General features: G+C 56.1%; 90 protein-coding genes, 9 tRNA genes, 1 other RNA gene, 1 pseudogene and 2 riboswitches (1 of these 103 running past the window's edge). Of the genes and pseudogenes, 85 read left to right on the forward strand and 16 right to left on the reverse strand.

Annotated features, from left to right (window positions below; genetic code table 11):
- Positions 1–117 precede the first annotated feature (117 nt).
- The 37 genes and pseudogenes from HOP44_RS10310 (at position 118) to HOP44_RS10490 (ending at position 32,514) form a co-directional block, all read left to right on the forward strand.
- Positions 118–191: transfer RNA gene (locus tag HOP44_RS10310), tRNA-Met, on the forward strand.
- 23 nt (positions 192–214) lie between these two features.
- A tRNA-Val gene (locus HOP44_RS10315) sits at positions 215–290 on the forward strand.
- 6 nt (positions 291–296) lie between these two features.
- Positions 297–372, forward strand: a tRNA-Thr gene (locus HOP44_RS10320).
- Positions 373–385: 13 nt separating this feature from the next.
- Positions 386–461, forward strand: a tRNA-Asp gene (locus tag HOP44_RS10325).
- Positions 462–493: 32 nt separating this feature from the next.
- Positions 494–566, forward strand: a tRNA-Phe gene (locus tag HOP44_RS10330).
- Positions 567–578: 12 nt separating this feature from the next.
- Positions 579–663: transfer RNA gene (locus HOP44_RS10335), tRNA-Tyr, on the forward strand.
- A 12-nt stretch (positions 664–675) separates the two neighbouring features.
- Positions 676–748 (forward strand) — tRNA-Lys (locus tag HOP44_RS10340).
- A 95-nt stretch (positions 749–843) separates the two neighbouring features.
- Positions 844–2,001, forward strand: a complete 1,158-nt coding sequence (locus HOP44_RS10345) for a PucR family transcriptional regulator (protein WP_172253060.1) — start codon at positions 844–846, stop codon at positions 1,999–2,001.
- A 119-nt stretch (positions 2,002–2,120) separates the two neighbouring features.
- Positions 2,121–3,257, forward strand: a complete 1,137-nt coding sequence (locus HOP44_RS10350) for an ABC transporter ATP-binding protein (protein ID WP_172253062.1) — start codon at positions 2,121–2,123, stop codon at positions 3,255–3,257.
- A 170-nt stretch (positions 3,258–3,427) separates the two neighbouring features.
- Positions 3,428–4,366, forward strand: coding sequence for an HPr(Ser) kinase/phosphatase (hprK, locus tag HOP44_RS10355; protein WP_172198204.1), 939 nt, complete (start codon positions 3,428–3,430; stop codon positions 4,364–4,366).
- A 62-nt stretch (positions 4,367–4,428) separates the two neighbouring features.
- Positions 4,429–5,505, forward strand: a complete 1,077-nt coding sequence (gene lgt, locus HOP44_RS10360) for a prolipoprotein diacylglyceryl transferase (RefSeq protein ID WP_172253064.1) — start codon at positions 4,429–4,431, stop codon at positions 5,503–5,505.
- 7 nt (positions 5,506–5,512) lie between these two features.
- Positions 5,513–6,166: a pyrophosphatase PpaX gene (gene ppaX / locus HOP44_RS10365; RefSeq protein WP_172253066.1), complete on the forward strand. Its 654-nt coding sequence runs from the start codon at positions 5,513–5,515 to the stop codon at positions 6,164–6,166.
- Positions 6,163–6,654, forward strand: coding sequence for an acyltransferase (locus tag HOP44_RS10370; protein WP_172253068.1), 492 nt, complete (start codon positions 6,163–6,165; stop codon positions 6,652–6,654). The genes ppaX and HOP44_RS10370 overlap by 4 nt, the downstream gene beginning before the upstream one ends.
- A 220-nt stretch (positions 6,655–6,874) precedes the next feature.
- Positions 6,875–8,089, forward strand: a complete 1,215-nt coding sequence (locus HOP44_RS10375) for an acyltransferase (RefSeq protein WP_172253070.1) — start codon at positions 6,875–6,877, stop codon at positions 8,087–8,089.
- Between the two features lie 386 nt (positions 8,090–8,475).
- The gene (locus tag HOP44_RS10380) at positions 8,476–9,660 is read left to right on the forward strand and encodes an ATP phosphoribosyltransferase regulatory subunit (RefSeq protein WP_172253072.1); all 1,185 of its coding nucleotides are present in this window, start codon (positions 8,476–8,478) and stop codon (positions 9,658–9,660) included.
- Between the two features lie 116 nt (positions 9,661–9,776).
- Positions 9,777–10,421 (forward strand): ATP phosphoribosyltransferase, encoded by a 645-nt coding sequence (hisG, locus tag HOP44_RS10385; RefSeq protein ID WP_172253074.1) that lies wholly within the window; start codon positions 9,777–9,779, stop codon positions 10,419–10,421.
- 31 nt (positions 10,422–10,452) lie between these two features.
- Positions 10,453–11,775, forward strand: a complete 1,323-nt coding sequence (gene hisD / locus HOP44_RS10390; protein ID WP_172253076.1) for a histidinol dehydrogenase — start codon at positions 10,453–10,455, stop codon at positions 11,773–11,775.
- The gene (hisB, locus tag HOP44_RS10395; RefSeq protein WP_172253078.1) at positions 11,772–12,380 is read left to right on the forward strand and encodes an imidazoleglycerol-phosphate dehydratase HisB; all 609 of its coding nucleotides are present in this window, start codon (positions 11,772–11,774) and stop codon (positions 12,378–12,380) included. Before hisD ends, hisB begins: the two co-directional genes overlap by 4 nt.
- A gap of 1 nt (position 12,381) precedes the next feature.
- A complete protein-coding gene (hisH, locus tag HOP44_RS10400) occupies positions 12,382–13,008 on the forward strand; it encodes an imidazole glycerol phosphate synthase subunit HisH (RefSeq protein ID WP_172253080.1) in 627 nt (208 codons plus the stop codon).
- A 48-nt stretch (positions 13,009–13,056) separates the two neighbouring features.
- The gene (hisA, locus tag HOP44_RS10405) at positions 13,057–13,791 is read left to right on the forward strand and encodes a 1-(5-phosphoribosyl)-5-[(5-phosphoribosylamino)methylideneamino]imidazole-4-carboxamide isomerase (RefSeq protein WP_172253082.1); all 735 of its coding nucleotides are present in this window, start codon (positions 13,057–13,059) and stop codon (positions 13,789–13,791) included.
- A 61-nt stretch (positions 13,792–13,852) separates the two neighbouring features.
- On the forward strand, positions 13,853–14,611 hold the full coding sequence (gene hisF / locus HOP44_RS10410) for an imidazole glycerol phosphate synthase subunit HisF (RefSeq protein WP_141447917.1): 759 nt from the start codon (positions 13,853–13,855) through the stop codon (positions 14,609–14,611).
- Positions 14,608–15,390 (forward strand): bifunctional phosphoribosyl-AMP cyclohydrolase/phosphoribosyl-ATP diphosphatase HisIE, encoded by a 783-nt coding sequence (hisIE, locus tag HOP44_RS10415; protein WP_172253084.1) that lies wholly within the window; start codon positions 14,608–14,610, stop codon positions 15,388–15,390. The genes hisF and hisIE overlap by 4 nt, the downstream gene beginning before the upstream one ends.
- Positions 15,391–15,582: 192 nt before the next feature.
- On the forward strand, positions 15,583–16,407 hold the full coding sequence (hisJ, locus tag HOP44_RS10420) for a histidinol-phosphatase HisJ (RefSeq protein WP_172253086.1): 825 nt from the start codon (positions 15,583–15,585) through the stop codon (positions 16,405–16,407).
- A 155-nt stretch (positions 16,408–16,562) separates the two neighbouring features.
- Positions 16,563–17,510, forward strand: a complete 948-nt coding sequence (locus tag HOP44_RS10425) for a ribose-phosphate diphosphokinase (protein WP_172253088.1) — start codon at positions 16,563–16,565, stop codon at positions 17,508–17,510.
- Positions 17,511–17,645: 135 nt separating this feature from the next.
- A complete protein-coding gene (locus HOP44_RS10430; RefSeq protein ID WP_172253090.1) occupies positions 17,646–19,376 on the forward strand; it encodes a tetratricopeptide repeat protein in 1,731 nt (576 codons plus the stop codon).
- A gap of 157 nt (positions 19,377–19,533) precedes the next feature.
- Positions 19,534–20,493, forward strand: coding sequence for a thioredoxin-disulfide reductase (gene trxB / locus HOP44_RS10435; RefSeq protein ID WP_172253092.1), 960 nt, complete (start codon positions 19,534–19,536; stop codon positions 20,491–20,493).
- Positions 20,494–20,631: 138 nt separating this feature from the next.
- Positions 20,632–21,435: an AAA family ATPase gene (locus tag HOP44_RS10440; protein WP_172253094.1), complete on the forward strand. Its 804-nt coding sequence runs from the start codon at positions 20,632–20,634 to the stop codon at positions 21,433–21,435.
- Positions 21,436–21,954: 519 nt separating this feature from the next.
- Positions 21,955–22,362 (forward strand): annotated as a pseudogene (locus tag HOP44_RS22770) (PAS domain-containing protein); the annotation flags it as partial.
- 390 nt (positions 22,363–22,752) lie between these two features.
- A complete protein-coding gene (locus HOP44_RS10450) occupies positions 22,753–23,700 on the forward strand; it encodes an ROK family glucokinase (RefSeq protein ID WP_172253098.1) in 948 nt (315 codons plus the stop codon).
- A 28-nt stretch (positions 23,701–23,728) separates the two neighbouring features.
- On the forward strand, positions 23,729–24,634 hold the full coding sequence (gene rapZ, locus HOP44_RS10455) for an RNase adapter RapZ (protein ID WP_172253100.1): 906 nt from the start codon (positions 23,729–23,731) through the stop codon (positions 24,632–24,634).
- A 79-nt stretch (positions 24,635–24,713) separates the two neighbouring features.
- Entirely contained in the window at positions 24,714–25,709 is a 996-nt protein-coding gene (locus tag HOP44_RS10460) for a gluconeogenesis factor YvcK family protein (RefSeq protein ID WP_172198147.1), read from the forward strand.
- Between the two features lie 7 nt (positions 25,710–25,716).
- Positions 25,717–26,646 carry a DNA-binding protein WhiA gene (gene whiA / locus HOP44_RS10465; RefSeq protein WP_172198145.1) on the forward strand — a complete coding sequence of 310 codons (930 nt, stop codon included), beginning with the start codon at positions 25,717–25,719 and terminating at the stop codon, positions 26,644–26,646.
- A 165-nt stretch (positions 26,647–26,811) separates the two neighbouring features.
- A complete protein-coding gene (locus HOP44_RS10470; RefSeq protein ID WP_172253102.1) occupies positions 26,812–27,081 on the forward strand; it encodes an HPr family phosphocarrier protein in 270 nt (89 codons plus the stop codon).
- A gap of 250 nt (positions 27,082–27,331) precedes the next feature.
- On the forward strand, positions 27,332–29,449 hold the full coding sequence (locus HOP44_RS10475) for a serine hydrolase domain-containing protein (protein WP_246369731.1): 2,118 nt from the start codon (positions 27,332–27,334) through the stop codon (positions 29,447–29,449).
- Between the two features lie 184 nt (positions 29,450–29,633).
- On the forward strand, positions 29,634–30,389 hold the full coding sequence (locus HOP44_RS10480) for an SIMPL domain-containing protein (RefSeq protein ID WP_343059840.1): 756 nt from the start codon (positions 29,634–29,636) through the stop codon (positions 30,387–30,389).
- 225 nt (positions 30,390–30,614) lie between these two features.
- Positions 30,615–31,244 (forward strand): hypothetical protein, encoded by a 630-nt coding sequence (locus tag HOP44_RS10485; RefSeq protein WP_172253104.1) that lies wholly within the window; start codon positions 30,615–30,617, stop codon positions 31,242–31,244.
- A 160-nt stretch (positions 31,245–31,404) separates the two neighbouring features.
- On the forward strand, positions 31,405–32,514 hold the full coding sequence (locus tag HOP44_RS10490; protein WP_172253106.1) for a PdaC/SigV domain-containing protein: 1,110 nt from the start codon (positions 31,405–31,407) through the stop codon (positions 32,512–32,514).
- A gap of 117 nt (positions 32,515–32,631) precedes the next feature.
- On the opposite strand, the gene HOP44_RS10495 is transcribed toward HOP44_RS10490, so the two are convergent.
- Positions 32,632–33,558, reverse strand: a complete 927-nt coding sequence (locus HOP44_RS10495) for a LysR family transcriptional regulator (protein WP_172253108.1) — start codon at positions 33,556–33,558, stop codon at positions 32,632–32,634.
- A 110-nt stretch (positions 33,559–33,668) separates the two neighbouring features.
- Between HOP44_RS10495 and HOP44_RS10500 the strand changes: the two genes are divergently transcribed.
- The gene (locus tag HOP44_RS10500) at positions 33,669–34,760 is read left to right on the forward strand and encodes a branched-chain amino acid aminotransferase (RefSeq protein WP_172253110.1); all 1,092 of its coding nucleotides are present in this window, start codon (positions 33,669–33,671) and stop codon (positions 34,758–34,760) included.
- A gap of 73 nt (positions 34,761–34,833) precedes the next feature.
- Positions 34,834–35,298 (forward strand): Rrf2 family transcriptional regulator, encoded by a 465-nt coding sequence (locus HOP44_RS10505; protein ID WP_172198133.1) that lies wholly within the window; start codon positions 34,834–34,836, stop codon positions 35,296–35,298.
- Positions 35,299–35,402: 104 nt separating this feature from the next.
- Here HOP44_RS10505 and HOP44_RS10510 read toward each other — a convergent pair whose 3' ends face one another.
- The 3 genes from HOP44_RS10510 to HOP44_RS10520 form a co-directional block, all read right to left on the reverse strand.
- Entirely contained in the window at positions 35,403–36,185 is a 783-nt protein-coding gene (locus tag HOP44_RS10510) for an AIM24 family protein (protein ID WP_172253112.1), read from the reverse strand.
- 190 nt (positions 36,186–36,375) lie between these two features.
- Complete coding sequence (clpP, locus tag HOP44_RS10515; RefSeq protein ID WP_141447935.1) at positions 36,376–36,978, reverse strand: ATP-dependent Clp endopeptidase proteolytic subunit ClpP; 603 nt, start codon at positions 36,976–36,978, stop codon at positions 36,376–36,378.
- Between the two features lie 277 nt (positions 36,979–37,255).
- Positions 37,256–37,330, reverse strand: a tRNA-Arg gene (locus HOP44_RS10520).
- A gap of 301 nt (positions 37,331–37,631) precedes the next feature.
- On the opposite strand from HOP44_RS10520, the gene HOP44_RS10525 reads away from it, so the two are divergent.
- The 6 genes from HOP44_RS10525 (at position 37,632) to eno (ending at position 45,226) form a co-directional block, all read left to right on the forward strand.
- A complete protein-coding gene (locus HOP44_RS10525; RefSeq protein WP_172253114.1) occupies positions 37,632–38,669 on the forward strand; it encodes a sugar-binding transcriptional regulator in 1,038 nt (345 codons plus the stop codon).
- 105 nt (positions 38,670–38,774) lie between these two features.
- Positions 38,775–39,785 carry a type I glyceraldehyde-3-phosphate dehydrogenase gene (gene gap / locus HOP44_RS10530; protein ID WP_172253116.1) on the forward strand — a complete coding sequence of 337 codons (1,011 nt, stop codon included), beginning with the start codon at positions 38,775–38,777 and terminating at the stop codon, positions 39,783–39,785.
- Positions 39,786–39,993: 208 nt separating this feature from the next.
- Positions 39,994–41,178 carry a phosphoglycerate kinase gene (locus HOP44_RS10535; RefSeq protein WP_172253118.1) on the forward strand — a complete coding sequence of 395 codons (1,185 nt, stop codon included), beginning with the start codon at positions 39,994–39,996 and terminating at the stop codon, positions 41,176–41,178.
- A 319-nt stretch (positions 41,179–41,497) separates the two neighbouring features.
- A complete protein-coding gene (gene tpiA / locus HOP44_RS10540) occupies positions 41,498–42,250 on the forward strand; it encodes a triose-phosphate isomerase (RefSeq protein ID WP_172253120.1) in 753 nt (250 codons plus the stop codon).
- Positions 42,250–43,800, forward strand: coding sequence for a 2,3-bisphosphoglycerate-independent phosphoglycerate mutase (gene gpmI / locus HOP44_RS10545; RefSeq protein WP_172253122.1), 1,551 nt, complete (start codon positions 42,250–42,252; stop codon positions 43,798–43,800). Before tpiA ends, gpmI begins: the two co-directional genes overlap by 1 nt.
- A gap of 127 nt (positions 43,801–43,927) precedes the next feature.
- Entirely contained in the window at positions 43,928–45,226 is a 1,299-nt protein-coding gene (gene eno, locus HOP44_RS10550) for a phosphopyruvate hydratase (protein WP_172253124.1), read from the forward strand.
- A gap of 350 nt (positions 45,227–45,576) precedes the next feature.
- On the opposite strand, the gene HOP44_RS10555 is transcribed toward eno, so the two are convergent.
- On the reverse strand, positions 45,577–46,788 hold the full coding sequence (locus HOP44_RS10555; RefSeq protein ID WP_172253126.1) for an MFS transporter: 1,212 nt from the start codon (positions 46,786–46,788) through the stop codon (positions 45,577–45,579).
- A gap of 87 nt (positions 46,789–46,875) precedes the next feature.
- A riboswitch (purine riboswitch) is annotated at positions 46,876–46,973 on the reverse strand.
- Positions 46,974–47,132: 159 nt separating this feature from the next.
- Here HOP44_RS10555 and HOP44_RS10560 point away from each other — a divergent pair.
- From HOP44_RS10560 to HOP44_RS10610, 11 genes are all read left to right on the forward strand, one after another.
- A complete protein-coding gene (locus HOP44_RS10560) occupies positions 47,133–48,122 on the forward strand; it encodes an acetate and sugar kinases/Hsc70/actin family protein (RefSeq protein ID WP_172253128.1) in 990 nt (329 codons plus the stop codon).
- Positions 48,123–48,538: 416 nt separating this feature from the next.
- Positions 48,539–49,315 (forward strand): aminoglycoside adenylyltransferase domain-containing protein, encoded by a 777-nt coding sequence (locus tag HOP44_RS10565; RefSeq protein WP_172253130.1) that lies wholly within the window; start codon positions 48,539–48,541, stop codon positions 49,313–49,315.
- 41 nt (positions 49,316–49,356) lie between these two features.
- The gene (locus tag HOP44_RS10570) at positions 49,357–49,890 is read left to right on the forward strand and encodes a GNAT family N-acetyltransferase (protein WP_343059845.1); all 534 of its coding nucleotides are present in this window, start codon (positions 49,357–49,359) and stop codon (positions 49,888–49,890) included.
- A gap of 136 nt (positions 49,891–50,026) precedes the next feature.
- On the forward strand, positions 50,027–50,797 hold the full coding sequence (murI, locus tag HOP44_RS10575) for a glutamate racemase (RefSeq protein ID WP_172253132.1): 771 nt from the start codon (positions 50,027–50,029) through the stop codon (positions 50,795–50,797).
- Between the two features lie 577 nt (positions 50,798–51,374).
- Positions 51,375–51,549: riboswitch (cyclic di-AMP (ydaO/yuaA leader) on the forward strand.
- Positions 51,550–51,977: 428 nt separating this feature from the next.
- The gene (gene secG, locus HOP44_RS10580; protein WP_172198106.1) at positions 51,978–52,211 is read left to right on the forward strand and encodes a preprotein translocase subunit SecG; all 234 of its coding nucleotides are present in this window, start codon (positions 51,978–51,980) and stop codon (positions 52,209–52,211) included.
- A gap of 249 nt (positions 52,212–52,460) precedes the next feature.
- Entirely contained in the window at positions 52,461–55,649 is a 3,189-nt protein-coding gene (gene rnr, locus HOP44_RS10585; RefSeq protein ID WP_172253564.1) for a ribonuclease R, read from the forward strand.
- 529 nt (positions 55,650–56,178) lie between these two features.
- A complete protein-coding gene (gene smpB, locus HOP44_RS10590) occupies positions 56,179–56,652 on the forward strand; it encodes an SsrA-binding protein SmpB (protein WP_141447947.1) in 474 nt (157 codons plus the stop codon).
- A 314-nt stretch (positions 56,653–56,966) separates the two neighbouring features.
- Positions 56,967–57,335, forward strand: a transfer-messenger RNA (tmRNA) gene (ssrA, locus tag HOP44_RS10595).
- Between the two features lie 144 nt (positions 57,336–57,479).
- Positions 57,480–57,908: a MarR family winged helix-turn-helix transcriptional regulator gene (locus HOP44_RS10600; protein WP_172253134.1), complete on the forward strand. Its 429-nt coding sequence runs from the start codon at positions 57,480–57,482 to the stop codon at positions 57,906–57,908.
- Between the two features lie 95 nt (positions 57,909–58,003).
- Positions 58,004–59,440 (forward strand): DHA2 family efflux MFS transporter permease subunit, encoded by a 1,437-nt coding sequence (locus HOP44_RS10605; protein ID WP_172253136.1) that lies wholly within the window; start codon positions 58,004–58,006, stop codon positions 59,438–59,440.
- 358 nt (positions 59,441–59,798) lie between these two features.
- Positions 59,799–60,959, forward strand: a complete 1,161-nt coding sequence (locus tag HOP44_RS10610; protein WP_172253138.1) for a cobalamin-independent methionine synthase II family protein — start codon at positions 59,799–59,801, stop codon at positions 60,957–60,959.
- A 139-nt stretch (positions 60,960–61,098) separates the two neighbouring features.
- Here HOP44_RS10610 and HOP44_RS10615 read toward each other — a convergent pair whose 3' ends face one another.
- Positions 61,099–62,337 (reverse strand): SIR2 family NAD-dependent protein deacylase, encoded by a 1,239-nt coding sequence (locus HOP44_RS10615; RefSeq protein WP_172253140.1) that lies wholly within the window; start codon positions 62,335–62,337, stop codon positions 61,099–61,101.
- 251 nt (positions 62,338–62,588) lie between these two features.
- Here HOP44_RS10615 and HOP44_RS10620 point away from each other — a divergent pair, with 251 nt between their 5' ends.
- Together HOP44_RS10620 and HOP44_RS10625 are read left to right on the forward strand one after the other, a co-directional pair.
- Entirely contained in the window at positions 62,589–63,875 is a 1,287-nt protein-coding gene (locus tag HOP44_RS10620; RefSeq protein WP_172253142.1) for a mechanosensitive ion channel family protein, read from the forward strand.
- 29 nt (positions 63,876–63,904) lie between these two features.
- Complete coding sequence (locus HOP44_RS10625) at positions 63,905–64,366, forward strand: GNAT family N-acetyltransferase (RefSeq protein WP_172253144.1); 462 nt, start codon at positions 63,905–63,907, stop codon at positions 64,364–64,366.
- A gap of 174 nt (positions 64,367–64,540) precedes the next feature.
- On the opposite strand, the gene HOP44_RS10630 is transcribed toward HOP44_RS10625, so the two are convergent.
- On the reverse strand, positions 64,541–68,257 hold the full coding sequence (locus HOP44_RS10630) for an S-layer homology domain-containing protein (RefSeq protein WP_172253146.1): 3,717 nt from the start codon (positions 68,255–68,257) through the stop codon (positions 64,541–64,543).
- Between the two features lie 661 nt (positions 68,258–68,918).
- On the opposite strand from HOP44_RS10630, the gene HOP44_RS10635 reads away from it, so the two are divergent.
- The 3 genes from HOP44_RS10635 (at position 68,919) to HOP44_RS10645 (ending at position 71,210) form a co-directional block, all read left to right on the forward strand.
- The gene (locus HOP44_RS10635; RefSeq protein ID WP_172253148.1) at positions 68,919–69,365 is read left to right on the forward strand and encodes a LytTR family DNA-binding domain-containing protein; all 447 of its coding nucleotides are present in this window, start codon (positions 68,919–68,921) and stop codon (positions 69,363–69,365) included.
- Positions 69,362–69,775, forward strand: a complete 414-nt coding sequence (locus tag HOP44_RS10640; RefSeq protein ID WP_172253150.1) for a hypothetical protein — start codon at positions 69,362–69,364, stop codon at positions 69,773–69,775. Before HOP44_RS10635 ends, HOP44_RS10640 begins: the two co-directional genes overlap by 4 nt.
- Positions 69,776–69,923: 148 nt before the next feature.
- Positions 69,924–71,210, forward strand: a complete 1,287-nt coding sequence (locus HOP44_RS10645) for a galactokinase (protein ID WP_425501854.1) — start codon at positions 69,924–69,926, stop codon at positions 71,208–71,210.
- An 81-nt stretch (positions 71,211–71,291) separates the two neighbouring features.
- Here the strand turns inward: HOP44_RS10645 and HOP44_RS10650 are convergent, their stop codons facing one another.
- The 6 genes from HOP44_RS10650 to HOP44_RS10675 all read right to left on the reverse strand — a co-directional run bounded on the left by HOP44_RS10650 (position 71,292) and on the right by HOP44_RS10675 (position 77,687).
- Positions 71,292–72,002 (reverse strand): ABC transporter permease, encoded by a 711-nt coding sequence (locus HOP44_RS10650; RefSeq protein ID WP_172253152.1) that lies wholly within the window; start codon positions 72,000–72,002, stop codon positions 71,292–71,294.
- 23 nt (positions 72,003–72,025) lie between these two features.
- Positions 72,026–72,937, reverse strand: coding sequence for an ABC transporter ATP-binding protein (locus HOP44_RS10655; RefSeq protein WP_172253153.1), 912 nt, complete (start codon positions 72,935–72,937; stop codon positions 72,026–72,028).
- Positions 72,938–73,017: 80 nt separating this feature from the next.
- Positions 73,018–73,662 carry a TetR/AcrR family transcriptional regulator gene (locus tag HOP44_RS10660; RefSeq protein ID WP_172253155.1) on the reverse strand — a complete coding sequence of 215 codons (645 nt, stop codon included), beginning with the start codon at positions 73,660–73,662 and terminating at the stop codon, positions 73,018–73,020.
- Positions 73,663–73,784: 122 nt separating this feature from the next.
- Positions 73,785–74,810, reverse strand: coding sequence for an NAD(P)/FAD-dependent oxidoreductase (locus tag HOP44_RS10665; RefSeq protein WP_172253157.1), 1,026 nt, complete (start codon positions 74,808–74,810; stop codon positions 73,785–73,787).
- 39 nt (positions 74,811–74,849) lie between these two features.
- Entirely contained in the window at positions 74,850–75,905 is a 1,056-nt protein-coding gene (locus HOP44_RS10670) for an ABC transporter substrate-binding protein (RefSeq protein ID WP_172253159.1), read from the reverse strand.
- Positions 75,906–76,052: 147 nt separating this feature from the next.
- Positions 76,053–77,687 (reverse strand): AraC family transcriptional regulator, encoded by a 1,635-nt coding sequence (locus tag HOP44_RS10675; protein WP_172253161.1) that lies wholly within the window; start codon positions 77,685–77,687, stop codon positions 76,053–76,055.
- A 140-nt stretch (positions 77,688–77,827) separates the two neighbouring features.
- On the opposite strand from HOP44_RS10675, the gene HOP44_RS10680 reads away from it, so the two are divergent.
- A complete protein-coding gene (locus HOP44_RS10680; RefSeq protein WP_172253163.1) occupies positions 77,828–78,676 on the forward strand; it encodes an aldo/keto reductase in 849 nt (282 codons plus the stop codon).
- A gap of 240 nt (positions 78,677–78,916) precedes the next feature.
- Here HOP44_RS10680 and HOP44_RS10685 read toward each other — a convergent pair whose 3' ends face one another.
- Positions 78,917–80,578, reverse strand: coding sequence for an RNA-binding domain-containing protein (locus HOP44_RS10685; RefSeq protein WP_172253165.1), 1,662 nt, complete (start codon positions 80,576–80,578; stop codon positions 78,917–78,919).
- Positions 80,579–80,766: 188 nt separating this feature from the next.
- Between HOP44_RS10685 and HOP44_RS10690 the strand changes: the two genes are divergently transcribed.
- The 6 genes from HOP44_RS10690 (at position 80,767) to HOP44_RS10715 (ending at position 93,492) form a co-directional block, all read left to right on the forward strand.
- The gene (locus HOP44_RS10690) at positions 80,767–83,211 is read left to right on the forward strand and encodes a polyprenyl synthetase family protein (RefSeq protein WP_172253167.1); all 2,445 of its coding nucleotides are present in this window, start codon (positions 80,767–80,769) and stop codon (positions 83,209–83,211) included.
- Between the two features lie 207 nt (positions 83,212–83,418).
- On the forward strand, positions 83,419–83,994 hold the full coding sequence (locus HOP44_RS10695) for a sigma-70 family RNA polymerase sigma factor (protein WP_172253169.1): 576 nt from the start codon (positions 83,419–83,421) through the stop codon (positions 83,992–83,994).
- Positions 83,991–85,037, forward strand: a complete 1,047-nt coding sequence (locus tag HOP44_RS10700) for a DUF4179 domain-containing protein (RefSeq protein ID WP_172253171.1) — start codon at positions 83,991–83,993, stop codon at positions 85,035–85,037. The genes HOP44_RS10695 and HOP44_RS10700 overlap by 4 nt, the downstream gene beginning before the upstream one ends.
- Before the next feature lie 280 nt (positions 85,038–85,317).
- On the forward strand, positions 85,318–88,092 hold the full coding sequence (locus HOP44_RS10705; RefSeq protein WP_172253568.1) for a glycoside hydrolase family 3 C-terminal domain-containing protein: 2,775 nt from the start codon (positions 85,318–85,320) through the stop codon (positions 88,090–88,092).
- A gap of 420 nt (positions 88,093–88,512) precedes the next feature.
- Entirely contained in the window at positions 88,513–89,166 is a 654-nt protein-coding gene (locus HOP44_RS10710) for a transcriptional regulator (protein WP_172253172.1), read from the forward strand.
- A 507-nt stretch (positions 89,167–89,673) separates the two neighbouring features.
- The gene (locus HOP44_RS10715) at positions 89,674–93,492 is read left to right on the forward strand and encodes an alpha-L-arabinofuranosidase C-terminal domain-containing protein (RefSeq protein ID WP_172253173.1); all 3,819 of its coding nucleotides are present in this window, start codon (positions 89,674–89,676) and stop codon (positions 93,490–93,492) included.
- 127 nt (positions 93,493–93,619) lie between these two features.
- Here the strand turns inward: HOP44_RS10715 and HOP44_RS10720 are convergent, their stop codons facing one another.
- Positions 93,620–94,300, reverse strand: a complete 681-nt coding sequence (locus HOP44_RS10720) for a hypothetical protein (protein ID WP_246369734.1) — start codon at positions 94,298–94,300, stop codon at positions 93,620–93,622.
- A 411-nt stretch (positions 94,301–94,711) separates the two neighbouring features.
- On the opposite strand from HOP44_RS10720, the gene HOP44_RS10725 reads away from it, so the two are divergent.
- The 10 genes from HOP44_RS10725 to HOP44_RS10770 all read left to right on the forward strand — a co-directional run bounded on the left by HOP44_RS10725 (position 94,712) and on the right by HOP44_RS10770 (position 106,229).
- The gene (locus HOP44_RS10725) at positions 94,712–94,939 is read left to right on the forward strand and encodes a DNA-binding protein (RefSeq protein WP_172196157.1); all 228 of its coding nucleotides are present in this window, start codon (positions 94,712–94,714) and stop codon (positions 94,937–94,939) included.
- A 100-nt stretch (positions 94,940–95,039) separates the two neighbouring features.
- Positions 95,040–95,123, forward strand: a tRNA-Leu gene (locus tag HOP44_RS10730).
- A gap of 141 nt (positions 95,124–95,264) precedes the next feature.
- Positions 95,265–96,251: a sigma-70 family RNA polymerase sigma factor gene (locus HOP44_RS10735; RefSeq protein ID WP_246369736.1), complete on the forward strand. Its 987-nt coding sequence runs from the start codon at positions 95,265–95,267 to the stop codon at positions 96,249–96,251.
- A 183-nt stretch (positions 96,252–96,434) separates the two neighbouring features.
- Positions 96,435–97,001 (forward strand): MarR family winged helix-turn-helix transcriptional regulator, encoded by a 567-nt coding sequence (locus HOP44_RS10740; RefSeq protein WP_172253174.1) that lies wholly within the window; start codon positions 96,435–96,437, stop codon positions 96,999–97,001.
- Positions 97,002–97,366: 365 nt separating this feature from the next.
- Positions 97,367–98,758: an MATE family efflux transporter gene (locus tag HOP44_RS10745; protein WP_172253572.1), complete on the forward strand. Its 1,392-nt coding sequence runs from the start codon at positions 97,367–97,369 to the stop codon at positions 98,756–98,758.
- A 150-nt stretch (positions 98,759–98,908) separates the two neighbouring features.
- Positions 98,909–99,544 carry a pentapeptide repeat-containing protein gene (locus HOP44_RS10750; protein WP_172253175.1) on the forward strand — a complete coding sequence of 212 codons (636 nt, stop codon included), beginning with the start codon at positions 98,909–98,911 and terminating at the stop codon, positions 99,542–99,544.
- A 56-nt stretch (positions 99,545–99,600) separates the two neighbouring features.
- Entirely contained in the window at positions 99,601–100,320 is a 720-nt protein-coding gene (locus HOP44_RS10755; protein WP_172253176.1) for an HAD family hydrolase, read from the forward strand.
- A gap of 89 nt (positions 100,321–100,409) precedes the next feature.
- Positions 100,410–101,252 carry a VanW family protein gene (locus tag HOP44_RS10760; RefSeq protein WP_172253177.1) on the forward strand — a complete coding sequence of 281 codons (843 nt, stop codon included), beginning with the start codon at positions 100,410–100,412 and terminating at the stop codon, positions 101,250–101,252.
- A gap of 289 nt (positions 101,253–101,541) precedes the next feature.
- Positions 101,542–102,753 carry an S-layer homology domain-containing protein gene (locus HOP44_RS10765; RefSeq protein ID WP_172253178.1) on the forward strand — a complete coding sequence of 404 codons (1,212 nt, stop codon included), beginning with the start codon at positions 101,542–101,544 and terminating at the stop codon, positions 102,751–102,753.
- Positions 102,753–106,229 (forward strand): DUF5704 domain-containing protein, encoded by a 3,477-nt coding sequence (locus HOP44_RS10770; RefSeq protein WP_172253179.1) that lies wholly within the window; start codon positions 102,753–102,755, stop codon positions 106,227–106,229. The genes HOP44_RS10765 and HOP44_RS10770 overlap by 1 nt, the downstream gene beginning before the upstream one ends.
- Before the next feature lie 133 nt (positions 106,230–106,362).
- Here the strand turns inward: HOP44_RS10770 and HOP44_RS10775 are convergent, their stop codons facing one another.
- Positions 106,363–107,484 carry a glycoside hydrolase family 88/105 protein gene (locus HOP44_RS10775; RefSeq protein ID WP_246369737.1) on the reverse strand — a complete coding sequence of 374 codons (1,122 nt, stop codon included), beginning with the start codon at positions 107,482–107,484 and terminating at the stop codon, positions 106,363–106,365.
- A gap of 187 nt (positions 107,485–107,671) precedes the next feature.
- Here HOP44_RS10775 and HOP44_RS10780 point away from each other — a divergent pair, with 187 nt between their 5' ends.
- The 7 genes from HOP44_RS10780 to HOP44_RS10810 form a co-directional block, all read left to right on the forward strand.
- Positions 107,672–108,508, forward strand: coding sequence for a helix-turn-helix domain-containing protein (locus HOP44_RS10780; RefSeq protein ID WP_172253180.1), 837 nt, complete (start codon positions 107,672–107,674; stop codon positions 108,506–108,508).
- Positions 108,509–108,594: 86 nt separating this feature from the next.
- On the forward strand, positions 108,595–109,245 hold the full coding sequence (locus HOP44_RS10785) for a hypothetical protein (protein WP_172253181.1): 651 nt from the start codon (positions 108,595–108,597) through the stop codon (positions 109,243–109,245).
- 45 nt (positions 109,246–109,290) lie between these two features.
- Positions 109,291–109,611: an iron-sulfur cluster biosynthesis family protein gene (locus tag HOP44_RS10790; protein WP_172253182.1), complete on the forward strand. Its 321-nt coding sequence runs from the start codon at positions 109,291–109,293 to the stop codon at positions 109,609–109,611.
- A gap of 232 nt (positions 109,612–109,843) precedes the next feature.
- Positions 109,844–112,108, forward strand: a complete 2,265-nt coding sequence (locus HOP44_RS10795) for an AraC family transcriptional regulator (RefSeq protein WP_172253183.1) — start codon at positions 109,844–109,846, stop codon at positions 112,106–112,108.
- A gap of 189 nt (positions 112,109–112,297) precedes the next feature.
- Positions 112,298–113,260, forward strand: a complete 963-nt coding sequence (locus tag HOP44_RS10800; RefSeq protein WP_172253184.1) for an ABC transporter permease — start codon at positions 112,298–112,300, stop codon at positions 113,258–113,260.
- Positions 113,261–113,301: 41 nt separating this feature from the next.
- The gene (locus HOP44_RS10805; RefSeq protein ID WP_172253185.1) at positions 113,302–114,198 is read left to right on the forward strand and encodes a carbohydrate ABC transporter permease; all 897 of its coding nucleotides are present in this window, start codon (positions 113,302–113,304) and stop codon (positions 114,196–114,198) included.
- Positions 114,199–114,235: 37 nt separating this feature from the next.
- A protein-coding gene (locus tag HOP44_RS10810; RefSeq protein ID WP_172253186.1) for a type 2 periplasmic-binding domain-containing protein crosses the window boundary here: on the forward strand, positions 114,236–115,343 show its 5' portion. Its footprint extends 518 nt past the window's final position; 1,108 of the gene's 1,626 nt are visible here — the first part of the coding sequence; its start codon is at positions 114,236–114,238; its stop codon lies off the right edge, out of view.

The raw sequence follows: 115,343 nt of genomic DNA on the forward strand, positions 1-115,343 counted from the left end.
GGCTATAAGGGGACCCTCTGCTAAGGGGTTAGACTGCGTTAGCGGTGCGAGGGTTCGAATCCCTCTCTCTCCGCCATTCCCTTCATTATAATAGAAGGAAAATGGCACATGTAATATGGCGGTGTAGCTCAGCTGGCTAGAGCGTACGGTTCATACCCGTGAGGTCGGGGGTTCGATCCCCTCCGCCGCTATCTTTATCTTTCTTTATTCCCATGGAGGCTTAGCTCAGCTGGGAGAGCATCTGCCTTACAAGCAGAGGGTCGGGGGTTCGAGCCCCTCAGCCTCCACCATCATATGCCGGTGTAGCTCAATTGGTAGAGCAACTGACTTGTAATCAGTAGGTTGGGGGTTCAAGTCCTCTCGCCGGCACCATTTAAATTGGTCTGGAACCGTGGTGTAGGGGTTAACATGCCTGCCTGTCACGCAGGAGATCGCGGGTTCAAATCCCGTCGGTTCCGCCATTTTAATTTTACAACTGGTTTTTATAGAGTATGGCTCGGTAGCTCAGTCGGTAGAGCAAAGGACTGAAAATCCTTGTGTCGGCGGTTCGATTCCGTCCCGAGCCATCTTTGTATTGTGGAGGCTTAGCGAAGTGGCCAAACGCAGCAGACTGTAAATCTGTTCTCTCCGAGTTCGGTGGTTCGAATCCATCAGCCTCCACCAGTTTTTTTGTAAGAGCCATTAGCTCAGTTGGTAGAGCACCTGACTTTTAATCAGGGTGTCGAAGGTTCGAGTCCTTCATGGCTCATCAAGAAGCCGTGTTCCGTTTTTAACGGGATGCGGCTTTTTTGCGTATTCGGGCTTATGTTAAGATAAAAGAAAACAGGTGTTGGAGGGCAGGCTATGAATGTGCGGGAAATCCGGAGGCGGCTGGAATCGATCGTCGGAAAACCGGTAGAGCTGATCGAGATCACGGAAGCGGAACGGCAAAACCTGCTGGAGCTATCCGGCGCGAAGAGCGAATCGGGAATCGGCGATGGAGCCGCGCCGGCAAAGTACGAAGTTCTGCGGCAGGGCGGGATATATGCCGGAGCCACCTGGTTTTTTTTGAGAAACGAAGAAAGCGAAAAGTCGGGTTCCGGCAAGCCGGTCGCTTTTCGAATCGCGAGTGTAGACCTGGAGCCCTCTGTACGCGAGCTGATTGCGCTGCTTGTCCAGACGTCGGTATCGGACACGGAAGCATCGAAACTTCCGGAGAAAGAAACCGAAGTGCAGCAGCTGGGCCGCTGGTTGGCCGATCGGTTGGAATTGGGAGAATCGCCGCATGAACTGCCCGATAGACTTCAGCTGAAAAGCCGTCTTTTTACGGAGCTGATTCCTTTTCTGCTGATCTGTGAAGGGGCCCAGAACTCTCTTGGAGGCTACGAAGAACTTCAGCAGCTGCTGTCTACCTTTTTGGAAAGGGAAGTTCTGGTGGTGCCGCTGCGCGGACGGGAATGGCTGCTGCTTGTCGACCGTCTCGACGTATTGGAAGTCTCCGAAGAGCGGAATGAAGAAGAAGAATCGGATCGCGAGCTGCTGGAGGCATTCGGGCTTGGTCTGTACGAACTGATCGCGAGCGAATGGACGGGAATCTTCAACCTGTCGGTCTCCGAACCGCTGCAGCCGGCACACGGACTTGTTCCGGCGCTTCGGGTGCTCCGGGAGAGCGTCTTCTTGGGGAAAACGTTCCATGTGACGCGTCATGTGCATCTGCCGTGGGAATTGGGATTGGAGCGGCTCGTCTACAGTATTCCGGCGGAGCGCAGGGAGCAGTTCATGGAACAAATCGAAGGGCGCGCTTTCGTATTGGGGGACAGCGAGACGTTGACGACGCTGGAGACTTTTTTTCGGATGAACTGCAATGTGAGCGAAACGGCCAAGCATTTGTATATCCATCGCAATACGCTGATCTACCGTCTGGACAAGGTAAAGCAGGAGACCGGACTCGATGTTCGGAACTTCAATGATGCCGTTTCCATGAAGCTGGCTCTGCTATTGGATAAAGTGACAAAAGACTGAGCGGATTTTTGTGCAGTTTGCGAATAGCCAGGAAAGCGTATTCAGGGTAAGATGGGAACAGTTAAAAGAAAGCAGCTCAGCTTCATACACATATCCTCAATATAGGGAGGCAACACTCAATGGCTGGTGTACGCTTAGAACATATTTATAAGAAATACGCAGGTTCCGACAAAGCAACGGTAATCGACGTTAACCTTGATATCAAAGACAAAGAATTTCTCGTTCTCGTCGGTCCTTCCGGCTGCGGTAAATCGACAACACTGCGGATGATCGCAGGCCTCGAAGAAATTTCCGAAGGCAAACTGTACATCGGCGACCGTGTCGTCAACGACGTCGCTCCAAAAGACCGCGACATCGCGATGGTATTCCAATCCTACGCCCTCTACCCGCACATGGACGTATACTCGAACATGGCGTTTGGCCTGAAACTGCGTAAAGTCAAAAAAGACGAAATCGAGAGACGCGTTCGCGAAGCGGCGAAGATTCTCGACATCGAGCATCTGCTCGAGCGTAAACCTAAAGCACTCTCCGGCGGTCAACGTCAGCGGGTTGCCCTGGGACGCGCAATCGTCCGGGATCCGCAGGTCTTCCTGATGGATGAACCTCTTTCCAACTTGGATGCCAAACTGCGCGGTCAAATGCGTGCGGAAATCACCAAACTAGTTAAGCGTCTTGAAACAACCTGCATTTACGTAACGCACGATCAGATCGAAGCCATGACCATGGGCGATCGCATCGTCGTTATGAAAGACGGCATCATCCAACAGGCAGCTCCGCCGGAAGAACTGTACAACAATCCGACGAACATTTTCGTTGCCGGATTTATCGGTTCCCCAACGATGAACTTTATCAACGGCAAGCTGGTTGACCAAGGTGGAGTTCTGCGCTTCCAGGCAAACAACATGGACGTAGAAGTACCACGCGGCCAGGCTCAAGTCCTGCGCGACAAATCGATGGTTGGCAAAGAAGTCATCCTGGGTCTTCGTCCGGAAGATATTCATGAAGAGCCGGTATTCCTGGAAGCTTCGCCGAACACGATCTTCACATCCAACGTTGAAGTTACCGAGAACCTCGGTCACGAAATGCTGCTGTACCTGAGCGGCCTCGGCGCTGACACGACAATCGCCCGGGTAGACGGACGTTCGAGCGTGCGTGAAGGTTCGCAAGTCAAACTTGCTATCGACATGAACAAAGTTCATATCTTTGACAGAGAAACGGAAGTCAACGTCTTCTACGACGCAAAACAATTCCGCTAAACTGTTCCAGCAAGTCGATCGGGCCGTCCTTCGGGGCGGCTTTTTCGTTTGGAACGGCGGGTAAGGAGCATTGCTTTCAACGTGCATTTCCTTTACGATGAGTAAGATAGCGTTTAAAAGGCGGTAGACCATTCCATATCAGAACGACCATGAGAAGGGAAGAATACGCAATGGCTAAAAAGGTAAAAGTAGCCGAGCTGGTGCAGCAGTTTCAGTTCGAGGTCGTAGCGGGCGAGAAAGGGCTGCGTCGTCCGATCGTTGTCGACGATCTGAATCGGCCGGGGCTCGAAATGGCCGGATATTTTGAATATCATTCGCCGGAGCGGGTTCAGCTGTTGGGCAAAACCGAGCTGACTTTTTATCATATGCTCTCGAAAGAAGACAAGCTGGACCGGATGAGCAGGCTCTGCAGCGAAGAGACGCCGTGCATTATTGTCACCCGGTCTTTTGACGTGCCGGAAGAGCTGATTCAGATCGGTGAAGAACGCGATATTCCCATTCTGCGGAGCGGGATGTCGACGACGAGTCTGGGCAGCCGCGTAACCGGTTTCCTGGAGCGTAAGCTGGCTCCGACGACGACCATCCACGGCGTTCTGGTGGATGTGTACGGCGTAGGCATCATTATTACGGGCAGCAGCGGTATCGGCAAAAGCGAGACGGCTCTGGAACTTGTCAAACGCGGTCACCGACTGATTGCCGATGATGCGGTGGAGATTCGTCAGAGCGCCGATAACCAGCTCGACGGTACCGCACCGGAACTGATTCGGCACCTGCTCGAAATCCGCGGGGTCGGCATTATCAACGTGATGACCTTGTTTGGCGCGGGAGCGATCCGCAATCACAAACGCATCACACTGGTGGTCCGTCTCGAGAACTGGCAGCCGGACAAACAGTATGACCGTCTGGGGCTCGATGAGGAGACGACGCGTATTATCGATACCGATGTACCGCTTGTAACGGTTCCGGTACGTCCCGGTCGAAATCTGGCCGTAATCATCGAAGTGGCGGCGATGAACTTCCGCTTGAAACGTATGGGCTACAATGCGGCGCAGCAGTTTACGCACAAGTTGACCGCGACGATCGATAACGATGCGGACGATCTGGATTAGGGTGTTGAGCGAATCCGATAAATTTAATATTTGATGCGGTCAACGCACGAGGAGGAACAAGAATGGGTGCATTACTGGCGATCAATCCGATCGCTTTTAACCTCGGTCCGCTGGCCGTGCACTGGTACGGGTTGATTCTCGGACTCGGCGCCGTAGTCGGCATGCTTATCGCCATGCGCGAAGGCAAACGTTTCGGACTGCCGCAGGAACTCTTTATGGATATCCTGCTGTTCGGCGTTCCGTCGGCTATTATCTGTGCGCGGCTGTACTATGTAGCGTTCCAATGGGACCAGTACAAAGAAAATCCGCTGAAGATTTTTGCGATTTGGGAAGGCGGAATCGCCATTTACGGAGCGCTGATCGGCGCCGTAATCTGTGCGGTCATCTACACGCGTATCAAAGGGTACAGTTTCTGGCGTATCGCCGATCTCTGCGCGCCGGGCCTGCTGGCCGGCCAGCTGATCGGACGCTGGGGCAACTTCGTCAACCAGGAAGCCTACGGCGGCGAAGTCAGCGAAAGTTTCCTGCGCAATACGCTGCATCTGCCTGACTTTATCGTGAACCAGATGAATATCGCAGGTGTATTTCATCATCCGACGTTCCTCTACGAATCGTGTTGGAATTTGCTCGGCATCCTTCTGATCTTCGTGATTCGCCGCCGTAAATTCGTGCGTGCCGGCGAGATCTTTATCGGCTACTTTATCTGGTATGCGATCGGCCGCTTCTTCATTGAAGCACTGCGTACCGACAGTCTGGCCTTCCAGGGACCGAACTGGCTGGCCTCGCTGATTCACGGGATGTGGACGCCGATGACCTGGTTCGGTTTCGAAGAAGGGTACCTGGATGCGGCGTACGGCAACGTACGTATTTCGCAGCTGGTGGCGATTTTGTTCTTTGTGATTGCCGTCGTTCTGATTATTGTGCGGCGCAAGAACGGACAAGCCAATATCCGCTATTCCGACCCGATCGTATCGTCGAAGTTCTCGACCGCTCCTGCGGCGACAGACGAACGCCATCGCGTGGAAGGCGCTCACGAAGCCGAGAGCAGGGATACCCAACCGCTCGCCCATATGAACCGCAAGCCGTCGGGTTCTACCGACGCAGCGCCTCCGGGCGAAGATCCTTTGCGCAAGGAGTGAAGTCAGCATGAATTCGACGATCCAAACCGTACTGTTCGATCTGGACGGTACGATTATCGATACCAACCAGCTTATCATCGACTCCTTCATGAATGCGGTGACCGGTACTCCGCTGACACGCGAGACGATCATTCCGCATATGGGAACAACCCTGCAGCACCAGCTGCGCGTCTTCTCGGGTCTTGAGGATGTACGCGAACTGGAACAGGCTTACCGCAAATACAATCTGGCCCACCACGATTCGATGGTCAAGCCGTTCCCGCATGTGCAGCAGGTCGTTCGCGGCCTGCACGAAGCGGGGATCCGGCTGGGGGTCGTGACGACCAAGATCCGGCCGACCACCATGAAAGTGCTTGAGATGTTCGACTTGTACCGGTACATGGATGCGGTAGTCACCGTGACGGATGTGACCCATCCGAAGCCGCATGCCGAACCGGTGCTGATGGCGCTGGAGAAGATGGGCATGGATCCTTCGACGGCTCTGATGGTAGGCGACAGCCCGGCGGATATCCAATCGGCGCAGAACGCCGGTGTCCGCGCGGCTGCCGTAGCCTGGTCGCTCAAGGGAGCAGAAGCGCTGTCGGCGTACAAACCGGATTTCATGTTGCATGATATGCGGGACCTCTACGAAGTGACCGGCATCGGGCGGAGAGAAGCATGAGAAAGACGGAGCGACGTTTCGTCGAAGACGGTCCGAATGCGCTGCGTCAGATCTACAAGACGGTCAGTCCCTGGAAAGGCGTCAAAAACTTTGTTTTTATCCAAATTGCCCGGTACTGCCCGATTCTCGAACTGAAAAACTGGATTTACCGCCGTATCCTCCACATGAACGTGGGCCAGGATACGGCTTTCGGACTTATGGTTATGGTCGATGTCTTTTTTCCGGAAAAGATTACGATTGGACGCAATACGGTGATCGGCTACAATACCACAATCCTGGCGCACGAGTACCTGATTCGCGAATATCGGCTCGGCGAAGTGGTGATCGGGGACGAAGTGATGATCGGGGCCAACTCGACGATTCTGCCCGGGGTGACGATCGGCGACGGCGCGGTCGTGGCGGCCGGATCCGTCGTCCATCGGGACGTCGAAGCGGGGACTTTCGTGGGCGGGAATCCGCTGCGGATCATTGAACGGAAAAACCCTTGATTTTGCCCGATCGAGCAGCCTGCCCGCTTAGTGTTCGTTGAAAATTCCCGAAAAAAGGGATAAAAAGGACGGGTTAGGGGTATAATTCGAAGGGAGCGTACAGTGGGAGGCGCTTGAGCCGTCCCGCTTTTCGTTTCGAAATCGAGGCCTTTGCGGGCCGAAAGATCAACCGGGGGCCGGGATTTTTGCAGCCGGACAGCCGGGGAAGGGAGCAATCGAGTTGAGTTCTGTTTCAATCAAAAGAGAGCGGCTGCCGCAGTTGGACACGTTTCGCGCGCTCGCCATTCTGGGGGTACTGCATGTACACGCCACTTCTCTCGCAACGGTGGAATCGGTCAATCTGAAAGCTTTTTATCTGATCAATGTCATTAACGTATTTTTTCGGTACGGGACGCCTTCGTTCATTATGCTGAGCAGCTTCGTGCTGTTCTACAACTACTTCAACCGTCCGATGGACGGCAAGTTGGTCGGAGGGTTCTACAAAAAGCGTCTGCTCTACATTCTGCTGCCTTATGTCCTGTTCTCGGCCATCTATTTCATCTATAAGATGCATGTGGCGGGAACGCTTGGGACAAGTGTGGAAACCTACGGAGAAATGCTGGCTCGCTACTGGAAAAACCTCAAGGAAGGCACGGCGTATACGCATCTGTATTTCGTGTACATCAGTGTGCAGTTCTATATTCTGTTCCCGCTGATGCTAATGCTGTTCAAATCGTCCAAATGGTTTGTACGCTGGGCGATTCCGATCGGACTTGCGCTGCAATGGGCCTTCGTGATCTGGAACAAATACGAGTGGCAGTATCAGAGCAAAGGAAGTCTCGCGATTACATACTTATCCTATTATATGATCGGTGCCGTTCTGGCGATTCACTTCGATAAGGTGCGCGGCTGGTTGATGAAAGATCCGAAGAACCTGCCTTTTAAAGGCTGGTTCTTGAACGGTCTGCTTTGGGTGTCGTGGGCTGCGGTCACCGCCGCCCATATCTGGTTCTACCAGCAGGTGCGCTTGAACGGGTTGATCGTCGATACGCTCTGGTACGAGCTGCTGTGGAATCTGCATACGATGCTGACGGCGCTTGTGCTGATGCGGGCTTCGTTCGTTCTGTATCGCAAAGCGCCGAAATGGCTGATCAAGACGCTGACCCGGCTCGGAGAGCTGTCTTTTGCCATCTATCTGGCGCATCCGCTTGTACTCGGGTATTACCGGGATACGAAAGACTGGTTCTTCAGCCAGGTGCAGATGGGGTCGCTCACGTACTTTGTCTGGGTCTACGGAGGATTGATCTGTGCGCTTGGAGTCTCCTGGATCCTGACGCAGGCGATTCTGCGCTGGATTCCGGGAGCTTGGGTGCTGCTGGGGAATGTACCTTCTTCACTGCGCAAAAAGAAGACGGGTCCGTCCGCGCCCGCTTCGGCTTCCAACCGCAGCGTGTGAGCGGGGGCCGGTGAGGCCGCAAACGCCCGGTTCCTCTGCCAATGGGGAAGAAACGGAACGGCAGAGTGCCGTCCGCTTCCCGGCTGTACGAAGACGCGAAAGGCTCTTTCCTGTTCGGACGGGAAAGGGCCTTTTTGCGGTACGGTTTTTCGGGCCGATTTTGACGTTCGGACGTTGACTCGACCGCCGGGCAAATGCTAATATAGTCGTACGCTTTATTTTACTACCATGTTATCACTGTACCACAGTAAAGTATCTGAATATATGAATCTATCCGGCTGAAGGACGGACCGCTTCCGATTGCGGTTGCCCGGCGGCGGGCTTTCCGATATGGTGAATAGGATTAAGGGTAAACCGTAATAAACGAACTCACAGAGGTGAAAACAATGTCCAAACCGAAAGGCTTTGAAAAACCGGTCGGCGTGCGCGATTATCTGCCGCGTGCGACGAGAAGGCTGCGCCGGATCGAACGCAGCGTGCTCGACTGCATGGCCAACTGGGGCTATGATCCGATCAAAACGCCTACCTTGGAATATTACGATACGGTAGGGATTGCAAGCTCGACCCCGGACCGCAAACTTTACAAGCTGCTGAGCAGCCGCGGACAGACGCTTGTTCTGCGTTCGGACATGACGGCGCCGATTGCGCGCGTCGCCTCGTCCCTGCTGCGTGAAGAACCGCTGCCGCTGCGTTTGTCGTACCATGCGAATGTGTTCCGCGCGATCGAAGAAGAAGCGGGCCGCGAAGCGGAATTTTTCCAGACGGGCGTCGAGCTTGTCGGAGACCGTTCGCCGGAAGCGGATGCGGAAGTCATTGCGCTTGCGATTGCTTCGCTGCAGGCGGCGGGCGTGAAAACGTTCAAGTTCGCGATGGGACATGTCGGCTTCCTGAACGGGCTGTTCGACGAAGCGCTGCCGGATCGCACCGATGCGCAGCAGGCGCTGAAAGAGCGGCTGCTGCATCGCGATTATGTGGGTTTCCGCGAGACCACGGAGTCGCTGGGTCTCAAACGCGAGCAGCAGGAAGAGCTCGAAGGACTGCTGCGCCTGCGCGGCGGAGTCGAGGTCTGCGAGCAGGCGGCCGGTCTGAGCGGCCATACGCTTGCGCTGGAGTCGCTGACGCACCTGCGCAGCGTCTGGGAAGCGCTGGTCGACTACGGCGTGTCGCAGCATGTTCTGATCGATCTGACGATGATCGGAGATTTCTCGTATTATACGGGCATGGTATTCGAAGGCTATGCGGCGGAACTCGGTTTCCCCGTCTGCAGCGGCGGCCGTTACGACAATCTGCTGCGGCAGTTCGGCCGCGATGTTCCGGCAACGGGCTTCGCGCTCAAGACGACGCGTATCCTTGACGGCGTAGACGATCCGGCCGGCGAAGAAGAACGCCCGGCGCTGATCGTGTACGAAGCGAACCGCCGCGCGGAAGCGCTGGCCGAAGCCGGACGGATCCGCGCGGAAGGCGGGGCGGCGGTCACGCGCCTTGCGGCGGAGAACGCCGAAAGCGGGAACGAGAGCGGCCGCTACAGCCGGGTGCTGCATTTTGCGGGGGAGAATTCGCCCGTCCAGTAAGCGGCAGCCCCTGCCGCAAAGCGGCTTCATTTGAATGGAACCGGAAAGATCGTCGCCGACGACAACCGGATGCTTGCTTATAGAAAAAGAACCTTGGACAAGAGGAGGAGAGAAGCATGGGAGAAGTGCTGAAAGTGGCGATGCCGAAAGGCCGCATCTACAAAAAAGCCGCGCAGCTGTTCCGCGAAGCGGGCATCGTCATTCCGGACGATGTGGATGACTCGCGCCGGCTGGTCATTCCGATTCCGGAAGCGAATATGGAATTCATTATGGCGAAGCCGGTCGACGTGCCGACTTATGTCGAATACGGCGTAGCCGATATCGGAATCGTCGGCAAGGACGTGCTGCTCGAAGAAAACCGCGACGTGTACGAACTGTTGGATCTGGGCATCGCCCGCTGCCGCATGTCGGTCATCGCGCTGCCGGACCGGCAGCCGGGTATCCATCTGCGGGTGGCGACCAAGTATCCGAACGTGGCGGCGCGCTATTTCCGCGAGCAGGGCGAGCAGGTCGAAGTGATCAAGCTGAACGGCTCGATCGAGCTGGCCCCGCTGATCGGCCTGGCCGACCGGATCGTCGATATGGTCGAGACGGGACAGACGCTCAAGGATAACGGACTGGTGGAACTGGAGAGCATCTTCGGCATTACGAGCCGCCTGATCGCGAACCGGGTCAGCTACCGGATGAAGAACGACGCGATCCAGCGGCTGTGCGACAAGCTGGAGAAGGTCATGCCGGGTGCCGGAGCGGCCAAGGCTTAGAACGGACAATGAAGAAGCGGGAGGAACAACCATGAAGATCGTACAGGCGGAACAGTTCGATCTGCGCCGGGACGTGGAATACGGTTCGGAAGAGCAGGTCGCGATCGTCAAGCGGATCGTCGGCGACATCAAGTCGGAAGGCGACGCGGCGCTGCTGCGCTATACGGAGAGCCTTGACCGGACCAAGCTCGAAGCTTCGCAGCTGCGCGTCACGGACGCGGAGCTGCAGGCGGCCTACGGCCGGGTCGAGCCGTCCTTTATCGAAGCGATCGCGGCGGCGGCCGCGAATATCCGCGCTTTCCACGAACGGCAGAAGCGCAATTCCTGGATGGACCTGCAGCCGGACGGCAGCCTGCTGGGACAGATCATCCGGCCGCTGCGCCGGGTAGGCGTCTACGTGCCGGGCGGCAAAGCCGCCTACCCGTCTTCCGTGCTGATGAACGTCATTCCCGCCCAGGTGGCGGGCGTGCCGGAGATCGTCATGGTCACGCCGCCGGCAACGGGCGGCCGCGAAGGGATCGACCCGTACATTCTCGTCGCAGCCGCGGAAGCGGGCGTGACCGAGATGTACCGCGTCGGCGGTGCGCAGGCGATCGCGGCGCTGGCCTACGGCACGGACAGTATCGAGCGGGTCGATAAGATCTGCGGACCGGGCAATATCTACGTCGCGCTGGCCAAGCGCGAAGTGTACGGGCTGGTCGATATCGACAGTCTGGCCGGCCCGAGCGAGATCGTCGTCCTGGCGGACGAGACGGCCGATCCGGAATATGTGGCGGCCGACCTGCTGTCGCAGGCGGAGCACGACGAACTGGCTTCGGCCATTCTCGTGACGACGTCGCAGCGGCTGGCGGAATACGTCTCCGCCGAAGTAGAACGCCAGCTGTCCCTGCTGCCGCGCGAAAATATCGCGCGGGCTTCGATCGAAAACTACGGCGCGATCATCGTGACCGAGAGCCTCGAAGAAGGCATCGCCGTGGTGAACCGGCTGGCGCCGGAACATCTGGAAGTGATGGTGCAGAATCCGGTCGATTACCTGGGCCTGATCGAGAACGCGGGTGCGATCTTCCTCGGTCCGTACAGTTCGGAGCCGGTCGGCGATTACTTCGCCGGACCGAACCATATCATTCCGACGAACGGCACGGCGCGGTTCGCTTCGCCGGTCGACGTGGACGACTTTATCAAAAAATCGAGTTTGATCCAATACAGCAAGCAGGCGCTTCTCGCCAATGCCGCGACGATCATGGAGCTGGCACGCCGGGAAGGTCTGGAAGGCCACGCTCGCGCGATCGAAGTGCGGGTGAACAAAGAAGGCGCGCCGAATTCAACAGACGAGAAAGCGGGGATACAGGGATGACGGAAGCCAATCAGGCAGGAACGCGGAGCGCAAGCATCGCGCGCAAAACGAACGAGACGGACATCAAGCTGTCGTTCGGAATCGACGGAACCGGCGTATCGGAAATTTCGACGGGGGTTCCTTTTCTCAACCATATGCTCGATCTGTTCGCGAAACACGGCCAATTCGACCTGAAGGTCGACGCGGACGGGGACATCGAGATCGACGATCACCACACGGTCGAAGATATCGGCATCTGCCTGGGCGGAACGCTGCTGGAATCGCTCGGCGACAAACGCGGTATCAAGCGCTATGCCAGCGTATTCGTGCCGATGGACGAAGCGCTCGCCCAGGTTATCATCGATATAAGCGGCCGCCCGCACTTCGAGTACCGCGCGGAATATCCGTCGAATCTGGTCGGTACTTTTTCCACGGAGATGGTGCACGAGTTCCTGTGGAAGTTCGCGCTGGAATCGCGCATCACGCTGCACGTCATCGTGCACTACGGCCGCAATACGCACCATATGATCGAAGCGGTGTTCAAGGCGCTCGGACGCGCGCTCGACGAAGCGACTTCGATCGATCCGCGCGTGACCGGGGTGCCCTCGACGAAGGGAGTGCTGTAACATGACCGTCGCGATCGTCGACTACGGCATGGGCAATCTGCACAGCGTCAGCAAAGCGGTGGAGCGGCTCGGATACGAGTACCTGATCACCGGCGACGAAGTCGAGATCATGCGGGCTTCCAGCGTGCTGCTGCCCGGAGTGGGCGCGTTCGGCGACGCCATGAGCCATCTGCGCGATACCGGCCTCGACCTCGTCATGCGCCGCGCCGCGGGCGAAGGCCGTCCGCTGCTCGGCATCTGCCTCGGCATGCAGCTTCTGTTCGACGGAAGCGCGGAGCACGGCGACCACGAAGGCCTCGGGCTGCTGCCGGGACGCGCGGTGCGCTTCCCGAGCGGAGAGCTCAAAGTGCCGCATATGGGCTGGAATCGGCTGGACTTCACGCGAAGCGGGGAACCGCTGCTCGGCGGACTGGAAGAAGGGCATGTCTACTTCGTCCATTCGTACCATGTGGAACTGGGCGAGCCAAGCGATCTGATCGCGTCGGCGGACTACGGGCTGCCGGTCACGGCGATCGTGGGCCGGGATAACGTCTACGGCATGCAGTTCCACCCGGAAAAAAGCGGGGAACTGGGCATGAACCTGCTGCGGAATTTCCTGAAGCTGTCCGAAGGATCGGCAATGATTTGAGCGGACGAGCTTTTTGACAAGCATATGAAGGAAAAAGGAGAGCTGACGATGACGGCATTTACGATTTATCCGGCAATCGATATTCGCGGCGGCAAATGCGTGCGGCTGCTGCAGGGCGATTACGACCAGGAGACGGTATTCAACGAAAGCCCGCTGGATGCGGCGAAGCAGTGGGAAAATCTCGGCGGGCAGTACGTCCATCTGGTCGATCTCGACGGAGCCAAAGCGGGTCGTCCGGTCAACCATGAACTGATCGGAAACATCGCGTCGGCGCTGAACGTGCCTGTTCAGATCGGCGGAGGGCTGCGCACGTTCGAAGATGTGCGTCTGCTGCTGTCGCTCGGCGTGAGCCGGGTCATCCTGGGTACGGCGGCGATCGAAGACAAAGCCTTCACGGAAAAAGTGCTGGCCGAATACGGAGACCGCGCTGCGATCGGAATCGACGCGAGAAACGGCTTCGTGGCAACGAGAGGCTGGCTGGAAACATCGGAAGTGCGTGCGGAAGATTTGGCGAAGGAACTGGCGGCCAAAGGCGCGGAGACGTTCATCTTCACCGACATTTCGCGCGACGGCATGATGCAGGGACCCAACGTGGAAGCGATTCTGAGCCTGGCCGAAGCGTCGGGCAAAACAGTAATCGCCTCGGGCGGCGTAAGCGTGCAGGCGGATCTGGAGCGCCTAGCGGCTCATGCGGCGGACGGCATCGGCGGAGCGATCGTCGGCAAAGCGCTGTATACGGGAAGTATCGACCTGGCGGCGGCGCTGCAGGCGGTCGGGCGTTAAGCGGAATCGGAATTTAAACGGATCGGAATTTAAAAAAACTGAAGTCGAAAGGAGGAGCCGTATGCTCGCGAAACGAATTATTCCGTGTCTGGACGTCAAGGACGGACGCGTGGTTAAAGGAGTCAATTTCGTCAATCTGCGCGATGCCGGCGATCCGGTCGAGCTGGCCTCGGTCTATGACCGGGAAGGCGCGGACGAACTCGTCTTCCTCGATATTTCGGCGTCGGTCGAAGGGCGGGCGACGATGGTCGAGGTGGTGCGCCAGACGGCGGGAGAGATCACGATCCCGTTCACGGTCGGAGGCGGCATCTCGCAGGTGGACGACATGAAGCGGATCCTGCGCGCGGGCGCCGACAAAACGGCGGTCAACACGGCGGCGGTACTGCGTCCCGAGCTGATTGCCGAAGGCGCGCGCCGCTTCGGTTCGCAGTGCATCGTGCTGGCGGTGGACGCCAAGTACAATGCGGAGTGGGAAGAATGGGAAGTGTACACGCACGGCGGGCGCAAACCGACCGGCATCCGCGCGCTGGAATGGGTGCGGCGCGCCGAATCGCTCGGAGCGGGCGAAATCCTGCTGACGAGCATGGACGCCGACGGCACCAAAGACGGCTTCGACCTCAAGCTTACGCGCGCGGTCTGCCGCGAAGTGTCGGTGCCGGTCATCGCTTCGGGCGGAGCGGGCACCTCGGAGCATTTCTACGATGTCTTCACGGAAGGCACGGCGGACGCGGGTCTTGCGGCGACCATTTTCCATTACAAAGAAATCGCGATTCCGGATTTGAAGAATCAATTGAAGCAAAAAGGAGTCGAAATCAGATGAATAGAGAAAACGACGTGACCGTTTCTCCCGAGCAGTTTGCGGGACAGGTCAAATGGGACGCGCAGGGACTGGCTCCGGCAATCGTGCAGGACGCGCAGAGCAAGGAAGTGCTGACGCTCGCCTACATGAACGAAGAATCGCTGCGCCGCTCGATCGAATCGGGCGAGACGTGGTTCTGGAGCCGTTCGCGGCAGGAATTTTGGCACAAAGGCGCGACGTCGGGCAACGTGCAGCGGATCGTCTCGCTGAGCTACGATTGCGACGGAGACGCGCTGCTGGTCGGCGTGATTCCGGCCGGACCGGCCTGCCATACGGGACGGGTGGGCTGCTTCTTCAACAAGGCTGAACTTGCAGGCGCAGCGGCCGAAGCGGTCGGAGTTGACGCGGTCGGAGCCGGGGCGGAAAGCGAGCGCGTGCTCGGTTCGGAGCCGGAATTCGCGCAGACGTCGGCGGCTCCTGCCGGAGAGAAGGGATCGGCCGGACGTTTCGACGTGCTGGGCGAGCTGGAAGGCATCATCGCCGAACGCGACCGCGAACGGCCGGAAGGCGCTTATACGACGTATTTGTTCGAAAAAGGGATCGACAAGATTCTCAAAAAAGTCGGCGAAGAAACGGCGGAGTCGATCATCGCGGCCAAAAACGGCGACAACGCCGAACTGCGCCTCGAAGTGAGCGACCTGATCTATCACCTGCTCGTGCTGCTGCAGGAGCGCAAGCTGCCGCTGGACGAGATCATGGACGAACTGGCGCGCCGGCACGAGCGCCCGCGCCGGGACTGACCGGATTCATCTGACCGGACGCCCAGGATCGGGCCGATCCGACCTGCCGGCCCGGATCCGATCGACGGGGTTCGTTCGAAGAAGGACGGCGGCCCGCAGCCGTGCAGAGCGGCAGATCAAAGCGGCGGACAACCGGCAGGGCAGCCGGAACGGTCCGCCTTTTCTATTGGACAAGCGAGAGGAGAGAATCTTATGCGGATCGATTACCATACGCATCACGAGCGCTGCGGCCATGCCGTCGGCACGCTGGAGCAGTACGTGCAGCGCGGCATCGAGCTTGGCCTGGGGCAGCTCGGCTTGTCGGACCATATGCCGCTGATCCATGTCGATCCGGCGAAGTATTATCCGGAAATGGCGATGCCGATGGACGAGCTGCCAAGGTACGTCGAGGAAGTGCTGGCTTTGAAGCAAAAGTACCGGGACCAAATCGACATCAAGCTGGGACTCGAAGGCGATTATATCGAAGGATACGAAGACGAGATCAAGCGAATCGTCGACGCTTACCCGTGGGATTACGTCATCGGCTCCGTCCATTTTCTCGGCGAATGGGATGTGACCGATTTCCGGCAGACGGCCGGATGGGAAGGGCGCGATCCGCTTGAAGTCTATCGCACGTATTACGGGGCGGTCGGTAGCGCGGCGGAGACGGGATTCTACGATATCGTCGGTCATTTCGATGTCATCAAGCGGTTCGGTTACGGACCCGCCCCGGAGCAGTCCGCGGAGCAAGAAGCGCTGGAGAACGCGGCGCTGAGCCGCATCGCGGCCAGCGATATCGTGATGGAGCTCAACGCTTCGGGGCTGACCAAGCCGTGCGCGGAGATGTTCCCGTCGGAAAATCTGCTTCGGCGCGCGCTTGCGCTCGGCATTCCGCTGACGCTCGGATCCGACGCGCACGATCCGGCGAAGCTGTCCGAAAACCTGGACAAAGCCCGTGCGCAGCTGCTTGAGCTCGGGGTTCGCGAGGTAGCGACGTTCGATCGCCGGGTGCGGACGATGATCGCTTTAACGGAATAAAACGGGGGAGACGCCGGTTTCGGCGTCTCTTTGCTTTTGCCTCTCCTGCGATTGGGGTATAATCAAGGCAGGTTAAGGTGAAAAGAACAAATCGGTTCAATTCGCCGCGCCGCTGTCTGCGTCGCGGTTTAATCAAAAAGATGCGGGAGGGTGCCATGCAGCACAGGATGCGTGTATTTTCAGGATCGTCCAATCCGGGTCTGGTGGACCGGATCTGCGAAGATCTGGGCGTTACGCCCGGCAAAATCAAACTGACCAAATTCAAAAGCGGCGAGAGTTATGTGCATTACGAGGAAAGTATCCGCAACCTGGATGTTTTTCTGGTCCAGTCGCTGTCCCATCCGATCAACGAACATTTCGTCGAACTGCTGGTGATGATCGACGCGGCCAAGCGGGCTTCGGCACGTACGGTGAATGTCGTCATTCCTTATTACGGATATGCCCGGCAGGAGCGCAAAGCGGCTCCCCGCGAGCCGATTTCGGCCAAGATGGTCGCGGATGTGCTGACAACGGCGGGCGCAACCCGCGTTGTGACGATCGAACTGCATGCTGCCGCCATTCAAGGATTCTTCAATATTCCGGTCGATCATCTGACCACGCTGGATCTGATTGCCGATTATCTGCGCAGCAAAAACATTACCGATCCGGTAGTGGTCTCGCCGGATGCGGGACGGGCGAAACTTGCCGAGAAATTGGCGAACCGCCTCGATTCTCCGGTCGCGATCATGCTCAAAAAGCGCCCGGCCCACAACGAGGCGATGATCACCCATGTGATCGGCGATGTCGAAGGGCGGACTCCGATCATTATGGAAGATCTGATCGATACCGGATCCACGATTCTCAAGGTCGTCGAAGGACTCAAAGAACGCAATGCCAAAGACCCGATCGTCTGCGCCACGCACGCCGTATTTTCCGACGGGGCGCTGCAGCGTCTGGATCATCCGAGCATTCGGGAAGTCGTTATCACCGATTCGATCGCGCTTTCCGAAGAACATTCGGAACGGTTCACGGTACTTCCGGTCGCTCCGATGCTGGCCCGGGCCATTCATATTATCCTGGAAGGCGGCTCGCTTGCGACGCTGTTCAGCGACTCCGGCATTTGATCGGTATTTGTTCGGAGTCAAGTATCCGGCGAAGGTCCCGGCACGGCGGCCCTTTTGTTGGGAGGGACCGGGGAATTATGGTATACTGATTTCGCTATTCGATTTTAAGCAGTTAACAAAGGGGGCCTTGCTCAGGTGAACGGGAACTATCGGCGTGAAGAGAAGCCGCGGACCAATGTGGTTTCTTTATCGATGGACGAAAGCTTTTTTTTCGAAAGAGCCGTCCGCGCGCTGGATCGCTACCAATATGACAAGGCGTTGAAATATTTTCGCAAATCCGTTGAACTCAAACCGGACAATCCGGTGAATCACTGCAATATGGCGGGTATACTGTCAGAGATGGGCGACTATGAAGAATCGAACGCCGTGCTGCTGCATGTGCTTGAACAAGTCGACCCTTCGATGACGGAATGCCGCTTTTATATGGCCAACAACTTCGCCAATATGGAACGGTTCGAAGAAGCCGAAGAAGCGCTGGTGCAGTATCTTGAAGAAGATGCGGCCGGACAGTTTCTCCATGAGGCGGAAGAGATGATCGATCTGCTGCAGGTCGAGCTGAAGCGCGGGATCCGGGATCATACCGTCTTGGCGCGCCGGGGTTCGGATCGGCACGACCGGGCCCGGACGATGCTGGAAGAAGGCATGTTCTCCGAAGCGGCGGATCTGCTGGAGGAACTGCTCGAAGAGTATCCGGAATTCGCGGCGGCTTCGAACAATCTGGCGCTGGCCTATTATTATATGGGGCTGACCGACAAAGCTCTGAAGACGGTGGAAGACGTATTGAAGCGCGATGAAGGCAATCTGCACGGCTTGTGCAACCTGGCGATCTTTCGCCGGCACTCGGGGCCGGTCGGAGCGGAAGAAGCTTCGCAGCTCGCACGGCGTTTGGCGGCGGTCGTTCCGCTGCACCGCGAACATGCTTTCAAGCTGGCGACGACTCTCGGCATTCTGGGCGAGCACGAAGCGGCCTATCGGCATTTCCGCCGGCTGCTGACATCCGAAGAAGCGTCCGGCGACGCTTCGCTTTATCATTACTGCGCCGTAGCCGCCCTGCTCAGCGCAAGACCGGATGCCGCGGAAAAGTTGTGGAAAGCGGCGGTGAAGCTCGATCCCGACGCCGAAGCGGCGGCTTATTACCTGAGCCGGCTGCCGGAGTGGCGCAGCACGGGGATCAATGAACCGGTCAGCTACCATTACCGGCTGGAAACCTTGCGCCGTTCGGAATTGTGGCGGCGTTGGGAAGAGCGGCTGCCGGAAGATTCGCCGGCGATTCGCGCCGCTCTGATCCGGACCCTTCGCTCCGGCAGCGAAGAAGACAAGCGTCATGCCCTCCAGGCCTGTCGTCCGCTGGCGGACGAAGAGATGACGGCGGTTCTGCGCGAACTGGCGGACGACGAACAGGAATCGCCTTCCCTGCGCGACCTGGCCCGTACCGCCCTGGGCGAGAGCGGGCCGGAAGAGTCCGAGCCGGCGCAGGAAGAAGAACGCGCGGCGAACTTCTCCCGCGAACCGGCGGAACTTCCCGTCTGGGAGAAGCGCTGGCAGGATGTGCTGGATGCTTCGATTCGGTCTTCCTGCACGCCGGGAGACTTCAGTATGCGGCGCGATCTCGAAGCGCTGTGGACCGATTTCCTGCGCCGCTTGTACCCGGATGTTCCCGTCCTCTCCTACGTCGAGGGCTGGGCCGCCGCGCTGGATTATTTGACCGACAAGCTTCGCCACGGAACTTCGACTTATGAAGAAGTGGGCCGCCGCTACGGCGTGTCCGCTTCGACCGTAGGCCGTTATGTCAAGCGGATGGATCAGGTCTGCAGCATCAAGGAACGGATGACCGTACACGGAAGAAATCATCGAAAAGGACTTTAGTACCTTGATCCGGATAAAAGTAAGGTTACGCTCCCTGAATCGCACTTAAAGCGAGTGCGTTTCAGGCGAACGTAAACCTCGGATTAGATTGGGTCAACGTACTAGGTCCCCTGAGACGAGTCGCAGGATATACACGAACCCCAAGGAGGATGCCCACATGCAGAAACACAAAACCGTAGTCATCGGAACAGGCCCGTCCGGCCTGACCGCCGCCATTTACCTGGCCCGAGCCAACCTGAAACCTCTCGTAATCGAAGGTCTTCAACCGGGCGGCCAGCTTACCACGACCACCGATATCGAGAACTTTCCCGGTTTCCCCAACGGAATCATGGGACCGGAATTGATGGACAATATGCGTCAGCAGGCGGAGCGTTTTGGCGCCGAGTTCATGAACGGCTGGGTCGACGCCGTCGATTTCTCCCAGCGTCCTTTCAAGATTACCGTTGAAGGCGCCGAGCCGATCGAAGCGGATTCGGTTATTATCTCCACCGGAGCTTCGGCCCGCTACCTCGGTATTCCGGGCGAACAGGAAAATATCGGACGCGGCGTCAGCACATGCGCAACCTGCGACGGATTCTTTTTCCGCGGCAAAAAGCTGATCGTGATCGGCGGCGGCGATTCCGCGATGGAAGAAGCCAGCTTCCTGACGCGCTTCGCGACCGAAGTAACGGTCGTCAACCGCCGCGAAGAGCTGCGCGCCTCGAAGATCATGCAGGATCGCGCGCGCGAGAACGAGAAAGTCTCGTGGGCGCTCAACCGCCAGCCGCTTGAAGTCGTAGCCGGCGATACGGGCCTCAAAGGACTTAAAGTGCTCAACAACGAGACCGGCCAGGAAGAACTGATCGAAGCCGACGGCGTATTCGTGGCGATCGGCCACACGCCGAATACGACCTTCCTGCAGGGCAAGCTCGATCTGGACGGCCACGGCTATGCGGTGGTCAAACCGGGTACGACCGAGACAAATATCCCGGGCGTATTCGCCTGCGGCGACGTGCAGGACACCAAATACCGTCAGGCGATCACGGCTGCGGGCAGCGGCTGCATGGCGGCGATGGACTGCGAGAAGTATCTCGAAGGCAGCGTCGTGCACGACTGGAGCGAGTCGCTCGACCGCTAAATTTTTCCGGGAAGAAAGCTTTCCCGTCCTAGAATCCCAACCAAACGCGCAGACGAAAATCCGTAACGGACTTTCTCGTCTGCGCGTTCTTTTTTTGGCGGGAACCTACAGGTTTTCAATTTCGGAGGAGGGTTGGATATGTCGAATGTACGCCAAGAAGGACCGGACCGGCGCTATCTGCGGAGAATCGAACTGGAGGAAGGACAGTCCCCGCTGCCCGGCGGCTATCCGTTCAGTCTACCGGCGGTCCGCGAGCTGGAAAGTCTTGATTTTCATGAGCGGGTGACGTATATCGTCGGCGAGAACGGAGTCGGCAAGTCGACGCTGCTCGAAGCGATTGCGGCATCCTGGGGCTTCAACCCGGAAGGCGGCACGCTGAATTTCAACTTCGCAACCGCCGAGACCCATTCCCCGCTGCATCGGCATATCCGGCTGATCCGGGGGACGGCGCGGCCGAAAGACGGCTTCTTTTTCCGGGCGGAAAGTTATTACAATGTGGCGACGACGATCGACGAGCTGGACAAAGAAGTTCGCGGGAACCGGATCATCGACAGCTACGGCGGCCGTTCCCTGCACGAACAGTCGCACGGGGAAGCCTTTTTCGCGACCTTCATGCACCGGTTCGGGCCCAACGGTCTGTACATTCTCGACGAGCCGGAAGCGGCGCTGTCTCCTGTCCGTCAATTGGCGATGCTCACGCGTATCCACGAGCTGGCCGGCAGCGGCGCACAGTTTATCATTTCGACCCACTCCCCGCTGCTGATGTCCTATCCGGACAGCCGGCTGTACAATCTCACGGCGGCCGGGATCCGGGCATGCAAGGCGGAAGAAACGGAGCATTATATCGTCACCCGCGAATTTCTGAACCACCGGGAGCGGATGCTGGCCGATCTGCTGCACCCGGAAGACCAACAGACAGGAAGTGGGCACGAAGAATCCTGATAGACGCCCCCGGGAAAGTGGATTTGTGCAAATACGAGGCAGAGACGCGGTAGAATGCTTTCCAAAAGAGTATCCGTACAAAAACGGGACTCTTTTTTTGTGAGTCGAAAGATTGTGCGTAGAATCACAAGGATGAAAGGGGCCGCGTGCTGCATTTTGATTGAGAATTGTTTTCATAAAAATTTGAAGGAGCAGCCGGTCCGCGCACAGACGCACCGTTCGCTGCCGGGGCCCAAGGCGGAAGCCGGAGCTTCCGGCAGACCGGCCGGAATGCCGCACTGGGTCGCGGACATGCTTCGGCAGGAACGGGAACAGGCCCGGCTGCCGACCGCAGAAACGAAGAAAGCCGTTTCGGCAGCCGATCGGGCCGCCCAGGCCTCCGCCATGGCGAGACAGGCCGCGAAAATGACCGAGCAGGCTGCCGATCTGGCCCGGCAGGCGGCCGCGATGGATGCTGCGGCAGAAGGCCGTCCGGCACATCCGCAGGCGGGTGCGACGGACTCCGCCCCGGTGTCCGACGGTTATATCCGTTTCGATACGGGGATTCTCTCCGTGCGGCAGATGGAACCGATCATGAATCGCCTGCCTGTCGATCTGACCGTTATCGACGCGAACGATATCGTGCGGTATTTCTCGCACGGCAAAGAACGGATCTTCGCGCGCACCAAAGCGGTCGTCGGGCGCTCCGTGCAGAACTGCCACCCGCCGCAAAGCGTGCATGTGGTCGAAGAACTGCTGAACGATTTCAAAGCGGGCCGCAAAGACCATGAAGATTTCAGGATTCCGTTCAAGGACAAGTTCGTCTATATCCGCTACTTTGCGATTCGGGATGCAGCGGGAACCTATCTCGGGACTCTCGAATTTACCCGGAATGCAGCGCCGATTCGCGAATTGGACGGACAAAAACGCATATTGTCGGAAGTGTGATCGAGCTCCCGGCCGCTTCTTCTCCACCCTTTGTTCGCCGCCGGCGAACAAAGGGTTTTTGCTCTATCCAATCGGGGAAGAGCGCGCAACCGCCCGCCCTGCAAGGGTTTCAACGCCCCCGGGTGTTCCGCTGCCCGCCGCCCTGGCAGGCGAACGGGCAAAAGCGGGCAGGCGGCATTGTGGAAAAGGCTTTCGACCCTTGCGGGGCAAGGCTTTGAGCCGCGGTCCACTCGCTTGACCGAAACCGGGCGTTCGCTTATAGTGGGAGACGAAGGAAACGGATTTTAGCGTTTTCCCGGGCGGGCTGCGGTTCCGAAGCGGCCGGTTCCAAGCAAACGGTCTGATCGGTTCCCATATTCTCTATATTGAAGAAAAAAGGTGGCTTGTATCATGTCTGAAAATGTCTACGTCGGGATGGATCTGGGCGGCACCACGATCAAGGTCGGTCTGTGCAGCGAGAGCGGCGTCCTGCTGCATACTTACGAAGGGCCGACGGGAGTATCCGAAGGTCCGGAAACGGTAATCTCCAACATGGCGGCCTACGTTCGCCGCGTCGTTGAAGAATCTCCGTATTCCTGGGAACAACTGGCCGGGGTCGGCGCCGGAGTTGCCGGATTCACCAATGTGCGTGACGGGATCATCGTCATGGCGCCGAACATAGGCTTTAAAGACGTTCCAATCCGCGCCATTCTCGAGGAGCGGCTGGGCAAGCCCGTCAAGATCGACAACGATGCCAACGTCGCGGCTCTCGGCGAAGCCTGGAGCGGTGCCGGAGCAGGTGTCGAGAACTGTGTATGCTATACGCTGGGAACCGGCGTAGGCGGCGGAATCATCATCAACGGCCGTATCTATCAAGGCTCCGCCGGCATGGCGGGCGAGATCGGCCATATCGATGTCGTGCCGGATCTGGAAGCGATCCAGTGCGGCTGCGGCAAGACCGGCTGCCTGGAGACCGTGTCTTCGGCTACCGGCATTATTCGCATGGCGAAAGAAGCGGTGGAGCGCGGAGAGCGTACCTTTATTTCCGATGCCAGCGAGATTACCGCGAAGACCGTGTTCGATGCGGCCAAAGCGGGCGACGAAGTCGCGCTGCGCATCGTCAAACGCGCCGCGCTGTACCTTGGCAAATCGATGGCGGCCGTAGCGGCCGTACTGAATCCGCAAAGCTTTATCATCGGCGGCGGCGTATCGAAAGCGGGCGACATTCTGTTCGATCCGATTCGCGAGACGTTTGCACAGCTGACGCCCGACCCGCTGCAGCGCGGCGTACAAATCGTACCGGCGATGCTGGGCAACGATGCAGGCATGATCGGCGCAGCGGGCCTGATGCTTCGTTAATGATCGCCATTCCAGGGAGGGAACCCGCATGACCGAGATTCCGAGCAATAAGGTGGCAGCTTCGTCCGCCACGCTGATGATCATTACGGGAATGTCGGGAGCCGGCAAGACGATCGCCGTACAAAGCCTGGAAGATCTGGGCTTCTTCTGCGTCGACAATCTGCCGCCGGTCCTGATCCCCAAGTTTGCGGAACTGATCGAACAGTCGAACGGCAAAATCGCCAAGGTCGCGCTGGTCATCGACCTGCGGGGCCGGGAATTTTTCGCGGCCCTGTCCGAATCGCTCGCCTACATCAAAGACCATTTTACGATTCACAGCGAGATTCTGTTCTTTGATGCCGTCGATGCGGTGCTGGTGCAGCGCTACAAGGAAACGCGCCGCCGCCACCCGCTGGCTCCGGACGGCATGCCGCTCGACGGCATACGCCTCGAGCGCAAAATGCTGGAAGAGCTGAAAAATTCGGCGACGCAGATTATCGATACGACGAACATGAAGCCGGCGGTGCTCAAAGAGAAGATCATTTCCCGATTTTCCCATATGGAAAGCAACCGCCTCTCGGTCAACGTGACTTCGTTCGGTTTCAAATACGGCGTACCGATCGATGCGGATCTGATCTTCGATGTCCGTTTCCTGCCGAATCCGCATTATGTCGACAATCTGCGTCCGCTGACCGGTCAGAACAGCGACGTTTACGATTATGTCATGAAATGGCCGGAGACCCAGACGTTTCTGACCAAACTGCTGGATATGCTGCATTTCCTTATCCCGCAGTATCGAAAAGAAGGCAAAAGCCAGGTGATTATCGGAATCGGCTGTACGGGCGGCAAACACCGTTCGGTGGCGATTTCCGAATATTTGGGCCGGATGCTGGGAGCGAGCGAGACCGAAAAAGTGCGTGTCAATCACCGGGACGCCGATCGGGACCGCCACTGAATAAGCGAAGCGGGGCGGTAAGCCCTTTCGCGAAGAACGTCATATCGGAAGCGGTCGACGTACGGAGGAGTGAACATTCATGAGTATTAAACAACAGGCACTGCGGCCCGTCCGCCGTCCGCGCATCGTGGTCATGGGCGGGGGAACGGGGCTTTCCGTGATGCTGCGGGGACTGAAGGAGCAGCCGCTCGACATTACGGCCATCGTAACGGTGGCCGACGACGGCGGAAGCTCCGGCATTCTGCGCAGCGAACTGCAGATGCCGCCTCCGGGCGATATCCGCAACGTGCTTACGTCGCTGGCCGACGTGGAGCCGCTGCTGTCCGAAATGCTGAGCTATCGCTTCAAGACGGGGAATGGGCTGGCGGGACATAGTCTCGGCAATCTGATCCTGGCGGCGATGACGGACATCTCGGGGGACTTTGTGACCGCCGTGCGCGAGCTCGGGCGGGTCTTCGCCGTTCGCGGACGCGTCTATCCGGCGGCAAAAGAAGGCGTTATTCTGCACGCGGAGATGGAAGACGGCACGATCGTGACCGGCGAATCGAGTATTCCGGAATACGGCGGGAAGATCAAGCGGATCTTCCTCGAGCCGGCGGAAGTCGAAGCGCTGCCGGAAGCGGTGCTGGCGATCCAGCGCGCCGATGCGATCCTGATCGGACCCGGAAGCCTGTATACAAGCCTGCTGCCGAACCTGCTGGTCCCGCAGTTGGCCGAAGCGGTGGTCGCGTCCAATGCGATCAAGATGTATATCTGCAACGTCATGACCCAACCGGGGGAAACGGACGGCTTCAGCGTAGGCGATCATCTTCAAGCCGTTTACGATCATGTCGGCAGCCATCTGTTCGATTACGTGCTGGTCAACAGCGGGCATATTCCCGAAGACGTGCAGCTGCGTTATGCGGAAGAAGGCGCGACACCGGTCCGGCTGGATCTGGAAGAAATCGCGGGAACCAACTGTACCGTCATTGCCGATACTTTTGTCAAATACGGCACCTATCTGCGGCATGACGCGGACAAATTGAGTGAACATATTAACAGACTCGTGGAAGACTGGATGATACGGAAGGGGTGAACAGCCCATGTCGTTCGCGGCTCAAACCAAAAAAGAACTGACGATGGTAGAGGCGGGAGCCTGCTGCGAAAAAGCGGAGCTGTCTGCGCTGATTCGGATGAACGGCTCGATCCAGCTCTCCAACAAAAAAGTCATTCTGGATATTTCGACCGAAAACGCGGCGATCGCCCGCCGCATTTATTCCTTGATCAAAAAGCACTTCAGTGTGCATACGGAACTGCTCGTCCGCAAGAAAATGCGTCTCAAAAAAAATAATGTGTATATCGTCCGGATTCCGGCCGGTGTACAGGAACTGCTCGGATCGCTGAAGATTACCTCGGAAGGATTCCAATTCCTGCCCGGCATCAGCCCCGACATCGTCAAGAAAAACTGCTGCAAACGCGCTTACCTGCGCGGTGCTTTTATGGCCGGCGGTTCGGTGAACAATCCGGAAGGATCGTCTTACCATCTGGAGATCGCCTCCATGTACGAAGAACACTGCCAGTCGCTCGTCAATCTGGCGAACGAGTTTCATTTGAACGCCCGCTGTATCGAACGGAAGAAAGGCTTCATTTTCTACCTGAAAGAGGGCGAAAAAATCATTGAACTGCTGAATATTATCGGAGCCCACCAGGCTCTGTTCAAATTCGAGGACGTTCGCATCATGCGCGATATGCGCAACTCGGTCAATCGGATCGTAAATTGCGAAACGGCAAACCTCAACAAAACGATCGGCGCCGCGGTGCGGCAGATCGACAATATCCGTTTTTTGCAAAAAGAAATCGGGTTGGAGAATCTGCCGGACAAGCTGCGCGAAGTGGCGGAAGTCCGGCTGGCCCATCCCGAGATCAATCTCAAGGAAGTGGGCGAGCTGCTCAAAGGAACCGTCAGTAAATCCGGCGTCAACCATCGGCTGCGCAAACTCGATATCATGGCGGAGAAAATCCGGGGCAGCTGAACAAGCGACCCGGTCTTTTGGGTACGCCAGCAAATCGGCGGCCCGGAAGGTTTGCAAACGGCCCGCTGGGTTTTATACTAGTGTGAGCAACCGAAGTTATGTTATACTGAGTATAATAATGCGTTTCGACAGGAACTTCATTTCGTATAGGGGGTAAGATTGCTCATGACCAAACACCCGGTAGTCGTTCGACTGAAGACGGGGCTGCACGCCAGACCCGCGGCTTTGTTCGTTCAGGAAGCCAATAAATATTCTTCCGAAATCTTCGTAGAAAAGGAAGATAAAAAAGTAAACGCCAAAAGTATCATGGGGATCATGAGCCTGGCTATCAGTTCCGGAACCGAAATTTACATCAGTGCGGAAGGCGCGGACGCCGAGCAGGCTGTAACCGCTTTAATGAGTCTCGTCAGCAAAGAAGAATTGGAAAACCAATAAGAATATTGCGGGCAGTGCTCCTGCAGCGTTCCCTACAGGTCAAACCCTCTGTACACCGCAGAGGGTTTTTCGCTGTTTTTTCCAATTCACCTAAAAATATTTAGACTTCTTGCCGTAAAGCCGCCTTTATCCTGTTTAGGTCCTAAGCCGGAAAGGGTAAAAATGAGTGCCAATACGCTCGCTATGTAGGCTGATTACCCGAATTCGTCCGCCAATTCCGCGATCAAAGAATGAGAAGGGAGAAATAGAATTGAAAAAAACGAATATTTGGAGGGCGGCATCGGTCAAATGGACTAAAGCCGTTATGGCTTCCGCACTTGTGCTGACCCTGCTCCCGCCCGCTCTTTCGTATGCCGCTCAGGAACCTGTCGCCGCATCCTCGCCTGCCGCCCGCGATACGGCGCTCACCGCTTCCACGGTCACGGCTTTTTTGGATGAATTTTTCGAGTTGGAGTCTATCCGGGAGCTGGCTCCCGGGGCCGCGGTCGTTGTTGTCAAAGACGGACAGGTTCTGGCGCAAAAAGGCTACGGGTACGCCGATGTGGAGAGCGAACGTCCGGTCGATCCGAAAAAAGACGTATTCCGTATGGCTTCCGTCTCGAAGACGTTCACCGCAGCTGCGGTCATGCAGCTCGTGGAACAAGGAAAACTCAGTCTGGACGCGGACATTCGTACATATCTCGGCGGGGTAACCTTCGGTAACCCGTTCGCCGAACCGGTTACCGTCGCCGATCTGCTGACACACCGCAGCGGCTTTAAGATCCAGGATGCCCGTCAGGAAGATCTGGATCCGAAGCCGAACAGAGACATGAACATGAAAGAGTATGTAACCAAATATATGCCGGATGTCGCGCGCGAACCCGGTACCGCTTACATGTACGACAATTTTGCTTTCCTGCTCCTGGGCTATATCGTGCAGCAGGCAAGCGGAGTGCCGTATGAGCAGTATATGGAGCAGAACGTCTTCGCTCCGCTCGACATGAAGAGCAGCGGCTTCCAGCTCAAAGGGGACCTGCTGAAGCGTTCGGTGACCGGATACGCGGCCGAAGAGACCATCAAGCCTTATCCGGTCAGCCAAAGCTTTATGCCGCAGGGCGGGATGCTGTCGACAACGGAAGACATCGCCAAGTTCATGACCGCGTTCCTGAACGAAGGCAAAACGGCTTCCGGGACGCAGCTGCTGAAGGCGGATACGGTAGCGGCCATGTCCGAATACCGCTCGGCGATCCATCCGCTGCTGCCGGACTCCACCTATGGCTTCGAAGCGCCTTCGCAGCTTCCGGGCGCGGGCAGCAGCAGTAAAGTCATTACCAAAGCCGGCGATGTGCCCGGCGCAAGTTCCCTGATGTTCCTGATTCCGGAACAGGATACCGGCGTCTTCGTCGTCTACAATCAGAACGGGGCGCTGCGCGAACAGCTGTATGCCGCCTTTATCGCCCGTTTCTTCCCGCAGTACGGAGCGGAAGCGAAGCTTCCTGCGTTCACGGCGGAAGCGCCGGAGCAGCTCGAACGTTATGCAGGTCTCTACAAAGACCTGCGCGTCGAAAGCGTCGTCTCCAAAGTGGGACCCGGATCGCGCGGACGTATGGTCATCTCCGACCCGCTGACCGGCGAACGTGCGCTGCGCCAAGTGGGACCGGGACTGTTTATGGATGCCAACAAGATGCTGGTCGCGTTCAAGACCGAAGCGGACGGAAGCGTCTCCTATCTGAAAGAGCCGTATCTGAATCCGATGGGCTATGAGCAAAAAGGACAGGTGCCGGCCGGCTTCAACGATATCAAATCGACGCATCCGTATGCTTCGTATATTCTCGACCTGCAGTCGCTCGGCTATTATCCGAACGATCCGAACCTGTCGTTCGGACCGGACGAAGCCGTCACCCGGGCCGAGTATATCGATATGCTGATGCGGACCTCCGCGATCCCGCTGTCCGAGAAAGCGCCGCAGCTCAAAGACGTCAAAGGACATCCGTATGCGGCGGCCGTTCAGACGGCTTACGAATACGGCCTCATCTCGGGCAACGCCAAAGGCCTGTTCGAACCGGACCGTCCGATTACCCGTCAGGAAGCGGCTCTAATCATCTACAACTCGATGGGCGGTCTGTATCCCGACGAACTGCTGGAGCCGATCGAACTGAAAGGGAAAACCGACAAGTGGGCCGAATCCGCAGTCAAACTGCTGGTGGCATTGGGGTATCACGGTCCGGAAGTGAAGATCGACGCTTCCGGCGCGGCTGATTTCCAATCCCGCAAAGTGCTGACACGCGCCGAAAATGCGGCCATCAACGATCTTCTGCTGACCAGCACCGTTAGCGGGGCAGCCAAAATCGACGATCAGGCACAGGCGGAGAAAGAACCGGCCGCCTAAATTCCAATCGTTCCTACAATCCAGGCCTTTTCGCTGCCTTCCCTCCTTCAGGGAAAGCGGCGGACAGGCTTTTTTGGCTGTCGATCTTTATTTTTGACGAAAAAAACCCGGGAGACCGCCGCGCTGCAACCTTTTCCGACAACAGGTCGTTTAAAGGGTAATCAACGATAATCAGGAGGGGTAAATGATGAAAATGTGGATGAAACCGCTGGGCAGTGTGTTGATTGCCGGCACTTTGCTGGTAGGAGGAGCGGCACTTCCCGCCTCGTTCGGCATGGGACAAGCACAGGCGGCGGAGGTGAGCATGGTGAATGTCATCAATGTGGTCGGAAAAGGCGAGATCAAAGTGACACCGGACGTTGCTTATCTGTACATCGGCGTAGAATCGAATGCGGCTACAGCCGCGGCCGCGCAGAAGAAAACGGCAGCGACGATGAACAAACTGAGCACGCTGCTCAAGACCGACTGGAAAATTGCGGCCAAAGATATCCAGACCGAGCAGTTCTACGTATCGCCGAACTATACCTACACGGATAAAGAAGGCCAGAAATTCAAAGATTACAGCGCGACCCACTCGGTCAAAGTAACGTACCGCGATCTCGACAAGATCGGACAGCTGCTTGATGCCGCTTCCGAGGCGGGCGCCAACCGGATCCAAAATATCAGCTTTGCCTCCGAAAATCCGGACAAGTACGAAGAGCAGGCGATCGCCAAAGCCATGGCAAGTGCCAACACCAAAGCGGCAGCCATCGCCAAAGCCGCTAACCGGAGTCTCGGCGCGGTCATCACGATCAGCCAGGACGATGCACAGGCTCCGATCGCTTACGCGCAGTATGATCGCGCTATGGCAACGGCCAGCGAATCGAATGCCGGAACATCGATCGAACCGGGCGAAATCACGGTTACGACCCGTCTTACCGTGCAGTACGAAATGAAATAAGCGTTCTGCCGATATAGCTGAATAAAGAAAGCCGCCTGCGCCCTGCGCAAAGGCGGCTTTCTTGCTTAAACACGCGCCGGACAGGGGTTTTTTCATTATGCAGAGGATGAATATTTTGCAAAAAAAGACGGTTAAACTGTTTGGAAACGGATGTGAGGTTTAAAAAAGGAGTAACAAACGAACGTGGTTACAAATTCTTCGGAACCGAAAAGCGAGGTGATCCCATTGATCGAAACATTGAACATTCCCGACACCCAAAAGCAATATTACCGAAGACTGCTGAATGAAAATCCCATCCGCAATTTGATCGAGCGTTACTCGTTATTTTGTGCGGAATATGAGGATTTTGCACGCAAACGACTGTCCTATCTTCCGCAGCTTATGCAGAACGGCTGGGTACCGATCGTGCTCTCCGACGAAGGAATGAACTATGCGTTTACGGTTGGATTGGAATACAGCTTCGGACATCCCGAAATTCTGATCGCTTCCCCAAGCCGTCCCGCCCGTCTGCTGGACCGTATGCTGGAATGGTTTACGGAAAACGTAGAGAACGGCGGATGTTTCGAGACGGGCTGCGATTATGCGGCGGACCTGAAGCGGCAGCCGGACTTCAGCGATATCGAGAGCAATGCCATCTTCCGTCCTTATGAGGAATCCGATGCCGACAACTATCCCTGCGGGTCTCTCTACTCTTTCTACGGATATTTCGCCGACCGCAATCTGGAAAGAGGCAGACTGCCGATGATCATTCTGGAGCTGGATTTTCCGGTACGTCCCGCACCTCCGGGAGGCCGACTCTCGAGCATTATGAGCGCGCCCCGCTGGCAGGAAGGAAACGAAGGCGCCGATGCGTAAGATGCCGCGTAAGTCGGGAGTCTTGACAGTTTTGTAAAAAAACCCGGGCTGGAGTTGCAATACTGTAACGCTTCTTGTCATCCATTCCCGCGTCGGCTCCTTTATAATCACTAAGGGATAGGGACATAGACACCGCGAAGATGCGAAGGAGCCGAATAAGATGAAATATACCAAACAAACATTCAATAAAACGACCAAAATGATGACGGCCGCCGTCCTGACCGCCGGTCTTCTGCTGCCGGCCGCCGCTTGGACGGGGACTTCCCAGGCATACGCCGCTTCCGCGGTTTCGAGCACGACAGCAGCGAAAAACGTGAAAGTCACCTGGAATGGCAAAGCCATCGGAGCCGCGGCTTTCCAGGCTTCCGGCACGACTTACATTCCGGTAAAAACGTTGGCGAAAGCCGCAGGCCTGTCGTTCACCTACGATAAAACGACCGGACTGTACCAGCTTGGCACATCGCCGAATAAACTGACCCTGTCGCCTTACCCGAGCCAAATCTGGGTTGGGGCAAACGGAGTCGGGCTTCGTGAGGAAGGCCGGGTCAAAAACGGGGCCATGTACCTTCCAAGCTCTCTGCTGCGCGATTACGCGGGCATCGATTCCGTATGGAGCGCCGCTTCGGGCACCCTGGCTCTGAAGCCGGCTGCCGCTGCAGGCGTAACCGTAACCGAGAAGAAGCTGGAGAGCAAAGTGAAAGACGGAATCGTCGATATCCGTTATCCGCAGCTGTCCGGAAGCGGAGCCGGTATCTCCAAGATCAACGCTGCGCTTAAGCAGCACGCGCAGGCTTTCCAGAAAGACTTTGAAGGACAAGTCAAAGAATTCGGAGAGCTTCCCGGCGAAATGCATTACGAAGCCGATGCCAATTATATGATCTCTTACAACAAAGACGGTCTGTTCAGCGTAGTGCTGCAGGATTACTCGTTCTACGGCGGCGCACACGGCAGCACGATTCAAACGGCGTACAACTTCAATGTCGAAACCGGCAAAAACGTCACATTGGCCCAACTGCTGAAGTCCAACCCGGACTACCGCAGTGCCATGGACAAGAAGATTGCTGCGCAGTTCAAGAAAGACGGCTCGCTGCTGCAAGCGGACGGCTTCAAAACGATCGGCAGCAGCCCGGGATTCTACGTCAGAAACGGCGGAGTCACGATCTTCTTCCAGCAGTATGAATACACGCCTTATGCGGCAGGAATTCCGTCCTTTGACTTCACCTTCGCTTCCCTGCTTCCAAAAGGAACGAATCCGTTCGCGGGACTGTAAGCGGAACGTTGGCGAAATGACCTGATCAGATAGGCGGCCGGTTCGACTATCCGCCGTGCAAAAGCCCGGAGCAGCGCGAAAGTTATCGCGCCGTTCCGGGCTTTGCTCGTATTCGCTTTAAGGTATAGGAGTCCGGAATGCCGCAAGTTCCGGCTGCCCGATCAGTTCTTCGATAAAACGTTCCGCGCTTCTCGACAGATAGCGATCCTGCAGCCAAACCAGTCCAACTTCGGCCTGCAAAGCGGCGTCTTCCAGTTCGAGCATCCCGAAATCTTCCGAGCGGAACGAAGACAGCACCGATCGGGGAAGCAGGGCGGCTCCGAGTCCCTGGGCGACCAGAGCCAGGATGACGGCCACGCTGGAACATTCGCAAAAAATCCGGGGAACGCTGCCTTTTGCGGCGAATGCCTGCATGATCCGTTCGTGCATGCCGGTGGTCCGGTCGGTCTTGAGCGTCAGAAAAGGCCGCCCCGAAAGTTCCCCCAGGCGAAGACTTCGGCGCCCCGCGTATTCGGCCCAGGCCGTCGGTACCGCAGCGGCCAGCGGATCGGGCGGAAGAGAAGCGATTCCGTAATCGTCCGCGCCCGGCGGAGCCTCGAACGGCAGTCGGGCGACGATCAGTTCGATCTGCCTTTTGCGCAGCAGCTCGGCCAATTGGAAGTGGTCGCCTTCCTGAATTTTGAAAGCAACCGCCGGGTATTCTTTGCCGAAACGTTCAATCGCGCCCGGTAGCAGCGACACGCAGGAGACGACCGCCCCGATCGACAGGGTGCCGCCGACGCCTTCTCCCAGTTCCCGAATCTCCAGCAGCGTTTCCTCGAGATTCACCAGCATTTCTTCGGCCCGTTCATACAGCCGTCTGCCCGCTTCGGTCGGTACCAGTTTCCGGCCGGTACGGTCGAACAGGGGCGTGCCTAATTCTTCTTCGAGCAGCTTCATCTGACGGCTCAGCGGAGGCTGCTCCATATTCAGTTTTTTGGCGGCGGAAGTGATCTGGCCTTCCTTGATAACGGCTACAAAATAGCGCAGTTGGCGCAAATCCATCTTTTTTCTCCTCCTTTCATACTTTTGGGGTATGCAGAACCGACGAAAAGGATATTATTAATATAGGTAAGACGATGATAGGATTCAATATAAAAAGAGGAGCGTGCATCATGCAGGGTGAACTGAAGATCGAAAAGGCAGTGCAGCACAAACCGAAACCGGATACCGCCAACCTGTCGTTTGGCGTTTATATGACGGACCATATGTTTACGATGGATTACAAAAAGGGCGAAGGCTGGCACGATGCCAAGATCGTTCCTTACGGACCGATCCCGATGGACCCGGCCGCCAAAGTTTTTCATTACGGCCAGACCATCTTTGAAGGCATGAAAGCATACGTCGGGGAAGACGGCAATATCCGTCTGTTCCGTCCGGAGAAGAACTTCGAGCGCTTCAACCGCTCCTGCCGCCGGATGAGCATTCCCGAGATCGACGAAACGTTCGTTCTGGAATCGCTCAAAGAGCTGATCAAGCTCGATCGCAGCTGGGTGCCTTCCGAACCGGGAACGTCGCTCTACATCCGCCCGTTCGCGATTGCAACGGAGAACCATCTGGGCGCGAATCCGTCGCTCCAGTACAAGATGATGATCATTCTGTCGCCGGTCGGCGCGTACTATGCGGAAGGTCTGAATCCGGTTCGAATTCACGTGGAGACGCGCGATGTGCGGGCGGTTGCAGGCGGTGTCGGCGAAGCCAAGACGGCCGGCAACTATGCGGCGAGCATGCAGGCGCAGGAGAACGCATACGGAGCCGGCTACTCGCAGGTGCTCTGGCTGGACGGCGTACACCGTCAATACGTCGAAGAAGTAGGCAGCATGAACGTCTTCTTCCGGATCGGCGACCGGATCGTGACGCCTTCGCTCAGCGGAAGCATCCTGAACGGGATCACCCGCGACTCGGCGATTCATATGCTTCGGGATTTCGGTTATGACGTCGAAGAGCGTCCGATTACGATCGACGAACTCTGCGGCTGCGCCGAAGACGGTACGCTGCTGGAAGCTTTCGGTACCGGCACCGCGGCCGTTGTTTCGCCAATCGGCGAAATTGGTTGGAACGGCAAGACGTTCAAGATCGGCAGCGGAGAGACGGGCGAATGGACACGCCGTCTGTACGACGAGCTGACTGCGCTTCAGCGCGGAGATCTGGAAGACCGCTTCGGATGGACACAGATTATCTGCAGCGCCGAAACGACCAAAGGTTGACTTTGTCGGCCAATGTAACTAGAATGGTTTCACGAAAACATCCAAATGAAGCGTCGGAAGGGAGGAATGCGAAGTGAATATCAGCACGAAATTTCCGGTAGCCGTGCATATCCTGATCCTGCTGAGCGTTTCGGCTCCCGGCACGGCGACTTCGGAATTTATGGCGTCAAGCGTCAATACGAATCCGGTGGTGATCCGGCGAATCACCGGCATGCTCGGCCGCGCCGGATTGGTCGAAGCCAGAGCCGGGATCGCCGGCGCGCGCCTCAAGAAGCCGCTGTCTTCCATTACGCTGCTGGAAGTCTACAAAGCGGTCGGAGCGGTCGGGGAAGGCGGATTGTTCGCGCTGCACGACAGCCCGAACCCGAACTGCGAAGTCGGCCGCAATATCCAGGCCGCGATGAATCCGATCTTCTTGTCGGCGCAGCAGGCCATGGAGCGTGTGCTCGAAGAGAAGACCGCTGCCGACGTTGCGGGCGATATCTCGCAGCTCGAAGGTCTGGAGCTGCCCGATTTCTCCGCTTTGCTGGGCCGTTGAGCAGACGATAAGCAAAGCCCCGGACTTTCCGCGTATACGGAAAGTCCGGGGCTTTTTTTGATACGCCGTGAGGGTTGGATAACAAAGGCCGCGGCGTGTTGGGGTTAGAAAGGCCGGGCGCGCATCGGCAGTGTCGGCGCGAGCCACACTTCGCCGTGCCCACGGAACGTCTGGAGCATGCCTTCGCCGGACGAAGCCGAGCCGATCAGCGATTTGGTCGAACGCTCGACGGAGAATTCGACCGTGCTGCTGCGCAGCACCGCGAAGGTTCCGTCGACTTTGAGCGTCTCGCCCTTGAGCTCATAGCGGACAAGCTCATATTCCGGAACGGGCAGTTCCAGTACGACGTAGCTGCTGTCCGACGCCGTGATCTTCGTCTGGAACAGTCCTTCGCCTCCGAACAGGGCCGTCGAGGCATTGCCCTGCTTGGCGACGCCGACTTTGACCGTATTTTCCGCGCAGTAGAACAGGCCGTCGTCCACGATGATCTCTTCGCCCGGCGCAAGCTCGATCAGCGTAAAGTCTTTGCGTTTGGGCTCCAGATAAATCTCGCCCGTGCCGCGATAGACCGGTTTGCTGGCCGATTCGCCGGTCACGGCGCTGCCTACAAATTTCTTGGCGAAGCCGCCTACGCCGCCCGAACGGTTCTCCATTTCGATATTGCCGAACATGAACTGCAGGGCGCCCGCTTCGAGAATGGCGGAAGAATTGTCGAGCAGGATACGCACCTGCTGCCAGCCGAATCGTTCCGAATCGTGATGGTTCACGGACTTGGCCAGGTCGGCGTTATAATTTTCCGGCAGTCCGCCGGCCTGGATGACTTCGATGATCATGTTTTCTCTGCGAAGCGAACTGAAGACGCGAAAATCGTTATGGCGAAACTGCATGGGCGTTGTCCTCCTCGGGTGTACGTGCGAATGATTATGTATCTGCACCTATTACGCAGACGACGCGGTACGGTTGCGTAATGACCGCAAATGACGGTAAATGCCTCTCAATGAGCGCAAGTAACGAAAGCGAACGCAAAAAAGCCGTCCGGCTTGCACCGGACGGCTTTTTGATTCTTGAGGCAAAGGTTTACTTCACGCCGGCTTCGGCAATCGGTTTCTCGATCACTTTATCGATAATGCCGTATTCCGCCGCGGCTGCGGCTTCCATGAAATAATCGCGATCCGTATCTTTTTCGATACGTTCCAGCGGTTGGCCGGTACGCTCGGAGAGGATGCGGTTCAGCTTGTCGCGCAGTGCCAGGATGCGGCGGGCACGGATTTCGATATCCGAAGCCTGACCCTGGGCGCCGCCGAGCGGTTGGTGAATCATGATCTCGCTGTTCGGCAGGGCAAAACGTTTGCCCTTGGCGCCGGCGTTCAGCAGGAACGCGCCCATCGAAGCGGCCATGCCGACGCAGATCGTGGATACGTCCGCCTTGATGAACTGCATCGTATCGAAAATCGCCATGCCGGCCGTGATCGAACCGCCCGGGCTGTTAATGTAAAGGTAGATGTCCTTCTCCGGATCTTCCGCTTCGAGGAACAGGAGCTGTGCGATGATCGCGTTGGCCACGACATCGTTGACTTCGGTACCGAGGAAGATGATGCGGTCTTTCAGCAGACGGGAGTAAATATCGTAAGCTCTCTCGCCGCGGTTGCTTTGTTCAACGACCATAGGAATGTAACCCACAGTGAAAAACCTCCTTGTGAACGGATGAAGTCCGCTCTTAGAATTGGATTGGATGCCCAGGCTGGATGAGCTGTCGAACCTTATGCAAACGAAGGCCCGATAAACGTCTAGCTGGTATTACCCATATGATAAACAATCCCAAACACAAAGTCAAAGAAAGTCAAACTTTATGCAAAAAAAATAGCCGATATCGGCGTCAGGAAGGAAAAATACAGTTAAATAATAACGGGCTTCCAATTATGGAACCGTTCGGAAAGCTGAGATGCTGTAAAAATAATGGCGCGCCCGCCAAGAATCGAACTTGGATCTCAGGCTTCGGAGGCCTACGTCATATCCATTGGACCACGGGCGCACGCTTATAAACAGCAGCAATGATTATTATACTAGGCGCCAAGCGAAATTGCAAGCCCTGCGAAAATTGTGAAAAAGAGGACAAAAACACCCCTACATCATGCGCTTGCCGGTCGGTTTTTTGCCTATATATAGTAGCGCGGGAACGCAAGCGAAAGAATCCAAAATAGAGGCATGGCAGAGCTTGCATCGCGACGTCAAATTGGTTAAACTAGGTGTGGGACAGAAAAAGTGTTCCCGGGACAATAGATGTCCACTGATTTAAATTATACGGGCAGACGAAGTTTGCAGAGGTGGAACGCATGCAGAACATTCTCGAAATTCAGCAGCAGCTGCTTCCCGATCTCATGGAAACTCTCAAGAAACGGTATACCATCCTACATCAGATTATGCTGACGGGCACGACGGGACGCCGAACACTGGCTCATTCCCTTCAGATGACCGAACGCGTGCTGAGAGCCGAGACCGATCTGCTGAAAGCGCAGGGCTTGATTGAAACGGACACGGCAGGCATGCGGATCAGCGATGCCGGACAACTCCTTCTTGAGCGTCTGGAACCGGTATTGAAGGAATTAGTGGGATTGTCCAATTTGGAAGAGAAGATTCGCCGTTTCTACGGACTGCAGAAAGTTGTGGTTGTTCCGGGAAACTGCGAGGAATCGCCCCTCTCCAAGCGCGAGCTCGGCAAAGCCGGAGCCAAAGCGCTGCTCGGCGTCATGCGGGGTGGAGATGTGGTGGCCGTAACGGGAGGCACGACTCTGGCCGAGATGGCGGAGCAGCTGACCTATCCGGTGAACGGCCCCCTCAAAGGGAGCTGGTTCGTTCCGGCTCGCGGAGGACTGGGCGAAAGCCTCGAAATCCAAGCCAATACCATCGCTTCCAACATGGCCAAGCGTGTAGGCGCCGATTACCGGCTGCTGCATGTGCCCGATCTTTTGAGCCGGGAAGCGTACGAATCGCTCGTACACGACCCGAACATCCAGGAAATCGTCCGCGAGATCCGGACCGCGCGCATCATTGTGCACGGCATCGGCAACGCGGTGGATATGGCGAGAAGACGGAAGCTGGATGAACAGACAACCGGCGGGCTTCAGGACAAAGGAGCGGTGGCCGAATCGTTCGGCTATTACTTCGACGAGAGCGGCAGCGTCGTACATAACATGCTGACTCTCGGGCTCCGACTCGACGATATCAAGGCGGCGGACGTCGTGCTTGGCATTGCGGGCGGCAGATCGAAAGCGAAGGCGATTCATGCGGTACTGCGGTTCGGTCAGGAAGACATTCTGGTGATCGACGAAGCGGCCGCGCTGGAAATCGTGCATGTATTGGAGAGCAATTGACCTGTGTTACTCATGGCGGCGCTTTTTTATCCATTGATGAAGAAACTCGCCTTGAATAAATGAAAACATTTCTTCAAAAACCATTTTCTTAGGAGGAACTGTTCAATGACTGTAAAAGTAGGAATTAACGGATTTGGTCGTATCGGACGTTTGGCTTTCCGCCGCATTCAAGACGTGCAAGGTATCGAGGTTGTCGCAATCAACGACTTGACCGATGCGAAAATGCTCGCACACCTGCTGAAATATGATACAACGCAAGGCAAGTTCAACGGCGAAGTCGAAGTACACGACGGCTTCTTCAAAGTGAACGGCAAAGAAGTTAAGGTTCTGGCGAACCGCAACCCTGAAGAACTTCCTTGGGGAGAGCTCGGCGTTGACATCGTTCTGGAATGCACAGGCTTCTTCACGACCAAAGAAGGCGCTGAGAAGCACATTACGGCTGGCGCTAAAAAAGTCGTGATCTCCGCTCCGGCAACTGGCGACATGAAGACAATCGTTTACAATGTTAACCACGAGATCCTCGACGGTACGGAAACGGTTATCTCCGGCGCATCTTGCACAACGAACTGCCTGGCTCCTATGGCAAAAACGCTGCAAGACCAGTTCGGCGTCGTTCAAGGTCTCATGACTACGATCCACGCTTACACAGGCGACCAGAACACTCTGGATGCTCCGCACCCTAAAGGCGACTTCCGTCGTGCCCGTGCAGCAGCAGAAAACATCATTCCTAACACGACTGGCGCTGCAAAAGCAATCGGTCTGGTTATTCCTGAGCTGCAAGGCAAACTTGACGGCGCAGCACAACGCGTGCCGGTTGCTACAGGTTCCCTGACTGAGCTGGTAACGGTTCTGGAGAAAAACGTAACGGTTGACGAAGTCAATGCGGCAATGAAGGCTGCTTCCGACGCGGAAACTTACGGCTACACTGAAGACGAAATCGTATCGTCCGACATCAAGGGTATGACTTTCGGTTCCCTGTTCGACGCTACGCAAACCCGCGTAATGACAGTTGGCGACAAGCAGCTCGTTAAAACAGTGGCTTGGTACGACAACGAAATGTCCTACACGGCTCAACTCGTTCGCACGCTTGAATTCTTCGCGAAAAAAGCTCAGTAATTCCGGACATTTTCGCACGAAGAACGGCAAGTAAATAGCAATCTTTGGGTACGTTGACCGCGTTCATGGGAACCCGGTCAATGTGCGACATGCGGAAAAAGCGGAAACAGAAGTTCTTTGTTTCCGCTTTTTCTAAGTTGCCGCGCTGCGAGAGTCGTATTCCTTGGAATCCTGAATTCTAAATTTGAGGGCATGGGGGATTTAATTTATGAATAAGAAAAGTGTACGTGACGTAGAAGTAAACGGCAAAGTCGTGTTTGTGCGCGTCGATTTTAACGTTCCGCTCGAAGACGGAAAAATTACGGATGATACGCGTATCCGTGCAACGATTCCGACGATCGAATATTTGACCGAAAAAGGCGCGAAAGTGCTGCTGGCGAGCCACATGGGACGTCCAAAAGGCGAAGTTGTCGAGTCGATGAGACTGACTTCCGCCGCGGAACGCCTGTCCGAACTGCTGGGCAAACCGGTTGCCAAAGCGGACGAGTCGATCGGAGAGACGGTCAAGGCTAAAATCGCCGAGCTCAAAGACGGAGACGTGTTGGTACTTGAAAACGTGCGTTTCCACAAAGGTGAAGAGAAGAACGATCCGGAACTCGCCAAAGAGTTCGCTTCGCTCGCCGATCTGTTCGTAAACGACGCATTCGGCGCCGCTCACCGCGCGCATGCTTCGACCGAAGGCATCGCGCACCACCTGCCGGCCGTTTCCGGCCTGTTGATGGAAAAAGAACTCGACGTTCTCGGCAAAGCGCTGCTGAATCCGGAACGCCCGTTCACGGCGATCGTCGGCGGCTCCAAAGTCAAAGACAAGATCGACGTGATCGACAACCTGCTGAACATTGCCGACAACGTGCTGATCGGCGGCGGCCTGGCGTACACCTTCTTCAAAGCCCAAGGCTACGAAATCGGTCAATCGCTGCTGGACGACAGCAAATTCGACGTCGCTCTGGGCTTCATCGAGAAGGCGAAGAAACTCGGCAAGAACTTCATGCTGCCGGTCGACATCGTAATCTCCGACGATTTCAGCGCTTCGGCGAACACGAAGATCATCAACGTCGAAGACGGCATTCCTTCCGATTGGGAAGGCATCGATATCGGTCCGAAAACGCGTGAACTGTACGCGGACGTCATCGCGAAGTCCAAACTGGTCGTTTGGAACGGACCTATGGGCGTGTTCGAAATCGAGCCTTTCTCCCACGGTACCCGTGCCGTAGGCGAAGCTTGCGCAGCAACCGAAGGCTACACCATCATCGGCGGCGGCGACTCCGCTGCGGCAACCGAGAAATTTGGCCTGGCCGAGAAGATGGACCATATCTCCACAGGCGGCGGCGCTTCCCTGGAGTTCATGGAAGGCAAAGCCCTCCCGGGCGTTGTGGCTCTGAACGATAAGTAAGATTCCCGTTTCCCAACCAAGAGCCCAGCGGGATCGCAGCAACCGATCCCGCCGCCCTTTCCTGTGGAGCGAGTTTTAAAGCGATTTTGAAAAATGATTCAAGTTCGGCATGCGCGTCGGAGCAGCGGAGAGTGATAGAGAGCTGAAGAAACGAAGGGGTCGCCTTTGAAATTCGATTTCCACCTCTTTTATGCTTCAACAAGAGAAATCGAATTTCAACACGCGATCGTAGGCCTCTATCACTCGCAGCGTCTCCTAACCGCAAACGCCTGCTGGAAAGTCTTTTTCAAAGAAGTTACTAAAAGGAGTGGATTATTTCGTGAGAACGCCAATCATTGCCGGCAACTGGAAAATGTTCAAAACCGTATCCGAAACGCTGGCCTTTGCCGAAGCGGTAAAAGGCAGTGCTGTCGTAGAAGGCGTGGAAACCGTCATCTGCGCACCGTTCACCAACCTTCCTGCCCTGACCGAAGCGGTTAAAGGTACCGGAATCAAAGTGGGCGCACAGAACCTTCACTTCGAAGACAACGGCGCATTCACGGGCGAAATCAGCGGCGTTATGCTGAAAGAACTCGGTGTGGACTATGTCATCATCGGTCACTCGGAGCGCCGCCAGTACTTCGGCGAAACCGACGAGATCGTGAATAAAAAAGTCGCAGCGGCTTTCCGCAACGACCTGACTCCGATCGTATGCGTAGGCGAAAAGCTTGAAGAGCGCGAAGCCGACCAAACGAAAGAAGTCTGCAAAGTTCAAACGGTAGGCGCGTTCCAAGGCCTGTCCAAAGAACAAGCGGCAGAAGTCGTCGTGGCCTATGAGCCAATCTGGGCGATCGGAACAGGCAAATCGTCGACATCCGCGGATGCCAACGAAGTGACGGCTTACATCCGTACCGTGCTGGCCGATCTGTACGACCAAGCGACAGCCGATGTCATCCGTATCCAATACGGCGGCAGCGTGAAGCCTGAGAATGTAACGGAATACCTGGGCCAAAGCGATATCGACGGAGCACTCGTCGGCGGCGCAAGCCTGCAGCCCGACTCCTTCACGGCCCTGGTTGAGGGGGCGAAGTAATGACAGCTCCAAAACCTGTAGCTCTGATCATTATGGACGGTTTCGGACTGCGCGAAGGCGTAGAAGGCAATGCGGTCGCACAGGCCAAAAAGCCGAACTACGAGCGTTTCCGGAACAAGTATCCGCATACGACCCTGACGGCATGCGGCGAAGCCGTAGGTCTGCCGGAAGGTCAGATGGGCAACTCCGAAGTGGGCCATCTGAACATCGGCGCGGGCCGTATCGTGTATCAGGATCTGACCCGGATTTCCAAATCGATCCGCGAAGGCGATTTCTTCGAAAACGCGACGCTGGTCGGTGCCGTTCAATCCGCCAAAGATAACGGCAAAGCGCTGCACGTGCTGGGTCTGCTGTCGGACGGCGGCGTGCACAGCCATATCGAACACCTGTATGCTACGCTCGAACTGTGCAAAAAACTGGACTTCCACAACGTATACATCCATGCTTTCATGGACGGACGCGACGTGGCTCCGGACAGCGGCAAAAAGTACATGGAACAGCTCGTTAACAAGATCGCCGAAATCGGCGTAGGCGAAATCGCGACCGTACAAGGCCGCTACTACGCGATGGACCGCGACAAGAGATGGGAACGCGTCGAACTGGCTTACCGCGCTCTGGTTTACGGAACGGGCGAAACAGCCGACAGCGCGCTGTCGGCCGTAGAAACCTCGTATGCCAAAAACGTGATGGACGAATTCGTTCTGCCTACGGTCATTACGAAAAACGGACAGCCGACCGCGAAGATTCAAACGGGAGACTCGATCATCTTCATCAACTTCCGGCCCGACCGCGCGATCCAGCTCTCCGAAGCGCTGACGGCTCCGGGCTTCGCCGGTTTCGACCGTGGAGACGCGCAGCCGGAAACGCTGAGCTTCGTCTCGTTCACGACGTACAGCGTGAACGTACAGGGCAGCGTAGCCTATTCGCCGAAGAACCTGAACAACACACTGGGCGAAGTTCTCGTACAGAACGGCAAATCGCAGCTGCGTATTGCCGAGACCGAGAAATACCCGCACGTGACGTTCTTCTTCAGCGGCGGACGCGACGTGGAACTGGAAGGCGAAACGCGCATCCTGATCAACTCGCCGAAGGTTGCCACTTACGACCTTCAGCCGGAGATGAGCGCGCGCGAAGTGGCCGATGCCTGCATCGCCGAGATCGAAGCGGAGAGACAGGATTGCATTATCCTGAACTTCGCCAACCCGGATATGGTCGGACACTCCGGCATGATGGAACCGACGATCAAAGCGGTCGAAACGACCGATGAGTGCGTAGGCCGCGTCGTGGACGCAATCCTCGCCAAAGGCGGAGTTGCGCTGATCACGGCCGACCACGGCAACGCCGAGACCGAAATCGACGAGTTCGGACGCCCGCAGACGGCGCATACGACCAACCCGGTTCCGTTCATCGTCACCAGCGAAGAAGTGACTCTGCGCGAAGGCGGCATCCTGGCCGATATCGCGCCGACGATCCTCGACTTGATGCAGGTCGCCCAACCGGCCGACATGACCGGACAATCCGTGATTTCCGCACGCAAAACTTCTCATTAAGTTTGAAATGTGGCATAGTTAACGGTGAAGCGGCATCTTGAAGTGTTAACATGGAGTGTCAGCTGCCGTTCTTGCGAACGGCGGCCGCTCCTAACCCAATACACGAATTCAAAGGAGATTAATTAAAATGACGATTATTTCTGACGTTTATGCACGCGAAGTCCTTGACTCCCGCGGTAACCCTACAGTTGAAGTTGAAGTATACCTGGAATCCGGCGCAATCGGCCGCGCAATCGTTCCTTCCGGAGCTTCGACAGGCGTTCACGAAGCCGTAGAGCTTCGCGACGGCGACAAAAGCCGTTACCTGGGCAAAGGCGTAGAAAACGCGGTTAAAAACGTAAACGAAACAATCGCTCCTGAAGTCATCGGCATGGATGCTCTTGACCAACTGGGCATCGACAAAGCGATGATCGCTTTGGACGGAACGCCAAACAAAGGCAAACTGGGCGCTAACGCGATCCTGGCCGTTTCGATGGCTGTTGCCCGCGCTGCGGCTGACGCTCTCGACCTGCCGCTGTACGTTTACCTGGGCGGATTCAACGCGAAACAGCTTCCGGTTCCTATGATGAACATCGTTAACGGCGGCGAACATGCCGACAACAACGTTGACGTACAAGAATTCATGGTTCTGCCAGTAGGCGCGCCTACGTTCAAAGAAGCTCTGCGCATGGGTGCGGAAATCTTCCACAACCTCAAATCCGTACTGAGCAGCAAAGGCCTGGCTACGGCAGTAGGCGACGAAGGCGGATTTGCTCCGAACTTCACGTCGAACGAAGAAGCTCTCTCCACAATCATCGAAGCGATCGAAAAAGCCGGTTACACACCGGGTAAAGACGTCTTCCTGGGTATGGACGTCGCTTCCACCGAGTTCTACAAAGACGGCAAATACGTACTCGCGGGCGAAGGCAAATCCTACACTTCCGCAGAGTTCGTTGACCTTATGGCTTCTTGGGTTGAAAAGTACCCGATCATCACGATCGAAGATGCTTGCTCCGAAGACGACTGGGAAGGTTGGAAACTGCTCACCGAGAAACTGGGCGACAAAGTCCAACTGGTCGGCGACGATCTGTTCGTAACGAACACCGAGCGTCTGGGCCGCGGTATCGAAGAAGGCATCGGTAACTCGATCCTGATCAAAGTTAACCAAATCGGTACGCTGACCGAGACTTTCGACGCGATCGAAATGGCAAAACGCGCAGGCTACACCGCTGTGATCTCGCACCGTTCGGGCGAATCCGAAGACAGCACAATCGCCGACATCGCGGTTGCGACAAACGCCGGTCAGATCAAAACGGGTGCTCCTTCCCGTACAGACCGCGTTGCCAAGTACAACCAACTGCTTCGCATCGAAGATCAGTTGGGCGAACTGGCTCAATACAACGGCCTGAAATCGTTCTACAACCTGGATCAAAAGAAATTCCAATAGGATTCCGTCAGGAGTCCGAGCGGATTTCAGCTAAGATCTAACCGATCGCTTTTCGTCAATGCTCCGGGACGCCGGAGCCGTGCGGGAAGCACAAAAAAGAGACGCCGGACGCGGCGTCTCTTTTTTTGTGTTTGGATTTGCAGGCCGGGCCTGTGTGCATGATGCAGGATAAGGCGGTGAATATCGCCTTTTGATGCCTGTTTGATGCCTGTTCGTTCTTTTATTCGACTCCTCTTGTATAAGCTGCTGTACAAATAAGAACCTTCTTTAAGCAGTCTCACTGCATAAAGAAGGTTCTTGTTTTAGTTTTTATTTCAATACTGAAAGCCCGATTTCGGGTAAACGTTCAATCAATCTCCGCCGAAAGTCGGTTCCAGTTTCGATCCGACTTCACGGCCGTCTTTTTCCGGTCGGCGGGTCGAAGGCTTGCGGTAAAGCGTATAGATCGCTACGGCGAAGGCCAATACAACAATCCCTCCGCCGATCCAGGCGTTAAACGTAACGGCCGGCGTATTGTCGATCACGACGCCGCCGATCGCGGATCCTGCGGCAATGCCGACCTGCAGAGCGGAGAAGTTGAAGCTCTGTTGGATTTCGGATGTTTCCGGAGCGGCGTCGATCAGATAGCTCTGCTGCGCCGGCGAAAGTGCCCAGCTCAGCGCGCCCCACACGAAGACGAGGATCGCGAAGAGCGGTACGAACGAAGCCGAGAACGGCAGCAGGAACATGGTGAGCGCAAACGCGCCGACGACGATCATAATGCTTCTTTTGGCGCCCAGGCTGTCGGACATCAAACCGCCGATCATGCCGCCTGCGACAGCCGCAAGGCCGAAGAAGAAGTACACGATGCTGATCCACGAAGCGCCGAGATGCATGACGTTCTCCAGGAACGGCGTAAAGTAGGCGTACAGCGTGTAGTGGCCGGCCAGCATAAGCGCCGTCACCAGATGGGCACCGACAACGCGGAAGTTCTTAAGCGAAGCCAGCTGCGTTCTCAGCGGGATAGCCTGCTGCGGGGCGACCGGCTCCATAAACTTGTACACGACGAACATGGCCAACAGCGCGAAGATCGCGATGAACAGGAACAGGATGCGCCAGCCGAACTTGTCGGCGGCTAGAACGCCGAGCGGAACACCCAGTACGATCGACGAGCTGATGCCCATCGAGATAATGCCGATGACGCGTGCGCGGTAATTTTCCGGCACGACTTTGACGGCCAGGGTGAGCGACAGGGTCGTAATCAGCGAGCCGCTTGCCGCCGTTACGAAACGGGAGATCAGCAGAACGCCGAAGTTTGGACTCCAGAACGCGAGCAGGCTGCCGAGAATGAAGACGACCAAAGAGTAGAGGTACAGCTTGCGGCGTTCGAAACGGGCCGTGAACGCGAGCAGGGTCGGACCGGATATGGCGTAGACGAGTGCGTAAGCCGTAATAAGCTGGCCTGCGGTACTGACGGATACGCCGAGATCGCCGGCGATCAGCGGCAGCACGCCGCCAATGATAAGTTCGACGAGGCCTACGGTAAACGCGGCGATTGTCAGAACGAGAACTTTCAGATTCATGTAAACTCGGGTCTCCTTTTTCCTGAAAAGTGCGGCGCGAAAGGAGTGCGGAAAGCTGCGAGAACGCAAAAACTCCCGACTGCAAAGGCGCCTTGGGCGCGACTTTGTAGTCGGGAGATAGGTTCCCGGTAGATACCCTCAAACCATCTTATTGAGGTTATACAATGTCAACTCGTCTTACTCTAAAGGATCAAACGCGAAAGATCAAGAGGCAAATCGCAGATTTCTCAAAAAGTTGGCGTGCGGCGGCGGGGCGTTTATGATAAAGGAAGAAACGGCACGGTCTGTCGGTTCCGGGAAGCCGGATCGCCGACTGCCATAGAGCAAACGGGAGGACGACCGACATGACGGCATACGCAGGCATCGACGCGGGTGGAACGCTGATCAAGATCGCTTACTCGCCGAATTTTTCGGAAAGCGAAGAACGGCTGGGGAACAGCGAAGAGCAGACTTTGCAAAAAGACGAAGAAATCCGGCCGGATCAGGATGCTTGGCTCCCGGGTGTGGACCGAACCCGGCAGAGGCGGAATTCAGAAGCTTTTTCCGCGGGGCGGCTGCCCGAACTGCTGAAGTTCCCGACCTCGCGGCTCGAAGACGCCGCCGACTGGATCAAGCGGCATCTTCCGCCCGATACGCGCCTCGGGTTCACCGGCGGGCAGGCGGAGCGGCTTCGCGCTCTGCTGCCGGATCTCACGGACTTTGTGTCCGTGCCGGAATTCGAAGCGACGGCCGAAGGCGCCGTACGGATTTTGCGCAGCGGGAGCGATCGCCGCAGCGAGGAAAATGTATCGGCGGAGCGATTTGTGCTCGTCAACGTCGGAACCGGGACGTCGCTGCACCTGATCGACGGGGCCGAGCGGCCGAGGCTCGGCGGGATCGGTCTGGGCGGAGGCACGATCGTCGGTCTGACCGGTCTGCTGTGCGGGGTGCGCGATTACGCGGAAATCGCGCGGCTGGCGCCGCTGGGCGACCGGGAGGCGGTCGATCTGACGGTGGGGCAGATCTATGCCCCGGCGCCGCCGCCGATTGCCGGCGACCTGACGGCCGCGAATTTTGCGCGGCCCCTGCCGCCCGAAGGCGGCGCACGGCCGCAGGATTATGCGGCGGCGGTGGTCGGCATGGTGGCGGAGATCGTCACGACAGTCGGCGTTCAATACGCCAAGCTGCACGGGGCACGCCGGGTCGTGTACGTCGGCTCGACGTACGAGAACAACGGGCTGCTGCGCGAGCTGACCACGCGCTTTACGGAGATGCTTGGCTCCGAGGCCGTGATCCCCGGCATCGGGTTGTACAGCGGCGCAATCGGAGCCCTGCACGCGGTCGCTGAGCGGTGAGAGAGAAGTGCCCGGGCCCGGCCGGAGGCCTTAATCCGCCGGAACCGGCTGTCCGGACAGGCTTGGCCGTATGCGGCGGAAGTATTCAGCCGAGCAGAGCTGCCGAATCGGGCTTGAATCGAATGCTAACGGATCGTCATGATGTTAGCCGCCTTTTATACGAAGCTTGGGACTTTTAACGAATCCTCTGATCGCTATTCGCTTCTTAAGCGTGATAGCGATTCGTTAGCCGGCAAGCACAAGTGCGACCGTCGTATGAATCTAGTTTTGCAAAAGGAGAGGCTTGTATGAACCCCTCAGAACCAACGAACCCAACACATTCAACGAACCCGACGAATCCAACCCCTTCTCCGCTTCTTCCCGGAGATTCGCCGCAAGGCCGGTCGACCGAATCGGAGCTTCCGGAAACGGACGCTGTGCGCGAAGCGCGCCGAACGGCGGACCGGGCAGCTTCAAGGATAGGCGAAGCGCTGGGGGCCCAGGTGACCGGTATCTATCTGCACGGCTCGCTGGCGATCGGCGGATTTAATCCGGCGCGCAGCGATATCGATCTGCTTGTCGTCGTGCGCGAGCGGCCGGAGCGGGATCGGCTGCGCGAATTGACCCGCAGCATCCTTGACGTGCATAACGGCTTCCCCGAAGGCCGGGATCTCGAATTCAGCGTCGTGGAAGAAGCGGTGCTGCATCATTTCGTGCATCCCACTCCCTGCGTCTATCATTATTCCGGCGTGCACCGCCAGCGTTATGCCTCCGACCCGGATTATTTGTGTGCGGATTATGAAGACGCCGATCTGGCCGCGCAGATTACCGTCGCTTACGAGCGCGGCGTCGCGCTGTACGGGCAGCCTCTGCGCGACTTGTATCCTCCGGTACCGCGTGCGGATTACCTGGAGTCCGTTTGGAGCGACGTATCGAATGCCGAAGCGGAGATTGTCGACAATTCCGTCTACCTCACGCTCAATCTGTGCCGGGTGCTGATGTTTCTGGAAGAAGGAGCCGTCGCGTCGAAAAAGGAAGGCGGAGAATGGGCGGTGAAGTCGCTGCCGGAATGGAGCGATATCGTGCGTCCCGTGCTCGCCTCTTATCAAGGCGAAGCGGAGAGCCCGCCGACGGTACCCGAATCCCGACTGAAAGCTTTTGCGCATGCGATGATGCAAGCGATCGGGCAGCAGCGGTCAGGCGGCCAACCTTGATTGAATCCTCTGCCGAATAAGAAAAGAAAGAAGGAATAAGAGTGAACATCGATTTGGCCCCGCAGCTGACATGCGAACCGGCGGCTTACGAGCACAAAACGGCGCTTCGCCAGCTGTTGGAGCTGTACAAATACGATTTTACCGAATTTGATCCCGAAGATGTGAACGAAGCTGGCCTGTATGAGTTTCGCGATCTGGATGCCTATTGGAACGAAAGCGGACGGTATCCTTTTCTGCTTCGCGCGGATGGACGTTTAGCCGGATTTGCGCTGATCCGCCGTTTGGATACAGGACCGGGTGAAGAAGCCTATGAGCATGAAATGGTCGAATTTTTCGTGATGAAAAAGTATCGCCGATTCGGTTTGGGGCAGGCAGCGGCAGACCGACTGTTTCGCACGTTTCCCGGTACATGGAAGCTCGGTATCATGGAAGAGAACCAACCCGCGCTCCGTTTCTGGCGCAGAGCGATCGAAGCGTGCGGAGCCGCCTCGAACCGGATCGAGACGAGCGAACCGGATTGGGACGGGCCTGTCCTTCGGTTCGAGGTTGCGGAGCGGGAAGCCGAAGATCAATAAATCCGTGCCGGGCCTCCCGACAGTACGTAAACCGGCTTTTCGTGGCGTTTCCATGCCGGGCAGGCTATAATAAGAGGCTGAAGAGACCGAAATCCAGAGACTACACCAACGAAAAAGAAACGGCAGGGGAAGCAGGATGAGCATCGCTTTTTTTGACTCGGGAATCGGAGGGCTGACCGTGATGCACGAAGCGGTCCGCCGCCTTCCGGATGAGGACTTTATATTTTTCGCGGATACGCTGCATGTGCCTTACGGCCCCAAGACGAAAGAGCAGGTGACGGAATACGTCTGCGAATCGGCGGAGCGCATTCTGGGCGAGAGTATCAAAGCGCTGGTCATTGCCTGCAATACGGCGACCAGCGCGGCGGCGACCGAACTGCGGCGGACCTACGCGGTACCTGTGATCGGGATGGAACCGGCGGTCAAACCGGCGGTCGAGATGAACGGGGCCAGCGGGCAGCGCGTGCTGGTGCTGGCGACGGAGCTGACGCTCAGCCAGGCCAAATACAGGGAACTGGTGACCCGCGTGGACGATCAGGGGATCGTCGATTCGCTGCCCATGCCCGAGCTGGTCGGTTACTGCGAACGGTTGAATTTCGATCCGGCCGAGCTTGGAGATTACTTCAACCGTCAATTCGCTTCTTTCGATCTGAGCCGTTACGGGACGATCGTACTGGGCTGCACACACTATCCGTACTATGCCAAGCTGCTGGAGAGCCTTCTGCCGCCGCATATCCGGGTGATCGACGGCAGTGCCGGCACGGTGCGGAGAGTCGCGCGTATTCTCGACGAACGCGGCTTTGCAGGCGGCGGAAGCGGACGCGTACGGTTCATGAACTCCGCGGACGATCCGGCCTACAACCTTAAGCTTGAGCAGGCTTGGGCGGTACTGAACCACGAAATGTAGAGCCTCAGCAGGCTTTTTATACGCCGCTTTCGTCTGACGGCTTCAAGACCCGTTCGATTGCCGAACGGGTTTTTGTGCTGCCGTCGAAACGTGAATGAGCACGTATACAAAATGCGGGTTCACCATTCCATATCACGGTAATATTTTTTTGAAGACGGCAAAAAAATTCAAAAAGCCCCGCTTTTTTTCACACTTGAAGCCTAGGAGAACAAAAAGGCGAAAATTCATGAATTTTTCACTGCTTTTTTGGCGTAAACGGAAGCAAAGAAGAGATTATCCATGAAAACGAAAGATCCGAGTCACTGGAAGATTCAAGTGCACTTATTAACGCTCAAACCCTCCAAAACAGGTGAAGTTCATCCTTTACACGGAGTGTCAGAAGGGGTTAAGATACGGTTCATAAAAGCAGTGCGTATGTCTATTGGAAAAAGAAACGACGACTGCTTTCACGGGTTTTGAAAGATTGAGATCCGTGCCGATTATCCGGACTTCGACCGTTTCGTTTCCGAAGCTTCCGGCATGCCGCCTATTCTTTGGAAAGGATGATGAGATTCGTCACTTCACACGTATACCTATTAGGAGTCGACTGCTGAATTTTTGGATAAAAAACGGGGGAACCAAACGAGAGGCCGCGACCGGCTCTCACGGGGTGAAGCCTTGCGTCAAGCCGGAACTGCCGGATGCGCACAGGCGGGGCGACTCTTGCGTCCCAATCCGTCAGCTAACCTCGTAAGCAGAGCAGGAGAGGTGACCTTTTTCGCATCTTTCGAAAACCAGGCCATTCCCGCACGTCACCCGGAGTCAGATCAGCAGAGGAGGAAAAAGCATGTCGGATGCCATGATCATCATGGCTATTCTGGTCCTTACGGCGTTGTCCGCCGGATATATTCTATGGACCGACCGCAACGTTCAGGGCAAGCAGCAGCGCCAATAGGTGCAGCGTCGTCCGGTTCATTCATTCCCAACGTCAATGTAACCAAGCCGTGCCGCGGAAGATTCAGCCGCAGCGCGGCTTTTTAATGCGTCTGCCGTTCCTAAGCCCAATTTTGGTTGATTGTCAAATACCGAGAGCTATGGTAGAATGAAAGTGCTGTTTTCTGTGTTGGATTAGCAATAGAACAATCGGATTAACCTACTTATTATACAGGATATATGGCTTAGGCTTAGGAGGTGGAATGACATGGAAATCTTTCTGAAGGTAGTTCTCTTGATCTTTTCCGTTGGAGTAATCACGGTAGTCCTGCTGCAAAAAGGGAAAAGCGCAGGTCTGGCCGGCGCAATCTCCGGCGGTGCGGAGCATCTGTTCGGCAAATCCAAAGCCCGCGGGATGGATTTGGTATTGGAGCGTATCACGGTCGTTTTGGGTGCCGGATTCGTAATCATGGCGCTTCTGACTACAGCTCTGACCAACTAAGCCCAGCGATCGGAACGGCTCGTTCGTTCGGGAAGCCTTCGTTGATCCTTGGATTCAAGGGATACGGAGGCTTTTTTGCATATATGCGATGAATAGAACACCAAAGGGCAAGCGAGGATTAAGCAGGCTCCGACGCGGGTACTTTTAGCGTATAATGAAATTTGTAGAAGAAGCAAAAAATCGAGCATTCGCGATCTGCAGCCGGTCGGGCGGTCTGTAGGCAGCCGGAGCCATTTTGAGGTGATAACCATGATAACGGAAAACATGCTGCTGGGCTTTATGCGGGAAGACGCATACAAGCCGATGACGTACCAGGAGCTGGAACAGCACTTTGGCATCGACAACGAAGAACAGTTCCGCGAATTTATGAATATGTTGAACGCGCTTGAAGAAGAAGGCAAGATCGTGCTTACGCGTACCCAGCGTTACGGGGTGCCGGAACGGATGGATCTGCTGCGCGGCCGTCTGCAAACGCATGCGAAAGGTTTCGGCTTCCTGATCCCCGAGGACCGCGAGCACGCCGACGTATACATCAACGCAAACGATATGCTCAGCGCGATGAACGGGGATACCGTACTGATTCGTATCGCTTCGCGCCGTTCTTCGAACGGGCGGATGGAAGGCGAAGTGGTGCGCGTTGTTAAGCGTGCCGTGACGCAGATCGTCGGTACGTATCAGGACGAGCAGTCGTTCGGCTTCGTCCTTCCGGACGATAAGCGCATCACGCGCGATATCTTTATCCCGGCGGGACGCGCCGGAGGCGCACTGAACGGGCAGAAAGTCGTCGTCAGCATCACCGCTTATCCGGAAGGCCGGGCGGCGGCGCAGGGCGAAGTCATCGAAGTGCTGGGCTACAACAGCGATCCGGGCGTCGATATCCTGTCGATCATCCGCAAGCACCAACTGCCGGAGTCTTTCCCGGACGAAGTGCTGGAAGAAGCGGAAGCCGCGCCAGAGACGATTTCGGACGAAGAGATCAACAGCCAGGGCCGCCGCGATCTGCGGGGCAAACAGATTGTCACGATCGACGGCGAAGACGCCAAAGATCTGGACGACGCGGTCAACGTGGAACGTCTGGAGAACGGCAATTACGTGCTCGGCGTGCATATCGCGGACGTCGGCTATTATGTCAAAGAAAACTCCCAGCTCGATCAGGAAGCCTATAACCGGGGCAGCAGCGTGTATCTGGTGGACCGGGTGATTCCGATGCTGCCGCCGCGCCTGTCCAACGGGATCTGCAGCTTGAACCCTCGCGTGGACCGTTTGACTCTGTCGTGCGAGATGGAATTCGACGCGTCGATGAAGCTGGTTCGTTACGATATTTTCAAAAGTGTGATCAAAACGGTCGAGCGGATGACGTACAAAAACGTGCGCCGGATGCTGGAAGAAGAAGATCCGGAACTGCAGGAGCGCTACGGCTATCTGGCCGACACGTTCCGCACGATGCAGGAGCTGGCGCTCAAGCTGAACGGACGCCGGATGAAGCGCGGCGCGGTGGACTTCGATTTCGAAGAAGCCAAAGTGCTGCTCGACGACCAGGGCAAAGCGATCGATATCGTGACGCGCGAGCGTTCGATTGCCGAACGCATCATCGAAGAGTTCATGCTGGCGGCGAACGAGACGGTGGCCGAGCATTTCAGCAAAGCCAAAGTCCCGTTCCTGTACCGCATCCACGAAGACCCGGATCAGGAGCGTCTGGAATTGTTCGCGGCCTTCGCCGCCAATCTGGGCTATCAGGTCAAAGGCACGCGCGGAGGCACCATCCAGCCGAGCGAGCTGCAGTCGCTGCTGGAAGAAGTGCAGGATACGCCGGAGCAAAAAGCGATCAGCACGCTGCTGCTGCGTTCGATGAAGCAGGCGAAGTACGATTCGGCCAATCTGGGCCACTTCGGCCTGGCGGCCGAGTACTACACGCACTTCACGTCGCCGATCCGCCGCTATCCCGATTTGGTTATCCACCGGGTGATCGGGGAAGTGCTGGATCACGGCGGCAAACTGTCGCAGTCGCGCGAGGAATACCTCAACATCCGTATGCCGGATATCGCGCAGCAGTCGTCGATCCGCGAGCGCGTGGCGGTCGATGCGGAACGCGATACGGCCCAACTGAAGAAAGCCGAGTACATGCTGGACAAAGTCGGTGAGACGTTCGAAGGCGTTATCGGCAGCGTGACGAGCTTCGGCCTGTTCGTGGAACTAGAGAACACGATCGAAGGCCTGATCCATATCAGCAATCTGACCGACGACTACTATCATTATGACGAGTCCCGCCTGACGCTGGTCGGCGAGCGCACGTCACGCATCTTCCGGATCGGCGACTTGGTCGAGATCCGCGTATCGAAGGTGAGCATGGAAGAGCACACGATCGATTTCGAGCTGGTCGATATGAAAAAGAGCGCGTTCCGGGGCGGCCGCGGAGGACGCGGCGACGGTACGCCGAGCGGCGCGCCTAGAGGCGGACGCGGCGACAAAACCGGCAAAGAAAAGTTCGGCAAGGATAAAGGCAAAGGCAAGAAAAAAGGCAAAAAGCAGGGCGACGTGTTCCGGCCGAACGGTGCGGAAGGCGGAGTACCGGCAGCGGGCGGTGCGTCTGCTTCGGGCAATGCCCCGGCAGCCGGAAAAGGAGCGGCGGAAGCCGGCGCTCCGGACGGAGGCAAAAGCAAGCGCAAACGCAAGCGCAAAGGCAAAGGCGGCGGCGCAGTCGTACCCGAAGGAACGACCGTGATCACGCCTGCAGCGCAAGTAGAGGGCGCAGGCGGCGAAGCAGGGGATTCGGGCGGCGGCCGCAAGCGCAGACGCAAAGGCGGCGGCGTGCCGGGAGAAGCCGGCAGCGGCGAAAACGGCAGCGCGCGTCTAAGTGCTCCGCGCGGCGAATCCGCTGAAGGCGGCAGTCCGCGTCCAACCGCGACTGGCGGCGAAGCCGGCGCACAGCCGCGCCAGGGCAAAAGCGGCCAGGACGGCGGCTGGACGTTCGGCGGCGTGCCGACCGGAGACGGCGGCGCAGGCGCAGGTGCGGGGCAGGGCGCGCCAAGAGGCGAAGCCGGTTCCGAGCCGCGCAAGCCATCGCGCAAAGGCGGCATTCAAATCGAAGCCGGCCAAGGCGGCGGAGATGCTTACAACGGCTCGCCGAGCGGCGCGGGCGAGTGGAGCAACCGTCCGCCGGGTACGGGCGGACGCGGAGGCCGTTCGAGCCGTGCAGACGGCGGGAACGGCGCAGCGGGCAGTTCCGCGGGCGCAGCGAGCGGCGCAGGCGCGCCGGAAGGCGCGCGCGAACCGGGCAAAGGCAAATTTGCCTTCGGTTCCGGCACGGGCGGCTATGGCGGCGAGACGGCAACGTTCTCGCGCAACGGCAACGAACGGCCGAACAAAGGCGGCCGTTCCGGCGGCGGAGGCCGTCCGGGTTCGACAGGCGGCGGCCGGCCGCCGCGCAAAGACAAGTAAACCGGTTTAAGGCGATGGGCTGCATCGCGTGCGTTCTCTGTACGCGATAAGGCCAAGGAGTCGGCTCTGCGGCGAGGCCTGTGTTTTCGGTGTCGGCCGCAGGCGCCGCGTGCAGGATATGCACGCGATCAGGGCCAAGCCGGCGGCCTGGTCGGGCCAGAACTGCCCGATCGGTGCGCTTTGCAGGCCGAACAGGCGGCTTCGGCCGGAAGAATAAGGGCCCAGCCGCTAACGGATTGCATATCCGTTAGCGGCCTTTTTGGGCCTTGGGCAGCGATCTAACGGTTCGCATGTCCGTTAGCGGGCGAAGGGGCGGCTAATCCGGCCGGATTCAGCCGTTTGGCGCTTCTAACGGTTCGCTCGATCCGTTAAAAAAAGCGAAGCGCGGAATTTGCGCTTTAAGCGTCTTCTCGATCCGTTACCGTTTCTCGAATGCTCGCCGGCGGCTCCTTTTCTTGCCTTTTCCAAAGTCGGCTTGTTACAATTCAAGGTATAGGCGTTAAATAAAGAAGCAGAGGGGGTGCAAGACATGCCTAAAAATACGGAGCAGGGCAAAGTGCTGGCGCAGAACAAAAAAGCGTCCCACGATTATTTCATCGAAGATACGTACGAAGCGGGACTCGTGCTCACCGGCACGGAGATCAAATCGCTGCGCAAAGCCAAAGCGAATATCGGCGACGCGTTCGCGACGATCCGCGGCGGCGAAGCGTTCGTCCATAACATGCACATCAGCCCGTTCGAACAGGGCAACCGAAATAACCCGGAAGATCCAACGCGCACGCGCAAGCTGCTGCTGCACAAAGTGCAGATTCGCAAGCTGATCGGCCAGGCCAAGCAGGAAGGCTACACGATCGTGCCGCTCAAGGTCTACGTGCGCAACGGCTACGCCAAGCTGCTGATCGGCCTCGGCCGAGGCAAGAAGCAGCATGACAAGCGCGACACGGCCGCCAAGCGCGACGCGCAGCGGGACATCCAGCGGGCGCTCAAATCCCGCCAGCGTTAAGCGGGACAGGCGGGCGTCCGCGAGATCAGCCGATGAGCGACCGGAAAAGAATTTCCAGGTTTTACGGCGTACTTGGCAGGGTAATCTACCTTTACACCGCGAAATGTGGTATAATCAAAGTCTGTGGGAAGTGCTTGCACTCCCGCGAACGGTTCTTTCTTTTATGGAGGGAAAGACACCGTGCGAACTTAAGGAACATGCGGCTCGTGCCGGAATCTAGCAGTTCCAGGAACAAGGCCCTTTAATCCGGAAGTTCCCTTTTACGAAAAATGCGCGCCGGCTTCGATCTTCGGAGGGCGACGTTTTTCCGACCAGGGGGCGTTTATGGATTCGACGGGGGTAGTTCGGGCATGGGTAGCGGGTAGTGGGGACGCGTCCGCTTTATCAACGCTAAAGCCTATTAAATGGCAAACAACAAACCAACTACGCTTTCGCAGCCTAAGAAACTGTGATGCGTGCTCTCGCTCGGCATCGCCTATGTGCCGGGATGAGGGCCCAACCCAATTAGTAGGCTACGCCGTCTAGTCTCCGCCTGGGGGTAGACGGAAGAAGACAATCAGGCTGACCCAACGCGGAGCCGGTTACGGGGCGCCGCTCGGGTGACATCAAAACTGTGACTACACCCGTAGAAGCCTATGCTGCGTTGCCTTCGGACAGGGGTTCAACTCCCCTCGCCTCCATATGTACCCTCAGAAACCATCAGCCGTCATACGGTTGATGGTTTTTTGTTTGTTTTCTGTAAACTTTGAAAAACCTTATTGACGCGAACATTCTGCCATGCTATATTTAGCCAGCTAAATATAAGTCGGGCTGCTAAGGAGACAGGAATGACAGATACAGTGGATTGCGATATTCGCCAGTCGGTGGATCGGATTTCTTCCCAGATGCGCCGGGATTACAGCGAATCGCTGAGGGAGCTTAACCTGTATGTGGGGCAGGACAATCTGCTTTCCCGCTTGTGGCAGGGGGACGGCATTACGCAGATGCAGCTGTGCGGGCATTTGAAGTGCGAGCCGCCTACGATTACCAACATGGTCAAATCGCTGGAGCAGAACGGGTTCATTACCCGCAAGCGCGATGAGCACGATGCACGGGCGATGCGTATTTTTCTGACCGACGAGGGCAGGGAGCTGGAGAAACCGGTCGAGCTCAAATGGAAGCAGCAGCAGGAGAAGCTTCTGCATTCGATTCTACCGGAAGAGCGATTGCTGCTGAGACGGATTTTGAAGCAGATGGAGAGCAATTTATCAGGCTGATGCTCTCGTTTTTTATTTAGCAAGCTAAAGGTGAGGGGTTATTCCGAGCCTTTTCCAAATATTCGCTCAAATCGATCGACGAGGAGATACGACTAATGAATAAGACTTACAATACGGGCGCCATTCTGGCCTCGCTGCTGATCTGCGGTTTTATCGGCATGTTCAGCGAGACCGCTCTGAATATCGCCATGACCAACCTGATGGAGGTGTTCGAGATCTCGGCCGCGACCGCGCAGTGGTTGACGACCGGATTCCTGCTGACTCTCGGGATTCTGATGCCGACGAGCGGGCTGCTGCTGCAGCGGTTTACGACCCGTCAGATGTTTACCGGTTCGCTGATCAGCTTGATCGCGGGTACGTTGGTGGCGGCGCTTGCGATCAATTTTGAAATGCTGATGTTCGCCCGGGTGCTGCAGGCGATCGGCATGGGTCTGCTGCTGCCGCTCATGTTCAATACGATCCTCGTGATCTATCCGCCGGAAAAACGCGGAGCCGCGATGGGTTTCGTCGGACTGGTTATCATGTTCGCGCCGGCGACCGGACCGACGGTAGGCGGACTGTTGATTCAATATTTGACTTGGCATTATATTTTCTGGCTCTCGCTGCCGTTTCTGATTGTCGGATGGCTGGTGGGCATGAAGTATTTGGAGAACGTCACCGAAGTCACGAAGCCGCGGGTAGACATCTTGTCGATCGTATTGTCGACGCTCGGTTTCGGAGGAATCGTTTTCGGTTTCAGTAAAGCGGGCGAAGGCTCCGAGGGCTGGGGCAGTACGGTCGTGGTCGTATCGATCATCGTCGGACTGGTCGCCCTGGTGCTGTTCACGCTGCGTCAGATCTCGATGAAAGAGCCGATGCTGAACCTGAAAGTGTTCAAGCATCCCATGTACGTCATCGGTCTGCTCCTGGTGCTGTCGTGCATGCTGATCATTATGTCGAGCATGATCATTCTGCCGATGTTTCTCCAGACGGGCGCAGGACTGTCGGTGTTCGTCACCGGACTCATCCTGCTGCCGGGCAGCGCGCTGAACGGCATCCTTTCGCCGCAGGTCGGACGTCTCTTCGATAAGTACGGACCGAAATGGCTGGTCATTCCCGGTCTCGTGATCGTGACGCTCATGCTGTGGTTCTTCACCCATGTGTCGCCCGCTTCTTCGGTCGCCTTTATGGTGGCTCTGCATATCGGGCTTATGGTCGGGATCGCCATGGTGTGGATGCCCGCCCAAACGAACGGATTGAATCAGCTGCCGCCGGAACTGTATCCGCACGGTACGGCCGTTATGAATACCCTGCAGCAGGTAATCGGCGCGATCGGAACGGCGGTTGCGATCAGCATCCTGTCGGGCGGAACGGAGAAGTACCTGCACGGTTCTTCGGCGCCTACCCGGCCGGCCGAGATCGCCAACGCCATGACGATGGGTTCGCAGAACGTCTTCCTGTTCACGATGATCATCGCGCTGATCGGCGTTGTCATGGCCTTTTTCATTCGCCGCGTGCTGGTCAGCCGCGAGGCGATGAGATCCATGCACTGATCTTCGGCGTAAATTAAAGGAAAGCCGATCCGATATCCGATGCCCGGCTTCAATCCGCAGCGGCCTGCAGAACCGCCGAGCCGGTGTCTGTTCCAGTCCTCAAAACCCGCTCTCCGAGCGGGTTTTTCTTTTTGCGCTCGCTCGCGCGATGTTCTCGGCAATTTCTTCTGTACTTGTTCTCCCTCCCGACTTTCCCGCTGCCGCGCTACTGTTTATCGTACCCCTTATACCGATCCCCTATAACCAGCCATACCTTCTTCGTCTACGCCAACCCCCTTGCACCCGTGCTACAATAACCACACATAATCAACCGAGTGCTTTTGCACAATTACACCCAATTCCAAGGAGGCACATCCCCATGACCGATAAATTCCAAATCGTAGGCAGCCTGCTGCGCCCTTCCGAGCTGCTCAAATACAAGACGCAAATCGAGCATCGCGACGATATCCAGTACCCTTTTTACCAAGAGTTCGACGGCTACGAGCAGTGCGAAGCGAAGGCGATCGACTCCGTCGTGCAGGACCAGATCCGGCATGACCTCTCGATCGTCACGGACGGCGAGTATTCCAAATCGATGTGGCATCTGGACTTCGTGTGGGGCTTCCAGGGGATCGAACGGTATATCGCGGATCACGGGTACTTCTTCCGCGATACGGACGGCAGTTCCAAATACGAGACGCGCAAAGACATCGGGCTGCGCATCACGGGCGAGCTCGGCGCGAAGAACCACCATTTCCTCAAATCGTTCAAGCAGCTCAAAAACAGCGCCGGCGACCGCGAGACGAAGCTGTGCGTACCGTCCCCGTCCCACATCTTTGGGGAGCTGTCGTGGTCGGACAATATCGGCGGCACGGATTCCGTGTACAAGGACGCCAAAGAGCTCAAAGCCGGTCTCGTCAAAGCGTATAAAGACTTCGTACAGGACTTCGCGGACGCGGGCGGCGAGATTCTCCAGTTCGACGACTGCCTGTGGGAGCTGTTCGCGGACGATAACCCGAACTCCCCGTACACGGGCGAGAACATCGATCAGGAGCAGGTGCAGGCACTGGCGGCCGAGTTTATCGACATCAACAACACGGTGATCGACTTTGGGCACGAGCTGGGTCTGAAAATGTGGACGCACAACTGCCGCGGCAACTATGATTCGCGGAACATGGGCGGCGGTTCGTATGTGAAGATCGCGAACCTGTTCCTCAAGCAGCTCAAATACGATCGCTTCTTCCTCGAATGGGACGACGACCGCGCGGGTTCGCTGGAAGCGCTGGAAGTGTTCCGGGACAAGCCGGACACCGAGATCGTTCTCGGCCTGCTGTCTTCCAAAACGAACACGCTCGATGACGAGCAGCGCGTACTGCGCCTGCTGGACGAAGCGTCGAGCATCATCGATAAAGACCGGCTGCTGCTGTCCCACCAATGCGGCTTTGCTTCCTGCGACGGCGGCAACGAGCTGACTCAGGCGGAGCAGTGGGCGAAGATCGAACAGGGGCAGAAGATCGCGCAGCAGTATTGGGCCAAGTAAATTCACTTCTCTCATATTTCTTAGTAATCGATCATTTTGTCTATGGTCTCAAAAAGAAGCGACCTTATAGGTCGCTTCTTTTATGTGTAAATCCATAGGCATTTCTAATGAAATAAGGAGTCACAATTTTGTTAAGAGCTTATCCGGAATGATTTTCTGGATTTATATCCGCTAAGGTATTTAAGAGGGGGAGAATTTCATTCCAAGAATCTATTTTTATTAATTCTACTCCATACTCATCCCTTTTTTGATTCTCTACGGTTACCATGAAATGTTGTTCGTGTTGATCTTTCATCAATGCCTTAATATATTCGAACTGTCTCTGAACATAGGGGTCACTTAAGCTAAACCCAATAAAAAGAATTGTATAATCTTTGATAGCATCTCTTAACCTTTCTACTGCCATTTCACTTCCTGTATTGTATAAAACATCAAAATCTTCTTCAAAGATAATGCATTTATGCGGATTAGTGTATGTGCCATGAAGTTTGAGTACAAACTTGTCCAGTGAGAGCAGGTTTTTAAGCTTCGATGGATTATCTCTTTCTATTGTAACGTTTGTACTGTCTTCTGAACCTGAACAATACTCAATTATTTGATCAAAATTAGTTGTAAAGATCTTATTTGAAACTTTCCAAAGAGCTTGATGCTTCTCTGAATTTTTAACGACTTCTTTACGTACTTGAAATTCTTCTTGAATAATTTCGTATACATTTTTTTTGATTTTGGGTATTTTTTCTAAATTTTTTAATACGTCTAGTTCGTCTAAAATATGTTCTTCTAATAGACCTTTAAAGTTATTATAGACAGGATGGTCTTCAGAAACTAACTCTAATATTTTATAAATCAATTCTTTCCAATTTCTTGACTTTACAAAGTCTCCTGAAAATCCGGAACCTACAAATAAAATGAGTTTTTTTTGGAGTATAGCTTTTCTTAAAGCTGTAGGTATTACAAAGTTAGGAATAACTTCTTTTTTAAGAGGGAGATCTAATGTTGGGATTTGAATAAATGAACTTATTTTTCTACGCTCTGTTTCACTTAATAATCCATCCTTGGCTAACTTTTTAATTTCTTTCGCATTCACTTCTAAGGTTTTAACTGGTTCGAAATTAAAATAAATACTATTATTCTCCTTGTACAATCTGACAACTTTAACTAAATGAATTTTATTTCCATTTCCAGCGTAATCATAACCTATTGCTACGAAAGGTTTTTCTTTCATGGAATATTTCTCATACAGCTTTTTATTATTCTCATAGAACATTTTATACTTTTCCAATCCTTCTATTGAATATTCAGCAGAGCTTTCTTTTTCCCATTGAGGGGTTCTCTTGTGATTTGAGGAAGTTCCTAACAACAGTATGCCTTCTTCCATTTTAATTCTCCTTTACAATAAAGTTTACTCTTTACAAGAATTATAAATCATATATGGAAGTGATAGATAGAGGGTGGTATAGGTTATTAAAATAAAAATAGTACTAAACTATATTTAAGTTATCATAGATTTTATGTAGGGATACAAGGTTTGCTTTTGCTTCTTAATGTGAAGGGCCGTTATAATTAAACTTTATATGTTAAGAATTATCCATAAATCATTATATTGTTTAAATGAGCAAGGAGGACCTCATGGACTTCATCAAAAATCAACTTCAACGCTACGGCATGAACGACACGATGACCCTGTATGTGTCCAATATCCTCATGGTGCTCTTCATCGCCGCTATTTGCATCATTGCCAATCTGATTACGAAAAGAATCGTGCTCAACGTGATTTCGAGGTTGATCAGCAAGTACCGGCACAGCTGGAGCACGACCGTACTGGAGAAAAGGGTGTTCCACAAGCTGTCGCATCTGGTGCCGGCGATCATCATTTATTTTGCCGCGCCGGTCTTTCCGGTTTATCAGCCGCTGATCGAGAAACTGGCCGCCGTGTACATGATCGTGGCGACGATTAATGTGCTGAACGCGCTGCTGAATGCTTTTGAAGAAATTTACCGGTCGTTCGAAATCTCCAAGATCCGCCCGGTCAAAGGATATATCCAGGTCGTCAAGATCGTGATGTTCATCGTAGGCGGCATTATCGTCATCTCCAGTCTGATCGGGCAAAATCCGTTGTACATTCTCAGCGGTCTGGGCGCTTTGTCGGCCGTGCTGATGCTGATTTTCAAAGATTCCATTCTGGGTCTGGTGGCGGGGATTCAGCTGTCTTCCAACGATATGGTGCGCGTGGGCGACTGGATCGAGATGCCGGATTACAATGCGGACGGCGATGTCATCGACATTACGCTGAACACGGTCAAAGTCATGAATTTCGACAAAACGATTACAATGATCCCGAGCTATGCGCTGATTTCGGATTCGTTTCGCAACTGGAGAAGCATGCAGATGTCGGGCGGACGGCGGATCAAGCGGAGTATTCAGATCGATGCGACCAGCATCGAGTTCTGTACGCCGGAGATGGTGCAGGAGTTCAAGAAAATCCATTACCTGACCGATTATCTGACGACAAGGCTCGAAGAGATCGAAGCCTATAACCGGGAACATCGGATCAACCGGGACAGCCAGGTAAACGGCCGCCAGCTGACGAACGTAGGCGTATTCCGGGAATATATTCAGCGGTATCTGCGGCATCATCCGAAGATCCACCAGAACATGACCCTGATCGTCAGGCAGCTGGCGCCGGGCGACAACGGGCTGCCGCTCGAGATCTATGCGTTCAGCAACGATACGGCGTGGGCGGTCTACGAGTCGGTGCAGGCGGATATTTTCGACCATATTTTCGCTGTCGCGCCGACGTTCGGACTGCGTATTTTCCAGAATCCGACGGGACACGATATCGCACGGGTAAAAGAGAACGAGGAGATGTCGGCGTCAGCCGGCGTCGAATCGGGGAACCGGTTAAGCATGGAATAAAAAAACGAAGCGAAGGGGGCGAGTCTGCCATGAACGAGTACGAAACGAACGCCGATCAGATCGAGATTCAAAAAGCGCTGCCCGAGCACTTTCCGCTGTTGGCCCAGATCTGGCTCGATACGTCGATTTCGGCGCATTCTTTTATCGATTCGGCTTACTGGACCACGAACAAGCAGGCGATGGAAGAACGGTATTTGCCGCAATCGCACGTGTATATGTGCCTGGAGAACGGCGAGATCGTCGGTTTTGCGGCCGTTATGGACACGCGACTGGCGGCCTTGTTTATCGATGAGTCCCGCCAGGGCCGGGGATACGGCCGTAGGCTGCTCGATTGCGTTAAAAAAGACCTCGATACGGTCCGATTGAACGTGTACGCGCAAAACGCGCAGGCGAACGGGTTTTACCGAAAACAGGGTTTTGAGGTTGAGTCCGAGCAGACCGACGAAGCGACGAACGAACTCGAGTACGCCATGGTGTGGAAACGGGGATAAGCGATTTTCGCCGGCGAGGCGCTCCTAGGGAGCGCCTTTTTTGCCAGGACTACAGCTCACACAAAGTACCCCGAATCGCGATGCCTTTGCAAAGCCATATCAAAAAGCCCCGCTCGACAGGAGCGGGGCTTTTCGGGTCAATCACTGAAATCTAAAGGGCGAATCAAGCCGGATTTAATTCTTCCAGTTTTCGATTCCGGTCTCCAGCTGTTCGAATTCATGGGAAACGGAAGCTTCCATGATATCGGAGTAATGCTCATGCGTTGTCGGGACGTCCGACCATTTCTGTTGGGCCTTGATCTCCCAAGGGCTACGTTCCAGAACCCGGTTCAGAATCCGCACGACTTCCAGACGGGTAATCGGCCGGTTCGGCTCGAATTTCTGTCCTTCGAAGTCGAACAGCAGGCCCTGCTGTTCAAGCGCTGCGACCGCTTTTTCGGACCAGTGTCCGGAAAGGTCGGTATACGAGCTTTTGGAAGCGGCATCCCAGTCGTACAGATTCGTGAGGGTCTGTGCGAATTCCGCACGGGTGACCTGTTTCTTCGGCTGGAAGGTACGGTTGCTGAATCCGACCATCCATTTGTTGTCCGAAGCCGTCTTGATGGCTTTGGCTGCCCAGTTCTTGGCATCTACGTCCTTGAACGAAACTTTGCTCGCAGGAGCTGCGGACGTATACAGGCGGGACAGAATGGCGGCAACTTCGGCACGGTTGATGCCGCGTTCCGTGCGGAACGTGCCGTCCGGATAACCGACCATATAAGCGGCGTGGTCGCCTGCGGCTTTTACTTTGGCCTGCATGGAGAAATCGAACTTAACGATCGTTTGTCCCACATGGATCAGGCCGTCTTTGATATAGCTGTCGCTTCCGAATTTCTCGTCGCGTTTATCCGTACGGCTGTCGAAGACGTTATATCCGTTCTTCTCACCCATGAAGTAGTAATCGCCGTCGGCGAAGACCATCCAACCGTACTGCCCTTCGTCCGTGCTGGACTGCGGGTTATGGTTCTGGTTCGGCGCGAAGTCGGCCAGTTCCGGCAGGTTAACCTGCGTTCCCGGCACTCTGCCTTTGGAGCGGTTCAATTCCGTATCCGCCCAGTACAGTTTCATGTTGACTCCCGGTACGGGCTTGCCCGTTACGGAATCGAGGATCGTTCCGTAAGGATCGATCAGTTCGACCGACATTTTGGCATTGCCTTGACTGTCGACGTTCAGCATGCCGGAAGGTCCTGCAAGTTTGTCTCCGTTAGGTGCAATGACGTTCAGAGCGAGCGTGTATTCGCCCGGAGCTACCTGCGGAAGAACGAAAGTTCCGTCCGCTTTCATCTCGAGGCTCGGCATATTCAGTTCTTTGCCGTCGGCCGATTTGATCTTGCCGGCGACTTTCAGGTCGCTGCCGACCAGCTTGGTGATTTTCTCCTGAACCGATTGGCCGCCTTTGGACGGATCGGTTACGATGACTTCCGTCTTCATGGTCGGTGCAGGCTGCTGTACGACCACAGGCGGATTGCTTACCGACGGAGTTGTTTCCACAACCGGCGGAGTCGGCTCCGTTACCACAGGCGGAGTCGGTTCCGTTACCACAGGTGGAGTCGGTTCCGTTACCACAGGCGGAGCGGCGTCCGGTTTGATCGTAACGACATTGGATGTGCCCGCGTAAGGTCCGGATTTTACGACCAGGCGGAAATGGTACGTTTCGTTGCTCGACAGGTTAGGGAGCGTCACGCTGGTCGAAGTTTCATCCAGCGGAGCGGGCAGGGTAACCGGCGTGAAGTCGGTTCCGTTCGTGGACAGCTCGATCACGATGTCCGAAGCTCCGGTTACAGCCGGGAATTTCAGCGTAACTTGTTCTTGCCCGGCTTCTGCCGTCAGCGTGCTTACCGGATTGGAAGGCGAGACTTCCACCGTGTTGGATACGCCCGCATATTTGCCCGACTGGACTTTCAGGCGGAAGAAGTACGTTTTGCCGTCGGTCAGTCCCGAGATGGTCGCGCTTGTCGAAGTGGAATCAAGCGGTTCTGCCAAATCGACCGGAGCGAAGACTTTACCGTCTTCGGACTGCTCGACCGTAATGCTGGAAGCTCCCGTCAAAGCCGGGAAATTCAAAATCGTCTGCTCGCTGCTTGCGATCGCTTCAAGCGTAGTCAGAGCCTGCGAAGGGAAGGTCTCGACCGCGTTGGAATGGCCGGCGTAAGGACCGGACTCCACATTCAGGCGGAAAAAGTATTTCTCTCCGTTGGTCAGTCCCGTTACGGTTGCACTGGTGGAAGAAGCGTCCAGCGGCTCGGGCAGATCGACCGGAACGTAATCTTCTCCGTCCGAAGACTGTTCGATCGTAATTTTAGTCGCTCCCGTCAAAGCCGGGAAATTCAATACGGCTTGTCCATTGCCCGCGACAACCGACAGATCGCTCAGAGGAGCGGGTTCCGCCGCATTGACGTAGACGGCGAATGTTTTTTCGCTGGTCAGGCCGCCCTGCGTGATCGTAGCGGTCAGGTTGACATACATCCCTTTTTGCGAAATGACAGGTCTTTTTACGACGCCGTTGGCATCGATCACGGAAGGCTGATCGGAAGACCAGACAGTCGTGACGTTCTTGTCGCTCAGCAGCGTCAGGTTGCCGTTCACGGAATTTTTCGAATCGTAATCCGAATATTGGATATCCGTGACTGCTTCCGCCTGTTCGATAGCTTCGATCGGTTCTTTGTAGCCATTGATAAGTTGTTCGACGATCTTGTCGGCCAGAGCGTCGATTACTTCCGGACCGCCTTCATTTACGTCGACGTGCAGACCGCCTTTTTTGATGCTGTCGATGAACGCTTGGTCGATCGGTTTGTAGACCACATCGGTTACCCCGAGGTACTGCGCTTCTTTGCCGTCAAAAGCATCTTTCAATTCGGCTTGCTTGGTACCGCCGTCAAGTTCCACGCTAGGATTGTCGTTCAGATTCACGACGTAGCGCAGCGGAGCATTTCCCCATGGAATCTTGTTTACGGCCACGTCGAGCGTTTTGCTCGAAGTCGAATACAATTTCATGTTCTCGAACGAGAAGACCGAGATGATCTCGCAGCCGTGGCTGCCGTAGCTGACGATCGGTCCGAACTCGTTGCCGTACTGGTTCGGAAGGGACAAATTGCGGATAAGCGGCTCGCCGTTATCCCACATATTCAGCGTGGCATCCGTAGCCACGATCTTGATACTGTGCTGAGGGGAAGAGCCTTTCGAATAAGACTGAAGCAGGCTCACCCCCGGCATGTCAGCCAAGTAGCTTGATGTCTCGTTGTGCAGAACATCCACGTCGAGACCGTCGATTTTGTAGACATTGACGGCACCCTGAACATACAGAATGACGTAGCCGCTCAGTTTCCGCTCGGCATCGATCTTGGTGTTGAAGAGGAACCCTCCGCCTTCCATACTGTGGTAATCCACTTTGGACTCGTCCATATCGAAGGTAATGATTTTTTTGCCGGTCGGGCTTCCGCTTGTGAGCATAAAGTCTTTGTAGCCCGGAGAAGTATACCCATAGAAAGTGAAGTTGCTGCCGTTGTTGGACATTTGAACGTGGTTGTAATCGGCAGTCTCAACCTGCGGAGTGGTCGCGTAAGGACCTCCGATATACCAGCTGTCATAACCGGAATGTACGTATGTCGTATCGGTTACCGACATCCGGTCGGCGCTTGCATCCATAATGGATACATATTTGGGGTTGATGTTTTGCTGGCTCAATTTGAGTCTGACCGCATCGTTCAGCTGGCTGTCGAATTCGGCGGAATCAAACTTGCTCGTTCCGGTATTGTAATAAACTTCGGCAACCGGCGAAAGCGCCGATGCAAAAGGTGCGTTGCCCATGACCAGCAAGAAAGCCAAGGCTGCGGAGATTATCTTTTTCTTCATCTGCTTCATCCATTCTCTAAGTTGATAACTGCATATAACCCTTCAGCTCTCTTTGTCTGATGCTTGGAAGCCCAATCTCCTCTGTGCGCAACCACTCTCCGTCTCCTAAAAGATAATCGTCAGTTCCGGAATCCCGATCGTTTGGCTCAACGTTCAACGGCCGTGCGAACACGGAAGTCGTAACGTTTTGGGAAGTCGTTGCAGCCAACGGAATCGGATTGGATTATGTAGCCGCCGCGATCCGTTACTGCCGACCGCCGAGTGAAGCAAACGCATCCTCCGCCGAAACCGAGGTTCGAACGGGATGCCGGATCTATGAGGCTTTCGTATCCCTTTTTTAATATCGTCAAGAAAGACTTAAAATTGTGCCTACCATTGTCTTATCCTTTATTTCTTTTTAAGCGAAAACAGATAGGAATATAGTAGGAGAGGAAGTAAGAGAGGAAGTAGGAACAGTGTCGAAATGATCCTGATAGTCCTTTTGAATAAATGTTTCATTTTCTGTTTGCGTTTTTGAAAACTGCACATTACGGATTTGTCCGGACCCTGATTTCGGTTCTCCTGCAACAAACTTCCCGATCTCTGCAACAAACGGCACAAACCGTAGCTCTCACCCCATTTTGCAGGTACGCTGAGTACAAGCAAAGGAAAGGAGGCCATTATGAAGATCAGGTTCGAAACCGATGCCGCTCTGGACCGGCGGACGGCAAAAGTATGGACCCACCCGGAAGAACAAGCACGTTGGCCGCAGATCCGCGAAGCGATCGAACAGTTGGACGGCAGAATCGGATTGATCAACGCGGCCAACGACCGGATCGTCCAGGTGCCGCTGGGACAGATCGCCGTGATCGAGTCGGAAGACCGGATGTGCGGAGTGACATTGATTACCGGTGAGAGGTATCTGCTGAACAAACGCTTGAAATCCGCGGAAGAAGAGTTCGCCGCGCCGCGGTTTGTCCGGATCAACAACCGTACGGTCATCGGTGCCGCGCATATCCGGGAGTTCTCGTCTGCCGCGCACGCCCGGATCGAAGTGACGTTAACCGATGGTTCGCAGCATGTGGTCAGCCGCTTTTACATTCAACAATTCAGGAGGGGTTTGCGATGATGATTCAGCTGAGACAGTCGTTTTTCCAGGTGTTTACGATGAGTTTGCTGTGGGTGGTACTGCTGCTGACGGTTTTCTATAAAGGGGAGACGGTCGGCATCGAGTATTTGTGGAACGTGGCCGGCATCGCCGCGATCTGCGGGGTACTTTTCGGTGTCCTGTACAAAGCGCTGTGGAGCCATTTTACGTTTAAGCCGGTCTGGAATATCCTGATCTCGTCGGTACTGTCGATCTGCGGCGCCCTGCTGGGGATGAGACTTTTTTCGCGGGAGATGTATGACATGCTGTTTCCGTGGCTGCCCGGCATGATCGTCATATCGCTTGTCCTGCATACGCTCGCTTTCTATGCCTATGCGCGCATGGACAGCAGGAAACGGGCGGAGGAACTGAACAACAAGCTCCAAAGATAGGCCTGCAGGCGAGAAGGTGTCGAAAAGAACCGGGATATTGGAAATCCGCCCTGTATGCGTATTCAAAAATGTGTCATATTGGAGAGGAGGCGGACGAATCCGCTTCCCTAACCGATTTGACATACCCCGTATTCAGGAGGAATTTTGGATGACGAACGAATTTAACCCGGCTTTTCTGCAAACGCCGGCGATGCTCTCCGCTTTGACCGCGCTGTACGGCGAAGCCAAACTTTCCGAACAAACGGCACGCTACCAAAAGGTGCTTGACGCGTACGCTCAAACCTACGGATCGGAATCGGTGCAGCTGTTCAGCGCGCCGGGACGGACCGAGATCGGCGGCAACCATACCGACCATAACCACGGCAAAGTGCTGACCGGCAGTATCGATCTCGATACGATCGCCGCGGCGGCGAAGACGGAAGAGAACGTGATTACCCTGCGTTCGGAAGGCTACGAGCGGCAGTATTCGATTAATCTCGATCAGTTGGAGATCAACGCCGAAGACGACGGCACGGCCGGCTTGATCCGCGGCATCGTCGCCGGCTTCGCCGAGCAGGGGTACCGTACCGGCGGATTCCGCGCCTACGTCTCGAGCAGTGTGTACAGCGCTTCGGGCCTCAGCTCTTCCGCCTCGTTCGAGATGCTGATCTGCACGATCCTCAGCGAGTTCTATAATGAAGGAAGCTTGAACGCGGTGCAGATCGGCAGGATCGGCAAATACGCGGAGAACAAATTCTGGAACAAGCCGTCGGGTCTGCTGGACCAGATCGCCTGCGCGCACGGCGGCCTGATCTCGATCGACTTCGAGAATCCGGACGAGCCTGTGATCGAGCCGGTCACCTACCGCTTCGATCAGGACGGGTATGCGCTCGTGATCGTGAATACCGGCGGCAACCATGCGGATCTGACGGAAGATTATGCGGCCGTTCCACGGGAGATGTTTGCCGTAGCGGAGCTGCTCGGAACGGAATTCTGCCGCGGCACGTCGGCGGACGGACTCTACGCCCGCCTGCCGGAAATCCGCGAAAAAGCCGGAGACCGTGCCGTGCTTCGCGCGCTGCACTTTTTCGAAGAGAACGACCGGGTAGACGGCATGTTGGAAGCGCTGCGCAGGGAAGATCTGCAGGCTTTTCTTCCGTTGATTACGGAATCGGGCAATTCGTCGTGGAAATGGCTGCAAAACGTGTATCGTCCCGAAGCGACCCGCGGTCAGGAAGTAGCGATCGCGCTGGCGATTACGGAGCGGTATATCAAGCGGCTCGGAGCGGGTGCGTGCCGTGTTCACGGCGGCGGATTCGCGGGCGTGATTCTGGCGGTGCTGCCGCAGGATGCGGTCGGGGCGTATCAAGACCTGATTCAGCGCACGCTGGGAACGGAGTCGCTTGAAATCCGGGTTCGCGCGCACGGCGCCGTCTGCCTGGACCGGGTGAAGTAGAATTCAATAAACGGTAAAAAAGAAACGAGCCGCAGAAGAGATTCTGGAGGCTCGTTTTTGCGTTCGTTCCTGTCAGTCGAATTACCGCTGGTCCGCTCGTTTCCACCAAGATATCGTCCCGAACGCACCTAGCTCAAACACGAAGATCAGAATCACATAACTGGCTGTGCCAAGCGGAAACAGCGTCAAGCCGCTCATCGACAGATGCAGTGCCGGAATCGACCAGGGCAGATAAGGGCCAAGTGCGGTCGGTCCCGCAGTCAGGGCGACCATCAGTGTGGTGAACGCATAAGCGATCGGAACCAGATAACCGCGCGAGATGCTGGCCAGCAGCGCGATCGGCGAACAGAGCAGCAGATGAAAAACAGCGATCAGCAGCAGCCCGACGAACTGATGGGCGATGATAGGCCAGGAAAAGCCGGGAACGCCGATCAACAGGCCGACTAGCAGCGAGAAAGCGAAGATCGTCAGCGTCGCGACCAGACACCAGAACGCGATGACGACAGCTTTGGCAATCACAATGGCAGTACGCGAGACCGGCAGGGCCAGCAGGTCTTTCACGGTCCGGTCCGTATACTCCCTCCCGAATGTCCAGGCGGTAATCGTCCCGAACCCCATCAGACCGAATACGGAAGCGAACAAGAAGGTCATGCTTCCCAAATGCTCGTTCCAGTCCGCTCCGCCGGAGCGAATGCCGGTCACGAACAACAGAAAGACCAACATCCCCCACAGTACCGGTGAACGGCTCAATTTTCGATTCTCCACGTAAACGGCATTCCCTAATAATCTCATATTGGATATCCTCCCTGCAGCCATTATTCGCTTACCCGCTGTAAAAAGTACGATTCAAGGCCTTCTTCTTCAACCGTCAGCCCGGTCAGTGAAAGGTTGGCGTCCACCAGCAGCTTGGCTACCCGTTCCGGCTGCCGGATCGCCTGTTCGTCCGCAATCTCGATGCTGCCTTCAGCCGAGATTTGCGCACGGTAACCGGCTTCCAGCAGCAGTCGATTCGCGGTTTCCCCTTGATCTTGAACCTTGACCATCAGCCGTTTACGCCGGAGCTGCTCGAATTCCTGCGAGCTGATCTCTTGAATCAGTGTGCCGCCGTGAATAATGCCGATCCGCGACGCCAGCTTGGACATCTCCTCCAAAATGTGGCTGGAAATAAATACGGTCATACCTTCTTCCTTGGCCGAGCGGCGCAGAAGTTCGCGAACCTGAACGATGCCTGCCGGGTCGAGCGCATTGGTGGGTTCGTCCAGAATCAGAACGGAGGGGTGATGGATCATCGCTTTGGCTAGGCCAAGCTTCTGGGCATTGCCGAGCGACAGGTTTTTGGCTTTGGTATCGGCGTAACGCGTCAGCTGCAATTTTTCCATGACGGACTCGGTCGCGCTTTTTTCCGGCAGACCCCGCAGTTTGGCGATCAGCCGCAGATTGTCGCGTACCGTGAAATTCGGGTATGCATAAGGCGTCTCCACCATGTAGCCGATCTGCCGCCACAGGTCGGGCTTGGCTTCGATGACGCTTCGACCGTTGATATAGGCTTCTCCGGAAGTCGGCCGAATCATGCCCAGCAGCATTCGGATGGTCGTCGTTTTTCCGGCTCCGTTCAGACCCAGGAATCCGTAAATTTCTCCCCGGTGCACATTCAGCGATACGTCCTGCAGAACCGAATGGGTACCGTACCGTTTGGTCAAAGATTCCGTGCGAATGATCTCCTGCATCATCAACTCTCCTTGTTTTTGTTTCGTTTACCGAACGTTCGTTGAGTGAAATTGTCAAAAAAGAAGCACCGAAGTGCCGCTTACTCGCTGGCCTGCTTGGCCCACAACTGCATGTAGAATTGCGATAATGTAGCGGCTTCCTCCTGCTCCATCCGGTTTCCCCTCAACAGCTGCTGGATCACGGTAAACACGATATGCGCCAAAAACTGCGAGGAAGCGAGCGAGAAATCCATGGGCCGAATATCGCCCTGCTCCGCGCGCTGCGACAGATAATCGGACATCGCTTCGAACGGAAGACGGGTGACGCTGTCGAGCTCTTCTTTCTGTTCGTCGCTCAGCAGAGAGCGCTCGCGAAGCAGAATCTGGAAGTAGGCTTGGTCTTCCGTCAATTTCTGCGCCAGCCCGACAATCAGTTCCGTTAATACATTGAACAGAGGCAGATCGGTTTTTGCAAAAATCTTTTGGAAAAACAAAACGATGCCGCCGATCCGTTCTTTCTGCGCGGTTTGCAGCACAGTGGTCAGAATTTCGAATTTGCCGCCGGGAAAATAGTGATACGTCAGGGCATCCGCCATACCGATCGCTTTATTCAGCTCGCGCATCGATACGGCATGATACCCTTTTTCCGCAAAAAGGTGTTTGGCGGTCTGGAGGATCTGCTGTCTGCGATGTACAGCTTGAAGATCTCGACTTGTCATACGTTTGCCGGGCTGTTTCGATTCCATAACGGCTCCTCATTTCACTAAACATTCGTTGAACCAATAGTAAGCGCGTTTGGCGGCAAAGTCAAATCCGAATCAAAAACAAGCCGGACGTTGAACCGCCCGGCTTGTTCATTGGAATGAAATCACAGAGGCTTCGATGCCGCCAAGGCCCGGTTCAACTCGCGGAACCGGTCATGATGCGACGACACGCCGGCCATTTTGCCGGCGGTCGGGTCCAGGTACAGCTTGGCGTGGTTGACCGCGAGCACCGCGTCGTTGAACGCGCCGGCGATCAGTCGGACCTTCGTGCCGTAGGTCACGAAGTCGCCCGCGCCGAACACGCCGGGAATCGACGTGGCCATGCTGTTGTCGACCGTCACGCCGTAATCCTGCCGCTCCAGACCCCATTCCAGCAGATGGCCGTAGTTGCGGCTGAAGCCGTGGTTGACGAGAATCTCATCCGCTTCGATCCGCGCTCCGGCGCCGGTCTCGGCATCGGACAGCTCGACGGCATGGATCCGGTCGCCTGCGCCGATCAGGCGGGAAACGTTGAACGGCGTCCGCACTTCGGCGCTCTCGTACATGCGCGTCACCTGGCGCTCCAGCGCGTCGAACTCGCGGCGCCGGTGCACGACGGTGACATGCGAAGCATAGTCCGCCAGCTCCACGGCCCAGTCGACCGCGGAATTGCCGCCGCCGGTCACCAGCACTTTTTTGCCGCGAAAATGTTCCAGGTCGGTAATCGTATAATGCAGATTCGCCAGCTCGTAGCGGTCCGCGCCTTCGACGGCAAGTTTCTGGATCTGCGTAATGCCGCGTCCGGCGCACATCAAGAGCGTACGCGTGAAATGCAGCTCGCCCGTATCGGAAGTCAGCATCAGCACGCCGTCTTCCCGCCGCTGCAGGCCGCGAATCTCCTGTCCGAATACGATCGCCGGATCGAAAGTCCGGGCCTGCCGCTCCAGATTGTGGATCAGCTGCTCGCAGCGAATCGGATTGACCCCTCCCACATCCCAGACCATCTTCTCCGGGTACATGCGCATGAATCCGCCAAGCTCGTGCTTGGCTTCGATCAGCTTGGTTCGCATCTCGCGCATCCCGGCATAAAAAGAAGCATACATGCCCGCCGGGCCGCCGCCCACGATCGTCAGGTCGTAAATCTCGGTCATTGCGTCCACTCTCCTCGTCGCTTGGCTATGCAGGGCATGTTATTTCAGGGAAGTCAGCTGCTTCACCAGATTATCCGTAAAGTGGGCATAGCCGATCGGGCCTTCGCCCTGAACCAGATCCTGCGTCGTGACCGGGATGACATGGTCTTCCTTGACCGCGCGCAGCCCTTTCCACAGACTGCTCTTCATCAGCTGATCGTAAAATTCGGTTCCGTCTTCGCCGTCGACGACCCGCTTCTCGAGCAGGATATAGTCGGGATCGATCTCGGGCAGGAATTCAAGCGAGAAAGGAGTGAACCAATCTTCGGCGCCCGCGATCGCTTCCGGAACGTTCAGTCCCAGTTCGTGGTACAGCAGCTTGATCGCGCCGCCTCTTTGCTCGTCGTCGCCCAAATAGCGATACTGTTTGGCTTCGACACGCAGTACGAGCACGGTCTTGTCTCCGAGCGCGGCATCCAGCGTCCGGGAAGCTTCAGCGGTCTTGGCATGGTAGGCGGCCAATTCGGCTTCGCTCTCGCTCTGTTTGCCGAACAGCTGTGCAAGCTTCGGCATGGATTCTTCCATCTCGACGGTCGAATCGAGCGCGACGGTCGGGGCGATCTTGGTCATCTGCTCGTGCGTACCCTCGTCAACCGAGATACCCGGAGCAATAATCAGATCGGGAGCCAGCGACAGCAGCAGTTCGAAATTGTGTTCGTACTGCGGATATTCGATCATCTCGATTCCCTGCTCTTTCAGGTATTGGGTACGGTAGTCCGGTTCGACGCTGCTCGTATACAGCACCATATCCGGCGCTTCGCCCATGGAGGCCAGATATTCGGCGTAGCGGGAACTCGTTACGAGCACACGCTGCGGATCGGCCGGAATCGTCACTTCGCCGTACAGATCCTGATAGACTCGGGGAGCCGCATCTGCCGTTTCCGCCGGCTTCTCCGCATCGGCGGATTCCGCCTTATCGGATTCGGGTGCTTGAGGGGCTGCCTGTACGGTGTCCGCCGACGCCGCAGAACCCGTCGTTTCGTTGGCGTTCGAGCAGGCGGCAAGCATAAAGACAAGGAAGAAGGTTCCCAATAATAGTGCCAGATATCTGGACATGCTTCATCTCTCCTATTTTCATGTGTAATAATGATAATCATTTTCATTTACACATCATAGCAAAGAGGCGCGGCGGGCTCCATAGGCAGGCGTGCGCAATAAACAGGACGATTGTGCGCGGAGGCTTTCCCGCTTAGTCTGCCAGTCTCAAAACGGACGGCCGATCAACGAGGAAACGACATAGCCGATCAGCTCGGCGTGACCGGTGGAGCCGAGTCCGGCCGCCCACAGTCTCGTGTCCGCTTCATATACCCGGCCTTGGCGAACGGCGGTCAGGTTCGGCCAAAAAGAGCAGCCGAGCAGCCGTTCCATGTTCTTGTCGGAAGAACCGGCTTCCGTCAACCGGTTCTCGAGAAACAGATAATCCGGATCAATCTCGGCCAGCCGCTCGGGCGCGATCGGATTGAACCAGGCCTGTCCGTTTTCGAGCGAAGCCGGAATAGACAAACCGAGTTCGCGGTACAGCACCCGGGAAGCTCCGCTCGAATGCGCGCCCAGATAGCGGCAGCCTGTCCGTTCGACGCGCAGAACCATAACGGAAACGCCCGGTTCCAGCACGCCGGCCAGAGCTGTTCTTGCCCGCGCCGCCAGTGCGTCCATTTGGCGCAGCAGCCTGTCGGCTTCGCGTTCTCGGCCGAGCAGGGCGGCGAGATGGCCGACGGTCTTCGCCAGATCGGGCGAGATCCGCACCACGGCCGGAGCAAGCTCGCGAAGCCGGCTTAGGGCATATTCGTCCGTCGGTCCGCAGATCAGCAGCTCCGGGCGCGATTCGCGAATGGCTTCGATATGCAGCGAATGCTGCGGAGAGCGGATCATGCGCACGCCGTGCCGTTCAAACCGCTCAAGCTGCCGCCCGGGCACCAGTTCCGGCGTCAGCGATACACTGTGCGGAATGACGCCCAGATCGATCAGGATCTCTGCACCCCGGGCGGAGGTGACGCAGATCCGGCGTGCTGCCGCGGTCGCCGCATAGTCGCGGGGCGAGCAGTGCGCGAACTTTTTGAAGCGGCGGCTGAAGTACGAAGCGTCTTCGAAGCCGACCCGTGCCGCCACCTCGCGGGTACGCATAGGGGAAGACAGCAGATGTTCCTGCGCCCGATAGATTCGGTAAGCGGACAGATAATCCAGCGGAGGCTGCCCGGCATACTCATGGAATTTGCGCGAGTAATGCCAGGGACTGAGCCCGGCGATGCCGGCCAGAAGATCCCGGGTCAGATTGCGGGCGTAATGCTGCCGGATATAGGCCATCGAACGGCGTATGCCGGCTTCGGTGCCTTCTTCGCCTTCGCGCTCCTCCTGCCGGTAAAAGGATTCGATCAGCGCCATCAGCAGCCGCTGTCTGCGGATGGCCTGGCCGGCGCTTCCGTTCAATCCGCCCAGCAGTTCGCCGCCCAATTCCGACAGGACTTCCGCCGGTACCCAAGAGCGCTGGAAGCTGTCGCCGGAAGGCAGCTCCCAGAAGCGCGGATGCAGTTCCGGGCCTGCGCCGTCTTCGCCGCGCAGTCCATACAGCCGCACCGCGATGACCCAGCCTTCGGCTCCGGGACCGGATGCTTCGATCCGCACGCCTTCGAGCGCGGCCAGAGCTTCGCCGGATCGCTGCTTCACGGACCGGCCTTCAATCTTCCATTCCAGACTGCCCGTACCCAACAGAAACAGGCAGTTGGTATCCAGATTGCGCGCTTCCGGCGTCTCTGCCAGCCAATCGGACAGCCGGCGGCAGCCGATCCAGTGAAACTGCGCGGGAACCGCCGTTTCGCCATATTCAAAAAAGATTGTCATAGGGTCCTCCTGACCGTTGTTCTGCCTGCGGATCTACATCTTGTTATCATACAAGGCATACGCGGCGCAGGCCAAGAGCCGATTTTGATCGCCGCGCTCGAAAGTGCTATCGTAGAATCATACGAGAGGAGGGCTTTTTCATGTCAACGAATATTCCGGTCATCACCTTGAACGACGGTCTCGATATTCCGGCGATCGGACTCGGCACGTACTCGCTGAACGGATTTTCCGGGGTCGAATCGATCAAGAGCGGTATCGAAGAAGGTTACCGTCTGATCGATTCGGCATTCAACTACGAAAACGAAGGTGCCGTCGGCCGCGCGGTGCGCGAAGCTTCCGTTCCCCGCGAACAGCTGCGGATCTGTTCCAAGCTCCCGGGCCGCCACCACGAATCCGACAAAGCGCTGCGAACGATCGAAGAATCGCTGCTGCGGACCGGCCTCGACTATTTCGACCTGTATATCATCCACTGGCCGAACCCGAAGCAGGGCAAATATGTGGAAGCCTGGCAGGCTCTGATCGAAGCGCGCAAGCGCGGTTACGTCCGTTCGATCGGCGTGAGCAACTTCCTGCCGGAGCATCTCGACCGCATCGTCGCCGAGACGGGCGCCGCGCCGAGTCTCAATCAGGTGGAGCTGCACCCGTACTTCGACCAGGCGGTTCAGCGCGAAGCGAACGCCAAGTACGGCATCGTCACCGAATCGTGGAGCCCTCTTGGCCGAGGCAAAGGCGAAGGCGTACTGGAAGACAGCGGCGTCCAAGCGATCGCGGCCGCCCACGGCAAAACGCCGACCCAGGTCATCCTCCGCTGGCATACCCAGCTCGGTGCCGTGCCGATTCCCAAAGCCGGTTCGCGCGAACACCAACGGGAAAATCTCGACCTTTTCGATTTCAAGCTGACGAATGAGCAGATGAAGACGATCTCGGCGTTCAGCAAGGATAACAAGCGATTGTGGGATCAGGACCCGGCGGAGTACGAGGAGTTTTAATTTTTAGATGGAATGAAAAAGCCACCGCTTCAAGCCGGGCAACAGCTCGATTTGAAACGGTGGCTTCTATTTCGATTGCTCAGAACGGAGTCTTACTTAAATGTTCACTAAAAGTGAATTTAATTTAGAGAATAAGTGAATCGCAAACCCTATAACCATGCGTGTTCAAGAGTTTGATTCACTAAAGATTCACTTAAAGATTCACTTAAAGTACTACTTAATCAAAGGCAAATCCTTTATTTAAGTTAAAGTCCATTTTGATTTTCGCTTATTCCCTCGGTTGGCAATCGAACGATCTTTTTTGGACATTTCGTAGAGAAGATTATCTATTTTTTTTCTTCGTTGCTCTTCGTTTAACATGTCTGAAAGTTTGTCCATGAGTAGGTCGTCGATCTCTTTGCGACTTGCGGATTCATATCGATTAAGGAACGAGATAACGATGTTTTTGTAATACTCTTTGTCGAAGGCTCTATTTTTAATGTAAGTTGTTTTATCCCCCGTGATCTCCGCAATTTGAGCTGATAAATGCAAGTTTGGTTGCCTGCCTTCGATAAGCTTTTTTGTGCGTAATTGTTTGGCTTCGTCGTTGGAGAGCTTCTCGCGTTTTTGAACTTTATCGAGAAGCATAACCGTATCCAAATCGAGATCCGTATGATTAATTAACAAGCGCGTATAATTTTCATCTAGAATTTTTCCTGAGATTCGAACTTCGACCTTGTCGGGAGAGTTTAGATTGTAATCCGGCATAGGGAAAAAGCGGTTTTTTTGAGTGATGAACATTTTTTTAATGCCTGAACCTATGGTATCGATCATATTTAGGTTCACCATAGCCTCGGCTAAAAAGCGGTTGCGATAAAATTCTTGCGGAGCGTCATGATGAATGGCCGCTTTGATGCTTCGGGGAAGAAAGGACCCTAAGTTAGTGAATATCAACTGATCGGGTGTTTCGACCAAATTAATCCGACCGGCAAGTTGGTAGTCTTGATGCGCGATACAGTTATGCAAAGCTTCTCGGATCACATACGGGTCGTACTGATTGATTTCGATCGGGAATAAACTATTATCTGCAATATATCGATACTTTAAATTCCTCACTTTTGAGAAGGCATTTTCTGTATTCAAAATCAACGGAGGTCCGAAGTGTTCGTAGTCTTGTTCGATACCATCCTTATCTCTAAGAATCCAAGATATTTTTCCAACGGCCGGACTTAACAAGTATTCGGCTTCCGATTTGCCCAGAAGCAGAATTGCTGCATGGGTGATTTGGTTTTTAATCGTGATTTTTGCTTTGTTCAAAAAAGTGAAATCGTCCCACGTATCCATTTCTATTTTTAAGCGAGGATGTTTGTTGGAAAATTCGATTCTCGCTTTGGATATTGCAGTCGGATCAAGATCGTCCATTGAAGCATTAGGAATAATTTCGGCGGACCAATCGCTCAATGTGCTTTGCGCACGGATTTTGTCATATTTGTCGGTTGATAGAGCTGCTATGGATTCATGATTTCTTCCATAGTAATGGCCTTTCCACGATATTGGTATTCCTTTTGGTGCTGGAGGGATTTGAAATAATACGATTCTTTTGTTATCGATATAAAGCTCGTGAATTTCTTGAAAAGTTATCCCTTTCGTAAACTCGGCTACTTCTTGTTTTAAACTATCCAGTGCTTCGGGTTTGTTTCTAAAATCGCTACCCACAACGCTTAAATTTTTATCTTCCACGCCGAATATGAGCCAACCACTCGCTTTTCCGCGCAAATTGGCTTCATTACCGAGCGCAGAAAAATAAGTTCCTAATTTATTGAAATCATAATTTGTTTTAGCTTCTTTAAATTCGACCCATTCTGTTTCTTTAGAAAGTTCGAGAAGATTCTGAAATTCAATTAGCAAGCTTTTCTCATTCATGCGCAACCTTCTTTCTTGGCGATAACTAGGGCGTGTTTGAAAAATCAACTGAGTTTTCAAACATGTCCTAAATTCAGTTTACAAAATAATAGTCGCATATACCAAACAACTTCCGTAACCCATCCCCTCTTCCCTCCGTATAACCCCTAACGATTCTTCACACGACACAAAACCTAAGGGGAATGACCATGAGTTTGACATCCATCAATATAAACCCGGCCGGACCGAACGAGGCGCAGGAAGTGACGGGAATTCGGGCCGAAGAAGCTTATCGAAGGGCAGAGCTGCGGGCGGAACAATATCTGGAGCAGCTGACGGAGCGGGTGCGAAGCGGAAAGTATGCGGCCGAGCTGACGGAAGATTTTCAGGTGTGGAAAAAGAGCCATATCCGCCCGTGGCCGGCGCGTCTGTTCGGCAGCCGCAGCAGTGCGCAGCCTCAGGATTACAACCGGTATATCCAGTGGATGGATGCCGCCGGCAAGCTGAACGACTATCTCGCGCGCAGCGTGTCGTACCTGTATATGCGCGATCTGGGCCGTGCGCTGGACGACCCCGATACGCAGAGCCGTATCCACCGGACGGCGGCAGGCCTCAAACGTTCGCTGCTCAGCGGCGGAGATCCGCAGGAAGGCATGCCGACAGACGGGTTCGATACGGCTGCGCTGTACCGGTGGGGCCAGCAGGAGCAGATCGAGGACACCGTGATCTGGATGATCGCCAAGATGAAGCGCGTATCCGAGAATATTCCGGAAGGCATGGACGCGGAGCAGGCCCAGCGCAAACTGCTGAAGATTATCGCCGGCGTCGTGCTGCATGCGCGGGAAGAAATGGACGCGCAGACGCCTCAGGAAGAACGTTCCCGCCGTATGGACGAAGCGGTACGGCTGGGATACTCGTACGGACTGACCTACCCGTTCGTCGACGATCTGCTCGACTCGAAGCTGCTGACGGACGAGGAGAAAAAGCGCTACTCCGATCTGATCCGCAGCGCCCTGCTGAGCGGCACGGTCCCGGTATGGGACGAATGGAGCGGCGCGTTCGAGAGCGGCCATGCGGAGAACTTCGCGCTGATCCGCTATATCCACAGCGAGCTGGGAGAAGCGTTCGAATACATCAAAGGCCGGCAGTCCGGAGAAGGAGGCAGCGTCTTTTTCGAGCAGGCCTACGTCTTTTTCGAATCGCAGGATGTCGACCGGAACAAAAGTCTGGCTGACGGCACCTACACGGCGAGCCAGCTTTACGTACCGGTCATCCTCAAATCTTCCGGCTCCCGCCTGATCGCGCGTTCGGTAGGGCAGGGCGGCGGGGACGGCGGATTCGAGCGGAGGACTTTTTACTACGGAATCTATAACCAGCTGGCCGACGACTTCGCGGACCTGTTCGACGATCTGGAAACGGGGGCGGTCACGCCGTATACGTATTATTGGAAGCATCGCGGCGAACGGCCCGATCTGCAGAGCCCGTTCGAGATGTACTGGGCCGTGATCGCCTACCTGATCCGCGAGGTGTACGGCAGCGACGCCAACACGAGGGAAGTGCTGCTGGACCGGGCGATCAACGGCCTGAAGAGAGCGCGCCAGCGTCTCGGGATTCCCCGCTACGAAGAGCTGATGGAGGTGCTGACTCCCGGCATGCCCGCTCTGAACGCGGTCATCCAGAAGATGGTGCGCCAAGCGGAAGACGTCGAGTTCTTCGACAAGCTGCTGCGCGACCGGATGCTGACCGAGATGAAGAAAGACCGCGCGGACCGGGAACGTTTCCGGTCGCTGCTGGACGAGGTGCGGGCGCAGATCGAAGCAGCGCTTCCGATCTCGCCCGTCTCGAACGTGCCGGCGGTCGGCGATTCGCTCATCGACGCGGCCAACTACAGCCTGGCAGGCTCCGGCAAAAGACTGCGGCCGATCCTGGCGCATCTGGTGGCGACGGAAGGCTACGGTCTGGATGGGGATCGGGTGCGCCCGCTGCTCAAATCGCTGGAGTACCTGCATACCGCGTCGCTGATCTTCGACGATCTGCCTTCGCAGGACGACGCGGACCTCCGGCGCGGCCGGCAGACGCTGCATACGCGCTACGACGGGGCGACCGCCGAGCTGTCCGGACTGCTGCTGATCCAGCAGGGCGTGCGCGAGCAGTCGCGTCTGCAGGGGTTCAAGCCGGAGACGGTGCTGGAACTGATGCATTATTCGGCGCACAAAGCGGAAGAGCTGTGCATGGGACAGGCGCTCGATCTGAAATCCCGGGGGCAGAAGCTGACGCTTGAGCGGCTGAACGAGATTTGTTTTTACAAGACGGGGGTCGCGTTCGAAGCATGCCTCATCATGCCGGCGATGCTGGCGAATGCGCCGCAGGAACAGCTTAAACGGCTGGAAACGTTCGCTTACCACGCCGGCATCGCGTTCCAGATCCGGGACGATCTGCTCGACGCCGAAGGCGAAGCGCTGCAGCTCGGCAAGCCTGCGGGGCAGGACGAAGCCAACGGCAGTTCGACGTTCGTAACCGTGCTCGGTGTTGACGGGGCGAAGCGGGAAATGTGGAATCACTACTGCGAAGCGTCGGACGCGGTGCGGGAACTGCCGGAGCCATTGCGGTTCCTGAAGCATCTGCTGGATTATTTGGTGCAGCGGGAACGGTAAGGGTACAGGAAGACGGGGTTTGAAATATTTAGCCAAAAGAGCCGTTCGGTCCGTGGACCAAACGGCTCTTTTCGTTTCGAAAAAGGATTCCCGCATGCCATTTTTCTTGTTTGGCTGATAGAATCCCCGAATCTGCTTCGTAGTATACAATGTCGGAAGTTAACCGCTGCCTAATCGGGACTTACGGACGGAAGGAGGAACGCTCGGATGAAGGAAGACACAGAGCATCGGCATGAACAAGAAAAAGATATCGTCAGGCGCATTCGGGAGCAGGATGAACAGGCGCTGCGCGATCTGATCGATCTGCACGGCGGATTGCTGACGGCGATCGTCAACCGTTACTTGTCCGGCAGCCGGCAGGATCGCGAGGAATGCCTCGACGACGTGCTGCTGGCGATCTGGAATCATATCGAATCGTTCGATACGGAGCGAAATTCGCTGCGGCAGTGGACGGCGGCGATAGCCAAATACAGAGCAATCGATTACCGGCGCAGGGGGTTGAAAGAACGTGAGCGCCACAGCGATGGAGAATTGGATATAGAGCGGCTGCGAAGCACGGATGACGAAGGGTTAAGAGCGAGATCGGACGTGGAGGATGTTCTGGAGCAGCTGCCGGAAGACGAACGGAGACTGTTTGAGCGTTATTATCTGGAAGGCGTTCCGGCGAAGGAAATCGCGGAAGGGCTGGATGTGCGGGAATCGTGGATTCACAATAAATTGTCACGGGGCAGGCAGAAATTGAAGCGGATCTGGACTGCGCGAAACGAGGTGCATGGGGAATGAGCATTTACGACGAATTGAATGGAATCAAACTGGACTTGGCGGAGTACGACGAAGAGCCTTTGGCGGAAGAAGAGCGGAAAAAATGGGCGGAGCGCGCAGTTCGAAAGTTGAACGGTTACGGGCAAGGGGGAATCCGGAGAAGGCGGCAAAAAAGAGCGGCGAAATGGATCGCTGCGGCCGCAGCAGCTGCAGCGGTACTTGCCGGCGTGACGTTTCCCGCCGGACAGGCGGCGTTGGCCCGATTCCCATTCGTAGCCGGGCTGCTGGAGAGCTTTGCGGGTTACGGGCAAGAGGTCGATTATTCGGCGTACAAAACGCAGATCGGCGAGACGACGGAGAATGCGTTCGGCAAACTGACGCTGAACGAGATCATTGTCGACACGGACCGGGTGCTCATTACCTCAACGTTGGAACCGTCCAAGGAAATGAATGTAGAGAAGGATGATGTGATATGGCTGGATGCAACCGTAACCGTGAATGGACGAAGCGATCTGCAGGCGTCCGGAGGCAGCGGCTCGGGATCGGACGGAGAAGACGGAACGTATACGACCTATCAGAACATTCCGCTCAGCGAGATTCCAGGCGGGGAGAAGCTGAACATTAAGATACAATACGATAGGATCTCATGGTGGAATCAGGAAGATAAACCGACAACGCCGCCGGAACCTTGGACGTTCGATATCCAAACGTCGCGCTCCGCACTTTTGGCAAAAACCGACGTTATTGAGCTGAATCGTACGGTCGATCTGATCAACGGCGAACAGATCGTCATTGAAAAAGTGATATCGAGTCCGGTCTCTACGTTGGTGTATTACGAAAGGACGAAACCGAAGAAGAGCGGTTCAAAGCTGTATATGTACGGATTCCGAATGATTTCGGATACAGGTGAAGAAGTGCAGCAGGGAGAAGGGGAATGGAGCATCGCTGAAGGCGGCTATGCCCGTTACGCAGCGGTTGATCTGACGCAGGGAGATTATTCGCTTATTCCCTATGACGGAACGAAAGGGCAGGATTTGGGGGAAGCCGTTCCGATCCGGGAATGAAACATTTTTGCGTCGGCCGGGCCGTCTGCATTTCGCCTATAAAATTTTGTTTCGACGTTTTCGAAACTTCTGAATCGGCAGCCGCGGCGCTGCCGATTTTTGCTTGGCCCATGAAGATTTTCTCCTCGCAAATCTTTGCTTCTTTGCCTGGAATTCTTTATAGTGGAGGAAGATGCGCGGCGTATTTCCGGCATTTACGAAATGGTTTTCGGAAAGCGTGATCATACGTGCACGGGCAGTATTCACACAGAATCGGGAGGGAAAGCTTTTGAATAAAGTAATGGGTGCAGGACCTCTGAAAGGCTTTGCGGAATTCAGCAGAACGGTAGCCGCGCAGGGTGCCGTGTTGATTCAAAACGAAGGACAGGCGCTGCCGATTCGCGAAAGCGAGAACGTGGCAATTTTTGGACGGGTGCAGCTTAACTACTACCGCAGCGGTACGGGATCGGGCGGCAGCGTGCATGTGTCGCATACGACGAACCTGCTGGACGGACTGCGCAGCAAACCTTCGGTTGCGGTAAACGAAGAGTTGACAGCCGTATACACGAAATGGATCGAAGAAAATCCGTTCGACAACGGCGGAGGCGGCTGGGCGGCGGAACCTTGGCATCAAAAAGAAATGCCGCTGACGGACGAGCTGGTCGCGAACGCGCGCACGCAGTCGTCCAAAGCGATCGTGGTTATCGGCCGGACGGCCGGCGAAGACCAGGATAACGCCGATGCGCCGGGCAGCTACCGCCTGACGCCGGAAGAGTTGGATATGCTGGCGAAGGTTACCAACCATTTCGAGCAGACGATCGTGGTGCTGAACGTATCGAATATCGTGGATATGAGCTGGGTCAAAGAATCCTCCCATAAGCATCCGATCGCGGCGGTTATCTACGCGTGGCACGGCGGCATGGAAGGCGGCAATGCGATTGCGGACGTGCTGTCCGGCGAGGTGACGCCAAGCGGCAAATTGACCGATACTATCGCTTACTCGATCGACGATTATCCGTCCACAAGCAATTACGGCAGCGAGTTCAAGAGCGTGTACGAGGAAGATGTCTACGTCGGATACCGGTATTTCGAAACGTTTCGACCGGAAAAAGTGCAGTACGAATTCGGTTTCGGCCTGTCGTACACCACTTTTAGCCAGGCACCGGAAGAAGCCAAGACGCTGCAAAAAGACGGCGCGGAATGGATCGAAGTCGGCGTAACCGTGACGAACACGGGCGATACGTTCGAAGGCAAGGAAGTGGTGCAGGTCTACGTGGAAGCGCCTCAGGGCAGACTCGGCCAGCCGTACAAAAAGCTCGTGGCTTTCGGCAAAACGAAATCGCTCCAACCGGGCGAGTCGCAGCGTATCACGATCGGATTCCCGGTCGAGAAACTGGCTTCCTACGACGATGCGGGCGTAACCGGACATGCGCATGCTTACGTACTCGAAGAAGGCACGTACCTGCTGCATGTCGGATCGAGCGTCAAGCAGACGACCATTGTACAGGTGGACGGTTCCGGCGGCTATATCGTCAATGAACTGCGCGTCCTGGCCCAGCTCGAAGAAGCAATGGCGCCGGTGGAAGCCTTCAACCGCATCAAGCCGGGCGCACGCCGGGAAGACGGTGCGTATGAACTAGGCAGCGAGAGCGTACCGACGCGCAGCGTCGACCTGGCGCAGCGGATCCAGAACCGGATGCCGAAATCGCTGGCGGAGACCGGAGACAAAGGCATCAAACTGCAGCACGTCAAAGCCGGCCAGGCTTCCCTGGACGACTTCGTGGCGCAGCTCAGCAACGACGAACTGGCGACACTCGTACGCGGCGAAGGCATGAGCAGCCCGCTCGCGACGCCGGGTACGGCTTCCGTATTCGGCGGAGTCAGCGACGCGCTGCTCGGCTACGGCATTCCGGTCGCCTGCACGGCGGACGGCCCTTCGGGCATCCGCATGGACAGCGGCCAACAGGCGACCCAGGTATCGATCGGCACGCTGCTCGCGGCGACCTGGGACAAGGACCTGGTCGAAGAGCTGTACGTGCTCGAAGGACAGGAGTTGGTGCTCAACGAAGTGGATACGCTGCTCGGACCGGGTCTCAACATCCGCCGCAGCCCGCTGAACGGACGCAACTTCGAGTACTTCTCCGAAGATCCGATCGTCTCGGGCGAATTCGCGGCGGCCTGCGTACGCGGGATTGCCAAAGGCGGTTCGAACGCAACGCTCAAGCACTTTGCCTGCAATAACCAGGAACAGTACCGCAGCAAAGTGAACGCGGTCGTATCCGAACGCGCCCTGCGCGAGATTTACCTCAAAGGCTTCGAAATCGCGGTCCGCGAAGGCGGAGCGAAATCGATCATGACTTCGTACAATCCGATCAACGGCCATTGGGCGGCGTCGAATTACGACCTCAACACGACGATCCTGCGCGGCGAGTGGGGCTTTGAAGGGATCGTCATGACCGACTGGTGGGCGATCATGAACGATTCGGTCAACGGCGGCGAAGCGGATCGCAAAAATACCAACTTCATGGTTCGCGCGCAAAACGATCTGTACATGGTCGTGATGAACTATGGCGCCGAGACCAACATCTGGGGCGACAACACGATCGAATCGCTGGAGAACGGCACGCTTACCCGCGGCGAACTTCAGCGCAGCGCCAAAAACATCTGCCAGTTCATCATGGACGCGCCGGTGTTTGCAAGAGAACGCAAAACGGAAGAATCGTTCGAGAAATTCGAAGCGGCAGGCGTAATCCAACTGGACAGCGCGCAGGCGTTGTCCGGCCAGGGAGAGATCCAGCCGTCCGTTGATTCGCCGGTCTATATCAAGGTTGAACAGCCGGGCGTATACCGCGTAGCCGTCAATGTCATGTCGCCGGAGCCGGAACTTTCGCAGAGTGCCTGCAACCTGCTGCTGAACGGCAAGATCATGACGACCGTTCAGATGAACGGCACCCAGGGCCGCTGGCTCAAGCAGCGCCTCGTGTCGATCGAGCTGGAAAAAGGCACGTACAAGCTGGAAGTCGAATTCACGAAACCGGGCCTGCAGCTGGGTACGGTGGAGTTTAGAGCGATCTAATCGATAAAAGGCAGCAGCCAAAAGAGCATTCGTCCTCTGGGGGAGGATGCTCTTTTTGACGTGCTGCGGGCTGTATGCGCATGCGGCAAATAAGCCTTCGGCGTGGTGGCATACGCGAAGGCTTCCGCGTCTCGCCGCGAACCGTAGAGTCCGGCCGGTCTCGATGGCGGAGCCGATCCCGGCCGGACCGGAAAGTCCCTGCGCGCCGCCGCTTTGCCGCGGCTGGCCCAGACCCGGCCGACGGCGCCGGTCTCGGTCAGAAATCGTTTGGCAGCCTGAGATTGGGACTTGTATCCCGGCGGACTTTTTTCTAAACTTGGTCTTATCACGGATGCGAAGCACGCGCCGCTTGAATCCCTCGGGGTTGAAGCGGCTTTTTGGCGTGTACACGGATCTGCAGCAAAGGAGGAAAACACCGAAATGACCGTATTCGGAACCGAATATAGGAACTGGATCGACAGACAGATTGCGGCGGAACAGAATCCGAGAAGAAGGGAGCGGCTTGAAGCGGGATTGGGACATGGGAGTGCCGAGTTTCTGCGTTTGATCTGGCTGCCGGTATTCAAAAATTTTGAGGATCTCTATGCCGAATTCGAAGTGCGCGATCTGAACGGCGGTTACCGGTATATCGATCTCGCTTACCGCCCGGGCGGCGCAAAAGGTGCGATCGAAATCCAGGGTTACGGTCCGCATGCCCGGGATTTGGATGTTCGGCGCTTTAAGGATCTGTGTTGGAGGCACAGCCTGCTCGCTTTGGACGATTGGACGCTGCTGCCTATCGCCTATCCGTCGATTGTGGAAGAACCTGAGCGCTGCAGGCAGCTCGTGCTTGCTTTTGCCGGGAAATTCGCCGCTGCGGCTTCCGAACCGTCTTTATCCTGGCTGGAAGCGGAAATGCTGCGCTTTGCTCGCGTTACGTTGGATCCTTTTACAGCGGTTCATCTGGCGGAACATCTTCGGATCAGCAGTCAGCATGCCAGACGTCTTCTGCATGCGGCCGTCCAAAACGGGCGTCTGGTTGTGGCGAGCGGGGAGAAACGGTACCGAACCTATAGGCTGCCGGATTGGAAGTGAGCGGTTAAGCGGTGCACACGAAGCAAAACTGAAACTAACAACCCTAAAATCAACTCATTCAGTGCCAAAAGGGCGATATCGGAAACCGAAACCGATCACACGCCCTTTTTTTGCCGTCTAACGAATCCTCACAGCGCTATTCCCCGAAAAAAGGGCAATATGAAAATCTAACGAATCGTCATAACGTTATAGGAGCAAAATTGTGCCTAATCGGAGGAATTGCGGCAAATAGCGTTACCACGATTCGTTAAAACTCACACGGCGGCTGTTTTGACGAAATAGCGTTATGAGGATTCGTTAGCCGCATCATTTGTGGAATCTTGGAATCTTGGAATCTTGGAATCTTGGAATCTTGGAGTCTTGGAGTCTTGAAGTCAGCCGATTTACTTTTTCCTCTTGAACTTGTACGTACAACACGTTATGATTAATCAAAGGATTATATGCACACAATTGATTAACTATTATATTAACTTAATTAAGAAATCCATTAACGATAGGAGAATGTTCATGACCTCTTTCCATGATCGACTCATCGCCTTATACAAATTCGACGAGGCTTCGGCAGTGGGACGCGATCACTCCGGACTCAAGCGCGATGCGAAGCCTGCCGGAAGCGTGAAGCCTGTTATTTCGGAAGTTGCCGGCCGCTCGGCGGTTACGTTTGTCGGCGGACGAAACGGCACTTCGTACTTGGAACTGCCGTCCGATCTGCTGCAAGATGTAAGCGATCACACCGGGATTACGGTGACGGCCTGGGTGCGTTTTGACGCGGGAACAAGCGTATGGGAACGCATCTGCGACTTCGGCAAAAGCGAAGGTGCGCCGTCGCTGTTCCTGACCCGCGCCATGCGCGCCACGCTGTCGGCCGGCGGCGATCTGGTCGCCGATCCGGGACGGGGCTTCGTGCGCGGCGAATGGATGCACGTCGCCATGAGCGTCATCGGCACGCAAAGCGGGACGATGAGCAGTGCCGGACCGATCGTGTACGTGAACGGCGAAGCGGCCGCGGACGGCTCGATCAGCCAGACGTCAAGCGGCAACTACGCGCAGCTGCGCCGCTGGTTCGAGACATTCGCCGGCGAAGACAACTATACCCGCAGCTATATCGGGCGCTCGCAGTTTGCGGCCGACGACGATTTTGCGGGCTCGATCTCCGATTTCCGCGTCTATGCGGCAGGCTTGACGGCCGACGAAGTGATCGAGGTCATGTGCGAATCGCTGACGGACGAAGAGATTGTTCGCCTGGCGGCAGACAAGTACCTGTCGTTCCCGACAAGCATTTTGACAAGCGATGTGAATCTTCCGGTCTCGCTGATGGGCGGCAAAGTCGAGGTAAGCTGGACTTCGAGTCTTCCCCAAGTCGTATCGAATGAAGGCAAAGTCTGGCCGCGGGGCAGCGGGGAACCGCAGGCCGCGACGCTGACCGCCGCGCTTGAGGTGGGCGGCAGCACGGTGCGGCGCAGCTTCGACGTATCCATACTGCCGCCCGAGCTGCCTCCTTACACCGTCACCGTGCACGGCGGAGGCCGGGTCGAAGGTGTCGTCGATGTCAGCGAAGTGATGTACGGGCTCTTTTACGAAGACATCAACAATGCGGCGGACGGCGGAATTTACGCGGAAATGGTGCAGAACCGTTCGTTCGAGGCGTTCGAATTCGACACGTACTCGCACGCTTCCGGGGAATGCGGCTGTTCGACCGGGCGCAACCGTCAGCCGCTGCTGTGGTGGTACGGCGATCTCGACAAGATGACGCCGCAAACGGCGGACACGCTCGGACAATTCCTCGGCTCTCCCGACCCTGATGTGAACAGTTATTATGTGACCGTAGCGGACGGTGCGACGATCTATAACCGCGGCTTCAACGATACGAACGGCGGGTATGCGATGAAGATCCGTCAGGGTGCGAAGTACGATTTTACCGTCTGGGCCAAAGCCGAGCAGGACAGCCATATCACGCTCCAGCTGCAGGATCCGGGCGGTGAAGCGGCGAGCGAAGTGGTGACGTTCAAGGTCGAAGGAGGAGGCACCTGGCAAAAATACGGCGTTCCGTATCCGGCGGACGGCAGCGTGCTGTCTTCTCTTGTGCTCACCGGCTCCCAAGATGTTCTCGGGCAGCTCGCGCTGACTTTTGAAGGGGAGGTGTCGATCGAATTGGTGTCGCTTGTCCCTCGCGGCGTATGGGGGGCGGAGGAAGAGAACGGCTCGCCTTCGGCGCGAGGCAACTACCTCGGCAATCCGAACTACCGGCTGCGCCGCGATCTGGTCGAAGCGCTGGCCGGCATGCATCCGACCTTCCTGCGTTTCCCGGGCGGCTGCATTTCGGAAGGTTCGTTTATCTGGGATAACGTCTACGATTGGAAAGACTCCGTCGATACGATCGAGCTGCGCAAAGAAAACTTCAACGTCTGGGGCTACATGATGACGATGGGCCTTGGCTACATGGAGTATTTCCAATTGGCCGAAGACCTGAACGCGACGCCGCTGCCGGTTATGGCGTGCGGGGTTCTGTGCCAGGCCCGTTCCGATTACGCCCACCCGGCGGGCGGCGAACTGCGCGATTATTATATCCGGAACTTTACGGATCTGATCGACTTTGCGATCGGCACCGATTTCGAGCATAACGAATGGGCAGCGATGCGCCGCAAGATGGGGCACGAAGCGCCGTTCGATCTGCGTTATCTGGGAGTCGGCAACGAGAACTGGGGCACGGAATTCTTCGCCAACTTCGAAGTGTTCAAGACCCGGATCGACGAGTATATGGAGCGGCATTACCCCGGTCACGAGCTGCATATCATCTCCACGGTGGGCGCGCAGGCGGACGACGATGCGTATCAGCAGGGCTGGAAGTTCCTGAGCGGCGGACTGGAAGGTTCGGCCGAAGTGGAATTTGCGGATCGGGACAAGGTAATCACGGAAAACGTAAGCTGGTACGCCAAGCAGCCCAACTATATGGATACGATTGCGGACGAGCATTATTACCGGTCGAACGAATATCTGCTGAACAATGCGGATCGCTACAACTATTATTTCCGGGCGTACAACGAAGACGGCAGTATGAATTGGCGCGAAACGTCCAAAGTGTTCGTCGGCGAATACGCGTCTACGGACAAGAATACGCTGGCGGGCGCGGTAGCGGAAGCTGCGGTGATGACCGGGTTCGAAAATAATGCCGATGTCGTGCGTCTGGCCGCTTACGCGCCGCTGTTCAACAAAGTGCTGACCGACGGCACGTACCGCTGGACGCCGGACTGCATCTGGTTCGACGACGAGACGGTCTGGTTCACGCCGAACTATTATGTGCAGCAGATGTATGCCAAGTATCTGGGCGACCAAGTGCTGCCGACGTCGTTCTCGACGTACCGCGGCGGCAAACCGGTCGAGCTGATTCCACGCGGCGGAATCGAGATCGCGGCCGGCCAAGCGGAAGTGACGGTAAGAAGCGTTAAGGTCACATCGAACCGGGGCGGAGAAGTCCTGCTGGAGACGGACTTTGCCGCACTTGCGGCCGCCGGCGGCGGAGGGCTGGATCCGCTGTGGCAGCGTATTCCGGGTTCGGCCGGTTATACGCTGGAAGAAGGGCGGGGCCTGGTGCTCAAGCCGCAAAGCGGCGGTCTGAACGGTCTCTATGTATACGGCGACAGTTGGAGCGATTACAAGGTCGAAGTCGAAGCGTCCAAAGCGGCCGGTGAAGACGGCTTCTATATCGGCGTCGGTCTGACCGATATTTCCCCGGACAAAAAAGACGTACTGGAATACGCGATCGGCTACGGCGGATCGGCGACCGGCGTGAAGGTGTACAAGCAGGGCGTGGAAGGCTATACGCTTGGCGACTACTCCTCGAGTACGGCAGCGGGCAATCTTCGCGCAGCCAACCATGAGCCGCTGGAAGACGGACGCGAGTATACGATTACTGTCGATTTCGGCGGTGCAGGCGGCCGTAACCTGGTCTGCTCTTACGCGGACCGGGCCAACGGCTGGATCAGCAAAGTGCTCGATTACAAGCTGGAAGCGTACAACCGCGAAGTTTTCCATTCGGTTACGGCAGACGGCAAACATGTCTATATCAAGCTGGTCAATGCCGATGCCGTGGACAAAAACACGCGCTTGAACCTGGAAGATCTCAACGTCTCGGCAGAGGCAAAGCGTATCACGCTCTCCGGCGACGCTTCGCTGCTGCATGTGCCGAACGTGAACAAGAAAAATGCGGAGCAGGTGGTGCCGGCCGAGAGCGGCTTTACGCTCGAAGACGGCGCATCGGGCCGCACGGCGGTGCTGAAGCTGCCGGCCCATTCCGTAAGCGTGGTCGTGCTGGAGCGGATCGGATAAGCGGATTATCCGATCGACTGTACGGCCGCTTCGCCGGACCCCGACACCGGACGTCCGGCGGCCTTGGCATTCCGGGACCCTCAGCTGCGGATCGCACCGGCCGCTTCGCCCGGCCGAAGCCGCGCTTTCAGCGTTTTCGTCTGCGAATCCGCCGAACCCGATTCACTCCCAGTCTGCCGCTGCCGCGCTTCAAAGTCCGCAGCGCTCTCGCTTTGCGTTCCCTTTTTTGCCGCCGGATCGGATGGGTCTCTTCGTGCTTCCGGATTTCTTCTATCTCCTGCATATACCGTTCTTCTACCTCGCTTGTCGAGGGCAGGAACGGTTCAGGATTGTAATCCGTCCGGCGTCCGTAGCGCAGCATTTCGTAGATGATCATGCCGTTATTGGGTTTGCCGTTGGTTGTTTTCATAGGAATAATATCGAACAGCGCGTAATAAAAAGCATAAAAAACAAGGCGGTCCCAAAACGTCCGCTGCCACCGGATCACATCGTTCGCGAGCAGGGTATTCAGCGTGAACGCGAGAGCGAGGTTGACCAGAATAGGTCCGGCGTACAGACAGACGTAAGCCGCCCGGTTCTCATGCTTGATCTCGTCGTACGAAAACCAGCTGTACAGATGGTAATAACGGCGGACATCCAGAATTCCCAGTTTGAACAGCCGGGGACCCGAGCCCAGGGTGATCCGCGGATTGCGCACGCCGAAGACGAAGCTGCCGAGCAGATAACCGGATTCGCGCAGAAAAACGACGACGGGCAGAATGATGAACGCCGAGATGATCAGGGATACCAGATCCGTCAAGCCAAACATGATATTCGCTCCTTGCGGCAGGGAAGCAGACTGCGAAACGGCTTGCGCCGCGCCTGCATCCCTGCCTTATTGGGTCTTGGATAATAAGGGACATTCCCTGTACAGTACCCGCACCGGGCCTATTCGAATACCGCCTGCACGAAAGGACGGGAGTTTGGCGCGTTACCCGATTGAATCCGCAGATCCCGGAATACGGCAACGTAAAGGGGATCTTGTTTGTTGGTTAGATCGGGGTAAGCTTCCAGGGCGATCTGCCCGTTCTTCCTGCCTTTTCTTTGTCTGCATAGGCGGGCTTGGGCCATGCATTCCGCGGCTTTCGCCGGAATTTGTCCCAGTAAAACGTTAAAGTATGATATAATAAAAGGATTCACGACAAAACATTCACATTTTTTATAAATAGGAGGTCGATCCATGAGTACATTTCAGGATTGGAATTTAAAAGTAAAAAAGACTTTTAACGCGACGAGCAACGAAGAGGTACTGACCGTTACGGAAGCGGGCTGTTTGCTCGGTTTGACGAAAGATCAAATGAAAGTCTATGTGGATAAAAACAAGCTGACTAAAGTTCCGATCATGCGCAGCACGCACCGGTATCTGGTTCTGCAAAAAGAAATCGACGATATTCTGAAAACCCTCTAGCATTCGATTTCAAAAAAGTTCAAAAAAATGCTTGCCATCTTCAAGAAATGATGCTATATTATTTCTTGTGCTCGCGAGGTAATCGTGTTCATCAAGATATGCGGTCGTGGCGGAATTGGCAGACGCGCACGGTTCAGGTCCGTGTGGGTTAACACCCGTGGAGGTTCGAGTCCTCTCGACCGCATCCTTTATTTGAAACCAAGGCCCGGATTTCTGATTTTAATCAGAGGTTCGGGTCTTTTTTCGTCTGCCGTCCCCGCCGTCACAAAACGGCGCGGTGAACGGTCTACTGGAGTAGACGGGAAGACAGGGGAGGAACAGGAACTTGAATACGGCAAAAAATGGGCTGCAGGGGCAGGAAGCGGAGTGGGCCGGTGCGGATCTGGAAGAACTGTACGTCAAATACCGAAAATATGCTTTTGCGATCGCTTACCGGATGCTGGGTTCTGCCGAAAGCGCCGAAGATGCGGTGCAGGACTGTTTCGCCGAACTGCACCGGAGAAAACCGCAGGAGATTGTCCGGATGAAAGCCTATATCGCCCGCATGGTGACCAACACCTGCTTGAATATGCTGAACTCCGCCCGAAGCCGCCGCGAGACGTATGTCGGCGAGTGGCTGCCGGAGCCGGTCGGCGATTCCGTTTTTGGGCCCGAAGAAATGGCGGAGCAGCGGGAACTGCTCAGCTACGCCTATCTGGTGCTGCTCGAGCGGCTGACGCCGGGCGAGCGGGCGGTGTTCGTGCTGCGCGAAGCGTTCCAGTACGATTACGCGGCTATCGCGGAGATGACGGGCCGCAGCGAAGCCGGCTGCCGGCAGATTTACAGCCGCTTCAAGCGTTCGCTGCAGGCGGAGCCGGCCGCGAGCGGAGCTTCGCCGCCAGGGGGCGGCGAAGCGAACGTGCGCGCGGACGGGCAGGCCGGCGGGGCACGCGCCGGCCTGCTGCGGCGGTTCACCGCCGCGTTTGCCGCCTACGACGTCGGCGGCATGCTGGAGCTGCTCGCCGAGCAGCCGGTGTTTACCGCCGACGGCGGCGGGCGCGAAGTGCGCACGGTCGTGCGGCCGATGGTCGGCCGCAAGGGCGTTCTGGCGCTGCTGACGTCGCGGAAGATCTATGCGCAGCTCCGCGAGTGGGAGGCGGCGCCCGAGCGGGTCAACGGCGAGCTGCAGCTCGTATTCCGCAGCGGAGGCCGGGTGAAGGCCGTGCTGTGCCTGCAGCTTGAGCCTGGCGAAGACGACCGGCCGCTTATACGCAATCTGTACCTGATTCTGGCCGAAGAGAAGCTCGGCCGGATCGACCGGGCGTCATCATAAGCCTGCTGCTGTTGAACCGGCCCCGTTCTCCCCAGCCGGAAACGGGCTGCCTGCGTGTCGGTCATGCCGAACAGAAAGGCGACAGTTAGGGTCCCGACGGTTATACTGGATTTAAAGTTGGGGTCTAACTGTCCATGATCTTAATGTTCGAAAAGCGAACGAAACGCGAAGGAGCAATCCATAATGGCGGACAAAGACGAGAACGAGAAGAAAAACAAGAAGACCAAAAACGCCAAAAAAGCAAAAAAGGCGGAGAGACTGGAGAATGCCGCCAAAACGGCGGCTGCGGAAGGTTCTGACGGAGCGGAGCGGGGAGCCGACAGGAAATCCGCGGATACCGCGCTTTATGCGGACCGTTTTCGCGAGATCGAAGCGCATCTCAAGGCCTCCGCGGACAGCCGGCTGGCCGAATGGGAATTAAATGTCCAGCAGGCGCAGGCGCTCGGTTATATCCATACGTTTCAGGAAGACGGCATTATCCAGAACGATCTGGCGAAACAGTTCGGCCGAACCGGTGCAAGCATCAGCAGCATGCTCCAGGGCCTGGAGAAGAAAGGCTTTGTCCGACGGGTGATTCCGGAAGGCAACGAGCGTCAGAAGAAAGTCTACGTGACGGAGAAGGCGGAACCACTGATCCCGGAGATCAACAGGCTTTTCGCGGAATTGGAGCAGCGGATTACCGCCGGGCTGACTTCCAAAGAAAGAGATCTTCTGGATGCGCTGCTGGAGAAAGTGAAGTCGAATCTGTAGAATCGGCAGAGAAGCGCAGCGGCTCGTTTTGCAGCCGTTTGACGTTTCGGAAGCGGGCAGAACAGCCGATCGGACACGGTTTTTCCTTTTGCGCAGCGCCCGTCCGCCCTGCCTTGTCCTTTCCGGGGAATCATGTTATATTGGCAGACGTGGCGGAACTGACACAGGGCCCCAAACGGCTTGAACCAAGCCGATTTCCGCATGCGGCGCGCTTTGCGCCAAGCCGCGCCGAACGATTACGATAGTCAGCCACGCCCTCCGGCCCCCGCGGCCGAGCAGGGCGTTTTTTTGTTTTGGATCAAGAATTTCAAAGTCGCAAATCCGGAATTTGAGTAGTGAAAATTCGTGAAAAAGAAGGGTTGGAGATGACAGACAGCGGCATACGAACAGGGTGGAGCACCAGGCTCCTGGACAAATATCTCTCGGGGAGATCGATCGACTACAGGCAGATCATCGGATTGTTCGTCCCTTTGCTCGTTGACCAGATTTTTATCGTCGGGCTGAATATGGTGAACACGGCGATGATCAGTTCGGCGGGCGTGGACGCAGTCAGTGCGGTCAATATGGTCGATTCGCTGAATATCTTCCTGCTGAGCATCTTTGTGGCGGTCGCCACGGGCGGTACGGTGGTCGTCGCGCAGTACAAAGGCAGCAATAATCCGATCATGGTATCCAAGGCGACCGCCGGATCGGCTTCGGCCGTCTCGCTGCTGGCCCTGCTGATCGGGATCTTCATGATCGCGTTCCACAATCCGCTGCTGAACGTGCTGTTCGGCTCGGCGGAACCGGCGGTGATGGAGCTGGCCCGCACGTACATGATCGGCAGCGGATTGTCGTATGTGGGACTGGCTTTCGTCGAAGCGGTCTGCGGCGCCCTGCGCGGCATCGGCCGTTCCCGGGCGTCGCTCGCTCTGTCGCTGGTCATGAACCTGCCGTATGTCGGGCTCAACCTGCTGTTTATCAACGTGCTGGATATGGGCGTGCTGGGCATGTCACTGTCGGTCAACATTTCGCGCTATCTGGCGGCAGCCTGCGCGGTGTATTACCTGATCAAGGTCGATGCGGAACTGCGGCTGCAGATTCGGGACTTTTTCCATGTCGGGCTCGATATGTTCAAAAAAGTGTTCGGGATCGGCATGCCGTTCGCGGCGGAGCAGATGTTCTTCAACGGCGGCAAGATCCTGACCCAGATCTTTATTGTCAGTATGGGCACGTACGCGATCGCAACCAACGCGATCAGCGGCGCGCTGGCCGGCGCCATGCAGATTCCGGCCAATGCGCTGTCGCTGACGCTGATCACGGTCGTCGGTCAGTGCATGGGCCGCCGGGATGTGAAGGACGCCAAAAAGCTGACGAAATCGTTCGTCGTGCTGGGCTCCTTTTTCTACGTGCTGATGGGCTTGATTATTCTGCCATTGTTCCATCCCCTCATCAGCATATTCAATCCGCCGGCGGAGATCGTGGACGACATCTTCCTTATCGTGCTGATCAATACGATCGCGCAGATTCCGCTGTGGTCGATCAGCTTCATGATCCCTTCGGCGCTGCGCGCGGCGGGAGATGCCAAATTCACTTCGCTTGTCTCCATGCTCTCGATGTGGCTGTTCCGCGTCGTGCTCGGCTACATTCTCGGTATCGTGCTGGGAATGGGAATCCTCGGCGTATGGCTTGCGATGAATGCGGAATGGGCGATTCGGGGCGCTGTGTTCATCTGGCGTTTCGCCGGACGGAAATGGTATCGGCATAAGCTGATTTAGTCCGGAATAGGGGTTGCCTTCGAATAGAAATTGAAAAAGAACCGCGCGGCAGCGGACCTGCAGACGTCCTGACGCGCGGTTCTTTTCGTCCAATTATGATACAATCGGGCAATCGAACGAAATCGAAAGCGTACGGAAGGAGAGAGGCCCATGACGAACAAAATAACGGCGCCCCGTCTTCGGGAGGAACGGCTGGAGCAAGAAACGGACGTCTACGTGGAGTCCCGGGTCGAAATCGCGGATCGATTGATCGAACAGGCGCAGTGGACAGGCCTCGATGCCGATCGCGCTTCGTTCGACCGCGTGGTGTTCCGGCAGGTGACGGTCTCGGAATCCGCGCTGCGGGAAACGGAATTCACGGACGTTCTGTTCGACCGGTGCGATTTTTCGAACGTGAATTTTGCGGATATTTTTCTCAACCGGGCGGAATTTCGCGGCTGCAGGCTGGTCGGAAGCGACTTCGGCGGCGGGCGGATGCAGCATGTCGTTTTGACGGACTGTATTGCGGATTACGCCAATTTCCGTCTGGTCAAATTCAAGTCCGTCCGCTTCGAAGACTGCTCCCTGATCGGCAGCGACTATTACGCGGCGGCGGTGCAGCAGTTCGAATGGGCAAGGTGCAAGATGGATCAGGCCAACCTGTCCGAGGTCAAGCTGAGCGGAACCGATCTGAGCAGCTGTACATTCGATTCCCTGATCGTGAACCCGGAAGATCTGGCGGGGTGTACTATCGCTTCTTCCCAGGCTTCGGTGTTTGTCGGACTGCTGGGATTGATTCTGGAATAAAACACAGCCAAAATGCAGGACTCAAAAACGAATACGTCGCGGGTGGAGGAACCTTCATGTCCCATTTTATTTTCGATATCGACGATACGATTTACGACCAGATTATTCCTTTCAAAAAGGCATTCGACCGGAACTTTGCCCGTTATGCGCACCTGTCGCTGGATGACCTGTATCGGTATAACCGGCATTTCAGCGATGAAGTGTTTGAACAGACCGTGCGCGGGGAGATGACGCTCGAAGACATGCACGCTTACCGGATCACGGAAGCTTTTCGCGTGCTGGAGATCCGTATTTCAAGGGAAGAAGCGCTTCGATTCCAGCAGGATTATGCCGCGGCGCAGGGTGAACTCGAGCCGACGCCGGACATGCGGGAAGCTCTGGACTACTGCCTCGCCAAGGGACTGAAGTTCGGGGTCATTACCAACGGCCCGGCGGAGCATCAGCGGAAAAAGGTCAAGCAGCTCGGCATTTACGATTGGCTCAAGCCCCAAGAGGTCTTCGTCTCCGGCGAACTTGGCTTCATGAAGCCGGATCCGCGGATCTTCCGCCATGTGGAGGAGAAGCTGGGTCTCGACCGCAGGCGGACATATTACATCGGCGATTCGTATGCCAACGATATCGTCGGAGCCAAAGGCGCCGGATGGCAAGCGATCTGGATCGACCGCCGCGGACATACGCTGCCGGAAGACGGCGCACAGCCGGATATTACGCTTGGCGCACACGACTCGGTCGCGGAGACGATCCGGTGGATCTGCGAAGGGGAGTCGGCCAACTAAAAGTCGTTTTGCGCGTTTATGCAGGTAATAATCCGGCGGCTGTCCGATGATGCGACTGTTTGGCGGCCGATCCGACGAGGAGGATTCCCATGCCGATCCCGACCCGCAACATTCCCGTTTCCCTCAAACCTGTTCCGCGTTCCCGTCTGCGCCTGGCGGCAGGCCGCACGTACTACATCGGCCGCCGTTACGCGGCCTGGCTGCTCGGCGGCCAAAAGTACGCGTCGCACCGGCAGACCGAGCCGCTTGCGCACCGAATATTCGGGCACGGGACAATCCTGATGCGCCGTCTGCGCGATGTGGACATGCAGCTTCAGGTGAACAAAGTGACCAATCTGCGGATCGCGGCCAAACGGCTCGACGGAATCGTGATCCGGCCGGGCGAGACTTTTTCATACTGGAAAACGATCGGACGACCGAGCCGGCGTAAAGGCTATGCGGACGGGATGGTGCTGCATTACGGGGGATTCAAGTCCGGTACCGGAGGCGGGCTGTGCCAGATGTCCAATCTCATCTACTGGATGACGCTACATACGCCGCTTGAGGTGAGAGAACGGCACCGGCACAGCTACGATGTGTTTCCAGACTCCAATCGGACCCAGCCGTTCGGCAGCGGAGCGACCTGCTCCTACAATTATCTCGATCTGCAAATTTTCAATCCGACCGAGCACGATTATCAGCTTCGCGTCTCCGTCGGCGAGGAGCGGCTGCTCGGCGAATGGCGCTGCGTCTCTCCGGCGATCCATACGTACGAAATCTACGAGGAAGATCACCGGATGACGCAGGAGTACTGGGGCGGCTATGTGCGGGAGAATGTGATCCGCCGCCGCATGATGGCGCCCGGTGGGAAAGTCGTGGACGACCGCGAGATTACGCGCAACCGCGCGCTGATGATGTACACGCCTTTTCTGCCGCCCGGAGCGGAAGAGTGAGCGCTGCCGTTCGGTTTTGCAAGATTTGAGCTTGCTTTCCCGCTTAAAAAGGATTAAGTTAGATGTGATTATTCGATCGACATTCGCGAAGCACGCGGACGTATCTCTTCTTTGCAGAAGAGCGGCGTCCGCTTTTTTGTGTTTTCTCGGAAGATCGCCGCAACATATCAAACGTTCTTTGACAACCGAAAATGGGTCTTTCCCTATTCAAGCAGGCGAGCGACAATAGAAGAGAACGGATGGTTTAACATGATTTTGGAAAATAAACCGGAAAGAGGAGTGTGGAAAGGTGAAAAAAGGATTGGTAAAATGGCTGGGTCTCACGCTTGCCGTGAGCATAGCCGCAGCGGGAGTCTGGAATGGGCCGCCAAGCGCCCACGCCGCAGGCTCCGGTTTCTCCGATGTGAAAGCGTCGCATTGGGCAGTCGGCGCGATCAACAAAGCCGTAGCCAAAGGCTACGTCGACGGCTACACCAACGGCACGTTCAAACCGGATGCGTCCGTCACGCGCGCCGAGTTCGTCAAAATGGTCGTTGTGGCCATGAAACTCGATACGGCGCCGGCAGGCGGCAAGTGGTACAGCGAGTATGTGAACGCGGCAAGCGCGGCGGGGTTATATGCGGGCGATGATTTCGCCAACAACGAAGCCGCTTGGACGAAAGTCATGACCCGCGAAGAAATGGCCCGCGTCGCGGCCCGCGCGATCGGCGAGAAGACAACCGAGGGCGACAAATGGATGTACCTCGCCACCAAGACCGGCCTGATCCAAGGCGTCGGTAAAGGCCAGATCGCACCCGAAGGTCTCACGACCCGTGCGCAGTCGGTCGTCATCATCGAGCGTATCCTGACGGCAAAAGCTGGCGGCGAACTCGACACCGATCAGTATGCGACGGCCGCTGCCGAAATCATTTGGCACGGGACGAACATCTTCACGGTGATGCCTGAAATGTTCGTGACGCCGGAATCCGACTGGAAAAACAAAGGCAAGTCCTCGGTCGAAGAAATGTGGAACGAGAAAAACATGACGATCACGTCGAAAGACGGGCTGTATCAAGCGAAGCTTGAGGCGCTTGTTGCGATCGATATGGCGGACCCGAATGATCCGAATCGTTCGCTGCTTGGCGACATGAACACGCTGAAATGGTCCAATAACAACGAGCAAATGACAAACTACGTAAAAGGCAATACCAACACGTACGTGATGTATTTTAAAGGTAAAGAAGTATTCAATAAGGATAAAACCAAATATCTTAGCAGACCCTTCGCAGCCTTTCAAGTTGCAGGATTCGGAAGCAATGATGACGCGGCATACGCTGCCGGAAAATTGAACACATCTGCACCGATCTATCGCAATCAAGTCAGCGATATGCCTGCAATCATCATCCCAAAAAGCGGAACCGTTCAAGGGATGAATGATATCAAAATCGTTCTGCAAACCCCAACAAGTTCGAACGCGAGATTTATGGAGGTTGACCTGCTTAGATTGCGAGGCATTCAGTAATGGAAGAAAACCGACAACGAAAGAAACGATTCACGCTTGTCGGACTCAGCACCCTGCTCCTTGCGAGCAGCGTGCTGGGTGTTTTTTTTCCACTCCAAGGGGAAATCGGTGCGGCACCCGTTAAAAAAGTAATTACCTATGCAGGTACCGACGCCCCACGGCTGCACACCAACCGAACCGCTGTAGCCTTCGGCAAAACACCAACGGCCACAACCGCTACAATTAGCGAAGACGCGGGTGCCGGAAAAAAGATTCAAAAAATCGTATTCTATAAAGGAAGCGAAGCAGTTAAAACCATCGACGTTAATGCGCAAACCTATTCGGGAACCGAAACGTTCACAGGTGAAGCCATTGAAGTCGCATCCAAAGAAAATGGCTCAGCCGGTTCGTGGTTCGCATGGAACCGAACGATTTTAGAAGGATGGAAAGCCGGTCAAAGCGATACATGGTCAAATGAAGGTCCGTCGCACACCGCACCTGCAAACGAAGGAACTATCATAACCGACAGTCCACGTCATAGTGCCGAGTACACCGCAACGCCCGGCAGACGGGTTAGACTGGCCGTCAAATATCCAATCAATAGGCCCTTTGTAGGGACTAATCAGTTTACCGATTTGACATTCCCCTTAACCATGATCGATAACCGGACAAATGTTGTGCAAGATAGAAACCCCCAAACACCGGGACAACAAGCCAAGATCATAATCGATGATAAAAAAGAAGTCAAAAATGAAAGTCTTGGAATTTCGGGATATGCCAGCAAAAGCGACATTTATCTTCAATCCTTATTAGTCGGACTCGACGATGGGCAAACCACGGTAGGGCCGACCAGAGATTTGACTTATGCAACCATCGTGTTTCTTCAAGATCACTCCGATGCCGGGGCAAAACGATATTACGTCGAAAAGAATGCGGATGGTACCATGCGCCCATACAGCGGTAACCCGAAAAACGCGCAGATTATGGCGTTTTACTATGCCGCGTATAACTTCACCGCCGCATCGGTCACGTACCAGTATCCTGACCGGTATTGGGTCTACACCAAAGATGGGGAACCCGACGAAGACATACCCGACCCCAATCCGCCGTTCGCTGGCTGTACCATCCGTGACGGCCGCACGATCGAAGGGGAGCAGTTAACCCCTAATGCATCGGCCGTGATTAAAGCCGATAGCCGGGACCGCGAAATCTTTGACGTCCTGCAAGGCATACCGACATCGGAAAGCTTATACGGCAACGTAATCGCCAACAGCTACCTGCACAAATTTAAATTTAAAGAACAGCTCGGTACCTGTGTGTATGATTTAACGGTTTCCAAATCGTATGATCTGACATGGACGGAAAAGAAAGCGGGACCCGCAAAACCAGACGGGACGCCGGGACCCGAAATAGACGATCCCAAATCCGAAACGGAAAATAAGCAATACGAAGTCCATATTGAACGGTACTTCTCCTACTGGATTATCGACAATATCGGTGTCTACGAAATCGATCGGGCCGTACTGCAAAACTACGCGTTCCAAGGCGAATCGATCACACTAAGGCCCGCTGGCTACGTTCCGCCGACGTTATCCGTAACCAAAAGCGGAAAGCACACCGTAGACCCCGGACCGGGAAACTGGACTGCGCCCACGCAACCCATACCCGGCGAAGACAAAAGGCCACTGGTTCCAAATGACCTGGACCTTCTGGCCGGAGAAACCGAACAAAAGATCAAACAAGTACAAGTCAGTAACGATACCGTCGTCTTTAACGGTCAAACCTTAATGGACGGATCGACTGTTCAACGAAAAGGGCAGGACCCGAAGCCGGTGCCAAATTCCACGCCGATCACGCGCGACGTGCTCTACAGTCCGAATCATATGATTCCCATGACTAAAACCAACCGGCAAAGCGCACCTTCGATGGGTACCATCACATACAATCCGCTCAGCGCCAATCACAACGTCCCGTCCGGCGACACCTACCCCATCGGCGGCATCAACCCGGTCACGGTCCACACGCCGGTCGTGAACTATTCCAGCGCCTCCGACGACGCGGCGCACAACCAGAAGACGACGCCGAATTACAACCGGCAGGCCTTCATCTTGGATCGGCCGTTTACGATCACGATGCCGACAAGCGGACAGCATCAAAGCTATCCGGGTTACGGCAACCGGGATTACGCCAAGTATTATCGGAGCAAAGAAGTGTATTTCCCGTTTGACGTTTACTCGGGGGATCGCTCGCAGTTCTATCCGAAAAACACCTGGATCCCGATCCCGGTCGGACAATTGACCACCGAATTCTTCCTGCCGGTGTGGGTCGATGAAGGCGATTATACCGTCCATTATCGCAACATTGCCGAGAATGCGCCGGGCGTCAGCCCGACGCAGCAGGATGCCAACTTCGATCTGGCCAACCACGTCGCCTCGGATACCGTCGACGTTGAAGTGATCGGCCGCCTGTACGATTTCCACGTCACCGATATTGCCGACTACAACTGGGAGAGAGTGTTCCGTACCCAATCCGGCAGCGCGACTCCGACCGGGCACAGTTATTGGACAGGCTTGAACGGAATTGACGGCGACCCTCGCGGGAATGCCCATCCGTTCACGCTGCCGATCCTGCCGGGCAAGAACCCGCTGGAAGGCACCAAGAACGTGAGTATCAAGACCGGCTACCATGTGAAGTTCGACCTGAAGACCAAAGGCAATATGTTCGGAAAGACGGACGGTCTGCGCGTCACGCCAAGCTTCACTTTCGTGAGTCGAGACGGCAAAACGAAAACCCCGGTCGACCTGTATTACAACGACGACCACCGAACGTTCATCAAGGTGGGTTCGCCCGAAGACACCGAAGAACGCTACGTCATCTTGAACGATCGTCTTCGCAACGTACCGGAAGAAGAACTCACCGATACGGCGCGGTACAAGTACGATCATTATTACGGATTCGCCGAAATGAACGGTGTGAGTAAAGACCTGTTCGTCGCGGATTACATCCGCCGCTTTACCAAAGAAAAGACTCCGGTCGGCGGATTCGATCTGATGCTGCTTCCCGAACAGATCCGCACACTGATCGGGCCCAAAACCCAAATCCCGGCCGGCGTAGACAACGCCCGCGCCAATGCCGCGATCCAGAAATGGTACGGTCAGTATTCCCTGCCGGGTGACCCGTATGTCGTCGTAAAAGGAACCGACCTTCCCGAATACGCGCGGACCCACGGCGGACTCACCAAACGCGACCCGGTATTCCTCAAAGACGGTTACATTATCTTGAACTTCAACATCGAGAGTATCCGCTTGGGCAATACCGGCGCGCCGCGCCTGCAGTACATCCATGCACCGCTGATGAATCAGTGGAGCCTGGAAGGATACAAGCGCAGCGTGCAGGATTCGTGGGGACATTCCTTCAGTCTGCAGGATGGCGATATCGCCTTTTTCCATGCCGACAAGTCGTACAAAGACGATTTCGAGTCGCAGGTGACGCATTGATCGGCCGCATTAACGTTAAGCCAAGCAACCGCATAGATCGATTCCGGACCTTTCGCGAATGGAAAGTCCTTTTTGCGTTGAAAGGCTTCGCTCCCTACTCGGGAACGAAGCCTTTTTTTGGTGACCCGGCAAGCTAGGGTTCCACGACGGTTGAAGCGGAAGATTCCGGATTCGCCGGATTGTTCTGCGATTGTACCCGCGCGTCCGCCGCTGCCCGGCGCTCTTCGACCTGCCGATCTTCCAGTGCCGCCGTCAGCAGAGCGAGTGCCAAGCCCTGCCCCCAGCCCTGCGCCCATTTGCGGTCGATGCCGAGGTAGCCTTCGATATCGTTCATGACCGCGGTACCGCCGGAGACGTTCATGACGCGGCCGGTGTCCGAGATGTTGGCAATCACGCCGTCCAGCGCTTTGCGTACGTATTTGCCATGCAGCGGGTTGCCCTGCACGATCATCGCGGCCGCAATACCGGCGGTTGCGGACACTTCGCCGTAGGCGTCCGGATGATCGAGGATCGTGCCCCAGAGGCCGTCGTCTTTTTGCAGCTTCTTGATCGCGGCCAGCTGATCGCGCAGCGAGCTCCAGATATGCATCATCGGCGGATACAGATAAGCTTCGGGCAGTCCCTGCGCCGCGCGGGCCATCGTGTACGCTCCCCAGGCATTGGCGCGGGCCCAGTGCAGACCGGACATGTGATCCTGCTTGACGTTGTTATAGCCGTGGTACCACAGTCCCGAATCTTCGTCCTGCAAATAGTTGATATGCCAGAAATACTGGTGCAGCGCATCGTCGATCAGGTCTTTGCGATCCAGCATGACCCCCGCACGCAGCAGGAAGTAGGCGGCCATGAACAGCGTGTCGGCCCAGGCCTGCTCGGGGAAGTCGTTTTTGGCCGATACCGTATGCTGAAGCACCCGATCTCCGAAACGCAGCGCGTCACGCTCCAGATATTCGATTTTGCTCAGGATCAGATCGAGGTACTTCGGCTCTTTCGTCTCGACGTACAGCGTCAGCAGCATATGGCCCATCGCGCAGGCATTGACCGTCCAGACCGGCGGCAGGCCCGCTTCGATGTATTCGTCCACCCAAGCTTCCATACGCTCCAGGTAGAGCGTGCTGCCCGTCGCTTCGTACGCCCGGCTGACGCCGTAATAAGCGACGCCGCACGGCCAGTCCCAAGTCAGGTCCATATCCAGGGTGTACTCCGTTACGCGTTCGATCAAGCGCTTCAATTCTTCGGTCGAGGTGTGCAGTTTCATCCGTTTCGCTCCGTTTTCGTTGGATTTTGGATCATGCGGTGTACTTGTGTAAGCGTTCTATATCCGTATCCTAGCATGGTGAACTGTACATATTTTGCCTGAATTTGCGATTTCCTCTCGGATCTTGCGATCCTGCGCTGCACCTATATAATGAGAGAAAAGTCCGGAACGCCGAAGGAGGCCAAGCATGGAAGAACTGTATTACGACAACGGCAGCGAGACGTTTCTGGTGCATTATCGCAGCGGGCCGAGCTACCGGATGACGACGAGCCACTTTCATGCGACGTACGAGTTTTTCTACATGATGGACGGGCAGCGGAAGTTTTTTATCAAAGACCGTACGCTGCTGATCGAAGCGGGGGATATCGTCGTCGTCGCACCGAATGTGCTCCATCGGACCACTCAGGCACAGACGCCGGATTACGAGCGCTTGGTGGTCAATGTGCATGAGCGGTATCTGAGCGCCGACGGAGCTGCCCGAACCGAAGGGCTGCGTCCGCTGTTCGAGCGGGATTACCTGCTGTTGAAAAAAGGTACGTACGCTTCCGCCGCGATCGATACGCTGGCGGAGCAGGTGGTGCGCGAGGTGCAGGAGAAGCGGCCGGGGTACGAAGATTACGCGCGGACGCTGACGATCCAACTGCTGATCTCCTGCTGCCGCCAGCTTCCGGTGCGGACCGGAGAGCCGCCTTCGGCGTCGAACCCGATGCACGAGCGGATTTTCGAAGTGGTGCGGGATATCAACGAACGTTATATGGAGGAGCTGACGCTGGAACGTCTGGCGGAGCGCCATTATGTCAGCCCGTATGCGATCAGCCGCTCGTTCAAGGAAGCGACGGGGTTTACGTTTGTGGAGTACGTGAACAGCGTCCGGGTCAAAGAAGCGATCGCGCTGCTGCTGGGCTCCCCGCTGAAAGTGAATGTCATCGCGCGGAGAGTGGGCTTCGGGAGTGTGACGCATTTCGGGCGGGTATTTAAGGCAGTGACGGGGAAGGCGCCGCTTTTTTATCGCAAAAAGGGGTGAAGCTTCATAAGAAACCGCCGCCGGACCTATAACTTTTCACGCCTCCGCCCGTTTATGTCAATAACAGATACTGAAGGAGGATCGTGATGAAAAAGCATGGAATACGTTTAACCGCCTTATCCGTCGTATTCGTTCTCGTCCTGATTTTTCTCAATCGGCCCCACACGTATTCGGTTACAACGCGGTACAAGCCGCTTCCTCTAGGAGGCGTCTCCCAATCCGGAAGCATCGCTGTCCATTACGCTTCCCTTCGGGAACTGACCGCATCTGCCGATCTGATCGCGGAAGTAGAGATCACCGGCACGCGCGGCAAAGGTCCGGGACTGCCCTTTCTCGGCTATACGGCAAAAGTGGCGGACACGATCGCGGGACACTCGGGTTCCGAAGAAATCCTCCTTTATGAGACGGCTCCGCCGGAAACGCAGGAAGGGGTCTCGTTCGAGGACCGGCTTTCTTACGCAATCGGAGACCGGCATATCCTGTTCTTGAAAAAAGGCGGCGATTCGTCGAACGATCCGCTCTATCGCGTATCCGGCGTCTATGAAGGACGATTCGATATCGAGAACGGAGCGGTGAACGCGGCAGAAGCCCACTACGGAGCGGAGTTGTCCGCCCCGGCGGTTCCCGGCTCCGATCCCGTATCGGCCGAACGCGAATCCCATGTTCCCGGCACAAGCGTGGAAGATTTCAAAGCGAAAATCCGAAGTCTTCACGCTTCCGTGATTCCAAACACCTGACACTTCTCGCCAAAACGGGTAAAGTAAAAGCAGGAGGGATCAATCATGCGCATACAAATGGACGACTACACCACAGGCAAACTTCAGGAAAAGCTCGGCGGCCGCCCCGGCAGTCTCCGGCTGATCTACGATACGATCAACTGCGGCTGCAACGGCATGGTCACGATCCAGATCGCGGACAAGCCGTGGGATACCGACGTCAAGGTCGAAGCGGATTCGTTCGAATTCTGGACGGACCGCCAGCAGGAGCAGCAGTTTGATCCGGTCATGAAGCTTGAAGCGGACCGCAGCTACCCTTCGTTCAAGCTCTCCAGCGACGGAGCGGTATTCAGCCGCGATCTGCGAATTGCGGATATGCGGGCGTAATCCGAACAAGAAAAGACCGTTAGACGCGGGATCGATGCGGCTAACGGTCTTTTTTATATGCGAAAATCTTCGAAAGGCGCAATAAAACCGATAAATAAAGGCAAAGCACGTGGACAAACCAGAGTTCGATAAATTAATATATGAGGGAGTCATTAACAAATTTAAATTTGTAAGCGTTACCAAATAGTTAATTGTCGGTCGGTTTTGGCCCAAAAAGAGTGGAGGGGTTAACTTGAAACGTTTCCCGATGACGCTGCAGCTGGCCTGCATTTTGTTCATCGTCATGGTCATCCCGGCCAGCATTTTGACGTGGTACAGCGGCGAACAGAGCCTGCGAAGCTCGCAGCGGGAGATCGCGGAGTCTTCGCTGGCCGAGCTGGTCGCCGGGCGCCGGCTGAACGAGAGTGCGCTCAACAGCCTGTCGCAGGATACGGTCCGTTTGTCCGCTACCGGCACATTCGACCGGATTCGTCCGTTCCCGGCTTATGCGGATCTGAGCGCGGATTACGGCAATATCAGCCGCGCGATGGCGGTGATGAGGGAGCTGACGAACCTGAACCGGAGAGCGGAAGGGGTCTATTCGTCCTTTTTCTATCTGGAGGATTCGGATTATGTCGTCTCGACGGACAAGAGCATTACCCCGCTGAGCCGGTACGAGCCGATCGATTGGGTGGAAGATGCGCTCAAAGACCAGCAGGGAATCGGAGGAGTCTGGTATGCGCGTACGCTGCAGTCCGGCGTCCCGGTCGTCTCGTACGTGCTGCCGCTCAGCCGGCTGTCGACGACAACGCGAGGCATGATCGTCGTCAATCTGCGGGAAAGCCAGCTTGAAGACTACCTGTCTTCATCCAACGCGGCGAATACCGATTACGCCCTGATCGACGGCAGCGGTACAGTCATCTCGAACGGGGACAAGAGCCTGCTGCTGACGGGTGCCGACGAACTGCCTTTCTACAAGGAGCTTCGCGGCGAACCGGCCAAGGAAGGGTATGCTTTTCGAAAAACGGCCGACGGCGAACAGGTATTGTACGCCTGGACGCATTCGGAACCGTTCGGCTGGACGCATCTGAATACCTATTCCGTACAGGAAATGCTGACCCGGACGCACGCCCAGCAGCGGGGCATTATTCTGCTGACGGTGGTGGTGATCTTCATCGGCACGTTTGCGACGCTGTTTCTGGCCGCCTGGGTGTCCCGGCCTGCGCGCGAGCTGGTCCGGCAGTTCAATCTGCGCGGCTATCTGGATCTGCCCGGGCAGAACGAATTCGCTTTTCTGGATACGGCGTTTCGCCGGATGCAGGATGAGGAATCCAAGCTGCACGGGCTGCTGCGCGAACGCGAACGCGACGCGCGCAGTCTGACGGTGCAGCGGCTGCTCCAGGGCGAAGCGCACGGTCCGCTGGACGGTATTTTTCCGTATCCGTATTTTGTCGTGGCTTCGATTTCGATCGACGGGTATCGGAAATACGTCACCAAGCACAATTCGGAGACGCGCAGCTACCATCGCCATATGCTGTCCGCCGCCTGCGACGTTCTGCTTGAAGACGGTCCGGCCGCGCATTTCCTGTACCGGGGCGACGGGTATTTTGCACTCGTTCTTAACGATCGCGAAGAAGACGGCGGCCGCGGCGGGCTTCATTCCAAGCTTGAGTCTATTCAGGGCAAAGCGGAAGAGCTGCTCGGTCATACGGTTACGGTCGGGGTAAGCGGGCGGGCCGAGTCTTCGGCGCGCGTTCCCGAGCTGGCCGCCGAAGCGCTGGAAGCCGTGAAGCGCCGGATGATCGCGGGCAGCGGAGGCATTCATTACGGCTGTGCGGAAGAACGCCGCGATCACAAATATATGTACCCCGAGTGCAGCGAGCGCCGCATTCTCAATTTCCTGGACGACGGACTGCCGGAGCGGATCGAAGCGGAGCTTAAGCGGATCGCGGAAGAAATCCGGGCAGCCGATTATATTTCCCATGACAATATCCTGTTCATCTACAACCAGTTGGTCGGCGTGACGATCAAACATCTTCAGGAAAGCGGCAGCCAGGCGGCCCGGATTGTTGCCGGCCGCGGCAGCGTCTACTCGACGATCGCTTCTTTCGATACGCTGGACGATCTTCAGCAGTACGTGCGCGAATTCTATACGGGAATCGTACGGGCGAAGCGGCCGGAGGACGAAGAAGCCGTATCGCACGGGAAACGGATCTCGGCTTATCTGCGCGAGCATTTCTGCGAGGAAGTGGTGTTCGAGGATATGGCGCGGGAGATCGGGATCAGCTACTCGTACATGCGCAGAATCGTGTACGAAGAAACGGGCGCCAGTCTGATCGATTCGCTCAACAAGCTGCGGATCGAGAAAGCGAAGCCGATGCTGCTCGAAGACGAGCGAACCATTGCCGAAATTGCGGCGGCTGTCGGGTACGAAAACGCGCGCAGCTTCAACCGCTTTTTCCAGAAGTTCGAAGGCATGCCGCCGAGCGCGTACAAAAGCCGGAATCGGGTATCGTGAGGCAGCCGCCATTTTTGATCCGAGTATCCAATACTGATCTTAAACACGTCCGGAAACCTTATAACGGCGGGCTTGGGATCAAAAATGGCCCTTATCATCAACACTCGTCGTTTACCGATCCTAGGAGCGGGCGCTATGCTGGGCACATCTCCGGCGACGGATGGTAAAAAGCAGACGGGAGGTGACAACATGAAGGGAATCAGTATGGCCAAACCCAAAAATGAAACCGCTTTACCGAAAAAAGACCGCTACGGAATGCTGTACTATCTGCGGCGCGACTGGCAGCTGTACGTGCTTCTTGTTCTTCCGCTGGCGCTGGTGCTTCTCTTCAAATACACGCCGCTTGCGGGTCTTGTCCTGGCCTTCAAGGACTACAAGATCGCCAAGGGCTTTTGGGGAAGCGAATGGGTCGGGATGGAAGTCTTTCGGGAATTGTTCGCCAAGCCGGACTTTGCCCGGGCCGTACGCAATACGCTGCTGCTCAACATTATGGATCTGATCTTCAGCTTTACGGTGCCGATCTTCCTGGCGCTGCTGCTGCATGAGGTCAAGAACGTTCTGTTCAAGCGGGTCAACCAGACGCTGCTGTATCTGCCGCACTTTCTGTCTTGGGTCATCGTGGGAGCGATGGCGTACCAGCTGCTCGGCGAAGGCAACGGCATGATCAACAATCTGATCGTGACGCTGGGCGGAGACCGGATTCCGTTCCTGCAGGAAGACATGAACTGGCTCATCAGCTATCTGGCGATCGGTATCTGGCAAAGTATGGGCTGGGGCACGATCATCTATCTGGCCGCGATGAGCAGTATCAATCCGGAAATGTACGAAGCGGCCACTGTCGACGGCGCAAACCGCTGGCGCAAAATGTGGAACATCACGCTGCCTTCGATCCGGCCGACCATCGTGACTCTGCTGATCATGAGCCTGGGCGGCGTCATGGGCGGTTCGTTCGAACGGATCTTCTCGCTCCTGAACCGGGCTACGACCGAATTTACGACTACGATCCCGGTACTGGTGTACCGCTGGGGGATCGAGGGCGGAGACATCAGCCGCGCAACCGCACTGGGACTGTTCCAGGCGCTGATCGGATTGGTGCTTGTGCTGACGGCCGACCGGGTCGCCAAGAAAATGGGCGAAGACGGATTGCTGTAATCCGGGCATCCGAATCTACCTTCGAAGAAAGGAGCAACACGATGAAAGCCGCAAAATCCCTTCCGGTCGGCAGCAAGAAGCGCTTCGATGTCTGGGGGTTCGTGATCCATGCCGCATTGGTGGTCATTTCCCTCGTCTGTCTGCTGCCTTATATGCATATCGTCGCCAAGTCGTTCAGCGAAGATGCTTACGTCATCGCGAACAAAGTCTTCCTGCTGCCCAAAGGATTCTCGCTCGAGGCGTACGCCAAGATTTTCGCCGATGCCAGTATTCTCCGCTCGCTCTACGTCTCGGTGACCGTCACCGTTCTGTTCACCATCCTCGGGATGGTCGTCACGGTGTGTGCGGCATATCCGCTGTCCCGCAGACAGCTCAAAGGCCGTTCGACCCTGACCTTCATCTTCTTGTTCACCATGTACTTCAGCGGCGGGATCATTCCCGAATACATGCTGATCAACAATCTGGGTATGCTCGATACGATGTGGTCGCTGGTGCTGCCGCTGTCGTTCAGCGCCTTCAATCTGTTGATCATGAAAACGACGTTCACCCACAGCGTGCCGGTCAGCCTGGAGGAATCCGCGCGGATCGACGGAGCCGGACACTTCCGGATCCTCTGGAGTATCGTGCTGCCTCTGTCCAAGCCGATTCTGGCCACCTTGTCGCTCTTCTACGCGGTCGGGCGCTGGAACGCTTACCAGGACGCGCTGTTCTATATCAAACATAATGTCGATCTGCGCCCGCTGCAGTTGAAACTGTATTATCTGATTGTCCAGGCGACCGAGAGCTTCCAGCTTGAGGCAACCGAAGTGACACTGAGCAATCCCGAAGTCATGAAAGCGGCGGTGGTCGTATTCGCGACGATTCCGATCATCTGTATCTATCCGTTCGTGCAGAAGTATTTCGTTCAGGGCACCATGTTGGGCGCGGTGAAAGAATAGGCATAACTTTTTGAAGAAAAATGGAGGGGGTCTGGCGATGAGTCGAAAGGAAAGAAAAGCTTCGCTGTTCGTGACGGGTCTTGCGCTGGTCGGAATGTTGGCGGGATGTACGGGAGGAGGCGGCAGGGAAGCGGCGAGTTCTCCGGCTGCGGAGACACCGGCCGAAGGGTTCGCGGATTATTCCAAAGGCTTCCCCGAGAAAGTCAGTCTGGATATCCCCGTCTACGAGCGTGCTTTTGAAGGATGGAACGTGACGGACAACTTCTATACCCGCTGGATCCAAAAGGAATTCGGCGACAAGTACAATGTAAGCGTTAACTTTGTGCCGATTACCCGCAGCAGCGAAGTGACGGATTTCGAGCAGCTGCTGGCTTCGCACAAAGCGCCGGATATCATTTTCCACTACGACATGCCCCAGGCGCTTGCCTATTACGGCGAAGAAGTGCTCCAGGAGCTGAACCATGAAGAAGTGGAGCATTACGCCCCCACTTACTGGAAGAACATGGGGGAGACGATCAAGCAGTACGGCACCATCGACGAGAAGAACACCTTCGTCTTCGCTTCGCGTCCGAATGCGGACAACTTTACGAGCATCATCCGCAAAGACTGGGTCGAGCAGGTAGGGATGAAGACGGAAGATCTGACCTCGCTCGAAAAATACAACGAGATGCTGGAAAAGTGGAAAGAAGCGGGGCTCGGCACGACGGGCGGCAGCTTGATCCAGAACTCGTTCAACTACAATTATGCCTTCCGCGACTGGCCGTTCGACGAGAAATACCGGGCGCTGTACTCCGACCTGTCCGTAGCGGATTTCACGACGGCCGACACGGAACGCTATCTGCGCAATCTGAATTATCAATATAACAACGGTCTGATCGACCGGGAATTCTACCTGCGCGACGACGATTCCAAGACCAAGGCGGAGTTCGTGGCGGGCAAAACGGGCACCTACAGCACGTATCTGACCAATAACACGGATGTGTTCGAAGCGACGCTGAAAAACAACCCGAAAGCCGAATTCGCGATCGTGCCTCCGTATGCGGGAGTACCCGAAGGCCGGGAGCCCCAAGGACGCGCTTACTGGCCGTTCGGCATGATTATGGGCATCAACTACGAGTCGACCGACATGGAACGGGCGGCCGTAT

It is taken from the genome of Saccharibacillus deserti (genome assembly GCF_013618475.1).
GTDB lineage: Bacteria > Bacillota > Bacilli > Paenibacillales > Paenibacillaceae > Saccharibacillus > Saccharibacillus deserti.

Bases quoted from the DNA above. Each gene is read 5' to 3' on its own strand.
- HOP44_RS10605 (WP_172253136.1), top strand. From the start codon at position 58,004: ATGAATAAGACTTACAATACGGGCGCCATTCTGGCCTCGCTGCTGATC.
- HOP44_RS10425 (WP_172253088.1), top strand. From the start codon at position 16,563: ATGCAGCACAGGATGCGTGTATTTTCAGGATCGTCCAATCCGGGTCTG.
- hprK (WP_172198204.1), top strand. From the start codon at position 3,428: ATGGCTAAAAAGGTAAAAGTAGCCGAGCTGGTGCAGCAGTTTCAGTTC.
- whiA (WP_172198145.1), top strand. From the start codon at position 25,717: ATGTCGTTCGCGGCTCAAACCAAAAAAGAACTGACGATGGTAGAGGCG.
- HOP44_RS10665 (WP_172253157.1), bottom strand. From the start codon at position 74,810: ATGACCGAGATTTACGACCTGACGATCGTGGGCGGCGGCCCGGCGGGC.
- hisB (WP_172253078.1), top strand. From the start codon at position 11,772: ATGACGGAAGCCAATCAGGCAGGAACGCGGAGCGCAAGCATCGCGCGC.
- HOP44_RS10740 (WP_172253174.1), top strand. From the start codon at position 96,435: ATGGCGGACAAAGACGAGAACGAGAAGAAAAACAAGAAGACCAAAAAC.
- gpmI (WP_172253122.1), top strand. From the start codon at position 42,250: ATGACAGCTCCAAAACCTGTAGCTCTGATCATTATGGACGGTTTCGGA.
- HOP44_RS10480 (WP_343059840.1), top strand. From the start codon at position 29,634: ATGATGAAAATGTGGATGAAACCGCTGGGCAGTGTGTTGATTGCCGGC.
- HOP44_RS10720 (WP_246369734.1), bottom strand. From the start codon at position 94,300: ATGTTTGGCTTGACGGATCTGGTATCCCTGATCATCTCGGCGTTCATC.
- HOP44_RS10775 (WP_246369737.1), bottom strand. From the start codon at position 107,484: ATGAAACTGCACACCTCGACCGAAGAATTGAAGCGCTTGATCGAACGC.
- trxB (WP_172253092.1), top strand. From the start codon at position 19,534: ATGCAGAAACACAAAACCGTAGTCATCGGAACAGGCCCGTCCGGCCTG.
- HOP44_RS10750 (WP_172253175.1), top strand. From the start codon at position 98,909: ATGACGAACAAAATAACGGCGCCCCGTCTTCGGGAGGAACGGCTGGAG.
- HOP44_RS10725 (WP_172196157.1), top strand. From the start codon at position 94,712: ATGAGTACATTTCAGGATTGGAATTTAAAAGTAAAAAAGACTTTTAAC.
- hisD (WP_172253076.1), top strand. From the start codon at position 10,453: ATGAAGATCGTACAGGCGGAACAGTTCGATCTGCGCCGGGACGTGGAA.
- hisJ (WP_172253086.1), top strand. From the start codon at position 15,583: ATGCGGATCGATTACCATACGCATCACGAGCGCTGCGGCCATGCCGTC.
- HOP44_RS10555 (WP_172253126.1), bottom strand. From the start codon at position 46,788: ATGAATCTGAAAGTTCTCGTTCTGACAATCGCCGCGTTTACCGTAGGC.
- HOP44_RS10370 (WP_172253068.1), top strand. From the start codon at position 6,163: ATGAGAAAGACGGAGCGACGTTTCGTCGAAGACGGTCCGAATGCGCTG.
- HOP44_RS10710 (WP_172253172.1), top strand. From the start codon at position 88,513: ATGACCGTATTCGGAACCGAATATAGGAACTGGATCGACAGACAGATT.
- HOP44_RS10780 (WP_172253180.1), top strand. From the start codon at position 107,672: ATGGAAGAACTGTATTACGACAACGGCAGCGAGACGTTTCTGGTGCAT.
- rapZ (WP_172253100.1), top strand. From the start codon at position 23,729: ATGACCGAGATTCCGAGCAATAAGGTGGCAGCTTCGTCCGCCACGCTG.
- HOP44_RS10660 (WP_172253155.1), bottom strand. From the start codon at position 73,662: ATGGAATCGAAACAGCCCGGCAAACGTATGACAAGTCGAGATCTTCAA.
- HOP44_RS10690 (WP_172253167.1), top strand. From the start codon at position 80,767: ATGAGTTTGACATCCATCAATATAAACCCGGCCGGACCGAACGAGGCG.
- HOP44_RS10800 (WP_172253184.1), top strand. From the start codon at position 112,298: ATGAAGGGAATCAGTATGGCCAAACCCAAAAATGAAACCGCTTTACCG.
- hisH (WP_172253080.1), top strand. From the start codon at position 12,382: ATGACCGTCGCGATCGTCGACTACGGCATGGGCAATCTGCACAGCGTC.
- HOP44_RS10490 (WP_172253106.1), top strand. From the start codon at position 31,405: ATGAAATATACCAAACAAACATTCAATAAAACGACCAAAATGATGACG.
- HOP44_RS10600 (WP_172253134.1), top strand. From the start codon at position 57,480: ATGACAGATACAGTGGATTGCGATATTCGCCAGTCGGTGGATCGGATT.
- HOP44_RS10650 (WP_172253152.1), bottom strand. From the start codon at position 72,002: ATGAGATTATTAGGGAATGCCGTTTACGTGGAGAATCGAAAATTGAGC.
- HOP44_RS10785 (WP_172253181.1), top strand. From the start codon at position 108,595: ATGAAAAAGCATGGAATACGTTTAACCGCCTTATCCGTCGTATTCGTT.
- HOP44_RS10680 (WP_172253163.1), top strand. From the start codon at position 77,828: ATGTCAACGAATATTCCGGTCATCACCTTGAACGACGGTCTCGATATT.
- HOP44_RS10350 (WP_172253062.1), top strand. From the start codon at position 2,121: ATGGCTGGTGTACGCTTAGAACATATTTATAAGAAATACGCAGGTTCC.
- HOP44_RS10700 (WP_172253171.1), top strand. From the start codon at position 83,991: ATGAGCATTTACGACGAATTGAATGGAATCAAACTGGACTTGGCGGAG.
- secG (WP_172198106.1), top strand. From the start codon at position 51,978: ATGGAAATCTTTCTGAAGGTAGTTCTCTTGATCTTTTCCGTTGGAGTA.
- lgt (WP_172253064.1), top strand. From the start codon at position 4,429: ATGGGTGCATTACTGGCGATCAATCCGATCGCTTTTAACCTCGGTCCG.
- HOP44_RS10770 (WP_172253179.1), top strand. From the start codon at position 102,753: ATGGAAGAAAACCGACAACGAAAGAAACGATTCACGCTTGTCGGACTC.
- HOP44_RS10460 (WP_172198147.1), top strand. From the start codon at position 24,714: ATGAGTATTAAACAACAGGCACTGCGGCCCGTCCGCCGTCCGCGCATC.
- HOP44_RS10440 (WP_172253094.1), top strand. From the start codon at position 20,632: ATGTCGAATGTACGCCAAGAAGGACCGGACCGGCGCTATCTGCGGAGA.
- HOP44_RS10705 (WP_172253568.1), top strand. From the start codon at position 85,318: ATGGGTGCAGGACCTCTGAAAGGCTTTGCGGAATTCAGCAGAACGGTA.
- smpB (WP_141447947.1), top strand. From the start codon at position 56,179: ATGCCTAAAAATACGGAGCAGGGCAAAGTGCTGGCGCAGAACAAAAAA.
- HOP44_RS10510 (WP_172253112.1), bottom strand. From the start codon at position 36,185: ATGCAGTTTCGCCATAACGATTTTCGCGTCTTCAGTTCGCTTCGCAGA.
- murI (WP_172253132.1), top strand. From the start codon at position 50,027: ATGAGCATCGCTTTTTTTGACTCGGGAATCGGAGGGCTGACCGTGATG.
- hisIE (WP_172253084.1), top strand. From the start codon at position 14,608: ATGAATAGAGAAAACGACGTGACCGTTTCTCCCGAGCAGTTTGCGGGA.
- HOP44_RS10645 (WP_425501854.1), top strand. From the start codon at position 69,924: ATGACGAACGAATTTAACCCGGCTTTTCTGCAAACGCCGGCGATGCTC.
- HOP44_RS10450 (WP_172253098.1), top strand. From the start codon at position 22,753: ATGTCTGAAAATGTCTACGTCGGGATGGATCTGGGCGGCACCACGATC.
- gap (WP_172253116.1), top strand. From the start codon at position 38,775: ATGACTGTAAAAGTAGGAATTAACGGATTTGGTCGTATCGGACGTTTG.
- HOP44_RS10560 (WP_172253128.1), top strand. From the start codon at position 47,133: ATGACGGCATACGCAGGCATCGACGCGGGTGGAACGCTGATCAAGATC.
- HOP44_RS10640 (WP_172253150.1), top strand. From the start codon at position 69,362: ATGATGATTCAGCTGAGACAGTCGTTTTTCCAGGTGTTTACGATGAGT.
- HOP44_RS10695 (WP_172253169.1), top strand. From the start codon at position 83,419: ATGAAGGAAGACACAGAGCATCGGCATGAACAAGAAAAAGATATCGTC.
- HOP44_RS10630 (WP_172253146.1), bottom strand. From the start codon at position 68,257: ATGAAGAAAAAGATAATCTCCGCAGCCTTGGCTTTCTTGCTGGTCATG.
- rnr (WP_172253564.1), top strand. From the start codon at position 52,461: ATGATAACGGAAAACATGCTGCTGGGCTTTATGCGGGAAGACGCATAC.
- HOP44_RS10525 (WP_172253114.1), top strand. From the start codon at position 37,632: ATGCAGAACATTCTCGAAATTCAGCAGCAGCTGCTTCCCGATCTCATG.
- HOP44_RS10805 (WP_172253185.1), top strand. From the start codon at position 113,302: ATGAAAGCCGCAAAATCCCTTCCGGTCGGCAGCAAGAAGCGCTTCGAT.
- HOP44_RS10470 (WP_172253102.1), top strand. From the start codon at position 26,812: ATGACCAAACACCCGGTAGTCGTTCGACTGAAGACGGGGCTGCACGCC.
- hisA (WP_172253082.1), top strand. From the start codon at position 13,057: ATGACGGCATTTACGATTTATCCGGCAATCGATATTCGCGGCGGCAAA.
- HOP44_RS10685 (WP_172253165.1), bottom strand. From the start codon at position 80,578: ATGAATGAGAAAAGCTTGCTAATTGAATTTCAGAATCTTCTCGAACTT.
- HOP44_RS10610 (WP_172253138.1), top strand. From the start codon at position 59,799: ATGACCGATAAATTCCAAATCGTAGGCAGCCTGCTGCGCCCTTCCGAG.
- hisG (WP_172253074.1), top strand. From the start codon at position 9,777: ATGGGAGAAGTGCTGAAAGTGGCGATGCCGAAAGGCCGCATCTACAAA.
- HOP44_RS10495 (WP_172253108.1), bottom strand. From the start codon at position 33,558: ATGGATTTGCGCCAACTGCGCTATTTTGTAGCCGTTATCAAGGAAGGC.
- HOP44_RS10760 (WP_172253177.1), top strand. From the start codon at position 100,410: ATGCCGATCCCGACCCGCAACATTCCCGTTTCCCTCAAACCTGTTCCG.
- HOP44_RS10655 (WP_172253153.1), bottom strand. From the start codon at position 72,937: ATGCAGGAGATCATTCGCACGGAATCTTTGACCAAACGGTACGGTACC.
- ppaX (WP_172253066.1), top strand. From the start codon at position 5,513: ATGAATTCGACGATCCAAACCGTACTGTTCGATCTGGACGGTACGATT.
- HOP44_RS10675 (WP_172253161.1), bottom strand. From the start codon at position 77,687: ATGACAATCTTTTTTGAATATGGCGAAACGGCGGTTCCCGCGCAGTTT.
- HOP44_RS10345 (WP_172253060.1), top strand. From the start codon at position 844: ATGAATGTGCGGGAAATCCGGAGGCGGCTGGAATCGATCGTCGGAAAA.
- HOP44_RS10670 (WP_172253159.1), bottom strand. From the start codon at position 75,905: ATGTCCAGATATCTGGCACTATTATTGGGAACCTTCTTCCTTGTCTTT.
- HOP44_RS10380 (WP_172253072.1), top strand. From the start codon at position 8,476: ATGTCCAAACCGAAAGGCTTTGAAAAACCGGTCGGCGTGCGCGATTAT.
- eno (WP_172253124.1), top strand. From the start codon at position 43,928: ATGACGATTATTTCTGACGTTTATGCACGCGAAGTCCTTGACTCCCGC.
- HOP44_RS10625 (WP_172253144.1), top strand. From the start codon at position 63,905: ATGAACGAGTACGAAACGAACGCCGATCAGATCGAGATTCAAAAAGCG.
- HOP44_RS10615 (WP_172253140.1), bottom strand. From the start codon at position 62,337: ATGGAAGAAGGCATACTGTTGTTAGGAACTTCCTCAAATCACAAGAGA.
- HOP44_RS10715 (WP_172253173.1), top strand. From the start codon at position 89,674: ATGACCTCTTTCCATGATCGACTCATCGCCTTATACAAATTCGACGAG.
- HOP44_RS10755 (WP_172253176.1), top strand. From the start codon at position 99,601: ATGTCCCATTTTATTTTCGATATCGACGATACGATTTACGACCAGATT.
- hisF (WP_141447917.1), top strand. From the start codon at position 13,853: ATGCTCGCGAAACGAATTATTCCGTGTCTGGACGTCAAGGACGGACGC.
- HOP44_RS10745 (WP_172253572.1), top strand. From the start codon at position 97,367: ATGACAGACAGCGGCATACGAACAGGGTGGAGCACCAGGCTCCTGGAC.
- HOP44_RS10790 (WP_172253182.1), top strand. From the start codon at position 109,291: ATGCGCATACAAATGGACGACTACACCACAGGCAAACTTCAGGAAAAG.
- HOP44_RS10635 (WP_172253148.1), top strand. From the start codon at position 68,919: ATGAAGATCAGGTTCGAAACCGATGCCGCTCTGGACCGGCGGACGGCA.
- HOP44_RS10535 (WP_172253118.1), top strand. From the start codon at position 39,994: ATGAATAAGAAAAGTGTACGTGACGTAGAAGTAAACGGCAAAGTCGTG.
- HOP44_RS10620 (WP_172253142.1), top strand. From the start codon at position 62,589: ATGGACTTCATCAAAAATCAACTTCAACGCTACGGCATGAACGACACG.
- HOP44_RS10500 (WP_172253110.1), top strand. From the start codon at position 33,669: ATGCAGGGTGAACTGAAGATCGAAAAGGCAGTGCAGCACAAACCGAAA.